General features: G+C 44.4%; 99 protein-coding genes, 2 pseudogenes and 1 riboswitch (1 of these 102 running past the window's edge). Of the genes and pseudogenes, 88 read left to right on the top strand and 13 right to left on the bottom strand.

All coding sequences use genetic code 11. From position 1 onward, the window contains the following. Positions 1 to 59: 59 nt before the first annotated feature. Entirely contained in the window at positions 60 to 1,739 is a 1,680-nt protein-coding gene (locus tag ACXHJ2_RS00005) for a glutamine--tRNA ligase/YqeY domain fusion protein (RefSeq protein WP_013373473.1), read from the top strand. A gap of 126 nt (positions 1,740 to 1,865) precedes the next feature. Here ACXHJ2_RS00005 and ACXHJ2_RS00010 read toward each other — a convergent pair whose 3' ends face one another. After that, positions 1,866 to 3,113 (bottom strand): MFS transporter, encoded by a 1,248-nt coding sequence (locus ACXHJ2_RS00010; RefSeq protein WP_064961655.1) that lies wholly within the window; start codon positions 3,111 to 3,113, stop codon positions 1,866 to 1,868. A 194-nt stretch (positions 3,114 to 3,307) separates the two neighbouring features. Here ACXHJ2_RS00010 and mobA point away from each other — a divergent pair, with 194 nt between their 5' ends. Both mobA and ACXHJ2_RS00020 read left to right on the top strand, forming a co-directional pair. After that, complete coding sequence (mobA, locus tag ACXHJ2_RS00015) at positions 3,308 to 3,937, top strand: molybdenum cofactor guanylyltransferase (protein WP_165079767.1); 630 nt, start codon at positions 3,308 to 3,310, stop codon at positions 3,935 to 3,937. Positions 3,938 to 3,983: 46 nt separating this feature from the next. Then, positions 3,984 to 4,598, top strand: a complete 615-nt coding sequence (locus ACXHJ2_RS00020; RefSeq protein WP_013373470.1) for a LysE/ArgO family amino acid transporter — start codon at positions 3,984 to 3,986, stop codon at positions 4,596 to 4,598. 11 nt (positions 4,599 to 4,609) lie between these two features. Here ACXHJ2_RS00020 and ACXHJ2_RS00025 read toward each other — a convergent pair whose 3' ends face one another. Further along, positions 4,610 to 5,074, bottom strand: coding sequence for a DUF3592 domain-containing protein (locus tag ACXHJ2_RS00025; protein WP_013373469.1), 465 nt, complete (start codon positions 5,072 to 5,074; stop codon positions 4,610 to 4,612). A 346-nt stretch (positions 5,075 to 5,420) separates the two neighbouring features. Here ACXHJ2_RS00025 and ACXHJ2_RS00030 point away from each other — a divergent pair. Further along, a pseudogene (locus ACXHJ2_RS00030) lies at positions 5,421 to 5,855 on the top strand (Lrp/AsnC family transcriptional regulator). Positions 5,856 to 5,954: 99 nt separating this feature from the next. Here ACXHJ2_RS00030 and ACXHJ2_RS00035 read toward each other — a convergent pair. The 4 genes from ACXHJ2_RS00035 to ACXHJ2_RS00050 are packed head-to-tail and all read right to left on the bottom strand — an operon-like array spanning position 5,955 to position 8,196. Next, positions 5,955 to 6,887, bottom strand: a complete 933-nt coding sequence (locus ACXHJ2_RS00035) for a 1-phosphofructokinase family hexose kinase (RefSeq protein WP_165079766.1) — start codon at positions 6,885 to 6,887, stop codon at positions 5,955 to 5,957. A gap of 13 nt (positions 6,888 to 6,900) precedes the next feature. After that, entirely contained in the window at positions 6,901 to 7,215 is a 315-nt protein-coding gene (locus ACXHJ2_RS00040) for a DMT family transporter (protein WP_013373465.1), read from the bottom strand. Further along, entirely contained in the window at positions 7,215 to 7,556 is a 342-nt protein-coding gene (locus tag ACXHJ2_RS00045; protein ID WP_013373464.1) for a DMT family transporter, read from the bottom strand. Before ACXHJ2_RS00045 ends, ACXHJ2_RS00040 begins: the two co-directional genes overlap by 1 nt. Positions 7,557 to 7,602: 46 nt before the next feature. Next, positions 7,603 to 8,196 carry a TetR/AcrR family transcriptional regulator gene (locus ACXHJ2_RS00050; protein WP_058830232.1) on the bottom strand — a complete coding sequence of 198 codons (594 nt, stop codon included), beginning with the start codon at positions 8,194 to 8,196 and terminating at the stop codon, positions 7,603 to 7,605. A gap of 195 nt (positions 8,197 to 8,391) precedes the next feature. Between ACXHJ2_RS00050 and cls the strand changes: the two genes are divergently transcribed. Continuing rightward, the gene (gene cls, locus ACXHJ2_RS00055; protein ID WP_013373462.1) at positions 8,392 to 9,903 is read left to right on the top strand and encodes a cardiolipin synthase; all 1,512 of its coding nucleotides are present in this window, start codon (positions 8,392 to 8,394) and stop codon (positions 9,901 to 9,903) included. Between the two features lie 42 nt (positions 9,904 to 9,945). Here the strand turns inward: cls and ACXHJ2_RS00060 are convergent, their stop codons facing one another. Continuing rightward, the gene (locus ACXHJ2_RS00060) at positions 9,946 to 11,442 is read right to left on the bottom strand and encodes a phospholipase D family protein (protein ID WP_165079765.1); all 1,497 of its coding nucleotides are present in this window, start codon (positions 11,440 to 11,442) and stop codon (positions 9,946 to 9,948) included. 237 nt (positions 11,443 to 11,679) lie between these two features. Here ACXHJ2_RS00060 and ACXHJ2_RS00065 point away from each other — a divergent pair, with 237 nt between their 5' ends. The 53 genes from ACXHJ2_RS00065 to metK all read left to right on the top strand — a co-directional run bounded on the left by ACXHJ2_RS00065 (position 11,680) and on the right by metK (position 72,633). Then, complete coding sequence (locus ACXHJ2_RS00065) at positions 11,680 to 12,105, top strand: DMT family transporter (RefSeq protein WP_013373460.1); 426 nt, start codon at positions 11,680 to 11,682, stop codon at positions 12,103 to 12,105. 56 nt (positions 12,106 to 12,161) lie between these two features. After that, a complete protein-coding gene (locus ACXHJ2_RS00070) occupies positions 12,162 to 12,872 on the top strand; it encodes a Crp/Fnr family transcriptional regulator (RefSeq protein ID WP_165079764.1) in 711 nt (236 codons plus the stop codon). Positions 12,873 to 12,923: 51 nt separating this feature from the next. Further along, the gene (locus tag ACXHJ2_RS00075) at positions 12,924 to 13,415 is read left to right on the top strand and encodes a DMT family transporter (RefSeq protein WP_103042606.1); all 492 of its coding nucleotides are present in this window, start codon (positions 12,924 to 12,926) and stop codon (positions 13,413 to 13,415) included. Between the two features lie 307 nt (positions 13,416 to 13,722). Beyond that, positions 13,723 to 14,823, top strand: a complete 1,101-nt coding sequence (gene fni, locus ACXHJ2_RS00080) for a type 2 isopentenyl-diphosphate Delta-isomerase (protein WP_165079763.1) — start codon at positions 13,723 to 13,725, stop codon at positions 14,821 to 14,823. Beyond that, on the top strand, positions 14,820 to 15,311 hold the full coding sequence (locus ACXHJ2_RS00085; protein ID WP_457874457.1) for a GNAT family N-acetyltransferase: 492 nt from the start codon (positions 14,820 to 14,822) through the stop codon (positions 15,309 to 15,311). The genes fni and ACXHJ2_RS00085 overlap by 4 nt, the downstream gene beginning before the upstream one ends. A 146-nt stretch (positions 15,312 to 15,457) precedes the next feature. Further along, entirely contained in the window at positions 15,458 to 16,558 is a 1,101-nt protein-coding gene (gene ychF / locus ACXHJ2_RS00090) for a redox-regulated ATPase YchF (protein WP_165079761.1), read from the top strand. A gap of 336 nt (positions 16,559 to 16,894) precedes the next feature. Beyond that, positions 16,895 to 17,962: a peptide chain release factor 1 gene (gene prfA / locus ACXHJ2_RS00095; protein ID WP_013373454.1), complete on the top strand. Its 1,068-nt coding sequence runs from the start codon at positions 16,895 to 16,897 to the stop codon at positions 17,960 to 17,962. A gap of 3 nt (positions 17,963 to 17,965) precedes the next feature. After that, positions 17,966 to 18,865, top strand: a complete 900-nt coding sequence (gene prmC, locus ACXHJ2_RS00100; RefSeq protein WP_165079760.1) for a peptide chain release factor N(5)-glutamine methyltransferase — start codon at positions 17,966 to 17,968, stop codon at positions 18,863 to 18,865. A gap of 75 nt (positions 18,866 to 18,940) precedes the next feature. After that, a complete protein-coding gene (locus ACXHJ2_RS00105; protein WP_040102696.1) occupies positions 18,941 to 20,134 on the top strand; it encodes an FtsW/RodA/SpoVE family cell cycle protein in 1,194 nt (397 codons plus the stop codon). Positions 20,135 to 20,348: 214 nt separating this feature from the next. Next, positions 20,349 to 21,041: a stage II sporulation protein R gene (spoIIR, locus tag ACXHJ2_RS00110; protein WP_165079759.1), complete on the top strand. Its 693-nt coding sequence runs from the start codon at positions 20,349 to 20,351 to the stop codon at positions 21,039 to 21,041. Between the two features lie 192 nt (positions 21,042 to 21,233). After that, the gene (locus ACXHJ2_RS00115; RefSeq protein ID WP_165079758.1) at positions 21,234 to 22,517 is read left to right on the top strand and encodes an L-threonylcarbamoyladenylate synthase; all 1,284 of its coding nucleotides are present in this window, start codon (positions 21,234 to 21,236) and stop codon (positions 22,515 to 22,517) included. Between the two features lie 143 nt (positions 22,518 to 22,660). After that, entirely contained in the window at positions 22,661 to 23,221 is a 561-nt protein-coding gene (locus tag ACXHJ2_RS00120) for a manganese efflux pump MntP (RefSeq protein ID WP_013373449.1), read from the top strand. A gap of 83 nt (positions 23,222 to 23,304) precedes the next feature. After that, complete coding sequence (locus tag ACXHJ2_RS00125; protein ID WP_013373448.1) at positions 23,305 to 23,889, top strand: low molecular weight protein arginine phosphatase; 585 nt, start codon at positions 23,305 to 23,307, stop codon at positions 23,887 to 23,889. Positions 23,890 to 23,967: 78 nt separating this feature from the next. Then, positions 23,968 to 24,049: riboswitch (ZMP/ZTP riboswitch) on the top strand. Positions 24,050 to 24,256: 207 nt separating this feature from the next. Continuing rightward, the gene (locus ACXHJ2_RS00130) at positions 24,257 to 24,844 is read left to right on the top strand and encodes a TIGR01440 family protein (protein WP_142612448.1); all 588 of its coding nucleotides are present in this window, start codon (positions 24,257 to 24,259) and stop codon (positions 24,842 to 24,844) included. 120 nt (positions 24,845 to 24,964) lie between these two features. Further along, on the top strand, positions 24,965 to 26,215 hold the full coding sequence (locus ACXHJ2_RS00135) for a serine hydroxymethyltransferase (RefSeq protein WP_165079757.1): 1,251 nt from the start codon (positions 24,965 to 24,967) through the stop codon (positions 26,213 to 26,215). 146 nt (positions 26,216 to 26,361) lie between these two features. After that, positions 26,362 to 27,270, top strand: coding sequence for a carbohydrate ABC transporter permease (locus tag ACXHJ2_RS00140; protein ID WP_446724852.1), 909 nt, complete (start codon positions 26,362 to 26,364; stop codon positions 27,268 to 27,270). Beyond that, the gene (locus tag ACXHJ2_RS00145; RefSeq protein WP_165079755.1) at positions 27,270 to 28,106 is read left to right on the top strand and encodes a carbohydrate ABC transporter permease; all 837 of its coding nucleotides are present in this window, start codon (positions 27,270 to 27,272) and stop codon (positions 28,104 to 28,106) included. The genes ACXHJ2_RS00140 and ACXHJ2_RS00145 overlap by 1 nt, the downstream gene beginning before the upstream one ends. Before the next feature lie 15 nt (positions 28,107 to 28,121). Next, the gene (locus ACXHJ2_RS00150; RefSeq protein ID WP_165079754.1) at positions 28,122 to 29,387 is read left to right on the top strand and encodes an ABC transporter substrate-binding protein; all 1,266 of its coding nucleotides are present in this window, start codon (positions 28,122 to 28,124) and stop codon (positions 29,385 to 29,387) included. A gap of 352 nt (positions 29,388 to 29,739) precedes the next feature. Beyond that, positions 29,740 to 30,369, top strand: a complete 630-nt coding sequence (gene upp / locus ACXHJ2_RS00155) for a uracil phosphoribosyltransferase (RefSeq protein WP_013312332.1) — start codon at positions 29,740 to 29,742, stop codon at positions 30,367 to 30,369. A gap of 109 nt (positions 30,370 to 30,478) precedes the next feature. Continuing rightward, positions 30,479 to 31,645 carry a non-hydrolyzing UDP-N-acetylglucosamine 2-epimerase gene (gene wecB / locus ACXHJ2_RS00160; RefSeq protein WP_016822881.1) on the top strand — a complete coding sequence of 389 codons (1,167 nt, stop codon included), beginning with the start codon at positions 30,479 to 30,481 and terminating at the stop codon, positions 31,643 to 31,645. A 167-nt stretch (positions 31,646 to 31,812) separates the two neighbouring features. Then, the gene (locus ACXHJ2_RS00165; RefSeq protein WP_016822882.1) at positions 31,813 to 32,076 is read left to right on the top strand and encodes an AtpZ/AtpI family protein; all 264 of its coding nucleotides are present in this window, start codon (positions 31,813 to 31,815) and stop codon (positions 32,074 to 32,076) included. Further along, a complete protein-coding gene (locus ACXHJ2_RS00170) occupies positions 32,069 to 32,449 on the top strand; it encodes an ATP synthase subunit I (RefSeq protein WP_013312329.1) in 381 nt (126 codons plus the stop codon). The genes ACXHJ2_RS00165 and ACXHJ2_RS00170 overlap by 8 nt, the downstream gene beginning before the upstream one ends. A gap of 29 nt (positions 32,450 to 32,478) precedes the next feature. Then, positions 32,479 to 33,303, top strand: a complete 825-nt coding sequence (gene atpB / locus ACXHJ2_RS00175) for a F0F1 ATP synthase subunit A (protein ID WP_165079753.1) — start codon at positions 32,479 to 32,481, stop codon at positions 33,301 to 33,303. 104 nt (positions 33,304 to 33,407) lie between these two features. After that, positions 33,408 to 33,632 (top strand): F0F1 ATP synthase subunit C, encoded by a 225-nt coding sequence (atpE, locus tag ACXHJ2_RS00180; protein WP_013373437.1) that lies wholly within the window; start codon positions 33,408 to 33,410, stop codon positions 33,630 to 33,632. A gap of 112 nt (positions 33,633 to 33,744) precedes the next feature. Next, entirely contained in the window at positions 33,745 to 34,233 is a 489-nt protein-coding gene (gene atpF, locus ACXHJ2_RS00185; RefSeq protein ID WP_013373436.1) for a F0F1 ATP synthase subunit B, read from the top strand. After that, positions 34,230 to 34,775, top strand: coding sequence for a F0F1 ATP synthase subunit delta (locus ACXHJ2_RS00190; protein WP_165079752.1), 546 nt, complete (start codon positions 34,230 to 34,232; stop codon positions 34,773 to 34,775). Before atpF ends, ACXHJ2_RS00190 begins: the two co-directional genes overlap by 4 nt. A gap of 19 nt (positions 34,776 to 34,794) precedes the next feature. Then, positions 34,795 to 36,309 carry a F0F1 ATP synthase subunit alpha gene (gene atpA / locus ACXHJ2_RS00195; protein WP_016822886.1) on the top strand — a complete coding sequence of 505 codons (1,515 nt, stop codon included), beginning with the start codon at positions 34,795 to 34,797 and terminating at the stop codon, positions 36,307 to 36,309. A gap of 176 nt (positions 36,310 to 36,485) precedes the next feature. Continuing rightward, on the top strand, positions 36,486 to 37,352 hold the full coding sequence (gene atpG / locus ACXHJ2_RS00200) for an ATP synthase F1 subunit gamma (protein WP_013373433.1): 867 nt from the start codon (positions 36,486 to 36,488) through the stop codon (positions 37,350 to 37,352). A 122-nt stretch (positions 37,353 to 37,474) separates the two neighbouring features. Continuing rightward, positions 37,475 to 38,875 carry a F0F1 ATP synthase subunit beta gene (gene atpD / locus ACXHJ2_RS00205; RefSeq protein ID WP_013373432.1) on the top strand — a complete coding sequence of 467 codons (1,401 nt, stop codon included), beginning with the start codon at positions 37,475 to 37,477 and terminating at the stop codon, positions 38,873 to 38,875. A 70-nt stretch (positions 38,876 to 38,945) separates the two neighbouring features. Continuing rightward, positions 38,946 to 39,359, top strand: a complete 414-nt coding sequence (locus ACXHJ2_RS00210) for a F0F1 ATP synthase subunit epsilon (protein ID WP_013373431.1) — start codon at positions 38,946 to 38,948, stop codon at positions 39,357 to 39,359. A 345-nt stretch (positions 39,360 to 39,704) separates the two neighbouring features. Next, positions 39,705 to 39,956 carry a DUF1146 family protein gene (locus tag ACXHJ2_RS00215; RefSeq protein ID WP_013373430.1) on the top strand — a complete coding sequence of 84 codons (252 nt, stop codon included), beginning with the start codon at positions 39,705 to 39,707 and terminating at the stop codon, positions 39,954 to 39,956. 323 nt (positions 39,957 to 40,279) lie between these two features. Next, positions 40,280 to 41,635, top strand: a complete 1,356-nt coding sequence (murA, locus tag ACXHJ2_RS00220; RefSeq protein ID WP_040102706.1) for a UDP-N-acetylglucosamine 1-carboxyvinyltransferase — start codon at positions 40,280 to 40,282, stop codon at positions 41,633 to 41,635. 217 nt (positions 41,636 to 41,852) lie between these two features. Next, positions 41,853 to 43,292, top strand: a complete 1,440-nt coding sequence (spoIID, locus tag ACXHJ2_RS00225) for a stage II sporulation protein D (protein ID WP_165079750.1) — start codon at positions 41,853 to 41,855, stop codon at positions 43,290 to 43,292. 70 nt (positions 43,293 to 43,362) lie between these two features. Beyond that, on the top strand, positions 43,363 to 44,103 hold the full coding sequence (locus ACXHJ2_RS00230) for a M23 family metallopeptidase (RefSeq protein ID WP_013373427.1): 741 nt from the start codon (positions 43,363 to 43,365) through the stop codon (positions 44,101 to 44,103). A gap of 200 nt (positions 44,104 to 44,303) precedes the next feature. After that, positions 44,304 to 44,591: a sporulation transcriptional regulator SpoIIID gene (spoIIID, locus tag ACXHJ2_RS00235; protein WP_013373425.1), complete on the top strand. Its 288-nt coding sequence runs from the start codon at positions 44,304 to 44,306 to the stop codon at positions 44,589 to 44,591. A 171-nt stretch (positions 44,592 to 44,762) separates the two neighbouring features. Continuing rightward, positions 44,763 to 45,761: a rod shape-determining protein gene (mreB, locus tag ACXHJ2_RS00240; protein WP_016324820.1), complete on the top strand. Its 999-nt coding sequence runs from the start codon at positions 44,763 to 44,765 to the stop codon at positions 45,759 to 45,761. A 123-nt stretch (positions 45,762 to 45,884) separates the two neighbouring features. Next, the gene (locus ACXHJ2_RS00245; protein ID WP_013373422.1) at positions 45,885 to 46,769 is read left to right on the top strand and encodes a flagellar hook-basal body protein; all 885 of its coding nucleotides are present in this window, start codon (positions 45,885 to 45,887) and stop codon (positions 46,767 to 46,769) included. Between the two features lie 13 nt (positions 46,770 to 46,782). Further along, a complete protein-coding gene (locus ACXHJ2_RS00250; protein ID WP_165079749.1) occupies positions 46,783 to 47,610 on the top strand; it encodes a flagellar hook-basal body protein in 828 nt (275 codons plus the stop codon). A 10-nt stretch (positions 47,611 to 47,620) separates the two neighbouring features. Further along, complete coding sequence (locus tag ACXHJ2_RS00255) at positions 47,621 to 47,833, top strand: DNA-directed RNA polymerase subunit beta (protein WP_007432733.1); 213 nt, start codon at positions 47,621 to 47,623, stop codon at positions 47,831 to 47,833. Between the two features lie 898 nt (positions 47,834 to 48,731). Further along, the gene (fabZ, locus tag ACXHJ2_RS00260; protein ID WP_013373420.1) at positions 48,732 to 49,178 is read left to right on the top strand and encodes a 3-hydroxyacyl-ACP dehydratase FabZ; all 447 of its coding nucleotides are present in this window, start codon (positions 48,732 to 48,734) and stop codon (positions 49,176 to 49,178) included. A 97-nt stretch (positions 49,179 to 49,275) separates the two neighbouring features. After that, positions 49,276 to 50,994 carry a phospho-sugar mutase gene (locus ACXHJ2_RS00265; RefSeq protein ID WP_165079748.1) on the top strand — a complete coding sequence of 573 codons (1,719 nt, stop codon included), beginning with the start codon at positions 49,276 to 49,278 and terminating at the stop codon, positions 50,992 to 50,994. 260 nt (positions 50,995 to 51,254) lie between these two features. Beyond that, a complete protein-coding gene (locus tag ACXHJ2_RS00270; RefSeq protein WP_165079747.1) occupies positions 51,255 to 53,270 on the top strand; it encodes a DUF5693 family protein in 2,016 nt (671 codons plus the stop codon). Continuing rightward, complete coding sequence (csaB, locus tag ACXHJ2_RS00275) at positions 53,246 to 54,382, top strand: polysaccharide pyruvyl transferase CsaB (RefSeq protein ID WP_165079746.1); 1,137 nt, start codon at positions 53,246 to 53,248, stop codon at positions 54,380 to 54,382. Before ACXHJ2_RS00270 ends, csaB begins: the two co-directional genes overlap by 25 nt. A gap of 8 nt (positions 54,383 to 54,390) precedes the next feature. Then, positions 54,391 to 55,152: a WecB/TagA/CpsF family glycosyltransferase gene (locus ACXHJ2_RS00280; RefSeq protein WP_040102711.1), complete on the top strand. Its 762-nt coding sequence runs from the start codon at positions 54,391 to 54,393 to the stop codon at positions 55,150 to 55,152. Between the two features lie 137 nt (positions 55,153 to 55,289). Next, positions 55,290 to 56,420, top strand: coding sequence for a glycosyltransferase family 4 protein (locus tag ACXHJ2_RS00285; protein ID WP_013373415.1), 1,131 nt, complete (start codon positions 55,290 to 55,292; stop codon positions 56,418 to 56,420). Between the two features lie 190 nt (positions 56,421 to 56,610). After that, on the top strand, positions 56,611 to 60,627 hold the full coding sequence (locus ACXHJ2_RS00290; RefSeq protein ID WP_064961678.1) for an S-layer homology domain-containing protein: 4,017 nt from the start codon (positions 56,611 to 56,613) through the stop codon (positions 60,625 to 60,627). A 352-nt stretch (positions 60,628 to 60,979) separates the two neighbouring features. Further along, positions 60,980 to 64,117, top strand: coding sequence for an efflux RND transporter permease subunit (locus ACXHJ2_RS00295; RefSeq protein WP_058830217.1), 3,138 nt, complete (start codon positions 60,980 to 60,982; stop codon positions 64,115 to 64,117). Positions 64,118 to 64,136: 19 nt separating this feature from the next. Beyond that, a complete protein-coding gene (locus ACXHJ2_RS00300) occupies positions 64,137 to 65,483 on the top strand; it encodes an efflux RND transporter periplasmic adaptor subunit (RefSeq protein WP_058830216.1) in 1,347 nt (448 codons plus the stop codon). A gap of 538 nt (positions 65,484 to 66,021) precedes the next feature. After that, positions 66,022 to 68,412 carry a copper amine oxidase N-terminal domain-containing protein gene (locus ACXHJ2_RS00305; protein WP_058830215.1) on the top strand — a complete coding sequence of 797 codons (2,391 nt, stop codon included), beginning with the start codon at positions 66,022 to 66,024 and terminating at the stop codon, positions 68,410 to 68,412. A 99-nt stretch (positions 68,413 to 68,511) separates the two neighbouring features. Then, positions 68,512 to 70,044, top strand: a complete 1,533-nt coding sequence (locus ACXHJ2_RS00310) for a stalk domain-containing protein (RefSeq protein WP_058830214.1) — start codon at positions 68,512 to 68,514, stop codon at positions 70,042 to 70,044. 45 nt (positions 70,045 to 70,089) lie between these two features. After that, complete coding sequence (locus ACXHJ2_RS00315) at positions 70,090 to 70,674, top strand: hypothetical protein (RefSeq protein ID WP_058830213.1); 585 nt, start codon at positions 70,090 to 70,092, stop codon at positions 70,672 to 70,674. A 136-nt stretch (positions 70,675 to 70,810) separates the two neighbouring features. After that, the gene (locus ACXHJ2_RS00320; RefSeq protein WP_013373408.1) at positions 70,811 to 71,101 is read left to right on the top strand and encodes an alpha/beta-type small acid-soluble spore protein; all 291 of its coding nucleotides are present in this window, start codon (positions 70,811 to 70,813) and stop codon (positions 71,099 to 71,101) included. 329 nt (positions 71,102 to 71,430) lie between these two features. Then, positions 71,431 to 72,633 (top strand): methionine adenosyltransferase, encoded by a 1,203-nt coding sequence (metK, locus tag ACXHJ2_RS00325; protein ID WP_013373407.1) that lies wholly within the window; start codon positions 71,431 to 71,433, stop codon positions 72,631 to 72,633. A gap of 126 nt (positions 72,634 to 72,759) precedes the next feature. On the opposite strand, the gene ACXHJ2_RS00330 is transcribed toward metK, so the two are convergent. The 3 genes from ACXHJ2_RS00330 to ACXHJ2_RS00340 are packed head-to-tail and all read right to left on the bottom strand — an operon-like array spanning position 72,760 to position 78,240. Next, positions 72,760 to 73,662, bottom strand: coding sequence for a TetR/AcrR family transcriptional regulator (locus ACXHJ2_RS00330; protein WP_165079745.1), 903 nt, complete (start codon positions 73,660 to 73,662; stop codon positions 72,760 to 72,762). A gap of 55 nt (positions 73,663 to 73,717) precedes the next feature. Next, entirely contained in the window at positions 73,718 to 76,834 is a 3,117-nt protein-coding gene (locus tag ACXHJ2_RS00335; RefSeq protein ID WP_165079744.1) for an efflux RND transporter permease subunit, read from the bottom strand. Next, on the bottom strand, positions 76,831 to 78,240 hold the full coding sequence (locus ACXHJ2_RS00340; RefSeq protein WP_165079743.1) for an efflux RND transporter periplasmic adaptor subunit: 1,410 nt from the start codon (positions 78,238 to 78,240) through the stop codon (positions 76,831 to 76,833). The genes ACXHJ2_RS00335 and ACXHJ2_RS00340 overlap by 4 nt, the downstream gene beginning before the upstream one ends. Before the next feature lie 266 nt (positions 78,241 to 78,506). On the opposite strand from ACXHJ2_RS00340, the gene ACXHJ2_RS00345 reads away from it, so the two are divergent. From ACXHJ2_RS00345 to ACXHJ2_RS00465, 25 genes are all read left to right on the top strand, one after another. Beyond that, the gene (locus ACXHJ2_RS00345; protein WP_165079742.1) at positions 78,507 to 81,224 is read left to right on the top strand and encodes a stalk domain-containing protein; all 2,718 of its coding nucleotides are present in this window, start codon (positions 78,507 to 78,509) and stop codon (positions 81,222 to 81,224) included. A gap of 47 nt (positions 81,225 to 81,271) precedes the next feature. Further along, on the top strand, positions 81,272 to 82,432 hold the full coding sequence (locus ACXHJ2_RS00350; protein ID WP_013373402.1) for a sensor histidine kinase: 1,161 nt from the start codon (positions 81,272 to 81,274) through the stop codon (positions 82,430 to 82,432). Positions 82,433 to 82,436: 4 nt separating this feature from the next. Next, positions 82,437 to 83,159, top strand: a complete 723-nt coding sequence (locus ACXHJ2_RS00355) for a response regulator (protein ID WP_013373401.1) — start codon at positions 82,437 to 82,439, stop codon at positions 83,157 to 83,159. Between the two features lie 167 nt (positions 83,160 to 83,326). Continuing rightward, entirely contained in the window at positions 83,327 to 83,767 is a 441-nt protein-coding gene (locus tag ACXHJ2_RS00360; protein ID WP_013373400.1) for a hypothetical protein, read from the top strand. Between the two features lie 198 nt (positions 83,768 to 83,965). Next, a complete protein-coding gene (locus ACXHJ2_RS00365; protein WP_165079741.1) occupies positions 83,966 to 86,086 on the top strand; it encodes a DEAD/DEAH box helicase in 2,121 nt (706 codons plus the stop codon). Positions 86,087 to 86,118: 32 nt separating this feature from the next. Then, a complete protein-coding gene (locus tag ACXHJ2_RS00370) occupies positions 86,119 to 87,000 on the top strand; it encodes a ComF family protein (RefSeq protein ID WP_238791350.1) in 882 nt (293 codons plus the stop codon). Positions 87,001 to 87,383: 383 nt separating this feature from the next. After that, positions 87,384 to 87,845, top strand: a complete 462-nt coding sequence (locus tag ACXHJ2_RS00375) for a LysM peptidoglycan-binding domain-containing protein (protein ID WP_058830207.1) — start codon at positions 87,384 to 87,386, stop codon at positions 87,843 to 87,845. Between the two features lie 735 nt (positions 87,846 to 88,580). Then, the gene (locus tag ACXHJ2_RS00380; RefSeq protein ID WP_040102724.1) at positions 88,581 to 88,991 is read left to right on the top strand and encodes a TIGR03826 family flagellar region protein; all 411 of its coding nucleotides are present in this window, start codon (positions 88,581 to 88,583) and stop codon (positions 88,989 to 88,991) included. Positions 88,992 to 89,186: 195 nt separating this feature from the next. Then, positions 89,187 to 89,462: a flagellar biosynthesis anti-sigma factor FlgM gene (flgM, locus tag ACXHJ2_RS00385; RefSeq protein ID WP_013373392.1), complete on the top strand. Its 276-nt coding sequence runs from the start codon at positions 89,187 to 89,189 to the stop codon at positions 89,460 to 89,462. A gap of 9 nt (positions 89,463 to 89,471) precedes the next feature. Next, complete coding sequence (locus tag ACXHJ2_RS00390; protein WP_013373391.1) at positions 89,472 to 89,972, top strand: flagellar protein FlgN; 501 nt, start codon at positions 89,472 to 89,474, stop codon at positions 89,970 to 89,972. A gap of 18 nt (positions 89,973 to 89,990) precedes the next feature. After that, on the top strand, positions 89,991 to 91,559 hold the full coding sequence (flgK, locus tag ACXHJ2_RS00395) for a flagellar hook-associated protein FlgK (protein WP_058830205.1): 1,569 nt from the start codon (positions 89,991 to 89,993) through the stop codon (positions 91,557 to 91,559). Positions 91,560 to 91,622: 63 nt separating this feature from the next. Next, positions 91,623 to 92,543: a flagellar hook-associated protein FlgL gene (gene flgL / locus ACXHJ2_RS00400; RefSeq protein WP_040102725.1), complete on the top strand. Its 921-nt coding sequence runs from the start codon at positions 91,623 to 91,625 to the stop codon at positions 92,541 to 92,543. A 17-nt stretch (positions 92,544 to 92,560) separates the two neighbouring features. Then, on the top strand, positions 92,561 to 93,130 hold the full coding sequence (locus ACXHJ2_RS00405; protein WP_040102726.1) for a DUF6470 family protein: 570 nt from the start codon (positions 92,561 to 92,563) through the stop codon (positions 93,128 to 93,130). Positions 93,131 to 93,226: 96 nt separating this feature from the next. Beyond that, on the top strand, positions 93,227 to 93,679 hold the full coding sequence (gene fliW / locus ACXHJ2_RS00410; protein ID WP_165079740.1) for a flagellar assembly protein FliW: 453 nt from the start codon (positions 93,227 to 93,229) through the stop codon (positions 93,677 to 93,679). Between the two features lie 2 nt (positions 93,680 to 93,681). Next, positions 93,682 to 93,921, top strand: a complete 240-nt coding sequence (gene csrA, locus ACXHJ2_RS00415; RefSeq protein ID WP_040102728.1) for a carbon storage regulator CsrA — start codon at positions 93,682 to 93,684, stop codon at positions 93,919 to 93,921. A gap of 149 nt (positions 93,922 to 94,070) precedes the next feature. Beyond that, entirely contained in the window at positions 94,071 to 94,883 is an 813-nt protein-coding gene (locus ACXHJ2_RS00420) for a flagellin N-terminal helical domain-containing protein (protein WP_165079739.1), read from the top strand. Between the two features lie 174 nt (positions 94,884 to 95,057). Further along, entirely contained in the window at positions 95,058 to 96,929 is a 1,872-nt protein-coding gene (locus ACXHJ2_RS00425) for a glycosyltransferase (protein WP_165079738.1), read from the top strand. Between the two features lie 115 nt (positions 96,930 to 97,044). Next, a complete protein-coding gene (locus ACXHJ2_RS00430) occupies positions 97,045 to 98,211 on the top strand; it encodes a glycosyltransferase family A protein (protein WP_165079737.1) in 1,167 nt (388 codons plus the stop codon). Positions 98,212 to 98,236: 25 nt separating this feature from the next. After that, positions 98,237 to 99,337 carry a glycosyltransferase gene (locus ACXHJ2_RS00435; protein WP_238791005.1) on the top strand — a complete coding sequence of 367 codons (1,101 nt, stop codon included), beginning with the start codon at positions 98,237 to 98,239 and terminating at the stop codon, positions 99,335 to 99,337. Between the two features lie 165 nt (positions 99,338 to 99,502). After that, the gene (locus ACXHJ2_RS00440; RefSeq protein ID WP_165079735.1) at positions 99,503 to 100,144 is read left to right on the top strand and encodes an FkbM family methyltransferase; all 642 of its coding nucleotides are present in this window, start codon (positions 99,503 to 99,505) and stop codon (positions 100,142 to 100,144) included. A gap of 1,044 nt (positions 100,145 to 101,188) precedes the next feature. Next, positions 101,189 to 101,578 carry a flagellar protein FlaG gene (locus ACXHJ2_RS00445; protein ID WP_165079734.1) on the top strand — a complete coding sequence of 130 codons (390 nt, stop codon included), beginning with the start codon at positions 101,189 to 101,191 and terminating at the stop codon, positions 101,576 to 101,578. Positions 101,579 to 101,590: 12 nt separating this feature from the next. Beyond that, positions 101,591 to 103,093, top strand: a complete 1,503-nt coding sequence (gene fliD / locus ACXHJ2_RS00450; RefSeq protein WP_165079733.1) for a flagellar filament capping protein FliD — start codon at positions 101,591 to 101,593, stop codon at positions 103,091 to 103,093. Between the two features lie 20 nt (positions 103,094 to 103,113). Beyond that, a complete protein-coding gene (fliS, locus tag ACXHJ2_RS00455) occupies positions 103,114 to 103,506 on the top strand; it encodes a flagellar export chaperone FliS (RefSeq protein WP_040102738.1) in 393 nt (130 codons plus the stop codon). Positions 103,507 to 103,533: 27 nt separating this feature from the next. Further along, positions 103,534 to 103,848, top strand: a complete 315-nt coding sequence (locus ACXHJ2_RS00460; RefSeq protein ID WP_457874473.1) for a hypothetical protein — start codon at positions 103,534 to 103,536, stop codon at positions 103,846 to 103,848. A gap of 347 nt (positions 103,849 to 104,195) precedes the next feature. Next, positions 104,196 to 104,393, top strand: a complete 198-nt coding sequence (locus ACXHJ2_RS00465) for a cold shock domain-containing protein (protein WP_013373372.1) — start codon at positions 104,196 to 104,198, stop codon at positions 104,391 to 104,393. A 160-nt stretch (positions 104,394 to 104,553) separates the two neighbouring features. Here the strand turns inward: ACXHJ2_RS00465 and ACXHJ2_RS00470 are convergent. Then, positions 104,554 to 106,045 (bottom strand): annotated as a pseudogene (locus ACXHJ2_RS00470) (adhesin); the annotation flags it as partial. Positions 106,046 to 106,483: 438 nt separating this feature from the next. Further along, complete coding sequence (locus tag ACXHJ2_RS00475) at positions 106,484 to 106,651, bottom strand: hypothetical protein (protein WP_238791352.1); 168 nt, start codon at positions 106,649 to 106,651, stop codon at positions 106,484 to 106,486. 667 nt (positions 106,652 to 107,318) lie between these two features. Between ACXHJ2_RS00475 and hpf the strand changes: the two genes are divergently transcribed. From hpf to ACXHJ2_RS00495, 4 genes are all read left to right on the top strand, one after another. Beyond that, positions 107,319 to 107,879 carry a ribosome hibernation-promoting factor, HPF/YfiA family gene (hpf, locus tag ACXHJ2_RS00480; RefSeq protein ID WP_016324800.1) on the top strand — a complete coding sequence of 187 codons (561 nt, stop codon included), beginning with the start codon at positions 107,319 to 107,321 and terminating at the stop codon, positions 107,877 to 107,879. A 411-nt stretch (positions 107,880 to 108,290) separates the two neighbouring features. Further along, a complete protein-coding gene (secA, locus tag ACXHJ2_RS00485) occupies positions 108,291 to 110,741 on the top strand; it encodes a preprotein translocase subunit SecA (RefSeq protein WP_013373368.1) in 2,451 nt (816 codons plus the stop codon). A 521-nt stretch (positions 110,742 to 111,262) separates the two neighbouring features. Further along, a protein-coding gene (prfB, locus tag ACXHJ2_RS00490; RefSeq protein WP_129550094.1) for a peptide chain release factor 2 occupies positions 111,263 to 112,376 on the top strand; the annotation gives its coding sequence in 2 pieces (ribosomal slippage) (positions 111,263 to 111,334 and positions 111,336 to 112,376; 1,113 coding nt in all). Between the two features lie 97 nt (positions 112,377 to 112,473). Next, positions 112,474 to 113,373 (top strand): YitT family protein, encoded by a 900-nt coding sequence (locus tag ACXHJ2_RS00495; RefSeq protein ID WP_040102741.1) that lies wholly within the window; start codon positions 112,474 to 112,476, stop codon positions 113,371 to 113,373. 93 nt (positions 113,374 to 113,466) lie between these two features. Here ACXHJ2_RS00495 and ACXHJ2_RS00500 read toward each other — a convergent pair whose 3' ends face one another. After that, positions 113,467 to 114,354 (bottom strand): SMP-30/gluconolactonase/LRE family protein, encoded by an 888-nt coding sequence (locus tag ACXHJ2_RS00500; RefSeq protein ID WP_165079731.1) that lies wholly within the window; start codon positions 114,352 to 114,354, stop codon positions 113,467 to 113,469. Positions 114,355 to 114,732: 378 nt separating this feature from the next. Here ACXHJ2_RS00500 and argC point away from each other — a divergent pair, with 378 nt between their 5' ends. Further along, on the top strand, positions 114,733 to 115,343 hold the 5' portion of the coding sequence (gene argC, locus ACXHJ2_RS00505; protein ID WP_165079730.1) for an N-acetyl-gamma-glutamyl-phosphate reductase. It continues 439 nt past the right edge of the window; 611 of the gene's 1,050 nt are visible here — the first part of the coding sequence; the start codon lies at positions 114,733 to 114,735; its stop codon lies beyond the right edge, outside the window.

Below are 115,343 nucleotides of genomic sequence, written 5' to 3' on the forward strand. Positions count from 1 at the left end.
AAGGGTATATTTAAGGGAACAGGTTATACACAGATTATACGGAAGAAAGGTTGATTAGCGTGGAGAAGCCGATTACTCCCCCCAATTTTATTAAAAATGTTATTGAAGAGGATTTACGTACGGGTAAGGTAAAGGAAGTTGTTACACGCTTTCCACCTGAACCAAACGGATATTTGCATATTGGACATGCTAAAGCCATCTGGATCAATTTCTCGTTGGGAGATGAATTCGGAGGACGCACGAACCTGCGTTTTGATGACACCAATCCGGCGAAGGAAGACACGGAATACGTGAACTCCATTCAGGAGGACGTGAAGTGGCTTGGTTATGAATGGGAGGAAAAACATTTTGCCTCCAATTACTTTGAAGAGATGTACAAGCGTGCTATCCTGCTGATTCAAAAGGGGAAAGCCTACGTAGATGACCAAAGCGCGGACCAAATTCGTGAAACACGCGGAACACTGACAGAACCGGGACAAAACAGCCCCTATCGGGATCGCAGCGTGGAAGACAATTTGAAGCTGTTTGAAGAGATGCGTGCAGGCAAATACCAGAATGGTGAAAAGGTGCTGCGTGCCAAGATTGATATGGCTTCGCCAAACATCAATTTGCGTGACCCGGTTATTTACCGCATTTCACACACGGCCCATCACAATACAGGCGATACCTGGTGCATCTATCCGATGTATTCCTATGCGCATCCGCTAGAAGATGCGATTGAGGGCGTAACGCATTCGCTTTGTTCGCTGGAGTTCGAAGATCAACGCCCACTGTACGATTGGGTTGTAGCTGAATGCGAGATGGAAAACGTACCTCATCAATATGAATTTGGACGGCTAAATCTAGCACAAACGGTAACCAGTAAACGTAAGCTCAAGCTTCTGGTTGATGAAAAGCATGTAGACGGCTGGGACGATCCGCGGATGCCGACCATTTCTGGTTTGCGTCGTCGCGGCTATACGCCAGAGGCCATTCGCAGTTTTGTATATGAAACAGGCATTTCTAAAGCCTACGGAGTCATTGATTTACAGGTGCTGGAGCATTTTGCACGTGAGGATCTGAAGCTTAAGGCACCCCGTACGATGGCAGTTATAGATCCGCTGAAGGTGGTCATTACGAACTATCCTGAAGGACAAGTGGAAATGCTGGAGGCGGAGAACAATACAGAAAATCCGGAGCTTGGAACACGCCAAATTCCGTTTTCTCGTGAGATTTATATTGAGCGTGAGGACTTCATGGAGAATCCGCCGAGCAAATACTTCCGTTTATTCCCTGGTAATGAAGTGCGTCTCAAGCATGCTTACTTCATTAAATGCAACGATGTCATTAAGGATGCGGAAGGTAATGTAACGGAGATTCACTGTACCTACGATATAGAAACCAAGAGCGGATCAGGCTTTACGGGACGTAAAGTGAAAGGGACAATCCATTGGGTAGAGGCTACTCAGGCTGTTCCGGCCGAATTCCGTTTGTATGAGCCATTGATTAACGCAGAGGAACCAGAGGTGCTGGAAGAGGATGGATCGGAGAAAACATTCCTTGATCAATTAAATCCGAACTCTTTGGAAATTGCTCATGGCTATGTGGAGCGGAATATGAAAGAAGCACAATCGCAGGACAAGTTCCAATTTTTCCGTCATGGTTATTTCAGTGTAGATCCGAAGCTTTCCAAACCGGGTGAGCCTGTATTTAACCGTGTGGTATCATTGAAAAGCTCTTTCCAATTGCCTAAGCAATAAGATGTTGGAAAAGTGGGACGGATGGTTGCTTCGTGCGGCCAAGTGAAAAAGGAGTCTGCCAACGGCAGACTCCTTTATTTTACGCATACCCGTTCTTCAGAACATGACCGTTGACGTGAAGACACTCTATTGTCGTTGTGGTGCTTCATCTATTGGTTTATGCTCGCCTGGTTTGTGCTCACCGCCATGTCCTGGCTGGTAGCCGTTCTTGTACAGCATATACCACATGATAGCAAATCCCGCAGAGCCAAGCAGGGCGAAGAAGACACCTGCATGGTACATCATTTCACCACCGAAGTTCTGGAATAGCCAACCTCCCGCAAAACCTGCTACGATACCGGATATACCACTCCAGGTCAAGGTATATACGGCCTGTCCGGATGATCGATATGCTGCAGGCGTGAACAGGACGGTCAACTGGGTGCCTACATAGAAATATCCACCGAAGGTGACGCAATGAAGTGCTTGAATGAACACGATCTGAATCGGGTCTGTAGCTAGCGCCATGAGTTCCCAACGTAAGGCAAACAGCAAACTGACGAGTGCCAAACAGCCGACCATCACGGTCATTTTTTTCTTCAAGAAGCGATCAAACATTAAGAAGACAATAATTTCAAATACCGATGACATAAAAACGGCAAAACCAAGCATCAGCTTGGACCCGCCCAGTTCGGTGATGTACAAGGACATAAAGGCGCCGTTGATTGAATTAGGAATTGATACAAGGATGCCTAACAAAATGAAGGATATAAAGTATCCGTTTAATAAAATACTGCCAAAGCCACGTAAATGAATGGTTGCCGTCTCCACGGTGCTTTTCAGTGGTGGAATTGCCAAAGTGCAGATCAATGCAGCCAGAAGAAGTATCGTAAAGATGGTGGATATACTGGATACTCCTGTGTGGTCAACAACGATGCCGGCAACTGCCGCAGTCACAGCCCAACCTAAGGAACCCCATATGCGAAATGAACCAAATTTCCGGTCTGTGCCCTCAATATAACTGAGAATCAGGGTATTGCTTTGGGCAAATAACGGACTTTGAAAAAAGTAAAAGCCAATCATCGACACATAAATCATGACATACGTGTGAACATGAAATAAAGCTTGTAGCAGTAACAGTGTACCTATAATCATAAATAGTAGAATACGTCGGAGATTTCGGCTCCGGTCGCTTGTATATCCCCAAAAAGGGTTCGCGAATACAGATACAAAAGGTCCGATGGCCATCAGACTCCCGATTTCCAGCTTGTCCATACCGATATCTTGCAAATACAACGGGAAGAAGCTGGAAAAGATGACCATAGCTCCATATAGAAAAAAGTTATATAGCTTTAGGGAATATAGGGGAGTCTCTTGAATTTCTCTCTTTTGCAAGACAAGCCATTCCTTTCTTAGCCCGATAGAGAACTACGCACCGATGTCGATCTGTGGGAATGTTCTTTATTCCAATGTATCATGTGTTGAAAGGGTTAACAAACCAATAAAATTACAATTATGTAAATTTCAATTTTGTCCAAAATTCCATATGCATAATTGCAATTGTTTTTTGAAAAAAGGAGGAGTTTTTAATGGAAGTGACTGGTATTATCATCGCAGGAGGACGTTCCAGCCGAATGGGACAGGATAAGGCTCTGCTAGAGATTGAAGGAGCTACTATGCTTGAACGGACATATATTACATTGCAGCAGGCGACCCAACGGGTGATAGTAGTCACTCGTGACGATCAAGGATATGAACAGGACAGTATGGAAGCTGTATCTGATATCTATCCGGGTATGGGGCCCTTGAGTGGTATTCATGCAGGATTATCTGCATCTACTACGGAATGGGGAATAGTCGTGGCCTGTGATATGCCTTTTGTACAGCTGGAAGTGCTGCAAGCCTTGCTTGTTTTAACTGAGAAGTGGGCGGCATCCAAAGGAGCAGCGGAATCACCACTGCAAGCGGTAATTGCTTCTGTGGCCGGACGTATGCATCCTTTGCTGGGAGTGTATCATCGGAGCGTATTGCCATCTGCTGAGGAACGTTTGCGGAATAAACGGCTTCGTCTCACCGAATGGTTGGAAACGTTGAATGTTCGGTATGCAACCATAGCGAATATGCCGGGAGTGACTGAGAATATATGGCACAATGCCGTGTTCAACATGAATAATCCTCAGGATTACAAGTTTGTGTTAGAGCAGTTCCGGAAGGATTAGAAGCATTTAGAGAATATTAAGCAATGAATTTGGGGGAGTACATAACATGCTGGAAGCTATTATACATGCCGTTTTATTGGCATTGGGATTGATTTTGCCTTTAGGGGTACAAAATGTATTTGTGTTTAATCAGGGGGCGTCCCAGTCGCGGTTTCGCAATGCACTGCCTGCTGTCATTACAGCGGGTGTCTGTGACACCATTCTGATCACGCTTGCTGTTGGGGGTGTATCCCTTGTTTTGCAGCAATTTCTATGGCTCACGAATGTGCTTTATGCGGCGGGCTGTTTGTTCTTGCTGTATATGGCTTGGACTCTTTGGAGATCGAAGGCTGCTTCCTCGGGAGAAAGTCAGCCGATGCTGCCAAAACGCCAGATGATTTTTGCCGCCTCGGTATCGCTACTGAATCCACATGCTATACTTGACACGGTTGGTGTAATTGGAACCAGCTCCCTGCAATATAACGGCGTGGAACGTTGGGCCTTCGGTCTGGCCGCTGTGTCAGTATCGTGGATATGGTTTGTGGGTCTGGCAACGGCGGGACGCCTTGTAGGACGTATGGATTCAGAAGGAAAGTTTGGTACTGTGCTCAACAAAATATCGGCACTGATTATTTTGGGTCTGGCCATTTATATGGCGATAAATTTTATGACCAGTATGTGACCTGATCCTTGTTAGAAGAAAAACTTCAATAAAGCGAATACCCCGCTCAAAGCAAAGGGGACACCAATCAAAAACAACATAAAGGCCAGGCAGCCTGCACCATTTACGCCGCCTGCAATTCGGGCGTCCCGAGGGTTAGCCGGATTGTATAATACCTTAGTCTTGCTGCCAACCCGGTTAAGGCTGAGATTGGTACTATAAGGATTCCAGAATTCCACGACTTCACCTGAAGCTGTATAGAAGCGTACCTTTAATCGGCGGGTGTAGCTGGTATCTACCGGATCATCACGGTCAAAGGGAACGACATCGATATCTACTTCGATATGCGCGTCAACGATTTGCCCTTTGGTACGGACCCAGTGGCGTTTACGATAACGATGGCGACGGATCGTTTTGAATCCAAAATAGATGAACAACAGACCGATTAAGCTAAACAACGGCATGAGCAGATCGGAGCTAAAATGAAACCAGTACACATTGAAATCAATTGAAATGATAATCTACTCCTTTAACCAAGCGATAATCAATATATCGGATATACTTACAAATAGTTTAATTTTTCCATAGGGAATAAGGCGCAGAGGAATGGAATACAAAAAAGATCCACTTTCCCTGGGAAGTGGATCTTTTCAATAGCTACTTGGACTACTTTTTGCTCAATAGAGACATATCAAAATCAATATCCTCGATAACCTTATTATATGAATTATTATGTGCTACATATATATTTAAAATAAGATTTTTATACGATATTAGTTATTAAATAAAATCTAATTTGGATGAAAAACATTACTTTTTAAATTTGATCAGGAGGTGCTTGATATGCAGCATCAGATGGACGATATAGACCACAAAATCATGAAATTGCTACAGCATGATGCCTGAATAACGATTTCCCAAATCAGTAAAGAAATTTCGATGTCACAGCCGTCCGTTAAAGAAAGAATGACTAAGCTTGAAGAACGAGGGATTATTTCTGGATATAATGCTGTATTTAATTTACGGGAACTGAATCGGGGGACAACAACGTTTATTCTGGTAAAGACAGAACATTGCCAAGAGCTGATTGATTTTTGTAAGGCGGCGAAGGAAGTTACCGATTTATTCCGCATCAGTGGGGAATTTAATTATCTCATTAAGGTACAAAGTTCGTCTGTAGAGGAAATTGCAGAGTTTCAGGATTCTCTAGTTAAGCTGGGCCCCTCGAAATCGCATATTTGTATGAAAAATATACTGGAAAACAGGGTTTTGTTGTAGGTCAGCAGAGAAACGCATATTTGGAACAAAACATTCAGTAAAGCTGTTATTCGTGACATTAAATTAGGTGAATGGTTGGATGAAAAAAGTGACGCTGAATTACACCAGCGTCACCGTAATTCCTTGCTTCAGACATTCCACGTCCTGAAGCTCGATCTTGCCAGCCATGGCGTGCAGAGCAGCCGCCGTGCCGCAGGCCGCTCCCTGCCGTAGCATGGCAGGGAGCTCCAGCCCCGCCACCGCGCCGCTAACCAGCCCGGCGACCATGGCGTCACCGCTGCCGAGCGCGCTGACAATGTCCGCGTCCGGCAGGCTTACGCGGTAGCGTGCATCGCGCGTTACCGCTAGCGCCCCGCGTGCGCCGAGCGAGATGACGGCCAGCTGCGCTCCGGCTTCCAGCAGCTGTGATGCCGCCGCTTCAGCGGCATCTGGGCGCGCTGCGTCGATTCCCGCGAAGCGGGCGGCCTCGTCCTCGTTAGGCTTCACGAGGTCGGGCTTTCCGCGCAGCCCCAAGCGCAGCGCCTCGCCGCTCGCGTCCAGCGCCACCCGAGCGCCGCGCGCCTTCGCCAGCGTGCACAGCTCGGCATACAGATCAGGCGGGCAGCCGGGTGGCAGGCTGCCGGAGAGAACGACCCAAGCCGAATCCTCGGCAAGGGTCGCGATTTTGCGCCGCAGCGCGGCTAGTTCAAGCGGCCCCACGGTCGGGCCGCTCTCAATCAGCTCGGTCTGCGTGCGGGCAGCTGGGTCGAGCACGGTTATGGCTAGACGGGTTTCCCCGTGTGCCGTTTCGATGAAATCGGCGTTTACGCCTTCCGCACTCAACCCGTCAATGAGCAGCCGTCCGGTGTGTCCGGCCACAAACCCGGTCGCCCGTACAGGCTGACCTAGTGTGCGAATGACACGAGCGGCATTCACGCCCTTGCCGCCTGGTACTGTCAGACCGTTTTCTATGCGGTGGACGGCATTCAATCCAAAGCCTGCAACCGTGTAGATTTTATCTACTGCCGCGTTAAGTGTTACGGTGGTAATCACAAGGCATCACTCCTTAAGAAATCAGCTTTAAGCCCAATGCTGCGGCAAGAATCATGGCGATGAACAAAACACGCAGTACGCTTTTTTGCTCGCCATACAAGAACATGCCTGTAATCGTACTGCCCACGGTACCAATGCCTGTCCAAACGGCATAGGAAGTTCCCATAGGCAAACTATTCATGGCGTAGCTGAGCAGAGAGAAGCTAAGAATAAAGGATAAGATCATAAGTGCTAAAGCCTTCCACCCTTTGCCGACCGTAACTCCCTTCATGCCGATGACTCCAAGCACTTCCGAGCATCCCGCGATAACCAATGCAATCCAAGCCATTATGCACTACTCCCTTCCTGAGCATCACGATCGGTAACTAACTTCAAGCCGATCACACCCGCTAGCAAAAGGGCGATTAACAGTGTTTTGGACCATTGAAACGGCTCCCCGAATAGCAGCATTTCACCTACGACGGTTCCCCCTGTGCCCAATCCGGTAAATACAGCATACACCGTGCCTACAGGCAGACGCTTTGCAGCCTTCATGATTAAATAAAAGCTGGCCACCACAGCCAGCACAGTTACAGCCCAGGTGAGTACAGAATCTGCATGCTTCAAGCCTGATACCCATACGACCTCAATCAGGCCTCCAACAAAAACGTAAATCCAACTGCGATTCATGATGAATTTCTCCTCAATTCAGTATAATTTTACAATTACGACTGCTTCACCCTTCATGAGATGAAGTTAACGTAATCCCACGCCAAAAAATAGGCCATGCAGCGTTCAGCCTTCGGTGGTAGTTGGTGCTTCCACTGTACAGTAGCTCTACCATGATTCCATCCACCAGCGTCATGTAGGCTAAAGCCACATCCGCTGGCTTCATATGTCCAAAGGGTTCCCGATCCCGTACATTTCGGAGGCGACGAGTTAATTTTCGCTCCATTTGTTCCAGAAAAGGATTCACAATATTCAGTACCTCGTTATATAAAGATACAGGTGGAAAAAAGGAAAAACGAAGCATAAACTTGGCTGAGTTGTTGCCCTCATATTCCTGTTCCATCCAGAACAAGAAATTATGCAGTGTATGCTCCAGTGACTGTTCTTTGCGTTCCGTAAAGTATTCAAAAATACGTAAATTCTGCTCTTGAAACGCGTAACTTGCCACCTGCAAAAACAAATCCTCCTTACCCTGAAAATGCGCGTATATAGATGGTTTTCGGATTCCAACCTCGGCAGCAATACTGCTCAAGGATGCTCCCTCATACCCATTGGTGGCAAATTGGAAAAGAGCGGCCTTTCGAATCTCTTCCATTCCCATTATCATCACCTACCTAACGTTCGTTAGTTTATTTTCACATGAAAAAAGGTAAGTGTCAACCCATCGACATTTCGTTATGTACTCTGATTTTTTTATTCAACATTTAAATAAAAAAGTGGGAAGAAATAAGGGGCTCATGTACAATATAATGAGGAATATCTGTTCAAATGCAGTCCATTGGAAGTGAGGTTAGTTATGAGGCGAAGCTTACTGGCCGTATTGATCGCGGCTATGGTGTTTATTATTTATTATTTTGGCTTGTTTAATTACATCGGTAAAAATGAAGGAACTGTCATAAGTATTTTCTCTACCTTGACGGTTATTTCCATAAGTCTGATTATTTTCACGGAGAATCGTAATCCTTCCACCACCATGTCATGGATTTTGCTGCTGGCGTTGTTGCCAGTCGTTGGACTTCCTCTTTATTTTTTATTTGGGCAAAATGTATTCAAGCGCCGTAAGTATGACAAAAAGGCATTGCGTGACCAACAGGCGTATGAGCGTATCGAAAAGGATGCTTTGCGGGTCAAACGAGATCTGACCTGCTTTACAGATGAGCAGCAGCAGTTAATGCGCCTGGCCCGGAGATTGGCCCGCTCCCCGATTTATTTTGCGACAGAAACCCAGATTCTGAATAATGGAGATGAAACCTTCTCCACGCTGCTCGAAGAACTGCGCAAGGCGCAGCATCATATCCATATGGAATATTACATTTTCCGCTCGGATGATATCGGTACCAGCATTCAGAAAATTTTGATTGAAAAGGCTAAAGCGGGTGTTAAGGTTCGGTTTATGTACGATGCAGTCGGTAGTATTCAGTTATCGAAGGCATTTTTGAAGGAAATGAAAGATGCAGGAGTAGAGGTTGTTGCATACGGAGGCGCTCGGATTTTGTTCTTCTCCAGTCGGGTAAACTACCGTAATCACCGTAAAATTGTAGTTATCGACGGTAATATTGGATTAATCGGTGGCCTAAATGTGGGAGATGAGTATCTCAGCCGCAACAAAGCCTACGGCTTTTGGCGTGACACGCATATGATTGTGAAGGGCGAAGCTGTGCGGACGTTGCAACTTATATTTTTACAGGATTGGCTTCATATGACGGGTGAATCGGTACTGGATAGCGAATATCTGTCTCCCGATATTGAACCGATCACGGATGGCGGCGTACAGATTATTGCCAGCGGACCAGACAATGAGCGGAGAGTGCTTAAAAATCTATTCTTCTCCATGATCACATCCGCTCGAAAATCCGTCTGGATTGCCACTCCTTATTTTATCCCGGATGAAGATATCCTGACTGCTTTGCGGATGGCTGCTCTATCCGGGTTGGATGTGCGTATTCTATTTCCCGCGAAACCGGATAAATGGCTGCCTTTTCTCGCATCCCACTCGTATTTCCAATCGTTGCTGGAGGTGGGAGTCAAGGTATATGAATATGAAAAAGGATTTCTTCACTCCAAGCTTCTCATTATTGACGGGGAAGTTGCGACTATTGGGACAGCCAATATGGATATGCGTAGCTTCCATCTGAATTTTGAAGTGAACGCTCTGTTGATTCAAACACACAGTGTGCAGCAGATGGTGACCGACTATGAGCGAGATTTGCAGAATGCCAGTTTGATCGTACGCGAGGAATTCATGAAAAAACGTCTGTTCAAACGTTTGATGGAATCGCTGGCTCGGTTGCTTTCACCGCTGCTGTAATGCACAAATGAAGAGCTGTGGATAAGGTAGCAGATCCTATAGTCAAAATGTAGTAAAACCCAAAATATCCTGGAGACGGTATACAATATCTTTCCAAAATGTTGAATGATCCTCGTAAGCCGCCAGCTCCAGGCTGTATTCAGCTCCCTGGTTATTCCACAGCTTATCAAAATAGGCCGCCACCTGTCGGGTCAGCTTGCTGTCCGCCGGAGCGGCCACCCACAGTTCATTCTCCAGATTTAAATCATCCAAATTACGGGGAGTCAAATTGGTAGAGCCACCCCAAATCAAATGCTCTCCTTGTGCCTTGGCAATATAAATCAGCTTCGTATGGAATTGCTCATGGGTAGTATGATACCAACGAATTTGAATATTTCCATCCGATTTATCGGACAACTCTTGGGCAACCGGACGATTAGGTATGCCTATTTTTTCCTGACCGAACGCGTTTTCATTGGGGTCCAGCAGCAATTGGATGTTTACGCCGCGTGCCGAGGCATCCAGCAGACTATTCAATATTTTGCGATCAGCCAAATAAAACATGCCCATATGAATGCTGTCACCTTGCTTCGTCTGCTTAATGCCATTCAGAACGGAGGCATACACTTTGCCTTCCGTGAGATATTTGATCCGGTAGCTGTCCTTACCTGATGGGACTAGGGGCTCTGCTTGAGGTGTGTAGACAGGAAGTTGCCCTCCGCCCGAGAAGTCCAATACCGCCTGCTCTGTTTGTAAAATATCTCCGATGATCGGTCCCTTCACTTCTAGGGCAACATTGGAATGATAGGCACTTGCATCGTGAACATTACCTGTAGAAATGAGAGCAGTTTGCTCGTTGGCAACCAATTTTCGGTGATTGGCCTTGACGTTTAACAGCTTTAAATAAGAGCGAGCCGTAACGTCAGGTCCGTCACTGGCCATCAGATTGGGAATCCAGCCTGTGCCATGCTGCCCGAACCACTGGAAAAAGGTTCGCCACACCGCTGAATAGATAGGCGTGGAGTCCCGCAACGGGTCTACATCGGTCTGTACGACCTGAATTCCTACTTGCTTCATATTCTCCAACAAAGGATTGGGAGCAGAATTATAGTTGGTATTGACTTCATCTGTAATGAAAAAGATAGGCATCTCAGGATAAGCTTTCTTTTTGGCGATAAGATGATTAGTCATTTGTGCGCTAACTTCGGGGAAGTGCTGGCCTTTGTGCTTATAATCGTTGAACAGAAACAGGTCAATGACGATAAATTGCTGGGCTTCATCAATGATGCCGAGCATACGATTCAAAATTTGCCCTTCATGTTGTACAGTGCTTCCATCCCCAGTAGGGTAGGTCAAATCCGTCCAAAAGTTTACCTCGTTTGTTGAATACTCCTGACTTTCATAAGAGACGAACGGAGGCAAGGGTTTATGGGTCTGATACAGCATGACGGCAATCAGCCAGAGGATAAGCAGCAGAATAGCGATTTTAAGAGCACGGCCCTTGTGCACGGTTTTTCTTTGATATTCCGGCACAGAATGCAGCGGATTTTGTTTAGTCATACGACGATCAGCTCCTTAATTAAATGCTGCATTCCATCTTATCGTGTCCGAACATGCAGATTATGAAATAGATACTGTCTAATTATTACCGCAAGTCCACAGGATTGAAGCGGAATGCTGAACAGAATGAAATGGAGAACGTTTTATTAATTAATTGAGGACATATGTCCTTTATAGGCAGGCTGACCTATACTTAAATAGATACAAAAGTCATTTACATGGGGAGAATAACGATTTATGAGAGGAATCTTGTTTGCTTTTCTGGGAGGCGCTTGTATTACGCTACAGGGGGTAGCGAATACACGGATTAGTCAGGATATCGGGACATGGCAGGCGGCTGCCGTTACTCAGCTAATAGGTTTTATTTTGGCAGCATTAGTTTGGATGTTTACAAAGGATGGCCGTGTGTCTGAAATGAAACAGGTAAAGCCGATGTATCTTTGGGGTGGTGCTTTTGCGGCTATCATTATATTTAGTGAAGTCACCGCCATTCAACATATTGGGGTTACGTTCACGATCTCGGCGCTGTTGATTGCTCAGTTATGCTTAACATTTCTGGTAGACATCAAGGGATGGTTTGGCATCGTGAAGCAAAAGATGAAGCTGCCACAATTTATAGGTATTGGTATGATGATCGCGGGTGTCATTATTCTAAAGCTCTAAAATAAAACATTATTATAGAAAAAGCTTAGAACGTAGAATTGAAGGTGAGCTGAGGAATGAGGGAAATACAGGATCAAGAGCAGCTAAAGTATTTTTTGCATCTGCATCAGTTGGAATCCATACTCTACGAGCCACTACATCCCTATTTGTCGCTGTATCGTTTGGAGCAAGGGAAAAAACTCTGTTCGCAGGGAGACGCCATTGAACATCTGTATATTCTGGTGCAGGGCAAGGTCAAAATTTTTACCAGCTCTACAGAAGGGAAGACTCTGATCCTTTGCTTCAAAACCCCGATCGAGGTCATAGGAGATGTTGAATATATTCGTAATAGTCACGTCATCAATACAGTAGAGGCAGTGTCGCCGATCTATGTGATTGGTGTCCATCACCAATGGATGAATAAGTACGGCAGAGATTATGCTCCTTTGCTGCAATTTCTATTGGATATTGTCACGCGAAAGTTTTGTCTAGACTCTGATTTCTCCAGTTTCAACCTTATGTATCCGGTGGAAGTCAGGCTGGCGAGCTACCTGCTATCTGTTTCTTTTGACGAATCCAATTCTGCCTTTCATGAGGAACTACGGGCATCCAGTCTGGTGGATGTGGCGAATTTGATCGGAACCAGTTACAGACACCTTAACCGTGTCATTCGCAAAATGATTGAAGAGGGATTGGTTGAACGGGCAAAAGGCTATATTGTCATTAAGGACAGAAAAGGTTTGAGTGAACTGGCAGGCCATAATATTTATGAATCGTTGCAATCATAGTGCTTTGAAGTAGAGCAGCACAATAAAGGGACTATCAAGGGAGAGGTAAACATGTTATTAGGGCTCATATTGGCAGTTATCGCAGGTGCTTTGGTCAGTCTGCAAACGATATTCAATAATAAGGTGAATGAGCGGACAGGTTCATGGGCCACAACGACATTGGTACTGGGAACGGGCTTCTTGGCTTCCTTGTTTGGGAGTCTTATTTTTGAAGGGAAAAATACATTTGCTTTACATCATATGCAGCTATGGTATTGGTTCAGTGGCATGATTGGTGTTGGCGTTGTGTTCTGTTTGGTGCAAGGAATGAAGCGACTGGGCCCAACCTATGCGATTTCCATCGTATTGACGGCACAATTAGGTACCGCTCTGTTGTGGGATTCGTTAGGATGGCTGGGATTAGAAAAGATTCCGTTTACCTTCAATAAGTTGATCGGTGTAATCGTCATTATTGGCGGTATTCTCGTTTTCAAATTTGGACATGGGCGGACGAAGGAGCCACAAGAAAATATTACACCTATACCTGATTCGATGAAGAGCTAAAGGAGGGTGTGATGACCTTTATCCTGCTGTGATTGGGGTCCCGCTTTCGCAGGGGCATTTTGTAGAAAAGCTGCATCTTAAGCAGGTGCTGCTTTTCATCCCATAGGCAAGAAAAAATGTTCACAGTCATGTATATATTTTTCCATCCATGATACAATGAAAATATCTTAAAATAGTGCTTTAAGGGCTTAGATATTTGATATATGAGACGATAAATAGATCGGTTACCGTGTTCGGGAACGGTCTTATTTGTGCTTCACGAACCTGATGGAATAAACAGAGTGACTTTGGATGAGGTGGAACATAGATGAGTAATACAGAAAATAAAAAGGGATTATCTGACGGCTCAGACAGATCCGGTTCTTTGTTACCTGCCGCACGGACAGGTGAACGGAAGATTGAGCATGTCCGCCTTTGTCTGCAAGAAGATGTGGCCGGACATGGGGTCACCACCGGACTGGAGCGCTATGCTTTTAAGCACTGCGCTTTGCCTGAGCTGCATTTTGACGAGGTGCGTCTGGATACAACTTTTATGGGACGCGCTGTACGGACACCGCTGCTCATCAGTTCTATGACTGGCGGCAGCGCGGAGACAGGAGCGATTAATGAGCGATTGGCAGAGACTGCAGAAAGACGCGGCTGGGCGTTGGGCGTCGGCTCTGTACGAGCTGCGGTGGAAAAAGAGGAATTGGCTTCAACCTTTGCGGTCCGCCGTCTAGCGCCCAGCATCCCGATCCTTGCCAATCTGGGAGCAGTGCAGCTGAACTACGGATTTGGTGTGGACGATTGCCAACGTGCAGTGGAAATTGCCGGAGCGGATATGTTGGTGCTGCACTTGAACGGATTGCAGGAGATATTCCAACCGGAAGGGAATTTGGATTTTAGCGGACTGCTTGATCGCATCAAAGAGTTGTGTCGTCGTCTTTCGGTGCCTGTAGGCGTGAAGGAAGTAGGCTGGGGCATAGATGGCGAGACGGCATCGAGATTGTACGATGCAGGCGCCGCTTTTATTGATGTGGCTGGTGCAGGCGGGACAAGCTGGAGCCAGGTGGAGAAATTTCGTAATCCTGATCCTGTACGCCGTGCAGCGGCAGAGGCATTTGCGGATTGGGGCAATTCGACCGCTGATTGTATCGTGGAGGTTAGAGCAGCTCAGCCTAATGGCACTCTGATCGGTAGCGGTGGACTAAAAAATGGTGTCGATGCTGCGAAGGCACTTGCTTTGGGCGCTGACATGGCAGGCTTTGGTCGCTCTTTGCTTGGCTCGGCGGTCACCTCCAGCGAGGCGTTGGAAGCGCGATTGGAGCAAGTAGAGCTGGAATTGCGCACAGTCATGTTTGGCATCGGAGTAGCAGAGATTGAAGGTCTTAAAGATACGACCAGACTAAGAAGGAAGGTGAACGGATGAGTGGATTCATCAAGTTGGTTCCGATGAACGCCGAGCAATATGAACGCTTTGAGCAGCGCTCGCTCGCGGATTATGCGGAGGAGAAAATCCAGGCAGGCACGTGGACGGTGGAAGAGGCACCGGAACGGGCAAAGGAGAGCTTTGCAACATATTTGCCGCAAAGGCTAGACACGCCCCATGCTCACCTGTACATGCTTGAGTATTCAGCTAGTGCGGGTCAGGGCCCAGAGGAAGTGGGATATATCTGGTTCAATATTACAGAAGGTACGCAGGGCAAAGAGGCCTTTTTGCTGGATATTCTCGTTTACGATTCATATCAGGGGCAAGGCCTGGGTACGTTGACGATGCAGGCGTTGGAACAAGAAGCTCGGAGGCTGGGTGCGGTTCGCATCGGTCTGCATGTATTTGGGCATAATGAGCGGGCTTTACATGTATATCGCAAGTCTGGTTATCGGGTTACGGATATCCAGATGAGCAAGGAAATCTAAATAAAGAAATCTAAATAGGGATGCAGCAAAACCCTAAATTCACAGTCATATGCTTGCCGCATGTATAGGTTCTCCTATATAATGTGGGTTGGTAAACTAACAGATGGTATAACGCATATTTTATATAAACGGGAGTTGTTCTGATTATGGCTTTAAAAGCGGGGATCGTGGGTTTGCCGAACGTGGGCAAATCAACACTGTTTAACGCAATAACGCAGGCGGGGGCGGAATCCGCAAACTATCCATTTTGTACAATTGACCCTAATGTTGGGGTCGTTGAAGTACCGGACGAGCGGCTGGATAAGCTGACTGAACTGGTAGTACCGAACAAAACGGTACCAACGGCTTTTGAATTTGTTGATATTGCAGGACTTGTACGAGGTGCCAGCAAAGGCGAGGGTTTGGGCAACAAGTTTTTGGCTCATATTCGTGAAGTAGATGCTATTGTTCATGTGGTACGCTGCTTTGAAGATGAGAATATTACCCATGTGGACGGCAAAATTGATCCGATCAGCGATATTCAGACGATTAATCTGGAATTGATTCTGGCGGATATCGAAAGTGTAGACAAGCGCATTGAACGTTCCCGCAAAAACATGAAGGGCGGCAACAAGCAGTATGCCCAAGAGGTTGAGGTACTGGAACGGATCAAGGAATCGCTGTATGCTGACAAACCTGCACGTAGCGTAGAATTGTCAGAAGACGAAAAGTTGATTGTACGCGACCTTCATTTGCTTACAATGAAGCCTGTATTGTACGCGGCTAATGTCAGCGAAGATGGTGTAACGGAAGCTGATAGCAATCCATATGTGCAAAAGGTACGTGAATTTGCAGTGGCGGAAAATGCTGAAGTGGTACCGATCAGCGCCAAAGTAGAGGCTGAAATTGCTGAGCTGGAAGGCGAAGACAAGGCAATGTTCCTTGAGGAACTGGGGCTGGCTGAATCCGGTCTGAACCGTCTGATCAAAGCAGCTTACCGCTTGTTGGGACTGTATACGTATTTCACAGCAGGTGTGCAGGAAGTACGCGCATGGACTATTCACAAAGGAACAAAAGCACCTGGCGCTGCGGGCGTAATCCACTCGGATTTTGAACGCGGATTTATTCGCGCTGAGGTTGTATCCTATGATGATTTGGTCGCTGCTGGATCTATGAACGGGGCCAAGGAACGTGGTCAGCTTCGTTTGGAAGGCAAGGAATATGTGGTGCAGGACGGAGACGTAATGCATTTCCGTTTTAATGTTTAGTATGCATCTCGGCGTATAACAAATAGAGTTTATATACAAACATATTAAGTAATGATATATGTGTTGCCTGCATGTACCAATTACGTAGTCGCTGCCTGTCCCGGGCGGCGGCTTTTTATATTTGATTCGCATTTCTTTTATTAGTTGAGAGTTTGTTATTCAACTCTTTAGCGAGATTTTGTTTATTCGACTTCAATCGATTTGCGGAATTTTGCAAAAACCTAAATTAGCAAGTATTTTATGTAGCTAATTAATCGAATAGTTGTTATAATAAAGAGCTGTAGCCAGTGAATTTAAAGCTGGTTTCATATTAATTTAACTGAAGAGGTGAATCGCTTGTTGGACCGATTGCAATCATTGGCGGACCGCTACGATAAACTGAGCGAACTGCTCTGCGATCCGGATGTGGCGAACGATAGCAAAAAACTTAGAGATTATTCCAAAGAACAGTCTGATTTACAGCCTGCTTATGAAGCATATACCGAATATAAAACTGTCGTTGAGGAGCTGGACGCTGCTAAAGCCATGCAGGCAGAAAAGCTGGACGACGAGATGCGTGAAATGGTCAAAATGGAGATTGAAGAGCTGAGTGCCCGTAAGCGGGAGCTGGACGAGAAAATTCGTATTTTGCTGCTGCCGAAGGACCCGAACGATGATAAGAACGTTATTATCGAAATTCGTGGTGCTGCGGGTGGGGACGAGGCCGCGCTGTTTGCAGCGGACTTGTACCGGATGTACACGCGTTATGCAGATACCCAAGGCTGGCGTGTAGAGCTGATGGATGCAAACATGAATGACCTTGGAGGCTTTAAAGAGGTTATTTTCATGATTAACGGACGCGGTGCATACAGCAAAATGAAATTCGAAAGTGGCGCGCACCGTGTACAGCGGATTCCGACAACTGAATCTGGCGGACGTATTCATACATCTACCTCCACGGTGTCTGTGATGCCTGAGGCAGAGGAAGTGGATATCGAAATTTTAGACAAGGATATCCGCGTGGATACTTTCTGCTCCAGCGGTGCGGGCGGTCAGTCCGTTAATACAACCAAGTCGGCGGTGCGTGTAACGCATATGCCAACAGGTATTGTGGCAACCTGCCAGGACGGCAAGTCCCAAAACTCCAACAAGGAGAAGGCGCTGCAAGTTTTGCGTGCCCGTATTTCGGATATGATGCGCCAGGAAGAGGAAGCCAAATATGCAGGCGAGCGTAAGAGCAAAGTAGGTACTGGAGACCGCAGTGAGCGTATACGTACTTACAACTTCCCGCAAAGCCGTGTAACGGATCATCGCATTGGTTTAACCATGCACAAGCTGGACCAGGTGATGAACGGAGAGATCGAAGAAATCGTATCAGCACTCACGATTGCAGAGCAGGCTGATTTGATGGAACAAGAGGTTTAAGTTTTGGGGAACGAACGCGATTGTGTGTATCGGATGCCGCCGGAACGGAACATGAGTGTCAGAGAAGCCTTAGTTGAGGCTTCTTCTTTTTTAGGAAGTTGCGGCGTGTTGGAGCCGCAGCATAATGCCCGCTTGCTGCTGGAACATGTGCTTGGGCTGGAAGGTACGAGGTTTTACGCCGCTCTGGGCGATCCGTTCCCTTCCTCCGTCAAGGACACATGGGAACGGATCATCGCCCGCAAAGCTGCGGGTGAACCGGCGCAGTATATTATCGGACAGCAGGAATTTTATGGCCGCCTGTTCGCGGTTTCACCGTCGGTGCTGATTCCGCGCCCCGAGACAGAGCTGCTCGTCGAGGCGATACTACAGCACGGCGACCGGCTGTGGCCGAGCGGTGCTCCGCACGCGCTCGACATCGGTACGGGCAGCGGCGCGATTGCCGTGACGCTGGCGGCTGAGCGGCCGCGCTGGCACGTGGCGGCGGGGGATATTTCTGCTGCTGCGCTCGAAATGGCGGCCCAGAACGCCGCTGCGAACGGCGCAGTCATAGAATTCCGCGAGGGCGATCTGCTGGCGCCGTTTGCGGGAACGGCGGTAGACATCCTCGTGTCCAACCCGCCATATATCCCGGCTGCTGACATCGCTGGCTTGCAGCCGGAGGTGCGCGACCATGAGCCGCGGATGGCGCTGGATGGAGGTCCTGACGGGCTTGGCCCGTATCGGGCAATGCTGGAGCAACTGGGGCTCCTTCAGGCCCCACCCCGGCTAATCGGGTTTGAGCTGGGGATGGGGCAGGCCAGAGACGTGGCTGGCCTGCTGGAACAGGCAGGTCACTGGAGGAACATTCTAATCATTCCTGACCTTGCGGGGATCGAGCGACATGTCCTAGGCGTCTCGGAGTAGTGCTGCATTTTCTTTTTGCGAGTCTTTCCTTTAGAATAAGAGGAGTATGACCGAGAAACGGCTCAGGGGGAAATCATGCTTCAGAAATTGAAAAAAATTGATGGTCCGGTTATTTTTATTCTGGTTTTGCTCATGGCGATTAGTATCATAACGGTATACAGTGCTGGTAGGGGTCCTACGAACTTGGCAGAGCACGGCAACGACTACCAGAAGATGATCGGGTATTATATATTGGGCTTTGTAGCGATCTTGGGTTTAGCGATAGTCGATTTTCGGATATTCATTAAAAAAGCCTTGTATGTATATGGAGGCGGGATATTCCTGTTGATTCTCGGCTTTTTTGGCGGGACGGTTAATAACTCTCAAGGCTTTTTGAAAATTGGTGGCTTAAATCTTCAGCCTGCCGAGGTATTCAAGCTGGTTCTTATCATTTTTTTGGCGTATATGCTGATTAAAAAGCGCAAGAGCAAGCTGTATTTTATTCAAGATGTTCTTCCAGTTGCTCTGGTGAGCTTTGTCCCGTTTGCCATGGTCATGGCACAAAATGACTTGGGTAATGCGCTCGGTTACATTGTCATCGTCATTGGTATGCTATGGATTGGTAATGTGAAGGCATCCCATGCGCTAATCGGATTTATCGTATTTGCAGTCGCCGTTGGTGGAGGGATCAAAGCGTATATCTCGTTTCACGATGAGATTGATTCCTTTATGAAAGGTATTGGCCGTAGTCACTGGGTAGAGCGTTTGGACCCTTGGCTGGTACCGGAAGAAGCAACCGCGAAGGCATCTTATCATACGAAAAATGCCAAACTGGCCATAGCTTCTGGCGGGATGATGGGCAAGGGCTTTTTGCAAGGAACCTCGGTACAGTCCGGGCGTGTTCCCTATACGTATGCGGATTCTATTTTTGTAGTTGTAGCAGAGGAGTTTGGGTTTGTAGGCTCTTCAATGCTACTATTGCTATATTTTATTTTGATTCACCGAATGATCCTGATTTCGCTGGAATGTCGGGATCGGGCTGGCCCGTATATAATTGTCGGGATTGTGTCCATGTTGCTGTATCAGATTTTTGAGAACATTGGTGCGTTTCTGGGCATTATGCCACTTACGGGGATTACGCTTCCATTCATAAGCTATGGCGGTACCTCGTTGCTTATTAACATGGCTAGTATTGGCTTGGTTATGAGTATTAAGGTGCATGGCCAGGAGTTAGAGGATGACCTGCCGCAGCCTTCCAGAGTAAGCTTGACGAAGGCGAAAAAAGCCTAGTATAGGTGGATTGTGACTAAATATTGATGGTTATTTGTGCGAGTTGAAACGGTGCGACAAAAGAGTCCAGATTGTGAAATCTGGGCTTTTTTATATTCCTAGGTGACGATCAAGCTTGCAATAGACCTGAATTTTTACGAGATTCATAGGTTTAGACTCTCCCAAACCGGACAGACTGATAGACATGATAGAGTTTGGGTTTGGGGGGACGAAAATGAGAAGTTGGATGAAGCAAACTGCAATGATACTCTTTTGTATATCGATATTAATGATGTCTTGGGAAGGTCAAAAAACGGATGCTGCGATGACCACGGGAGCAAGAGGGACTTTAGCGTCTGGAGTGGCCGCCACAGGGTTGAAGGTAATTCCGCACGATTCCATCCGACTGCGCATTTTGGCTAATTCGGATCGTCCAGAGGATCAGTTGGTTAAGCGCGAAATACGGGACGCTATCGTGCAGCAGATGAATGCGTGGGTGGGTGAGCTGGACAATCCACAAAGCCTAAATCAAGCCAGAGTGTTGATTGATGCACATTTGCCTGAAATTGATCGCTTGGTAGGTTCAGAACTAGCTCGACGCGGTATAGCGTATGATCATCAGGTGGAACTGGCAAGTGTACCTTTTCCGACGAAAATGTACGGTGGTCTTGTCTACCCGGCAGGGAATTATGAGGCACTTCGGGTTACACTGGGGCAAGGAAAAGGACAAAATTGGTGGTGTGTGCTGTTCCCGCCGTTGTGCTTTATTGATGCAGGCAGTGGTGAAGCAACAGCACAAACTGTATTGGCAAAAACGAGTCAAGAAGACAATCGAACGAATGCTGCTGACAAAGAGCCGGAAGTACGTTTTTTCCTGTGGGATGCCCTTACGGGTCTGTGGAGCTGGGTGAGTGGTTTGTTTGCCTAAACGTCTCGTCAGAGCTATGGAAAAGAGAACAACGAGTGTAAGTTTCCCCATATGTTATAATGGAACTTACGATAGATATGCAGATAGATATGCAGATAGCAGAGCCAAATTGATCTGATTTGTTAAAGTGGGTTTTTGGAGATCAGGGCAATGAAATGGCCTGTATGACAATAAGATATGGGATGATCTGATATGAGCGATAAAGTGAACCAAATGCATGACTTGCACGCAGGTTTTGTGAAAAAAGAGAGAGCAGGGCAGGAGCAGGCATTACAGCCTTCTCACACACACTGGTGGGATGTAAGATGTCTGGTTCCTGATGAGGACACGACTATACCTGCTACCTCGTCTTTTGAGGTGGAAAAAGCGGCTTCCGTTGGTTCTGTGAACAACACAGACGGGGATGATCCTGGCGAGCTTTCAGCTGGACAGGCTCTAATCACTGCGGAAAAGGGCATACGGGAGGCCGCCGTACTTCTCCAGGCTGGAGAGACGGTAGCCTTTCCTACGGAAACCGTGTACGGACTGGGGGCTGATGCGCGCAGCACGAAAGCGGTAGAGGCGGTATTCGCTGCTAAAGGGCGTCCGTCCGATAATCCGCTCATTGTACATATTTCCGATGCTGCTCAATTAAAAGGCATGGTAGCGGAAATAAACGATACAGCCCGAGCGCTGATGAATACATTTTGGCCAGGACCGCTGACTCTCGTATTGCCAGTAGTGTCGCAGGCACTTTCATCGCGTGTGACCGCAGGACTGGACACGGTCGGTGTGCGCATGCCGGATCATCCGATAGCGCTGCGCTTGATCACGGAAGCTGGTTGCCCGCTGGCTGCACCAAGCGCCAATCGCTCGGGAAGACCTAGTCCGACCCTAGCACAGCATGTGCTGGAGGACCTGGAGGGCCGCATCGGCGGCATTTTGGACGGAGGCCCCACGGGGGTGGGACTGGAGTCCACAGTAGTACAAGTCGGTGACGACGGAACCGTCACCATTTTGCGCCCAGGCGGTGTGACTGCTGAACAGCTCGCTACGGTTGCCCGCTCTGTCGTACTGGACCCGGCGCTGGCTGACACACCCGGGCAGGACGCCGATAGCCTGGCGCCACGCTCGCCGGGCATGAAGTATACTCACTATGCGCCACGAGGGCGCTTGAGTGTGGTACAAGGCCCGTCGTCTGTTGAAGTGACGGGCTGGATTCGCACCGCGTTGGCGGAGGCTACCGCGCGCGGGGAGCGCACGGCGGTGCTCGCGTTCGACGACCATGCCGCCAGCTACGCCGGAGAACGAGTCTACACGCTGGGCAAGCTGGACGCGCTTCATGAGGCGGCGCAGCGCCTATACAGCGTACTGCGCCGCTGCGATGAGGACGGCGTCACCTACATTTTGGCGGAAGCCTGTCCGCCGAAAGGATTGGGAGACGCCGTCATGAACCGACTGCTTAAAGCGGCAGGTCATCGAATCATCCGTCTGTAGCTTCTGTAAAGAATTGAGTCTCTTATTTTAATTTCTCCTCTCTCCTTATCTCTGTTTTGGGTATTTTCAGTGCCTGCTTGTACTGATTTGCCCCTTGTCCGCATAACGTGTACAAGAACAGACGGATAATGGAGGGATGGAGTATGCTGGCAGCCTCTGCCGATGCTGGGCAGGTTGTAACGATTCTGATCATGGCGGTAGCGCTAGGGATGGATGCGCTATCGCTGGGCGTAGGGATCGGTATGAAGGGGATACGCCTGCGAGACGTGCTGCGCATCAGCACTGTGATTGGTTTTTTTCACATCCTGATGCCATTGCTGGGAATGTTCACAGGCCATTATATGAGTTCTTTATTAGGCCATGTGACGACCTACTTCGCAGGGGGATTACTCATCCTTTTGGGCGGGCATATGGTATATAATTCCTTCAAGGGGGACGGCGTACACGTATTGGATCATCGGTCGCCTTTGGGTCTTTTGCTGTTTGCGCTTGGGGTGAGCATTGACTCATTTTCTGTGGGAGTGTCACTGGGAATGTTCCAGAGTGACCTGGTGCTGACTGTTCTGGCCTTTGGTTTTTGCGGGGGAGCGATGGCGATGCTGGGGCTGTTACTGGGGCGCAAGGTCAGCCGTAATCTTGGGGATTATGGAGAAGCGGTGGGCGGTGCTATTTTGCTGGCATTCGGCTTTATGTTTATGTTTTGATTTTAACGTAGACAGTGTAAAATAAATACAGGATTTGAGTAATCCTCTGTTTATATATTTTCAACATACGGGGGGTGAAGACGTTGAAGAATATTTTATTTGTATGCACAGGGAACACCTGTCGCAGTCCAATGGCTGAGGGAATGCTGCGTAAGCTGGCTGCTGAGCATGGTCTGGAACTGGACGTGCGTTCCGCTGGAGTAGCTGCGATGGACGGCACGCCGATATCCCGACATGCAGAGGCGGTTCTGCGTGATCACGATATATCCGATCAGATCACTTCAACTCCTTTAAGCGACGGGCTTGCCGAGTGGGCACATCTGATCTTAACCTTGACACAAGGACATAAACAGCATGTCGTACAGCGGTTCCCCCAAACGGCAGGCAAAGTATTTACGCTGAAGGAATATGTGGAGGACCGGGACGCAGTGCTGAATGACGTACAGGAGTTAGATGGCTTGTATGCTTCACAGCAGTTGATGGCTTCACTCGGACAAGAGCTATCGACGCAGGAGCGTGAACGAATGATTGAATTACACCAACGGATTCCGGGCTTCGATATCTCAGATCCATTTGGTGGTTCGCGTGAGGACTACGATGTCACAGCGGCAGAAATCCGTACGGCTTTGCATAAGTTGTTGGACAAGCTAAAAGGTTCTTCCGAATAAAATCGGCACCGTTCCTCTATTTTGTACGGAATCTGTTGATTTTCGACGGTTAATCCGTTAAGATAAGGTGGAAAAACGAGAATCCGGTGTAACTGGCGACAAAAGTGGGATCAACCACGATGGAGCATCGGATATACGGCCGGTCGCCTGGGCAAAAGAGCAATTCCACATAGGTGTGGACTGCTCTTTTTTCGTATACAAGCTACAGCAGATCTTCTGCTGCCTTCTTGTTCTTCCATTTTTTCTGCTCGAAATCTGAAACATCGGCTATAATATAGTCAGATTGTGATCAGGAGAGAGTGTGTTGAACTTGGGGCATGAAACCGTGCCTAGTCTCTGAGAGGCTGTTCAACCAAAGGAGGTTCCAATGGTAGAACAATTGGATCATGAGATTTCACTCGAAGCACAGACCGCTTCTGTCGTGCGGGAAATTGCGGAAGCGGCCAGTCTCAAAGCTGGTCGCCTGCTGGTTATTGGCGCAAGCACGAGTGAAGTGGCTGGAAGTCGGATCGGCACAGCAGGAGCGCTCGATGTGGCTCAGCAAGTGCTGTCTGGAGTAGAATCCGTTCGCAGAGAGTATGGCTTTGACGTGGCGTTTCAATGCTGTGAGCACTTGAACCGAGCACTGGTCGTTGAGCGTTCTCTACTGGAGCGATTAGGACTGATGGAGGTTGCGGCTGTTCCTGTTCGTACAGCAGGGGGCTCTATGGCTACCGTTGCCTATCGCTCTATGGATGATGCATGTCTGGCGGCGAACGTGCAGGCTCATGCCGGGATAGACATCGGCGAAACGCTGATTGGCATGCATCTGCGCCCAATTGCCGTTCCGTTTCGCCCAAGCCTTCGCTGGATTGGTGAAGCACGTGTGACAGCTGCGTTCACTCGTCCTCCACTTATTGGCGGACAACGGGCAGTGTACAGTCTGGAACAAGAAGCCGGCGGAAACTGCGATTAGCATTTGTCATGTCGGCATGTTAGTACTGATCTTTTTTGCATTAATGATGAGGTACCCAACAGAGGAACAGGCATTTGCTTGTATACCCAAAATTTGACCATGGAGAGGGAGTAATCAATCATGATGGAACATCTGCGTAAAAGTGACCCGGCAGTGATGGAAGCAATGGGGCTTGAACTGAAACGGCAACGCCACAATATCGAGCTGATCGCATCCGAGAATATCGTCAGTGAAGCAGTAATGGAAGCCATGGGCTCCGTGCTTACCAATAAATATGCTGAAGGTTATCCGAACAAACGCTACTATGGTGGCTGTGAGCATGTAGATATCGTCGAAGATATTGCACGTGACCGCGCGAAAGAATTATTCGGCGCCGAGCATGCGAACGTGCAGCCTCACTCTGGAGCACAGGCTAACATGGCGGTATATCTGGCAGCTCTTCAACCTGGAGATACTGTACTGGGTATGAATCTGGCGCATGGCGGCCACTTAACACACGGAAGCCCGGTTAATGCCTCCGGTTTGTTGTATAACTTTGCTGCTTATGGTGTACGTGAAGACAGCTTCCGTATCGACTACGATGAAGTGCGCAAAGCAGCCTTCAAGCACCGCCCTCGTCTGATCGTAGCTGGTGCAAGTGCATATCCGCGTACTATTGATTTTGAAGCTTTTGCTTCCATTGCTAATGATGTAGGTGCTTTGTTCATGGTGGATATGGCACATATCGCAGGTCTCGTGGCAGCAGGGATTCACCCTAGTCCAGTTCCTCATGCCCAATTTGTGACAACAACGACACACAAAACGCTACGTGGTCCGCGTGGGGGTCTAATTCTGACTCGCAAAGCGTGGGCGCAAGCGATTGATAAAGCTATCTTCCCTGGTACTCAAGGAGGACCACTGATGCACGTGATCGCATCCAAAGCAGTTGCTTTGGGTGAAGCGCTCCAGCCATCATTCAAAACCTATGCGCAAAACGTAGTTCGCAACGCACAGGTGCTGGCTGAAACACTGCTGGCAGAGGGGATTAACATTGTATCTGGTGGTACGGATAATCACCTGATGCTGTTGGACACACGCAATTTGAATATCACAGGTAAAGAAGCGGAGCATGTATTGGATTCCGTGGGCATCACGGTCAACAAAAACGCCATTCCTTTTGACCCAACGAGTCCGTTTGTTACTAGCGGGATCCGTATTGGTACACCTGCTGCAACTTCTCGTGGTATGGATGAAGAAGCTATGGTTAAAATCGGTAAAATCATTGCTGATACTCTTAAAAATCCAAAAGATGATACTGTATTGTCCAAAGCAAGCCAAGCGGTTGGCGAGTTAACAGACAAGTTCCCAATCTATCCAGGAACCCAATACTAATTCATCGTCATCCATATTCTTTATGTTACAAGGCTTTTTCTCTTCCGTTAGTGGAGGGGAGAAAGCCTTTTTTTAATTTCAGACGACTCGAAACTTACGTTTTTGGGTAATAAGCGATTACGTAAGGATTATGCGCGTTTTCCTTCATGATCTACGACAAAGGAGTGATTGCATTGAGCCAAAGAAAATTCGCGCAATTATTGCAGCAGCTCGTATTTGTGGGACCGATGGCGTTGTTTTTCGTCTTAATTATGGTCATTCCGTTCCTGCTGGGGCTGTATTATTCCATGACGAACTGGGATGGCGTATCTGCACATGTCCGATGGCTCGGGCTAGGGAATTACATTCATATTTTTAGAGATGATCCAGATTTCCGTAATGCATTTTGGTTTACGGTCCGTTTTACCGTATGTGGTGTCATTTTAACTAACCTGGTGGGCTTTTTCCTGGCCTATGCGCTTACAAAGCCGTTGCGTACCCGCAATGCACTGCGAACTGTATTTTTTATGCCTAATATGATCGGTGGCTTGCTGCTCGGCTTCATCTGGCAATTTATATTTGTACGCGGTTTTTCGGCGGTGGGAGAGGCGACGGGGCTATCCTTTTTCAAACTGCCGTGGTTGGGTGATGGGCCTACTGCTTTTTGGGGAACTGTCATTGTGTTTGTTTGGCAATACGCAGGTTATCTCATGGTTATTTACATATCCTCTCTAAATAATGTTCCGCACGCCCTTATTGAATCGGCCCAAATTGACGGTGCGAGCAGAAGACAGAGTTTGCGTCATATCGTGGTGCCGCTTATTATGCCAGCAGTGACCGTCTGCTTGTTCCTAGCGATATCCTGGTCCTTTAAAGTATTTGAGTTGAATTTGGCTTTAACAAAGGGTGGGCCATTCAAGGCGACAGAGTCTGTAGCGTTGGACATATATAATGAAGCGTTTACAAATAATCGGCTTGGATTGGGAACTGCCAAGGCTATGATTTTCTTCGTGGTCGTTGCGATCATTACCAGCATTCAGGTGCGTCTCACGAAGAAAAAGGAGGTCGAAATGTAATGGAAAAAACATCGAACTATCGTTTAAGCACATGGGTAGCTGAAATATTGCTTATTGTGGTTGGGTTGATCTTTCTAGTTCCGTTCTATTTTTTGCTCGTGAACTCCGTTAAATCTTTTGGAGACATTTTGGCCCATTCCGCTTCGTGGCCGACAACCTTCCGTTTTGAAAACTATGCTAATGCCTGGAATAAAATAAACTTTCCCACAGCACTGGGGAATTCACTGATCGTCACCATCGTCAGCAATGCGCTTTTGCTGCTGATCAGCTCGATGGCCGCCTACCAAATGGTTCGGCATGACACTCTTTTTAATCGGTTCCTGTTCGGGCTGCTTGTGGCTGCCATGGTAGTACCTTTTCAGTCGATTATGTTGCCGCTTATGGAAGTGTCCAACGTATTGAGTCTGAACAACAGCATACCAGGACTAATTTTGTGCTATCTGGGTTTTGGAGCGCCTTTATCAGTTTTTCTGTTTCATGGCTTTATTAAAACGGTACCTATTGAGGTTGAGCAGGCGGCGAGAGTGGACGGGTCCTCTCGTTACGGGGTGTTTTTTCGCATCGTTTGTCCACTGTTGCTCCCTATGTTCGTGACCGAACTTATTTTGAATACGTTATGGATCTGGAATGATTATTTGTTGCCTTCGCTCATTTTGAATGATCCTGAGCTGCGTACGATTCCGATTGCGACCTATATGCTGTTTGGTCAATATACCAAGCAATGGGACTTGGCGTTGCCCGCACTGGTACTTGGAATCACGCCAATCGTTGTGTTTTTTCTGGTGATGCAAAAATACATCGTTTCCGGCATTGCGGCCGGAGCGGTTAAAGGCTGATGGGAGGGATATCGGATGAAAAAGACAGTGCTGCTTGTCATCTCCCTGATGTTGCTGCTTACATGTATGCTTGCAGGTTGTGGTAATACGAAGGCTCAACAGAGTGGGACCAAAACGATACACATTTATCAATTCAAAGTGGAGATTTCGGAACCGCTGAACAAGCTGAAGGCCGAATATGAAAAAACGCACCCTGGCATCAAGCTGGATATCCAATCTGTCGGTGGGGGTACAGATTACGGTGCTTCGTTGAAGGCTAAGTTCGCATCAGGCGATCAGCCGGACATTTTCACAAATGAGGGTTATCAAGATCGCGATACGTGGTTTGAGTACCTGGAGGATTTGTCGGATCAGCCATGGGTGAAGGACTTGGACGATTTCGCCCGTAAGCCGATGACGGTTAACGGTAAGATTTATGGACAACCTATGAACCTGGAGGGATTCGGTTTTGTCTACAACAAGGATTTGTTCAGAAAAGCGGGTATAACCAAACTGCCTCAGACGTTAGATGAATTGGAGGAAGCAGCCAAGCGACTGGAAGCAGCAGGGATTATCCCTTTTGCTAACGGCTATGCAGAGTGGTGGGTTCTAGGAAACCATTTTATCAATATCCCCTTTGCCAGACAGTCGAACCCGGAGAGTTACGTTGCGGATTTAAACAAAGGAACTGCTCGCATCCCTGGTAATCCCGTGTTTGATCAGTGGGTGAAGTTGCTTGACCTGACTTTAAAATATGGAAACCCCAATCCGCTCACAACGGACTACAACACACAAGTGACACTGTTTTCGACAGGCAAGGCCGCTATGATGCACCAGGGGAACTGGACGCAGCCGCAAATAGATGGAATTAATCCTAACTTGGATTTGGGTATTCTTCCTACGCCTATAGACAATAATTCTTCTACTGGAGACAAACTGGCTGTGGGAGTGGCCTCGAACTGGGTTGTCAACAAAAACTCGCCTGTGAAGCAGGAGGCAAAGGAATTTCTCAACTGGCTGGTCACATCAGAAACAGGCAAGCATTATATTACCAAGGAGTTTAAGTTCGTTCCTGCCTTCAAAAGTATCACGTCTAGTGACGAGACCACAGGTGATTTGGGTGCGGAAATATCTCGGCACGTGAAGGAAGGCAAGATATGGAGCTGGAACTTCCAGCGCCTTCCAAAGGGGCTAAATCAGGATTTAAGCAGTAGTATGCAAGCCTATATCGCAGGCGTTATTACGAAGGACGAAATGCTTCAGCAATTTCAGGGAGCGTGGGACAATCTGAAGTATAGATAAAGAATATATGCGTGGGATAGCAGAGGCTATATCTCAGGCAGGAAGTTTAGAACTGGTAGGCTTTGACGGTCAAGGACCGTCAGAGCCTTTTTAGTACGATTTCATATGACAAAAGTCACACGTAAATGGGCCTTGCCAAGTATTTTGCCTGTCATATCTTTCCCTTGACAAAAGGTTGCAGTGGCAGGTGTTAAATCAATCAAGGGAATGTTATAATAAACAGGATTTACAGGCACGCATTGCATCTGTGCTTATTTGGTTTGTACAAATAGGTTACATAGATCCTTTCGAATCAGGATGTTCGATATGCTGGTGCGGAAGAACGTGACGATAATACCGGAGGGAATATATTATGGCAAAACTGGTGGTTTGCGATCACCCTTTGATCCAACACAAACTTACATTTATCCGCGATGTGCGGACCAACACGAAAGATTTCCGTGAACTGGTTGATGAAGTAGCAACTTTGATGGCTTATGAAATTACAAGAGATATTCCTCTGGAGAGCATTACGGTACAGACTCCAGTTGCTGAAACTGAAGGTAAAGTGATTTCTGGTCGTATGTTGGGCCTTATCCCGATTTTGCGTGCAGGCCTGGGTATGCTGGATGGTGTCGTAAAGCTTTTGCCTGCTGCAAAAGTAGGACATGTGGGGTTGTTCCGTGATCCTGAGACATTGCAACCCGTAGAATATTATACGAAGCTGCCTACGGATGTAACTGAACGTGAATTGATCGTAATTGATCCGATGCTCGCAACGGGCGGGTCGGCAATCGCAGCGATTGATGTGTTGAAAAAGAGAGGCTGTACTCAAATTAAAATGATGAATCTGATTGCCGCTCCTGAAGGAGTGAAAGCTGTGCAGGATGCGCATCCTGATGTAGACATTTATGTCGCTGCACTGGACGAGCGTTTGGATGATCATGGTTACATCATTCCGGGTCTTGGGGATGCGGGAGACCGCTTGTACGGAACTAAGTAGACTGCTTTTAGCGGTTCGGCACAATCTATGGACGCTAAGACAGATCATCTATCTGAATCACGGAAGATCTGGAAGCAGACGTTTATTATGAAAAGGGGTTCAACGGGAAATGTCTAAAATCAAAGTAATGACCATTTTCGGTGTGCGTCCGGAAGCGATTAAGATGGCACCTCTCATTTTGGAGCTTCAGCGCCATCCGGAGCATATCGAGTCCGTAGTATGCGTAACAGCTCAACATCGCCAGATGCTTGATCAGGTTCTGGAAGTTTTTAATATCCACCCTGACTATGATCTGGATGTAATGAAGGATCGCCAGACACTCAATGAAATCTCCATACGTGTACTTCAAGGTCTGGAACCCGTATTGCGTGAAGCCAAGCCTGATATCGTGTTGGTTCACGGCGATACGCTGACGACTTTCTTGGCTAGCTATGCAGCCTTTATGCAGCAAATTGAAGTAGGGCATGTGGAAGCAGGTTTGCGGACATGGAACAAGCTTTCTCCATATCCTGAGGAAATGAATCGTCAGCTCACAGGTGTGCTGTCCGATCTGCATTTTTCGCCTACTTCTTTATCGGCTGGAAATTTGCGGAAGGAAAATAAACCTGAATCGCGAATATATGTAACAGGCAATACAGTAACTGACGTGTTTCAGTATACAGTTCGCCAGGACTACGAGCATCCGGTACTGGACTGGGCTCAGGGCAAACGCCTGATTCTCATGACAGCACATCGCCGGGAATCCCAAGGGGAACCGCATCGTCAGATTTTTAATGCGGTTAAGCGGATCGCAGATGAGTTTGAGGATATTGCAATTGTGTACCCAGTTCACCCGAGCCCGGCTGTGAAGGAACCTGCATTTGAAATTTTGGGCAACCATCCGCGTATTAAGTTGATTGATCCGCTGGATGTAGTGGACCTGCACAATTTTTATCCGCACACACATCTGATTCTTACGGATTCCGGTGGTCTTCAGGAAGAAGCGCCTTCGTTCGGAGTACCTGTCCTGGTGCTGCGTGATACGACCGAAAGACCGGAAGGAATTGAAGCGGGTACCTTGGAACTGGTGGGTACAAGTGAAGAGAACGTGTACAATCGGACCAAGGCTCTTTTGACAGATTCCGCGTTGTATGAGTCTATGAGTCAGGCAGCGAATCCTTACGGTGATGGACAGGCATCTGTAAGAATTGTCAATGCGATTTTGCACCATTATGGTGTTCAAACAGAACGTCCTGAAGAATTTCACACAATGTTCACAAAAGGCGTCCGTTCGTAATAATTAATCTTTACAAGGTAAGCATACAGTTAAACTGTACGGTTACCAAGGGATACAGCATTTTTAGATGCTTTGTCGACTGATTTTTATACTTTAGGGCGCTAAAATATCTCAATTGACAAAGCATCTTATATTTAAGTAAAATGGACTGGAATTGCAGGGGTGACATGAGAAAAGTGGTCAAACCTTCCAAGCAAAACAACAACCGAAACAACACCGGAAATGCCTTTAAGGCTATAGGACTGGTGAGCGCGATCGGCATTGATTTGACGATATGCACACTGGGTGGTTTCTATGCCGGAAAATGGCTTGATACCAAACTTGGTGGCTCCGGAATTTGGATTGGCGTAAGCGTTCTCGCAGGCTTGGTTGTAGGCGCATTAAGTATTGCCCTTGTGATCGGAAAGGTATTGAGGGATAACCATGAATGAGATGACCCGTATGCAAAAAATGTTATGGATCGTGGCGCTTGGTATTATGGCTCTGTGTTTCCTGGTCTCCGCCTTCATGCCCCAACATCGTGACATTGCTCACGGAATCATTCTGGGAACGGGAGTAAGCTGTCTAAATGTGCTGTATATGGCCTACAAAATTCGACAGGTTGCGAGTGCGGCCGCCGGTGAAAGAAAGAAGAGAGTGTTTGGTATTGGCTTTGGCGTTCGATTAGGGACCTCAATTTTGGCAGTGGTGCTGGCTATAGAATTCCCGGCCTATTTCCATGAGATCGCTGTAATGGCAAGCTTGGTGACCGGACAATTCCTTCTGTTAATTATAGGCATCATATTCGCGCTTCAGGAAAAATGATAGCTCAACTGAGAAAGGGGTGAGAAAACATGTTGCATGAATCACCGATTATCCAATTGGGCGGGTTTAACATTGACTTGTCCGTCATTATTATGCTGGTTGTGACCTGCGCGATTGTATTTGGACTGGCATTTGCTGCAACGCGCAATTTGTCTGTGGACAATCCGAGCAAGTTGCAAAATTTTATGGAATGGGTCGTAGAATTCGTTCAAGGACTGATTTCCAGCACGATGGATTTGAAAAAAGGGAAGCCATTCCTCTCCTTGGGGATGACGCTGATCATGTTCATTTTCGTGGGCAATATGCTGGGTTTACCGTTCGGCATTGTGACTGAATTCGATAATGTGCAAAGTGCCCAAGTATTTGGACATGAAATCATTCCAGTCAAAGAAGCATTAGAACAAGCACAGGCGTCTCACCCGGGCGAAGCTGCCCATGTAGGTATCAGCTGGTGGAAATCACCTACCGCAGATGCAGGGGTATCCATTGGACTGGCATTGATGATCTTTGTCCTGGTTCATTTCCTGGGAATCTTCCGTAATACCAAAGCTTACTTCAAGCATTACGTTCAGCCATTTCCGTTCTTTTTGCCAATTAACTTGATTGAACAGTTTTCAAAACTATTGACACACGGTATGCGTCTATTCGGTAATATTTTTGCCGGCGAAGTTTTGATTAGTGTTCTGCTGAAAATGACAGCACTTGGTGTGGGAGGTATGGTTGCTTCCGTATTGGGGCTCGTAGTTTGGCAGGGATTCAGTATTTTTGTCGGTAGCATTCAGGCGTTCGTCTTCACCATTTTGACGTTCGTATATATATCACAGGCAATTGACACACATGAAGAAGAACATTAGGTGAATTATGTTTCAGGTTTTTAGTTAAGTTCAGGAGTACGCTTCGCGCTTAACTGCAAATACATGTACAATACAAATACACATCTCTAAGGAGGAATTTTAAAATGGGAGCTTGGGCATTAATAGCAGCAGCTATCGCAGTAGGTTTGGGTGCGCTTGGCGCAGGTATTGGTAACGGTCTGATCGTAAGTAAAACAGTTGAAGGTATCGCTCGTCAGCCAGAGGCGAAGTCCACCTTACAAACTATTATGTTTATCGGTGTAGGTCTGGTCGAAGCCCTACCTATTATCGGTGTCGTTCTGGCATTTATTTTTTACGCTAAGGCTTAATGAATTGAACTAAGCAAGGTTTGGCGGGGAAGGCACAGCCATCCGCGCCTTCTTTGTTCGTTGGAACATGAAAGATCCAGAACCGACGTTCACCGGAAAGGAGTGACTTCAATTGAGTTTAAATTGGACAAGTATCGTTTTCACTATCATTGCATTTTTGATCTTGTACTGGTTACTGACGCGCTATGCATTTGGCCCTCTCTTTTCCGTTATGGAAAAGCGGCGTCAACTCGTGTTACAGCAAATGAATGAGGCGGCACAAACGCGTGAACAGGCTGTTGCTTATGTTGAGGAGCAAAAGCAGGCTCTCCAACAGGCGCGTAAGGAAGCCTACGATATTATAGAACAGTCAAAACAAACAGGTAACAAGCAAGCGGAACAAATTATTATTCAGGCTAAAGACGAAGCTGTCCGCCTGAAAGACGAAGCTGTTCGTGAAATCACAAGCGAGCGTAATAAGGCAGTTGCCGAATTGCGCAGCGAAGTGGGTAAAGCTTCGGTACAAATTGCTTCCAAACTGATTCAAAAGGAAATCAAGGAAGACCAAGTCCAGGGAGAGCTTGTCGACCAATACCTTAAAGAGGTAGGAGGCAAAGCATGAGCCGAGATACGGTAGTTGCCAAACGGTATGCGAAAGCTTTGTATGAAGTAGCAGAGCAGGAGCAAACCATTATGGAAACCGAACAGGAGCTACGTGCTTTTGTAGAAGCTGTATCGGGGGATGCTGAAATCCGTAAATTCATTAATTCTCCTAACATTACGGAAGTAGTCAAGCTTCAGGTTCTGGCTAGCAATTTTGAAGGCAAGTTGTCTGCGTCGCTGATTAACACGATTAAGCTGCTGATTCAGCGCAGTAGAGCAGATTTGTTCGAATCTCTCTTGGCCGGATATCTCGATATTCAGGAATACAAGCTGGGAATTGCCCATGCTAAGGTGTATTCGACTTATGCTTTAAGTGAGCAGGAAAAAACAGCGGTAGCCGAGGAATTCGGAACCCGTGAACATAAAACAATCCGTGTGGAAAATATAGTGGACCCGAGTCTGCTGGGCGGATTGAAAGTGGTTATCGGCGATACACTGTACGACGGCAGTCTGGCCGGCAAGCTGGATCGTCTCGAGAAATCCTTTAACAGACGAGTATAGAAGATAGGGGTGAACACACTTGAGTATCAAACCTGAGGAAATCAGTTCATTGATTAAAAGTCAGATTGAACAATATAAAAATGATATCGAGGTCGTTGAAGTCGGCACTGTTGTTGAAGTCGGCGACGGTATTGCCCGCGTCTACGGACTGGAAAAAGTTATGGCCGGTGAATTGGTCGAATTCGACACTGGCGTATTGGGCTTGGCGCTCAACGTGGAAGAAAGCAATGTCGGTGTTGTTATTTTGGGTCAATTCTCCGACATTCGTGAAGGTGGTCAAGTAAAACGTACAGGCCAGATCATGCAAGTGCCTGTAGGCGAAGCAATGATCGGGCGTGTAGTTAACCCGCTGGGGCAACCAGTAGACGGTAAAGGACCGATTGCTACAACAGAATTCCGTCCGGTTGAAAGTCAGGCTCCAGGCGTTATGGCCCGTAAATCGGTACATGAGCCTATGCAGACAGGAATTAAAGCTATTGATGCGATGGTTCCGATTGGACGTGGTCAACGTGAGTTGATTATCGGTGACCGTCAAACGGGTAAAACTTCTATCGCAATCGATGCTATTTTGAACCAAAAAGGCAACGGCATGAAATGTATTTATGTTGCTATTGGTCAAAAACAATCCACGGTTGCTCAAGTTGTTGAAACATTGCGTCGTCATGGTGCGCTGGAATACACGATTGTCGTTACGGCATCTGCTTCCGAACCATCACCATTGCTGTACATTGCTCCTTACTCTGGCTGTGCCATGGGTGAGTACTTTATGTACAAAGGCGAGCACGTCCTCGTTGTTTATGATGACTTGACTAAACAAGCGTCTGCTTACCGGGAACTTTCCCTGTTGCTGCGCCGTCCACCGGGTCGTGAAGCATATCCGGGTGACGTTTTCTACCTGCACTCTCGCTTGCTGGAACGTGCAGCGAAGCTGAATGATGAGTTGGGTGGCGGATCACTTACCGCATTGCCATTCATCGAGACACAGGCTTCCGACGTTTCTGCATATATTCCAACTAACGTTATCTCCATCACGGATGGACAGATCTTCCTGGAAGCTGACTTGTTCTATGCAGGGCAACGTCCGGCGATCAACGTAGGTATTTCCGTATCTCGTGTAGGTGGCTCCGCTCAGATTAAAGCGATGAAAAAGGTTGCAGGTTCCCTGCGTCTGGATCTTGCTCAATATCGCGAGCTTCAAGCGTTCTCCCAATTTGGGTCCGACTTGGATAAATCCACTAAAGCCCGTCTCGATCGCGGTGCACGCATGATGGAAATTTTGAAACAAGGTGTTAACCAACCGCTTGCTGTAGAGCAACAAGTAGTGAGCTTGTATACTGCTGTAAAAGGCTTCCTCGATGATATCCCTGTAGCGGATGTAAAACGTTTCGAAAAAGACTTCCTGTCTTTCATGGAGTCCGATCATCAGGATGTGCTTCAATCAATCCGCGACACGAAAGACTTGGTTGCTGATAATGAAGCAGCTTTGAAGGCAGCTATCGAGAAATTCAAAAAATCATTCGCCACGTCGGTTTAATTATATTGGAATTTGCCTGTTTATGATGAAAGATGTCCTAAGGAAGCGTACCCTCTGGGTTGTGGCTTCCTTGGCATGTTTTACTCTCAATAACAGGCCCTTTAACATATGTGCGGCTGGATTTTAATCTTATGAAGTTAGCTTTGGTTTGGCCAAAGCTTGAAGGTGGTGAAATCATGGCAAAAGGTATGCGCGACATTAAACGTCAGATTAAAAGTGTGCAGAGTTCGAAGCAGATTACGAAAGCGATGGAAATGGTCGCTGCCTCCAAACTGAGAAGAGCTCAAGAGAAAGCAGAGTCGGCTCGACCTTACTCGGAAAAGCTCAAAGAAGTTGTGAGTAGTATTGCCTCTGGAGCGAATAACATCAAGCATCCAATGCTGGAGAGTCGTCCGGTTAAAAAGACGGCTTATCTCATCATTACATCTGATCGTGGTCTGGCTGGTGGTTATAACGCTAATATTCTGCGACAGGTTACGCAGACGATTGCTGAACGTCACCGTTCACAGGATGAATTCGTGATTTTCATCATTGGGCGAAAAGGACGGGATTATTTCAGACGTCGTGAATTCCCTATTGCAGAATCGGTAACAGATCTATCAGATACACCTGCATTTTCAGATATCAAAACGATTGCTAGCAAAGCCGTACAAGGCTTTGAACTTAAAGAATTTGATGAGCTTTATCTATGCTATAACCGCTTTGTTAACGCATTGACTCAAATTCCAACAGTTGATCGGTTGTTGCCGATGGCAACACCGGATTCAGCTACAGCTTCATCCTCAATTAATTATGAGTATGAACCTTCACCAGAGGGAGTGCTGGAAGTATTGCTGCCCCGTTATGCGGAAACGCTCATTTACGGCGCTTTACTGGATGGTAAAGCAAGTGAACTGGGAGCGAAAATGACGGCGATGGGAGCTGCTACGAAAAATGCTACCAAGTTGATTGGAGAGCTTTCCTTGACCTATAACCGTGCTCGTCAAGCGGCTATTACCCAGGAAATTACGGAAATTGTCGCAGGGGCTAACGCTCAGTCTTAATACGACTGGCTTGCGACTATTTGATAACAGGGTCTACACTATTATGATAAACTGCGGGCGCAAAACAAATCAGAATGGTTCAGATTTGCGGCTGTGCAAGCTTGTAGGAGGGAAACCAAAAGATGAACAAAGGACGCGTAGTGAGCATCATGGGTCCGGTTGTCGACGTTGAGTTTGAACGTGGACAACTTCCGGAAATTCTGAATGCTATTCATATTGGGACTGTGCTGGAGAGCGGAGTCAAAATTGACCTGACGCTCGAAGCTTCAAAACATCTAGGTGATAACCGTGTGCGTTGTATTGCCATGTCTTCCACAGATGGTTTGGTTCGTGGAGCTGAAGCAATAGATCTGGGAGCGCCTATCTCTGTACCTGTCGGCGAAGCTACTCTTGGACGTGTATTTAACGTGCTTGGAACGCCAATTGACAATGGTGCTGATATGAGTGAAGCGGCTAGAAATCCGATTCACCGTCAAGCGCCTTCTTTCGAAGAACTGACAACTCAAGCAGAGATGCTCGAAACTGGTATTAAAGTTATCGACTTGCTGGCTCCTTATGCCAAGGGCGGTAAAGTCGGATTGTTTGGTGGTGCTGGTGTAGGTAAAACCGTAACCATTCAAGAACTGATTAACAATATCGCTCAGGAGCATGGTGGTATTTCTGTATTTGCGGGTGTTGGTGAACGCACACGTGAAGGAAATGACTTGTACCATGAAATGAGAGATTCCGGCGTTATCAACAAAACAGCGATGGTGTTCGGACAAATGAACGAGCCCCCAGGTGCACGTTTGCGTGTTGCCCTCACAGGTCTAACGATGGCGGAATATTTCCGTGACCAAGAAGGCCGTGATGTGTTGCTCTTTATTGATAACATTTTCCGCTTTACCCAAGCAGGCTCTGAGGTTTCTGCCCTGTTGGGACGTATGCCTTCTGCAGTAGGTTACCAGCCTACGCTGGCAACTGAGATGGGTCAATTGCAAGAACGGATCACTTCTACTAAAAAAGGTTCCGTTACTTCCATTCAGGCGATCTACGTGCCTGCGGATGACTATACTGACCCGGCTCCTGCTACAACGTTCGCTCACTTGGATGCTACAACGAATCTGGAACGTAAAATTTCCGAAATGGGTATTTACCCGGCGGTTGATCCACTCGCATCGAGCTCCCGTATTTTGTCTCCAGACGTTGTGGGTGAAGAGCATTACAATGTAGCGCAAGGGGTAAAACAAATTTTGGCCCGCTACAATGAGCTTCAGGATATTATTGCGATCCTGGGTATGGACGAGTTGAGTGAAGAAGATAAAATGCTGGTAGCACGTGCCCGTAAAATCCAGCGTTTCCTTTCACAACCTTTCCACGTTGCTGAGGCATTTAACGGCTTCCCGGGTAAATATGTACCGGTTAAAGAAACGGTGCGTAGCTTCAAAGAAATTTTGGAAGGCAAGCATGACAACCTTCCAGAAGCGGCCTTCCTTTTTGTAGGAGCCATTGAAGAAGCAGTTGAAAAAGCTAAAACGTTGTAAACATACAGGCAGAGAATAGCCGAGCCTTACGAAGTGAGCTGTCTGTGGACAGCTTCCAGGAGGGATTCAAGTGAGCACCTATTTACTAGAGATTGTGACGCCGGAGCGCCTGGTCTATGCAGAACAGGTAAACAGCATCAGTGTTCGCGGCTCGGAAGGCGATCTTGGGATTTTACCAGGACACCTTCCCTTGGTCACTCCCTTGAAGATTGCACCGGTTCGCATTAAAATCGGTGGTCAAACTGAAGTGATCGCGGTCAATGGGGGCTTTATTGAGGTCCGCAAAGACAAAGTGGTCATTTTGGCTGAGAGTGCGGAACGTTCCGAAGATATTGATGTGGAACGTGCCCGTGCGGCAAGGGAGCGGGCAGAACTGCGGCTCCAGAGCAAGCAGGAACAGATAGACCATCATCGGGCAGAAGTCGCTCTGCAACGGGCGCTTAACCGATTGAATGCCACAAGTATCAGAACCAATAAGAATTAATATTGGATTTTGAGTGGAATTTAAAAAGGGTTCGGCATAGTATACGGATGGAATGACAAAGAGAGCACTTCATAACTTCTGCCTAAGAATGCCTGCAGAAGGTAAGTGACGCCTTTGCTTCCTTCGATCACTGTGATCGAGCCCTTTTTTAGCTGTCTTTTCCAAAAGTATAGTCCTATTTCTAGGTTGATAGCTAGGTATTTAGTACCTTTTAAATTCGCGAAACAGAAGTGATTATTCACATTTTGTCGAAATAAATGTACTGGAAACAGAAATAGCACTAGCATATTAGGCGCTTGCCGAGTATTATAAAGAAGTCTGTGACGCAGATGGGAGGAATTACGAATGAACGGGAAGCAGCAGTTGGCTGAACAGTTAAGTCAATCGGCGAGTATGACCGCGCTGATCTCTATGATCGTATCGCTCATCTGTATAGCGTTAGCTTGGTGGGCTTTGCAAAGCTTAAAGCTGGATTTACTAATCCGGCAACCCAAAGGACCGCAGGGCAGATTGCTGCACTTGTTTCTTGCTATTATTTTGGGACAGTTGGTTTCTGGTTTCTTATTGAGCTACATCTCTTGGAGCCAGATGCTGTAGAATTTGTTTTAACATGAAGTAAGCGGGTTATATGACTTTATGACTCTGTATGTGCAGGAATTGTCGAATAACATCATGCCATATTGTTAACAATGGTAAACAAAAGCACCGTACATGTATAACAGCCTGAATCCGTTAGAACGCAGGTGGTCGTCAAGTGTAAAAAACGCTTGTATACTTGTTTTAATCAGTGGTATGATGGCAGTTAGGGTATTAATAAAATCTTGTTTTTTTATGTAATGAAAAAGCAAGGCATGAAAATAGCGGAATATGTTCTTTTTTCCAGAATGGAAAAGGGAAATGACGCGCGGAGGGAACCATAGATGAGCAAATTTATCGTCCGCGGTGGCAACAGATTGACCGGGAGTGTCAAAGTCAGCGGAGCCAAAAACTCAGTTCTGCCGATCATCGCCGCTTCTCTGTTAGGAGAAGAAGGAGAAAGTGTTATTATGGATGCACCTCCTCTAGACGATGTGATGACCATTAACAAAGTGCTGGAGTCCTTAGGAGCAGGCGTTACATACCAAGACGAGGTCATTCGTGTTGACGCGCGGAAGATAATTTCCTGTGAAGCCCCTTACGAGTGGGTTAGGAAAATGCGCGCATCATTTTTGGTTATGGGGCCATTGCTTACTCGTTTGGGACGTACAAGAATCTCGCTTCCAGGCGGATGCGCAATTGGAACAAGACCTATTGATCAGCATTTGAAGGGGTTTGAAGCGTTGGGCGCCGAGATAAGCTTGGGCCAGGGCTTTATTGAAGCTAAAAGTAACGGTCGTCTGCGCGGAGCTAAGGTTTATTTGGATGTAGCCAGCGTAGGAGCAACCGAGAATATTATGATGGCCGCTACTCTTGCTGAGGGCGTAACTACCATTGAGAATGCTGCTAAGGAGCCAGAGATCGTTGATCTCGCCAACTTCCTGAATGGCATGGGAGCCAAAGTACGCGGTGCAGGCACAGGCGTAATTCGTATAGAAGGCGTCGAGAAGCTGCATGGTGTAAAACATACGGTTATTCCCGACCGGGTAGAAGCAGGTACTTATATGGTTGCTGCTGCGATCACAGGCGGGAACGTATATGTAGAAGGCGCAATATCCGATCATTTGGGACCGGTTATATCCAAGATGGAAGAAATGGGTGTAACGATCCAACCTGATGAAAATGGTATTCGTGTCATTGCGGATAAACCGTTGAAGGCTGTTGATGTTAAAACGCTACCTTATCCTGGGTTTCCAACCGATATGCAGTCTCAGATGATGGCACTTCAACTTGCCGCTGAAGGAACGAGCATCATTACAGAAACCGTGTTTGAAAATCGTTTCATGCATGTAGATGAATTTCATCTCATGAATGCGGAGATTAAGGTCGAAGGTCGTTCGGCGATTGTAACTGGCAATGCTAAGCTGACGGGTGCGAAAGTAACCTCCACAGATTTGCGTGCAGGTGCTGCGTTAATTTTGACCGGACTTATTGCGGAAGGTACAACGGAGGTTTCCGGCGTTCATCACATCGATCGTGGTTACGTTCATTTGGCTGAGAAACTGACTGGATTGGGGGCTGACATTTACAGAGTGACTGTAGATGAATCCAAACTGGATCATTCGGCCAGCACAGAGCGCGTTGTACCAGAAGAAACTCCGGGGAATCTGTTCAAGAAGATTCAGCCTTCCCTCGCCTAAGCTTTAACTTATTGCATAGTTATAAAACTTGAGCAATTAGAACCAAGTCCGAAAGGGCTTGGTTTTTTTTGTGTTTTTGCTGCTTGTCTTTTTCATTCTTTCAGTTCTCTTAAAACGGTTCTATCAAAGTGGACGACCTCATATGATTGAAAATATCTGCTGGAGTATGTCTGTACTTTCAGCCGGACACTTAGCCCTTTGATGGAGGTTTCAGCCTATGAAAGATTCACAGGTTCGCATCCGTATACCAATTCATCATCCTCAGGAACATCGCCAGGCCTCACTTGCGGAGGAAAGCTCTGGCTCTATAGCAACTTCGTTGCAGAAAAATAAACTTATGCAGCAGCATGCAGAATCAACAGGTGGATTGCCGACTATCGCCAAGACCAATCGGCGTACCACAGCGTTGACTTCCACTACACACACTATCGGTACGATTCTTCCTGACGCTGGAACATCGCCTGGTAACACATACGACGCAGGCAGGCGGCGGGGACCGCAGCCGCATCTGCGACCTGCAGCTGGGCGAGCCCCGCGTTGGGGCAGCCGCCGCCCATGGCTGCCATTTGCCGCCATGGCAGGGGTGCTGGTGCTTGCCATGGCTGTGCCCGCACTCATGGCATGGCCTCGCCAGGCGGCGCAGCCTTTGCCGACTGGGAGCCGCACAGCCGCACCCGCGCAGTCTAATACGACGGCAAAGAGCGAGGCACCCGTCACGCGCCTGCCGGGTGTCCCGCCGATACCGGCCGTACCCGCTGCTCCAGCGCGTAGCGTTCCGGTCGTGGCAGAGCCGGACGTGCGGGTGTACGTCACGTCTACTGGCCGGACGGAGACATTACCTTTGGAGCAATACATTGTCGGCGTAGTAGCAGCTGAAATGCCGCCCAGCTTTGAGGAAGAGGCATTGAAAGCACAGGCTATCGCCGCGCGTACGTTCATTACCCGGCGTTTGTTGGCTGATGACACCAGCGGCGCCCCGGCAGGCGCAGATGTGACAGATACCGTTAAACACCAGGCTTACATCTCCAAAGCTAAACTTACTAGAGAATGGGAACGTTCTGGTAAATCCGCAGATCTGGCAAAAATTCGCCAGGCTGTGCGCGAGACCAAGGATACAATCATGGTATATGAGGGTAAACCCATTACAGCTTCTTTTTTTTCTACCAGCAACGGGTATACCGAAAATTCAGAGGATGTATGGGCGAAGGCCGTGCCCTATTTACGAAGTGTGTCTAGTCCATGGGACAAGCAACTGGCCCCCCGTTTTACAGAAACCGTCACACTGAGCCGTCAGAGCGTGTTCGATAGATTGGGATTGAGTCGTGCTGCGGTCACTGCTTCTACTGGAGGTGGGGGTATGCCAGAGATTCGTATACTCTCCAAGACAGAAGGACACCGCATCAAGAAGATTGAGGTGGGAGGCTTGGTCTTTACGGGGCCGGAGATTCGTAACAAACTAGGGCTACGATCGGCTGAATTTACGTGGAAGACCGAAGGGGACCGGATTGCTATAACAACCTATGGGTATGGCCATGGCGTCGGTATGAGCCAGTGGGGAGCCAATGGAATGGCTAAGGAAGGTCATACCGCCACTCAGATTCTTCTTCACTATTATACTGGTATTTCTTTTGCGAATGCCTCTCGTATTCTAAGTTAGTAAATTTTTCGTAACTTTGAAGTATAAAAGAGTTGCGCCCGGTAACACTGGTTACTGAGGTGATGAGCAAATGAGTGAACAAAATAAAAACCAGAACCAAAATCATGAAGATACACCCAAAACCTTTCAGGGTGGAAGAGCTTCACGGCCGTCTTCGTGGAAAAAGCTGTTGTCCAAAAGGTGGGCATACCCGGCAGCCTACATTGCCGCAGCAGCCATTATACTAACCTTAGTGTGGGTCTATCAGGATGCTAGCCAGAAGTCTTTCAAACCTGACCCAGCTAGTCCATCGGTACAAAGCACAAGCGCAGTGAGTACTGATGTTAACGAACAACAACCAGAAAGTGTGGAGGTTGTTGCTCAATCGGAAAATATCGCATGGCCGGTGGCAGATGCTAGCGCAGTGCAGGTCGTAAAGCCTTTCTTTGACGAAAACGCGACAGCTGATGAGCAAGCGGCAGCTATGGTAGAGTACGATAAAACATTTACCGCTAACACTGGGATTGACCTTTCTCGGTCCGACGATCAGGCGTTTGAAGTGAGAGCCGCTCTGAGTGGAAAAGTATCTCGTGTGGAACAACATCCGCTGGTAGGTAACGTCGTAGAAATCACGCATGATAATAATCTCAAAACAGTGTACCAAAGCTTGAGCGATCTGAAAGTAAAAGAAGGCGATCAAGTTAAACAAAATGATGTGATTGCTTCAGCAGGTCGCAACGAGCTTGAAAAGGATTTGAAAACACATCTGCATTTTGAAGTGTACCAGGATGACAAGCCGGTGAATCCAGCAGGTCTGCTTCCTAAAAAATAAATGGATCATAGCTTTGCATGCAAAGCGGGGAATTCAAATTCCCTGCTTTTTTCTTGTGTAGTTTTAGCGCATGAGGTAAACATAAGCTGCTTTTGCCAAATAAATAGGCCTTCCGAAGCATGTCTTCCCACCAAACCGCGAATATATAGGCACGCTCCTCATATAATGTACCAAACTATCCACAGTAGGGAGGCGGGAGCGTGCACGATTACATCAAGGAACGGACCATCAAAATCGGTCGCTGTATCGTGGAAACAAGGAATACGGTCCGTACGATTGCCAAGGAATTTGGTGTCTCCAAGAGCACGGTGCATAAAGATCTGACCGAACGGCTGCCTGAAATTAACCCGGATCTTGCCGATCAGGTGAAGCACATTCTCGAATACCATAAATCCATCCGCCATCTGCGGGGGGGTGAAGCGACGAAAATTAAGTACAAAAAAACGAGTGGGAAAAGAAGGGGAATTCTTGTTTCCGGCAAGTCCTAAAAATATATAGTGAATTGGCTGGCAAAGCCATTGAATCAACCCCCTGAAGTATGATATGTTAAAAGATGGTACAAGACGAAAAATGACATGTAACCGTAGGTTTATACATATATTTGCCGCTTCTTGTCGAATCTTAGCTTTTTAAAATATCACTTTGGGGGCCTTTTTAATATGTTCAGTAATGATATCGGTATCGACCTCGGTACGGCCAACGTGCTTATCCACGTCAAAGGTAAGGGGGTTGTTCTTGACGAACCTTCCGTTGTTGCGATAGAAAGCGATACAAAAAGAGTTCTGGCTGTCGGAGAAGAAGCGCGCCGTATGGTAGGACGTACTCCTGGTAATATCATAGCCATCCGTCCATTGCGTGATGGTGTCATCGCCGATTTTGAAGTAACAGAAGCGATGTTGAAATATTTTATTAATCGGGTAGGGGGAAAAAGCTGGTACAGCCACCCTCGTATTTTGATTTGTGCGCCGACGAACATTACCTCAGTGGAGCAAAAAGCGATTCGTGAAGCGGCGGAGCGTAGCGGGGCGAAAGAAGTATTTTTGGAGGAAGAGCCAAAAGCGGCTGCCATCGGGGCAGGAATGGATATCTTTGAGCCTAGCGGCAACATGGTCGTAGATATCGGTGGCGGAACAACAGACGTTGCAGTCCTCTCTATGGGAGATGTTGTAACAGCTTCTTCTATTAAAATGGCAGGGGACAAATTTGATACAGCCATCATGAAATATGTAAAAACGAAGTACAAGCTTCTCATCGGGGAACGTACGGCTGAGGATATCAAGATTGCTATCGGAACCGTGCATCCGAGCGGACGACGTGCTGAGATGGACATCCGTGGACGGGATATGGTATCCGGATTGCCCAAGACGTTAAGTATTTCCGCGGAAGAAGTGCAGGATGCGCTGAGAGATCCCGTGTCAGCGATTGTAGCTGCAGCTAAGTTTGTACTGGAGCAGACCCCACCGGAGCTATCAGCCGATATTATTGACCGTGGTGTCATTTTGACTGGCGGTGGTGCGTTGCTTAGCGGTTTGGACGAGCTGCTTGCTGAAGAATTGCGTGTTCCAGTGCTGGTTGCTGAAGATCCGATGCATTGTGTCGTTAAAGGTACAGGAATTATGCTGGATAATTTGGATCATGTGGTTAAGAAAAAGTTCTAATCTGCCGATATTGACTATAAGAGACTCGTGTGCGGTCAGGCAGGTTGCCTAGTATTTTGGCTTTAGTGCCTCCATGCGAGCATATAATTGATGAGCAGAGTATAGGATTGGGGTGCACGATACATGTTGAGAGGTTTATATACTGCGGCCGCCGGAATGATGACACAACAACGACGTCATGACACTGTGACGCAAAATATTGCTAATATGAATACCACGGGATATAAACAGGAGAATAGCGTTCAACGCTCATTCCCCGAAATGCTTATTTCCATGACGGGGGGAAACCCTGATAACCCGGACCGTACGGTCGGCAAGCTCAATACTGGCGTTTTTGCTGAGGAAAGCCTCTCTCCTTACATTCAGGGAGCGTTGAAGGATAGTGGACAAACTACGGATTTTGCGTTACAGTCCAATATTAATGTGAACGACCCGGCTACTGGTCGACCTATGGCTTTTGATCAGGCTGGAAAATTCATCAATGCTAACGGTGAAGTCACCTATCGTCCAGAAGCGTTTTTTACGGTACGGGACAATAATGGTAATGTCCGCTATACACGTGATGGGCATTTCCAAGTAAATGGAACGGGAGCATTGCTTTCGTCGACTGGTTCAGCAGTGTTGGATACGAATGGAAACCCAATTCAATTGACGGGGTCTGTCTCAGCGCTTAAAGTAAATGAACGGGGTCAATTGGTGGACAGCCAATCCAACCAGTTGCTCGGAACGACGCTTGGAATTAGTGTGATTGATCGGCCGTACCAGCTCGTTCGTGAGGGCAACGGTAATTTCCGCCTGAATGATACGGATGGTGCTACGGCTAGAATGATGACCGCTAATGATACTGTATCTGTTCGCCAGGGCTATCTGGAAGTATCTAATGTAGATGCTGCTCAGTCGATGGTGGACATGATGGCTGCGTTAAGAGCGTATGAAGCGAATCAGAAGGTTATTCAATTTTATGATAAAAGCTTGGACAAGGCCGTTAACGAAGTAGGCCGTGTATAACAGGGGGTAAGTGATGAACAACTCCATGATTGGCGCAATGGTGTCTATGGCCAGTGTGCAGCAGCGTTTAGATTTAATTGCCGATAATATCGCCAATGTCAATACGGTTGGTTATAAGAGTAAACAAGGTTCCTTTGAAGATGTATTGGCTAATGTGCAGCAACAGCCTTCAACGTATCTCCAAAATGGACGGGCGATGCCGCTCGGCTATAATTTGGGCTACGGAGTCAAAACAACCGCAGTTATGAAAAATATGGAACAAGGTCCGCTCAAGGAGACGGGACTTCCTACGGATCTGGCGATCCAGGGGAATGCCTTGTTTGAAATCCAGGGAAATGGGCAAAAAGCTTGGACGCGTGACGGCAGCTTTCATTTTATTCCTGATCCGAATGATAATGAGACGATGATGTTGACCACTGCCGAAGGTTATTCTGTGCTGGATAATAACGATATTCCTGTGACTGCGCCAGCGGGTTCCAAAGTAGCTATTAACTCCGATGGCGAATTGCTAATTCGTGCTAATGGAACTGGCGCTCCGACAGTTGGTCAGCGAATTAAGCTAATGGATGTACAGCGTCCAGAAGGATTGCAACAGCGGGATGATAACCTGTTTGTGTTAGGAAATGGTGTGACAGAAGCCGATGTATTCGGGGCAGCTGGGGTGGCAGGTGCTGTTCCAACGGACGTATCTGTGCGTTCCGGTTATCTTGAGGAGTCTAATGTGAATTTAGCGGGCGAAATGACGGATATGATGCAAGTCCAGCGGATGTATCAGATGGCGGCACGGGCATTAACCTCTAGCGATACGATGATGAACCTGGCCAATAATTTGAGGGCTTAAGGATTTGGTGATGAAGGAAGAACAATCTGATTCCCGTCCGGTGCCTGAAAAGACTAAATCCCGCTGGCGTACTGCTCGTTATTTCGTAGTTCCGTTGTTGCTCCTGTTCTCGCTGTTAGGCGGCTTAATTGCAGGATATGTAATTGTAGGTAAGCAAGGGCTGGCAGGCGTATTTGAATGGAAAACCTGGCAGCATGTCATTGATCTTATATTTGCGCCTTGATTTATTTTTAAAAAAGTGACTGTGGTGGGAGAAGGTCGCTCCGCGAATGATTTGATCTTACGATCGCTGTTGCAACGGAATTTTCATATTATTAAGTTATTTAGATGTAAAAATCCCGTTGCAAAGGCGAACACTTACGCTTCTCCAGATTCAAATCCTTCGTTCCGCTGCTACCCGCCATTGTCCACTTTTGTAAAGGTAAATCAACCCGCTATTTTGTGGGTAGTAAATAAAAAAACAAACCCTGTGCCAGTGGCGCAGGGTTTTATTATGTTTTCACCGCAGAACCCTCCAGTGTAGCGAGTATGGATTGCAACCAATTGAGGCCGTTCAGAGGCCTTCGTTTGTTTTGTTTGCTCTTCGCGACAAGCGAGTATTATTGAAGCGAGCTTTCTTTTTGAGCTAAAAGTAACTAGGCGAAGAGGTTTATTTGAATCTGGAGAAGCGGTAGCGTTCGCCTTTGCCCCTAAATTTTAACCTTACAGGCTTTTGTAGAATGAGAAAATTAAGGGGCAACAGCGATCGGAAGATCAAATAAATCGCGCAGCCTGTCCCCCTTGATTCAAAATGAAACTTCGCTTCACTCCATAATAGGAGCAACAAATATGGTACTTCCGCATAATTTTCTTTTTGCATCTGATGAATGTATAATGATGGGGAGTTTATAACACTACGGGGTAAAACCAAGCACGAGCAAAAGGGCTTCTTCTCGCCTCTGTTGCGTAACCGGCGGAAAAAGCCCCTTATCTCAACCTTCACTTCTGCAGTAGGTGAAGGATATCTAACATTGTTGCCGTGATGAGCTGTTTTTATACAGCGTTAGCGGGGTAATATTATGCTTGCAGTAACTCTGGCTGAACAGAGTCAAATCTGCAAGCGAGAGGAGTTATTAAGGTAAATGGACAAATTGCAATTGGATGTTAATCAAATTCAGGAGATTATTCCGCATCGACCGCCATTTTTGTTGGTGGACCGTATTATTGAACTGGAGGAAGGTAAAAGAGCAGTAGGCATTAAAAATGTAACGATGACTGAGCCTCATTTCATTGGACATTTTCCGGGTTATCCCGTTATGCCTGGTGTGTTGATCACTGAAGCGTTGGCTCAAGTCGGAGCAGTCGCATTACTGCACCTAGAGAGCAATCGCGGCAAAATCGGCTTTTTGGCAGGGTTGGACGGTTTCCGTTTCCGTGGACAGGTAGTCCCTGGGGATACGCTGACACTTGAAGTGGAAATCACTCGTTCCAAAGGTGCTTTTGGTAAAGGGAAAGCTACGGCGAAAGTGGGCGACACAGTAGTAGCTGAGGGCGAGATTATGTTTGCTTTATCAGACCCACCCCAATAGACAAGCCCTGCCGACATAAGCACGACGTCTGAACCGAGTGCATGTGTACATAGAGATCCTGTTTTGACAACCCAAAAATGGAGAGGGGAAATTCCGTATGACGCAGTTGAGTAAAAAAGCATTAGAAGGCATTGAGAGCTGGCTGCAAGACCCTTATATTGATGAAGAAACCAAACAGGAGTTGCGCGCATTGCAAGGCAACGACCAGGAACTAGAGGATCGCTTTTACAAAGAACTGGAATTCGGTACAGGCGGTCTACGTGGAGTGATTGGGGCAGGCAGTAACCGGATGAATCGTTATGTGATCGGACGTGCGACTCAAGGGCTCGCTCGCTATATTTTAGAGCAGCATGCTGGCAAAGAAGGCAAACCTTCGGTTGTCATTGCACATGATTCGCGTCATTTTTCGCCAGAGTTTGCTTTGGATGCAGCTTTGGTGCTGGCGGGCAATGGTATCGTAGCTAAGTTGTTCCCTTCCTTGCGTCCAACGCCACAGCTTTCGTTTAGTGTACGTCATTTGGGAGCCAGTGGAGGAATTGTTGTCACGGCGAGTCACAATCCTCCCGAGTATAATGGTTACAAGGTATACAATAATGAAGGTGGTCAGCTTGTTCCAGATCAGGCTGAAAAGGTGATTGGCTATATTCGTGAGGTCCCTTCTTTTGCTGACATCAAAAGTCTGACACGTAAAGAAGCAGAGGCACAGGGATTGTTGGTTTGGCTTGGAGAAGAGGAAGATGAAGCGTTTGTGGATACGGTAGCCGGTGTGAGTGTGAACCGAGAACTGATTGCAGCTGGACCGGGCAAGAACTTTAAAGTTGTGTTTACACCTCTTCATGGCACTGGAAATACACCTGTTCGTCGTGTACTGGAGAAAATCGGTTTTGAACAGGTGCATATTGTGCCTGAGCAAGAGCAGCCAGATGCAGAATTTTCGACCGTTAAGTCGCCTAATCCGGAAGAACGTGATGCGTTCAAGCTGGCCATTGCGCTGGGTGAGAAGATTGGTGCAGATCTGTTGATCGGAACAGACCCTGATGCTGACCGTATGGGGGCAGTTGTGAAAAACCGTGATGGCGAATATGTGGTATTGTCCGGTAATCAGTCCGGCGCAATTATGGTTTACTACTTGCTGAATCAACTGAAAGAAACTGGTAAGCTTCCGAATAATGGTGCAGTTATCAAAACCATCGTAACTAGCGAAATGGGTGCAGTCATTGCCGAACATTTTGGAGCAACAGTGTTTAACACGCTAACCGGCTTCAAATATATTGGCGAGAAAATGAACCAGTTTGACCAAACTGGCGAGTATACCTACCTGTTTGGCTATGAAGAGAGCTACGGCTATCTGGCAGGAAATTACGCACGTGACAAGGATGCTGTCTTGGCGGCCATGCTGATCGCCGAAGCTGCTGCTTATTACAGCACGCAAGGCAAGACGCTCTATGATGTTTTACAAGAGCTATACAAGCAGTTTGGCTACTTCCTTGAGAAGCTGGAGTCTCGTACACTCAAGGGTAAGGATGGAGTGGAGCAAATCCAGAGCAAAATGACGGATTGGCGCAGCAACGCACCTCAAGAGATTGCAGGTGTGAAGGTAGACAAAGTACTGGACTACTCGCAAGGCTTGGACGGACTTCCGCAGGAAAACGTACTCAAGTTTTTATTGGAGGACGGTTCTTGGTTCTGCCTGCGTCCTTCGGGCACAGAGCCTAAAATCAAAGTATACTTTGCAGTACGTGGTTCCTCGCTGTCAGACGCGGAGCAAAGAATCGGTCAGCTGGTCGATGCTGTTATGGCCCGCGTAGACGCTTGAGAAAATTCCCTTTATAATAGAATAGGTTAAGGTAATTAGATATGGAATAAGTAATCGGTGACCTCTCACGGCAAAGGGCAGTACGCCGTGGAGGTCATTTCTCTGTATTGCAGAATAACCTGGAAGAGGCTTTGGAAAAATAGGCTTATTCCGGCAACGGAGGATTTTGCAAAATTCAATGGGTGACCTACATCAGAGTAGAATGGCAAGGTGGGCGGCATTGAATTTTGCAAAATCCCGAATATTAAGGAGGTTCTTTGGTGTATCAGAAATGGCAGTATTGGAATACGACTTCTCGAAAATGGTTGTGGATTCTGGTCGCTGTTGGCTTGCTGGCTTCCATTCCAGTCATCGCCGATCGTGTAAAGACAGAATCCTCGAGTAAAAAAGTAGAGATTGTATTCGATTATCGGGATTTGACAGAGGCGGCTTCGTATCAGGCTCATCCGCAGGACTATCTGAATGAGCAGCTTGACCGCTTACAGCAGGCTGGTGTGAACAGCATGGCGATGTATGAAAGCACGTTGGATGATTTCCGTAAAGCGGGCCGTATTGTAACTTATACGACTCAGAATGTTGCGGATCTGGAAAAACGTCTTTCTCCTGCAAATGAGAATTATACGTACATGGTATTCGCTGACAAAGAAAATGCCGAAGCATTAAAGCCGTTAATTTTACGTACCTTTACAAGTCTAGGCATCAATGTAAAGCCGTGGAGTTATCAGGGACAGGAAGGGCTTGTTGTGGAAACATCCCCGGAGGATGCGTATCTCAAGCCTATGCAGCCTGACCCGATTGCTATGAAGCAGCTTCGTAGCAAAGGATTTTTTATTGTTCCACGCATGAGTGACAGCCTTCCCTATAACCAGGAGTTGACGGAAGAGATGCTGGCTTCCTTTCAGCAAAATGGTGTAAAGCGCATTTTGTTTGAAGGGGATTCAGTCAAAGGCTTTACTGATAACGAGAAAGAGCATAGCTTAGCGGCATTTGCTAAATTGCTGAACAAATACGATATCGGCCTAGCTGCTATCGAAAACTTAAAGAAACCGCAGGCAGGCTTCAATAAGCTCGCTTACGATATCCACTATAATGTTGTGCGTCTATACTCACTAAGTGATAAAGATTCAACACTCGATGTGGAAACGTTGGCCGATCGTTTTGCACTCGCCACCAAGGATCGGAATATTCGCATGTTGTATCTGAATACCGCGCCTAGCCGCAGTGTTGCTGAGGCCAAGGTGAAAGACTCGGTTGATAACCTGATCCACAGCTTAGACAAACCGGGCAACGCTGTACAACGAATGGAGAAAAAAGGGTTTGAACTGGGACAAGCTGAACCGTTCCAAGTGGTCGATTCCTCCATTCAGCGCTATCTCAAAATGATCGTCGTACTGGGTGCGCTAGCTTTCTTCTCCATTATGGTGTCCTATTTCGTTCCGGCATTGACTTTGCTGGCATTTGCACTCGGTTTGGTTGGTTCTGCTGGGCTTTATGTTTTGAACTCCAGCTTGATGGAACAAGGTTTGGCGCTGCTTGCAGCGATTAGCGGACCTACGGTTGCGATGATCATTGCAGTGCGTACGATCAGATTTAAACGTGAACAGGGGCCTGAACTTTCTGTAGGTCAACGATTGACTCGCACCCTTATACTGTACGTACAGACAGCGATCTTGTCACTGGCTGCAGTGCCTTTTGTTATTGCGCTGTTGAACAGCATTGCCTACAGCCTGGTGCTAAACCAATTTAGAGGTGTAAGTTTGCTTCACATTCTGCCGATCTTCTTGGCGGCGATTTATATTTTCTTTTATCGTGGCGTTTCTATACGGGAGGAAATCTCCAAACTGTTACGTATGCCGATTACTGTATTGTGGGTTATTGCACTGGCTGTTATCGCCGCGGCAGGCTACTACTATTTGACTCGTACTGGAAACGCAGGTACGGTGTCGAACACCGAGCTGGTTTTCCGTAACTTCCTGGAGAATGCGTTTGGTGTACGTCCGCGCAATAAGGAATTCTTAATGGCTCACCCACTGTTTATTGCAGGGGCATTCCTGGCTTTGAAATATCGCAAAGCAATCTATTTGCTGATCATAGCTGCTATTGGTCAAGCCTCGATGGTCGATACCTTTGCTCACATTCACTCTCCAGCAGCACTCTCGTTTAGTCGTGGGCTGTTGGGATTGGGATTTGGATTGGTGCTGGGAATCATCGCAATTGTCGTGTGGCAAGTGCTGGAAGGATGTTGGAAGAAATGGTCACCACAGCTAAAACGATAATAATCTCGGGTTATTACGGGTTTCACAATAGTGGGGATGAAGCGGTGCTCAAGTCGATATTGACTGCTTTAGAAGAGGAAAGCCGTCAGGCGGGGATTACGATCAAGCCTGTTGTTCTATCTTCTGACCCTGCTTGGACACAGAAAATGTACGGAGTAGAAGCTGTTCCGCGTATGAGCCTGGGAGAAGTGCGGAGAGCGATTAAAAACAGTGACGGGCTCATTAGTGGCGGCGGGAGTCTGCTCCAGGATGCTACAAGCCCTAAAAGCATTCCGTATTATCTGGCGATTCTGAAACTGGCTCAATGGGCTGGAAAGCCAACGTTTGTATACGCTCAGGGCATGGGCCCAGTACAACGGAAGATATTTTATCCTATGATCCGAGCTGTATTTCAACGCTGTGAATATGTTTCCGTCAGAGATGAGCAATCTGCTGCTTTGCTGAGTACCATGAAACTGAAACGTCCGGTTGTTCATGTTGTACCTGACCCTGTAATGGGGCTTCCTTTGCCCTCTGGTTCCGAGCTACATAATGCAGCAACTGAGACTGATGAGGATAAACTCCCGGTTGTTGGTGTGTCTGTACGCTACTGGGATAAGGAACAACGCGATTTAACGGCTATTGCAGACGGCTTAAAAAGATTAGCTGCGGAACGCCGTGTTCACTTGCGTTTCTTACCATTCCATTTACCTGACGATGAACAGGCTTCAAGGATGGTAATGGATTTGTTGGGGGATATTAGTGGGACAGGAAGCCTTGTCAGTATGTGTGACCAAGTTACCGATCCTCAACAGATGCTTTTGGAGGTCAGCAGATGCAGTTTGATGATCGGGATGAGGCTGCACAGCTTAATCTATGCAGCGTCCCATCAAGTGCCCCCGTTGGGTATATCCTACGATCCCAAAATTGATCATTTCCTCAGCCGTGTTGGTAGCCAGCCTGTTGGTACTACAGATGCACTGGATGCGCAAAAGCTGGCTAACGAGTCTATGCGGCTGCTGGATCAGCGTAGTCAATGGATCGAGAGCCAAGGGGCAGCAATTGCATTGTTAAAAAGTGAGGCTCGCTTACCAGCACAGCATATCGTTAATTACTTGTGTCGCAAAGGATGATGGATACAGTGACAGTTGATAAGGTTACGAGTGTGCCTACCGTCCCGATTTTCGGTGTTCAGGTATCAAGGCTTAATATGAAAGATACATTAAATGTATTAATTCAGGCGGTGAAGTCTCGCCGCCCCCATCAAGTGATCACTGCCAATCCGATTATGGTCATGGCTGCATTGGAAGATCCAGTGTATATGAATGTGATGAAACAGGCAGAGTTGATTGTTCCAGATGGAACTGGTGTGGTCTGGGCTGCAAACTATGTTGGACATCCTGTACCCGAGAGGGTGGCAGGTTTTGACTTGTTACATGAATTGCTCGCAGCTGGAGAAAACTATCATTGGAAAGTTTATTTACTTGGATCAACGCCTGAAGTGATTCAAGCGACCGCTCAGCGGGTACATGAGCTTTATCCTGGAATTACGGTTTGTGGCAAGCGCGATGGTTTTTTTGGTCCTAACGAGGATGAAGCGGTGATTAGGGCTATTCGTGAAGCGAACCCTGATTTGTTGTTTGTAGCGCGTGGAGCGGATACGCAGGAACCTTGGATTGGTAAATATAAGGAACAACTGGGCGTGCCGGTGATGATGGGGGTCGGCGGTAGTTTCGATGTTATATCAGGAAAAACAAAACGCGCACCTAAACTGTTTCAAAAGCTACGAGCTGAGTGGTTATATAGACTCCTAAAAGAGCCTAGTCGTTACAAAAGAATGCTTGCGTTGCCGAAATTCGCAGTGAAAGTGATGCGTGAAAAAGAAAACGTCACAAAAGTGTGATAAATAGCTTGAATCTGCCTTTAAAACCCGCTAATTTGCCAGAATATGAGGCTTGGTATTTATTTTTGATCAGAGTATAATTCAATGCGGTTACATCTGAAAAGGCATTGCTTTAAAATTGGGGGTCGAATGATCAAATGTTATTGATCTATATTATTGGTTTCATCATGGCACTGGGACTTGCGCTGTTACTTACGCCGCTTGTCAAGAAGTTCGCTGTGAAGGTTGGAGCCGTCGATGTGCCGAATGCCCGAAAAGTACATACCCGAATTATGCCGCGTCTTGGCGGTCTGGGGATTTTCTTGGCATTTCTGTTGTCCTTATTGGCGATGTTACCTTTTGTGCCTGACGGAATGCTGTCCTCACGGGATATTAACTTTATTGCAGCCTTTCTGATTGGCGGTACGCTGATTACATTGATTGGTGCTCTCGATGATCGTTTTGATCTTAATGCAAAATTGAAATTTTTGGCTCAAATTGCCGTGGCATGTATGGTCGTGTTTGCTTTTGATATTCGTGTGGATTTTGTAAATGTACCTTTTCAGGATGCATACTCTTCTTTAGAAAGCTGGATTTCCATTCCGCTTACGATATTTTGGATCGTAGGTGTGACCAATGCTATTAATTTGATTGACGGTCTGGATGGACTAGCTGCAGGTGTCTCAGGAATTGCGATTGGAACGATCGCTGTGATGTCACTACTAATGGGCAATTACATGGTGGCGATGCTTTGCCTTGTGCTGTTAGGTAGTATTATCGGATTTTTATTTTTTAACTTTCATCCTGCAAAAATATTTATGGGTGATACAGGGTCCTTATTTTTGGGTTTCTCTCTAGCTATGCTTTCAATGCTTGGTTTCAAGCAAATTGCTATCGTATCATTTATTACGCCATTGATTATTATCGGTGTACCTTTGTCAGATACATTCTTTGCTATTATTCGTCGCAAGTTGCAGAAAAAACCGATATTCTCACCGGATAAAGGCCATTTGCATCACTGCTTGCGCGAACTAGGCTTCAGTCACAGACAGACGGTGTTGATTATCTACGGTATTGCTGTATTTTTCGGTATATTAGCCGTTATCCAATCGTCGGCTGCGCTTAATGAAGCAAACTGGGTCACCTTTGTCGTGATATGTATCATGATGTTCTTCCTACAGATCGGAGCAGAAGTTATTGGTCTCGTGGGCAAAACCAAACGTCCTGTTCTTAACACACTAATTCGGTTGTTGGCTAAACCAGATTCCCAGACGCGATCGAAATTATAATTTTAATTTAAATGTTAGCCTTCAAGCTTAGCGGTATACCGCAGGTTTGAAGGCTTTTTTGATGTTTGCTGTAAAAAAACTCCCTCCTTTTTTGAGAATTTACTAATTTTTTGTATGTTTGCTACCGATAAAAAAAGTAATGAATGATTACGTACCCCAAGGTGCGACAGAATCAAAGGAGGACAATGATTTGAAACGATTGCTATCCATGTTGCTGACGGTTGGTCTCATCATTGGCTTGGTGCCGGCGGCCCTGGTAGGTACGGCTCATGCTGCGACAGGAACTTATTTCATTTTTCCAAATGAAAAATATGATGCGGATTCGGCCAGAATGGTAAATACCGACCGTGTTACAGTTAACGGTACGATTAACGGAGTGAATGGAAGTACTATATCGTATAGTGTATTCCAACTCTCTAAAAATGGAACAAACCTTAACGTAGTTAATAAAAATGAGAGTCAAAAGGGCGGAATTACGGTCAATGGCTCTACGATTCAAATTTCAGACATTAAACTGTTTCCTGGTTTGAACCGAATTACATTCCAAAGTAGTCAAAATTCGGCTGAAATGAAGGACTCCATTTACATTGAGTATCAGGATGGACCCAAGCTGTATGATCTGTCTGCCACACTGAATGGTGAAACCCAGCAGTTAGTAGAGAATCAAACGGCGGTACTGACAGACGCACGAAATAGCGGTACGGATGATGTGAAAGTAGTCATTCAAGGTACGGCGCCTAATGCTGACAGTGTAACGCTTACTTCTACAAAAAGTAGCAATACGTATACTGTTAACTCCTATACCAGCTATAAGCTAACAGGAAGTGTTGTACTCAGCCCGGGTAAAAATATAGTGACGATTAAAGTGGGTAACGGAACTCAAGCTCTTACGGTTACGCGTGAAATCACGATTTATACGGGTAAACCTGAATTTTCTGATCTGACTTTGAACAAGGACGGAAATGTGTCTGCTGATCTGACGACTTCGCCTGACTTTACTGTATCGTCTACGAGCGGTGTGGTTTTGAAAGGTAATGTTCTGGTTCCTTCCGGAGCAACTGATCCAGTAGTGAGCAAAATTAATGCTAGATTTACGGACGTAAGCAATAACGGTAGCGCAATTGGTGATACCAATGGAATTGATGCTACGATTGATACAGCCAATGTTGTTACATCTACTGGTTACAAATTATATCCGTTCCAGGTAACAGTGCCTGATGGCATCGTAACCGACCACTTGATTCGTGCATCTCTGAGTGTAGGTTTTGCAAATGGAACGAGTTCCAATGCATCTGCGGTTCAATTTACATTGCGCAGCAGCACACAGCCTTATATTGATGACGTGAACTTTCTCCCGGATCTTAATAATCAGCTGTTGAATAGAATCAAGGGTAGCGGGTCTGATCAAGCAGCTGCCATAGATGAAGCCATGAAATTAACAGGAAGTTCTATGAAGAACAAGACTACTGATGCTCCATCAGTGCCTGTAGGTATGGAGTTTATCATTGTTAATGGTACGCCTAGCTCAATTAACGAGCTTTCTGGTGTATCGGTTCATACCGTGGGTTCACCCCAAGATGTGATTCGGACAATTAATGGTAAGTCAACACAAGTGAAAAAAATTGTTGCTTACGTAGATACTTTGCCTAAAGAAGGACAAAACGTACTAAATTTTTACCTGAATGGTGACTCAAGTAAATTGATCAAGGCAACCGTTAATTTATTACAGGGTCCATTCATGAAATACGATACCATTTATGATGGTCAACAAATTCCGTTGAATACATCGAGTGCAAACTTAAATACGTACAAACTGAATCAATTAGGTTATTTTAAAGGTAAACTGCTGGACGTGAGTAATGCTGCGGATATTCACTACACTGGCAGTAACCGAAATGTATTCTTGTATGTGAACAACGTATTAGTTGATCTTGATGGCTCAGGAGCGAACTTTAAGTTGGCTGCTTCCTCGGAAACAGCGGCTGCCAACGCACTAGCAAACGGAAATAATGAAATCAAATTTGTGTTCAAGCCAGGCATCGAGTATAGCAATACGGTAAAAGTAAACTTTACACAAACGAATATTCCAGTAATTCCTGTTCCAAACACACAAGGTATTATTCCTTTTACACCCGTTAGTGGTCTAAGCAATACGCCGAAATATAGCGAAATTGCACCGAAATCAAAAGATGCAAACTTCACTAAAGTAGATGACACTAACTACAATACATCGCTGAAAAATATCAATATCTTTGGTACTTTCAGTCTTGCTGATTTGGGTAAAGCGGATCAGGTGAGTGGTTCGTTAAGTGATATTGCCAATAAAGATCAATACATTTTAGAAATTAAAGGTTCGGACGACAGTGAGGTAAACTGGACGCTGAATAACGAGTTCTTCTCAGCGGAAGATGCCAAAACTGCATACAACTCTGGTGCTACTACGGATAAGTTTACAAGCAAAGATTTGAAAGACCTGCTCGTATACTACCATCCGGACAAAAAGTATTTCAGTTTTGTATTGAAAAACCAAACTATTTCGCAAGATGGAACGCCAGTAGCTTATAACATTACCTTGTACAACAGCGGCAAGAGCGGACCGTTTGCTACTTTCCGACTGCAAGTATCCGGTCAATCCACATCTTTTGATATCTTGCGTCCGCTTCCTGAAAAAAGAATCGTGAATCAAAACTTTGTGCAAGTTGTTGTGAACGCAGGTAATGCAGATAGTGTTATGGTAGGTAAGGAAAAAGCAGTTCAAGAAGGTTTTGATTCTGATTACGATGGTACTGTTGATTACCCATCAACCTACAAAGCCATCGTTACAGGTCTAAAAGCCAACAAAGATAATAAAATTGATGTAGTGGTTACAGTAGGTAAGGAAAAATTAAAACAAACCATTACTGTTAAATATGTGCCTACTAATATTCCTGGCGAGCAGTACATGGAAGCGATGAAAACATCGCACAAAGTGTTTGATGGTAATCTTACACTTGCGTTCGCGAAGGGAACGAGCCTGATTCGTCGGGATTACGATCAACCGCAGCAATTCAAAAACCAGGTTTTCTCTGGCCATACTTTGTACTTTGCGATCGCAAATAGCGAGGATGGTGTGGTGGACCGTCATGAATTTGAAACTGAAAAAGCATTGTCCGATATGCAGAGCTTGATTGCAGATGGAAGTAGATACTTCAACAGAGATTTCCCAAGTCGCTTTACCAAGTCCAGTCCAGTATTCTGGATTGACCCAGGTACAGCAGATGATATCAAAACAGATGCTTACGATCCGGTAACGTATGGTGCTGATCCATATCAATTGGCTAACAAATCGCAAAATGACAGTAGCAAGATCAAAAACTTCTACTGGCGTGACCCATCTAACGAGCTAGTACCTTCCAAGCGTGCTACATTGACGCTGACGTATGATAGCAGTATTGCTCAGGATGCAGGGAAACAAATGACAGTGTTCTTTTTTGATCCTGATTTGAAGGATTGGCAGAACATTGGTGGTGTGGTGGATCCGAAGAAACATACCATTAAAGTACCGTTTGACCGTTTCGGCTACTATGTAGTCGCTAAGGTTGGGGAAACGTATAGTGATGTCATTAAGCACAAATACGCTAGAGATTATATCGAAGCTATCTTGGCCAAAGGTGTCATGAACCCAATGGATCCAATTAATAGCTTTGGACCTGACAGCTACATTAAAAGAGGCGAATTCACGTCGATGATTGTCAAAGGTCTGCAAATTCCGCTTAATTTCAGTGGAGCGAAGCATTTCGACGACGTGTCTATTCCAAATACGATATCCGCAGATGCGCTCTACGATTATCGTTATATTGAAACAGCTGCGCGTGCCGGTATTGTCAAAGGTTCGCAACCAAGAATCTTTATGCCGGAAGATGTAATCACACGTCAAGATGCAGCAGTCATTATCGCCAAGGCATTGAATTTGAAGCTGGAAACAGATCATGACAAGATCATGAAAAATCTGTCCAAGACCTTTAAAGATGCGGACAAGATCGATTACTACGCACAAGCATCTGTATTGGCTATTGCTAAGAAAGGCTTTATCACAGGGTCGCCTGTAGACGCAAGTGATCTGAAAAAAGGATATATGTTTAACCCTACATCCTTGACCTTGCGCGGAGATGCAGCCATTATTGTAGCTAAAGTTATGGCTGATAAAAAACTGCTTCCTAAAATTTAATCCTTCCAACAACCTGAAATTATTAAACATCCCTCCATGAGAAATGGAAATTCCCTTTCATATACATGAGAGGGATGTTTTTTATAAATCAGCTATTTGACTGGAATTACGGGCCTATGCCATAATATCAAAGAGATGAAAACTTTGGATAAGCACTATTGCTTTTTTCGTTTTAGACTTGCCTTTAATGACTGTTATTAATTGCTTTTTTTTAAGATTTTATCTCAAAATGTGTTTATTATTTTTCTATATGTTTTTTTGCGCATTTATCTGAAACTTTACGCCTATTTCATCGTAGTAGAGGATGTGTGTGCTTAAATATTACATAGAGAAGTGAGTGGGGAGTGATGAGATGTCTCAGTTTTCAATACGCCGTCCTGTAACAGTATTTATGTTAATTGTTGCTTTGTTAATCGGGGGCGGTATTTTTGCGTTAAGGCTTCCTGTCGAGTATATGCCAGATATGAAGCTGCCTTACGCTGCAGTGGTGACTAGTATTCCAAACGCAACGCCTACTGAGGTTGAGGAATTGGTTACTAAACCTATTGAAAAAAGTTTGGCTTCTATCGAGAACGTGGATACAATCACGTCCGAGTCTTCAGAAGGATCATCTATGGTCATGATTCAATTTAACTGGGGAGTAGATATGAACCAGGCAACCCTCGATATGAGGGATAAAGTTGATACCATTAGAGGTTCTCTTCCAGATGCAGCAAATTCGCCACGTGTTCTTAAAGTGGATCTCAATGCAACGCCAGTTATTACCCTCGCTTTCACAGGAGACCAGGATATTAACAAGCTGAAGCCTATTGCTGAAGATATTATCGAGCCGCGGCTTGAAAGAATTGCAGGAGTAGCTGCAGCCAACATGTCAGGTGGACAAGAACGACTCGTAAAGATTACAGTGGATCAGGCCAAGCTTCAAAGCTATGGCATTACGCTGGATCAAATCCGCCAGGCCCTATCGGCTAATAATATTGCTGGTTCTGCGGGTTCTGTATATCGTGGTAATACACAAATTCAACTTCGAGTTCAAGGTGAATATAAAGCTGTTTCAGAAATGGGCGAAACCCCAATCCCTGTAGGTAAGGGAAGCGTGAAATTGAAGGATATCGCGACAGTTGAAGACTCCGTAGAAGAGGTTACCACTATTTCTACCTTTAACGGGAAGCCAAGTATTAATATTTCTGTTACTAAGGCTACAGGTGGAAATACTCTTTCAATCGCGAATTCTGTGAAGGAAAGTTTGGAGTCAATACGGAAGGACCTGCCTCCGGGAACTCAACTGGAGATGGTAACGGATGCTTCCAAACCCATTAGCGATTCCGTACACTCACTAATAGAGCATGCTATATTAGGGCTTATTATCGCAGCCATTGTGTTGCTGTTATTTTTGAATAGTATACGTTCTACTATTATCGCTGCGATCGTTATCCCAATTTCTTTCGTAGCAACGTTTATGATGATGTATTTCACCGGACAAACCATTAATATTATTTCACTGAGCGGTTTGCTTCTGGGGCTAGGATCCTTTGTCGACTTTGCCGTTGTTATTATTGAAAATATCTTTAGGCAACGACATGAAGGGAAAAGTATGCTACAAGGAGCTATTGACGGCTCCAAGCAAGTAGGCAATGCGGTTATGGCATCAGCACTAGCACAGATTGTAGTATTTTTACCTGTTGTCTTTGTTGATGGTATTGCTGGAGTTATGTTTAAACCGTTGGCACTAACTGTTATCTTTTCTCATATAGCAGCCTTGCTCGTATCCCTTATGATTGTGCCGATGCTGGGGTCACGTTGGTTGCCTACCGTACCGGATGAATCTATATATTCTTCAGGTACTTATAAAGGTATTAACCCTATTGTGTGGTTTAATATCGGATTTGAGAAATTTAAGGGTGGCTATCGACGTGTACTGAAGTGGGGCATTAATCATAGAAAATCTGTTTTAATTATTACTGTATTAATGTTTGTGGCAGCTGGGGCTCTGATTTCTATGGTTAAGGCTGAATTTATTCCTGAATCCGACACTGGGGAATTCTCAGTTACAGTGAAACTTCCTAATGGAACAGTTCTAGAGGAAACTGAAAGAGTTGTTCAAGGTATAGAAAAAGAAATTTTGAAAGTTCCTGATCTGGATAAAATGACGGTGACTGTTGGTTCTGGTGGTCTTTCTGGTTATTCAGGGGCGGCTCCATCCAATTCGGCACAACTAAGTGTAACGCTGAAGGATGGCCATCAAGCAACAGATGTTATAGTTGAAGGCCTTCGTAAGAAATTTGATAGTATTCCGGATGCAGAGATTACACTGGCGTCCGCAACAGGTCTTTCGACTGGAGCAGCTGTTAACATTAATCTGAAAGGCGACGATATGGATGTCTTGAGGGAACTCTCCGACAATCTCGTTGCTGGCGTAAAGAACATACCGGGAACGGTCAATGTAAAAAGTTCTTTGAATGCGGTTCGCGAAGAATATGAGATTACTGTTAACCGAGAACTTGCTAGTCAATATGGCTTATCAGCAACACAAATTTTATCCGCTGTGAACACTTCCTTTAATGGATCTGTTGCAACAAGCTATCGCACAGGTGATGATCAAATCGATGTGAAAATATCTTTGCCAGAGCAGAATCGCCATGACTGGTCCTATCTGAATGCATTACGTATTACCACTTCACAAGGGATTGATGTACCTTTATCTTCAGTAGCAAGTATTGATAAACGCGCTGTACCGGATAGTGTCACCCGTGAAGATCAAACGCGTCAAGTACAGATTTCTGCTGACATTGATGGATCAGGTGACATTCTAAGCGTCAATCAAAAAATAGATGCTCTTTTGAAGAGTACCCACTTCCCAGAAGGTTATAGTGCAGATACGGGAGGCGGGCAAAATGAACAAATGATGGAGTCCTTTATAAACTTAGCCATAGCTATTCTGCTATCTGTAGTTCTGATTTATATGGTTATGGCAGGACAGTTTGAATCGTTGCTTACACCATTTGTTATTATGTTTTCGATTCCGCCTACGTTAATTGGGGTGCTTATTGGTCTTGTTGTAACGGGAGCGAGCCTCAGTGTACCAGCTTTTACTGGTTACATCATGCTCGTCGGCTTGGTCGTCAACAATGCTATTGTTATGATTGATTACATTATTCAGCTTCGAAAAGAAGGCGAAGATCGAGATGAAGCTATTATTCATGGAGCGTCTGAGCGGTTGCGTCCGATTTTGATGACAACGCTGGCTACTGTACTAGCTTTGATTCCTATGGCATTTGCTAAAGGTGACGGTAATGAGACACAAGCTCCTATGGCGGTTGTTGTTGTATTCGGGTTATCCTTCGCAGCTTTGGTCACGCTAATTCTTATTCCGGTTGTTTATGTTATTTTGGACAATATCATTCAAAAACGTAAAAATCGCAAACTGAAAAGACAAGAAAAGAAACAACTAAAAAAAGAAGCGAAACTACAAAAAAGTGTTCATATATAAGGTGAGGTGGAGAAACATAATGAATAAAAAAAGTGCTCTGATTGCCACAACTTTGCTTTTATCAGTTGCATTAGCAGGCTGCGGTGGGGGGGAGGCCCCTGCTGCACCAGCTTCAGTGCAGAAGGCAATCCCAGTTCAAGTGGCAAAAGTGACTAAAGGTAGCATTAAGGATTCAACAGGGATTATTGGAAGCTTTGCTCCCAAAGAGACAGCTCAGGTATCTCCAAAGATTAGCGGTAAAATTCAAAGTATTAACCTTACAGTGGGACAAAAGGTAAACAAAGGCGACACATTGTTTACTATAGACCAAAAGGATATACAGGACTCAATTAAGCAATCCCAGGAATCATACCAGGTTGCCTTAGCCAATTTAAAACAGGCTGAGTCAGGCGCAGCACAATCTGTGCAACAGTCAGAGTCCAGTGTGGATCAAGCCAAAAGTGCGCTTGTACAGCAAGACAATTCCATTACTCAAGCTCAGACCAGCTTGCTTGATGCTCAGAATTCCGTACGTGATGCACAAAATACGCTTAATCGCAACCAACAGTTGTTTAGTGCGGGAGCTCTATCTCAATCCGAGTTAGAGCAGTCTCAAATAGCGTATCGAAAGGCTCAAACTGCGGTGGAAAATGCACAGATCGCACTTCACAATGCACAAACATCCAAAGAAAGTGCACAAACAACATATAATAATGCTCAGAAATCATTGCGTCTTGCACAACAGAAAACAGGCATAGACGTAGCGCGCGCTTCTGTAAATCAAGCCAAAGCCAGTTTAGACACAGCACGTAGCCAACTGGTGGATGCTGTAGTCAAAGCTCCGATTTCCGGCACGATATCGGTAGTAACAGGAGTTCAAGGACAAATGGTTAGTGCGCAATCTGCAGTTGTTACAATTGCAAATACCAATCCTATCATTGCTAAAGTCAACGTTTCTGAATCAGAGCTTCTGAAGATGCAGGTGGGTTCATCTGTAACTGTAGGTGTGGACTCATTAGACAAGCGCATTGAAGCCAGAGTGTCGGCCGTCAATCCGGTAATGGATAATGACCTCAAGGCATATCCTGTCGAGATTTCGGTTCCTAATGGTTCTGGCGAATTAAAATCAGGGATGGTTGTAACTGTATATATGAAGACAGAGGCTCCTAAAAACATTTTAGTATCGCAGGATGCTGTTACAGAGCAGGCAGGGAAGAAATATGCATATGTAGTGGAGGGTACTGTTGCTAAGAGGGTAGAAGTGCAGACAGGCCAGGAAAGTGCCAAACAGGTTGAGGTCACCAAGGGGCTCACTGAGGGACAAAATGTCGTCGTTAAGGGCGTAAGTTTGCTTTCAGATGGCGCGAAGATTAATGTAGTAAAATAATTTGTTTCGTTATATTTACATTATATTGCTGTTCTCCGTCATTTCTACTATTTAAAGTGTATTAGAGTATTAGATTTCTAAGGAATCTATAGTCTTTATGTACTTTATGTATTCTATGGATTATTCGTTACGAATATACTCCATTAAAGACCTAATTAATGTACAGAAAATACCCCTGTACATTTAAGGTTGAGAAGGTAAAAGTTGTAGGATGACGGAGGAACAGGTTCAATAGTATAATTATGACTGTGGAAAGCGGAATACATAATCAAAAAAAATAAAATTTTTTTTGAAACAGACGCAACTTTTTGGACCCATGCTACGTCTAATTGGGTGAGTATGAAACAAAGGGGTACAAAAGCGTAAAGACAAAATTCGCTAAAAAAAATCTTTACTGCATTGTTATCACATTGTATAATACTGGAGTACGTCATAAATGGACGCTTTCTTTCAACTAGATTCCAAGCTTCTGTGATATTGTCACAGATATCATTTTATAAGGGTTCTCATAAAGCTCGGAAAGGAGGTGTAACGACTGATGAGTGACAAGATCCGACAAAAAGACAAAAATAATATTTCTGTTTATATTCAAGGAGGAGAAAAAAAGGTTATGACAAAGTTTAACAAAAAAATGATCAACGTGCTGGCAACAGCAACATTGGTTGCTGGTGTAGCAGCTCCAATCGCAGCATTGACTGCACCAACTGCTATCCATGCATCTTCCAGCTACACATCTCTAAATACTCCTACAATTGATGCCAATGCTAAATTGTATGTGAAAGATAGTGTAGGTACATTTGATGGCAGAGTAAAAGTAGTAATTAGTAAAGCATCCCTTCAAAACAATTCTTCTTTTACTGTGACTTTGCCTAAAGGCTTCGAGTTTGATAACTCAAAAGCTGATAAAACTGTTGGCGTTATTGGTACCACTGTTAATGACATTAAAACTGGAAGTGTTAGCGACGCTACTTACGGTTTGGGTGTGTATGCAGACTTTGATGGCAACACTGGCCTTAAAGTTGACGCACAACCTTTGTACAATGGTACTAACAGAGTAAACTCTGCAAAAATCAGTGTTTCTGGTGGAACTAACCTGAGTGATGATGTTACTCTTTACCTGAACTTCAGCAAAATTAATGTAACTGGACCAAGCAATGGACCAGTTAAAGCAACAATTGATGCTGCTTCCAACAGTGGTTTGACTAGTGGTGAAGTAGTGATTGCGAATGTGGTTTCTTCTGGTCAAATCTCTTTGGCTGCTAAAGATACTGTTTCCAACACTGACAACTTTACTTTCACTTTGAATGTTAAAGAACAAACGGCTGGATCACTGAAAACAGGAAACATTAAATTGAAACTGCCAAGTGGTTTCAAATGGAACGCTCCTGACTTCACAAACACTCAATTCTTGTATGGTGGTGCTGGTGTCAAAGTAATTCCTTCTGTAGATGGCGACACTTTGACTTTGTCCACAGATAAATCTACTACCGAACAAAGTGCTATTAATCTCCCATTGAGCTTCTACGTTGATGATGAGACTAACACTAAAGAAGGCGATGTAGTAGCTAATATTTCTGGTAATGCTACTACTGACGTTAGCTCCCTTGTAGTAGGTAGCTATGGTCAAATCGGTGGTGGTGTATCTGTAGCTACACCAACAACAATCCTTGCTGGTCATGACGAGCAAAAAATCGGTGACTTGGTTGTTAAAGAAGCTGTAGCTGGTTCTTTTGTAGAAGGACGTACAGTAACTTTGCGTTTGCCAGAAGGTGCTCGTTGGCAGTCTACTTTTGACAAAGCTGATCCTGCTAAAAACGAATTTAGTGGATCTCTTGAATACGCAAATGGTTTCAGTGGAGTAGATGTTACTTATACCGATTCCGACAAACGTACTTTGAGATTGACTTACAAAGGAAGCAAAACAACTAATGACCCAGGTAAACTGACTTTGAAAAACTTCGAAGTTGCTACTCAACCAGGTTTCTCCGGAGATCTGAATGTTGAAGTTGCTGGTAGCCAAGGTCTGAATGGTACTGTTAAGGTTGCAACTGTGAAACAAGCAGTTACTTTGGCTGCTGCTTCCAAACCAACCCTGACAATCGGTCTGGGAGATCAGCAAATTGGTGATATCACAATCACTGAAGCTGCTAAAGAAGCTTTGACAAAAGACGGAAACCGTGAAGTAGTTCTGGAATTGCCTGTTGGCGTTCGCTTTGCTTCTACTCCAGATGTGAAAGTTACAACTGGTGATGCTAAGATCAAGAGCGTATCTACAGATACTTACGGCGATAGCAACAAAGGTCGTTTGACTTTCTACGTTGATAGCGAAAGCACAACTCCAAGTACAATCACAATTTCAGCTCCTAAGCTGACTGTTGACCGTACTGTAGCTCAAGGCGATATCGTTGCTAAACTGAAAGGTAGTGCTGTTTCTTACACTGCGTACAAAGGTAGCAGTGTAACTCAAAACTGGAAAGACAATAATACGTCTGCTGCTGAAACAGCAATCGCAACTATTGGAACTCCAGCTCCAGGTGCTACTAAAACTAAAGCTGTCTTCACACTGGGAAGCACTTCTTACACTGTGAACGGCCAATCTAAAACAGCTGATGTAGCTGCTTATGCTGAAAACGGACGCACTTACTTGCCAGTACGTTATGCAGCTGAAGCTTTGGGTGTATCCCCACAAAACATCCTGTTTGACAAAGCAACTTCCACAGTTACCCTGATTAAAGGTGACCGCGTTGCTCAAATCAAACTGAACACTAACCTGTTGACTGTTAACGGTTCTGTGATTCGTATGGACGTTAAAGCTGTAACTAACAAAAACCGTACTGTACTGCCTATCTTCTGGGTGAGCAGAGCGCTGGATGCATCCATCAACTATGATGCAACTGCTAAAACAGTAACTGTTGAAAACAACAACTAATTTAAGAGCAACTCTTTTGAGTTAACTGAATTAGATGAGAAGAGGGTTCCTTTTGGAGCCCTTTTCTTTTATTAGTCTTATTGACAAAGGAGAAAAGTTATGAAACGTTTTGGAGTGGCATTACTATCCACATTGGTTCTTACTTCTGCGTTTGCTAATCTTGCAGGAGCTCAGTCAGGTGATATAAAGGTTATTATTAACGGTGTAACTCAGCAATATACACAGTCTCCGATAGTCAGTCAAAATACAACCCTAGTGCCTCTTCGTGGTGTTTTTGAAAGCTTGGGAGCGCAAGTAGAGTGGGACAGCAAAGCCAAAAAAGTAATAGCATCTAAAAATGATGATACATTAACTTTAAATATTGGTTCTAAACTTGCCTATAAAAACAGTAATCCTGTACAGCTCGATGCGGCAACTCAAATTCAAAAGGGTCAAGTGCTCGTTCCTTTACGTTTTGTGAGCCAATCATTAGGCGCCAAAGTAAATTGGGATCAAGCTACACGAACAGTGACCATTTCGAATCAAGCTAATGGGAGCGTCACTGACACTAATAGCTTGTCCAGTAAGCCACTCACAGCCCCTGTAACCAAAGTTACTTATGATACCTACTATAATGATTCCTTAAGTTATGATGACGCAGTTAAATTGGCTATTGTTGATAGCACTTCAATCAAAACAGTTGAAACAAGTATTGATCAGGCTGGGAAAATTATGAAAGAAGCGGGTAAGAATATTGACTTTGTTCCCGCTGAGGCAGGTGTTGAAGCACTAGATAAAGCTTACAAAGGTTATGCCCAAACGAACCTTAATTATGAAGCAGCTAAAAAGAACCTGGAACTGACCAAAGAAGGTATTGAATATAACGTGAAGGATCTATACAATAAACTCCTTCAAAAACAAAATGCGGTTAAACTGGCAGCATTGAATATTGAAGATGCAGAGCGAAAACTTAAAGTTGCGCAAATCAAGAGAGATAATCAAATGTCGAGTGATTATGAAGTTACCCAAGCGACCAATCAGTTGACTCAAAATCAAGCAGCTTTGGATAAAGCTAAAAAAGATTTGGATAGTGCATATGTATCTTTAAATCAATTGATTGGCTACAAACCAGAGCAACGTTATGAATTGAAGGATAAGCCTGTATATTCTGAATTTAAAGATAATGTAGAGACAAAAGTAAGCCAAGTACTCACTAGCAGCACTGCCATTTGGTTGAGTGAGCAAAAAGTGGATTTGGCTGAACTGAGTTTGAAGCTTTATAACTTTAGCACTCCAGGAAATACCCCTTATGAAGCTGAACAACTTAATGTTGAAAAGGCTCAGTATGCTACAGAAGGCACAAAGAGACAATTGGAAGAAGCTGTGAGAACAATTTATAACAACATCAAAGCATTGGAAAGTCAGTACTCACAGATTCAAGCCGGTTTGGTGAGTGCAAGAAGTGCGGCTGATATGGCTAAAAAGCAATTTGATGTTGGATTGGCTACAGAGCTTCAGGTTTACGAGGCTAATTTGAAAGTGACTACCGCTGAACAACAAGCGGAAGATATTGTTTCAAGTATTGATACTTTGAAGCTGGCTTTCAATAAGCCATGGGCTATGCAAGGTTCCGCTGGAGCAAGTGCGCAATAATTTAAGCTTACCTATACTTGTTATAACCTGCAGTAGGAGGTCTTCATGAAATCACGCTATAAAGTATCGTTGGCTGTTGTTTTACTTGGAGGAGGAATTGTGGCTGGCTCTTTGATGAACAATTCAGTCAATGGAGCCTCCAGTTCTGGACAACCTGGAACAGCTGATGATCCAGTCGTAACCAAAAGCTATGTTGATCAAAAAATTGCTCAAGCCATCAAAGGTGGGGGAAGTGCAAGTAGTACTAGTAGTAAGACAACTAGTTCGACTGCTCCAGCAACAAACACCACTACTTCTAATACAACCACGTCTTCAGGAACCTCTAATGCAACTAAAAGTTCAACGGTGGAGCAGACAGAGGCTTTGAAGGTTGTTGATGTAAAGCCTGGTCAGAAACTAATTGCTAAAGCTGGAGCAGAATTTATTTTACGTAATGGAAATGCTGTTGTGTATAGCATGGATGCCAGTGGTGCTATTGATATTACTTCTGGAACTGAAATTGTTCATAACCAGGCTGTCGAAAAAAATCATTTATTATCGTTTCCTAGAGAAGGAAGAGGTATTCAAGTAAAAGAAGGCCAAAAGTATGGCTTAGTCGTTATGGTACGTGGCGGCTATACTGTTCAATAACTGGGGTCTATCTCTTTTTAAGGTACTCTTTTTCTTAAATCCTGCTTGGGATAGCAAATTGTTCTTGGCTAAGTTGACTTTAAACACTGCACACTAACTTCATGAAAAATAATTCATTGAGTGGAGGGTGCGTACAATGGCGTCAAGAGGTCAAAGACGATTAATTCCCGAAAGCCGTGCCAGGTTAGATGATTTGAAGTATGAAATTGCTGCCGAATTTGGGTTGCCTGTTTATAATCCTCAATATGCACATATACATCCGAATGCTGACAGTGAATTTGCTGCAGAGTTGGGAGAGTTTACGAGGAGTCAAAATGTAGCGTGGCGCGATTTAACTTCAAGACAAAATGGCTCCGTTGGTGGAGAGATTACTAAAAGATTGATACAATCCGCTGAACGTAGCTTATCTGAATTTGGTACATTATAAATTGTAATTATTTATACAGATTTTAAACAAATAGTAGGTATAAACTGGAGCTATTTACATGTGGATCAAAATGGTTCGCATGTAAACTCACTTCATTTTCGAATTTTGTTATTTGGATGACATGAATTGACACCTTGTTTTAAATAGGATATCATGGCATTTGAGGCTTGTACGCAACCTTTTCCTACCGGAAAAGGTTCATTTTTTGTTAATCAGGTGTAAAAGATATCTTCCGTCATTTGTTGGGTTGAAGGTAACTGAATAATGCCATGCCATGTTAGGATTTATTAAAAATCCTCATGTATTTTAATTGTGGGAGGTTGAAATTCATGTCTGTAAAAGGTCGTCATTTGTTCACGTCCGAGTCTGTAACAGAAGGCCATCCGGATAAAATTTGTGATCAGATATCCGATGCTGTATTGGACGCCTTTTTGGCTAATGACCCTAATGCACGGGTAGCATGTGAAGTATCGGTAGCTACCGGTCTTGTTCTCGTCATTGGTGAAATCAGCTCCAAATCGGAATACGTGGATATTCCATCCATTGTTCGTAATACGATTAAGGAAATTGGTTATACACGTGCAAAATACGGTTTTGACTATAATACTTGTGCTGTATTGACTTCTTTGAATGAACAGTCGCCAGACATTGCTCAAGGGGTTAACGCTGCCCTGGAAAGCCGTGATCCTGCTGAAGTAGATAAGGAAACAGAAAACATTGGGGCTGGGGACCAAGGATTAATGTTCGGTTTTGCTACGAACGAAACACCTGAGCTAATGCCTCTTCCTATCGCTATGTCTCACCGTATTGCACGACGCTTGTCTGAAGTGCGTAAGGATGGAACACTGAATTACCTTCGTCCAGATGGTAAAACTCAAGTAACGGTAGAATATGAAAATGGCAAACCTGTCCGTATTGATGCCATTGTGGTTTCTACGCAGCATGCAGAAGATACTACTTTGGAGCAAATTCAAGCAGATATCAAAGAAAAGGTTATTTTGCCAGTGGTTCCTGCCGAATTGCTGGATGAGCAAACCAAGTACTACATTAATCCGACAGGACGCTTTGTAATCGGTGGTCCTCAAGGGGATGCAGGTCTGACAGGCCGTAAAATTATTGTGGATACGTACGGTGGTTATGCACGTCATGGCGGGGGAGCATTTTCGGGTAAAGATCCAACAAAAGTGGACCGTTCTGCTGCTTATGCTGCTCGTTATGTGGCGAAAAACCTCGTGGCAGCTGGATTGGCTGACAAGGTTGAAATACAGCTTGCTTATGCCATCGGTGTAGCTACGCCTGTTTCGATTAACGTCGATACATACGGAACAGGGAAAGTCAGTGATGAAAAACTCGTTGAATTGATTCGAAATAACTTCGATCTTCGCCCAGCAGGCATCATTCGCATGTTGGATCTGCGTCGTCCAATTTACAAGCAAACAGCTGCCTACGGTCACTTTGGACGTACAGATCTGGATGTACCGTGGGAGAGTGTAGATAAAGCGGAAATTCTGAGAGAGCAAGCGGGGTTATAATCCTCGTAGGTTATCAGAATGATGCATTAACCTAAAAAGACTGTTCATGCTATGCATGAGACAGTCTTTTTTTGATATGCTTGCTATTAGCTATGAACTTGCCACAGTGTACTTAATTTCGCTCCACTATTCGGATATCGGTGCGAGACCCAATAAATTTCTGAGTAAATGACACACCTTCTGTACTTCCTTATATTGCTCCAAATACGCAAAAAGAGCTTTCAAGAGACCTTTTTGAGGGTTCGATTTCAGAGCCTCTTCCTTTATTTGAGCGTAAATTTGCTGACATTCCTGTTTCTCCTCTGAGCTCCACGAAGACAGCAGTATACTGTCTTCCAGGGAGTGGAGAAGGCCGTTAATTTGACGACCTTGGTCAAAGGGATTACTTAAAGCGCTCTCGGGTAACCAGCCTTTCTTGCTCCAAAACAAATGTGGAGCGGGATCAGCACTGCTCAGGCTGGTTGCCAAGGAACTGGATAAGAAGATGATAAACTGTGTTAGATGCTCAATCGTTTCATCATTCATCCGATCGGCAAAGAAGCGAATATATTCAAACACAATGCTTTTCAGCACAAAGGTTATATCCCATGCATGATCTTCAATGCCTGGTCCAAAAATATCAATCAGGCAGTCGCGAACCCATTTGTATAATTTGTATTCATGCTGTTCAAACGCACCATTGAGTTGTTCATTTTGAAAAATAAGCATGGAAGGCTCAGGAAGATCCATCATGAGATACACTTTGTTTTCAACAAGATTTTTCAAGTAGAGTACAATAAAACCGTGCAGCTTATCGTGTTTAGATAGGTCAGGTTTACTGTAGAGAGTTCGGATGTCTTGTTCAATATTGTTTTCCAGAATGACACACATTTCCAAAGGCAATTCTTCTTTCCCTTGAAAATATTTATAGAAGGATGCTTTTGCCATTCCACTTTCTTTAGCGATTTCTTCAACAGATGTTGAATAATAGCCTTTTCTGGAGAACAGCCGAATGGCCGCCTGTAAAATATCATTTTTTTTACTTTCCATACATACTCCCTCCAGGAACCAACTCGACAGCATGCGGAATTCGATACTTCATACATTACAAAGGTTGGTCACGTGTAATAACTGTGTGCTGCTGTTTTTTGAGTTGCCGGTGCATCTTGTACTTGGCCATGATCATATACAAGGACGGCACCACAAACAAAGTTAACAAGGTTGAAAATAACAAACCGAAAATGACGGTGAACGCCAGTGGCTTAAAGAGCAGGCTCCCTAATAGTGCTAATGGAATCATACCTACAATGGCAGCCAGGGAAGTCAACAAAATCGGTCTGAAGCGAGCAGCGGCGGCTTGTATTACGGCTTCCCTTAACTCCACTCCTTCATGTCTTGCATCCTCGATAAATTCAATTAAGACAATCCCGTTCCGTACCACAATACCCGCAAGTGCGATAATTCCCATGATACTCATAAAACCGATGGGCATACCAGTTAGAAAAATACCAATAATCCCGCCGGCAGCTGCTAGGTACACGGTCGTCATAATAATAATAGGAATGGAGAGTGAATAAAACTGCATCGTGATCAAGAGTAAAATGAGTAAGACTACAACAATCGCCAGCTTCCCTAAATCTCCGAATATGGTGGACTGATCGGATGTTTCACCGCCTACCTCCCATTTATAGCCTTCAGGGAACTTCATTTGTGCCAGTTTGCCTTCCACATCTACCATGGCTTCACTTGCAGTTCTTCCATTCAAGTCAGCTTCGACCGTAATCGTCCGCTCCATATTGTAATGCTTGATTTGCTGAATAGCAAATGACGGTTTAATCTGTACAAGCTGGTTTAATGGAATTTGCTTGCCAGCTGTATTCACTACACTTAATTGTTGGAAAAGCTTACTTGGCTCCTCGTTACTGTGATTCAAATACATTTTGATATCTACCAGACTGCTTCCCGTATCGAATTGACTGACTTGAGCTCCTTCTTTTAACAGAAGAAGGGTACGAGTCAAATCTGTGTAGCTTACTAGATACTGATCCATGGCTTGTTTGTTGACCTCAAGCTCGAGGGCATATCGTTCAATTCCTATGTCATCTACGATGCCCGTTGTGCCCTCAACTGTCGCGATCTGCTCCTTTGCTTTTTGGGCAAGGGTTTGCAGTTCATTCAGATCCTGACCTGAGATACGAATAGAAACGGGTTTACCTACTGGAATCCCAAGACGGGGAACATACATGGTAACCGTAACGCCAGGGTAGGATTTCTTAACATGTTGTTCCCAAGCATCAACTGTCGAATTGAGATCGAATACGTTCTCTTTTCCGACAACAGCAATCTGACCTACGGTTTCGTTATAACTGATAGTTCCACCCGCACTATTAATGTCACTAAACAGTTGGGGGGCAGTCCCACCTGCACTGTAAACGACCTTGGAAGTTTCGGGTTGCTTCTTAATCCAGCCTGCAAGATCTTTAACGACCTGGTCGGTTTCCGCAATGGAAGTGCCTACAGGCATTTTTACATTTAATGCAACATGAGGATCTTCAGATTCAGGGAAAAGCTCAACCGATGTAAAGGGAACTAATCCATAAGCGGCTGTTCCAAGCATGAGTCCAACCATAGCCGTCAGCAAGGGACGCTGAATGACTTTAGGCATCAGCTTTTGTGAATAAAGCTTGTTTAAAGAGTGAATCTGCTGACCGAGCAAGCCTACTGGTTTAGATTTCCTCTGAGGATGACGAGTCTGTCTGCGTTTCTCATACCACTCTCGAAAAATAGGGATGATCGTGAGAGACATGATCATAGAAGCTAACATGGCCAGAGAAACAATGGTGGGAATGGGTCTAATAAAGGCACCTACATTTCCGGGCAGAAACAACAATGGAGCAAAGGCAGAGATCGTGGCCAATGTTGCAATCAAAATAGATAGCATGACCTCTTTGGTACCTTTTATAGCTGCAACGGAGGGTGGCTCTCCTAATTCCGTAAGTCTGCGCTCAATATTATCGTTTACCACTACAGCGTCATCCACGAGTATGCCGAGTACAATGATCAGACCGACAACGGAAATCTGATTTAGAGTAATGCCGAACATAGGTAAAAAGATAACGGCAATCGAAACCGAAATAGGGATTGCCAGCGCGACAAAAGCTGAGGTGAGTAAATTCAAGCCCAACATACAAACAAGAATAACCGCTGCAATGGCCAGAATCGTTTCACGCTTTAAGTCGTCAAAGATATGGCTTACCTGATCCTTTTGTGCAAAGAGAGTCTGTAAGTGAACACCCGCAGGGAGTGTTTTCTCCAGCTCTTTGAGCTTGCTATTGACCTTTGCGCTCATAGAAGGGATGTCTGTGCCTGTTTCCGCCCCAATACTTAGTGTAATGGCCGGTTTACCCTCTACGTAAGCGAAATATTCCGCCTCAGGATGTGCCAGCTCAGTTGCACCGATATCTCTTAAATAAACAGGGTTACCTTCTTTGGTACGTGTCAAAATGACCTGATTTAATTCATCAGCTTTTTCGGTCTCACGAACAACGAGTTGATAGGTTCGTCCGTTGTATTCAATATTACCAGTAGGAACCCGATCCATCTGAGACTGGATTGCTTGAGCCACTTGACCCCACGATAATTGATATTGCTGAAGCTTTTGGTTGTCAATATGAACACGTACTTCCTGATCGGGAAGACCATTGAATTTGACACTGGATACGCCGGAAATTGTATTAAGTTGATCTTTCCAGGTGTTGGTCAAATCATTTAGTTTATACAGGGGTGCAGATGAGTCGGCAGTCAGGGCATAAGAGCCGATAAATGAGCTGGTCAGCTTGTCATTTACAACAGGCACTTCAGCGCCTTGAGGAAGATCAGCTTGTGCATCCTGCACTTTTTTACGCATATTATCCCAAACCGTTTGAGGATCAATTCCATTTTTGGATTCGATTAAAATAGATGAGAATCCGTTCCCAGAGGTCGAATTAATCGTTTTAACACCTTCAACCTCCTTGATGCGTTTCTCCAGCTCTTTAGTTACGGTTTGTTCTACTTTTTGTGGCGAAGCACCGGGATAGACGGTTGTGACCGTAGCGTTCTGTATAGTCACGTCGGGCATTTCCTGCTGTGGTAACTGGAAAAAACCGAAAACCCCGACTGTAATCAGCATGACAAAAAACAGTAATGTAATTTTTCGTTTTTTTACGATGTACTCAATCATGGGCGTCCGCCTTCTTCCGACTGAATCGCATTTCCATCAAACAGATTTTCTGCCCCTTTAACGACAATACGTTCTCCTTCACGAAGCCCAGATACAATTTGCAATTGGTTTTCTACAACCTGATTGCCAAGCTCCACAGGGGTTCTAACCGCTTTTCCTTGAACATCTTTGAAAATAAAGGGCTTGCTTCCCGTATTGATGACCGCTTCTGCAGGAACAAGAATTCCATTCTTGTCTGTCACCTGATGCGCAGCTTTAATGACCTGGCCGGGTAACCAGTCTCGCTTTGGATTGGCAATGACAATCTCTACGTTAACTCTCCCTGTATCTGTGCTGGTTGAAGGATAGATGTTGGACACCGTACCTTGACGAGTTTCTTCGTAGAGCGCTACCTGTACCTGTTGTCCCTTTTTCCAATCCTTAATTTCACTGTCCGGTACGGGAAGTAGCACTTTGAGACGGTCAATGGAGCCTATGCGATAAACCGCTTGGCCTGACGCGACCAAATCGCCTGTATTCACGATTTTGTCTAAGATTACGCCGTTCACGGGAGAAGTTAAACGGGTGCGTGACAGTGCTAGCTCTGCCTGGTCCTTGGCGACAAGGGCTTTTTCGTAATTGGCACGCGCTTGTTTTTGGGAAGCCTCTGCTTGTTCGCTGGCTGCAAGAGCTTTAGTTTTACCTGCAATCGCATCCTGAAAGGAAGCTTGGACAGATTGATGCTCTTCGGCTGTGGCCCCTTCCAGCAAAAGAGATAAGGAAGCTTTCGCTTGCTCCAGATTTTGAAGAGCAGTGGTAGCGTTCAGGCGGGCGTTCTCGTTATCCGACGCGGTAGCTGCCCCCGCCTCAAACAGCTTTTGTGTCCGCTCGCTATCCGCCTTGGCTTTGTTATAGGCGCTTTGTGCCTTATCGACAGTGGTTTGAGCTTGCTGTTTTTCCTGAGCGCGCGCACCCTTGTTGACCTTGCTGACATTTGCACGAGCATTCGCAATACCAGCATCGGCAGATTGAATCGCAGAGTTAGCTGCCTGTAGGTTAGCCTGTGCGTTATCTATACCGGCTAGAGCTTCTTGGATCGAGGCCGTTGCCTGTGCAACCTGCAGCCTATAGTCAGCGTCATCTAGACGGGCAATGATTGTACCTTTTTGGACAAGAGTACCGGTCGTGATCTCAGCGCTAGTGACGGTACCGCCGTTTTGAAAGGCTAGTGTACGTTCCTCATAAGCCTGAAGGGTACCTGACAAGTCATAGGCGGTATGGAGTGGTGTGTTTTTGACGACTGTAGTGCGCACAACGGTCGGCTGTGCGGATGAACCTGAAGCAGCATCTTTTTTTCCGGTAGAGCATCCAGCGATGGCGAGGCTCAGTGATAAGGTGAGTATGATGATGGCCCGTTGTTTATTCATGATTATTATCCATCCTTCCAATAGGGTCATAAGTCTCTGTTAAACTTACTGGTTTAAAATGAACTCATAAGTTCATGTGTATTATAGTGCGCCAATATTGTATTCGTCAATTCACTGTTTTAGATTTTATGAATTAGTTGGCGGGATTTCGGAACTTTTGCCTTTATAATAAGTCTATTAACATAAGAGGATTTTTTTGTTTATTGGTAGAGTACATGTGCGGGTTAATCCGATTGAATACAAAGAAGATGGGAGCTATTATCCAAATGTTTTTAAGTAATAGAAAACAGAGCAAAGTGAAGGTAGATGGCAAAGGAATCGCTAAAAGATGGGCTGTATTAACGCTGGCAGGAGTATTATGGGTCGGTCCGGTTGCTGGAACTGGGGTTCTAATCCCGTTGAATAATTGGATATCTGCTCCAATCGCGAGTGCTGCCTCCGGTTCAACGGTAAAATTGAGTGAAGAGATTATTACTTCGGGCGCAACATTATTGAAATATCGTTTTAAAGGATCCAAGGGAACAGCGCTGGCTGATATCATTCGAGTAGACCTGCAAAATCCGTACGTAAAGCTGGATGTTATGACAGGGAAGAACGGACAGTTTACGACCCGCCAGAGCACAGGTGGTATGGCAAAAGAGACCGGTGCGGTTGCTGGAGTGAACGGGGATTATTTTAATACCTCTAGTGAGGGAGCACCGATCGGTGGACAGGTATCCAAGGGCGTGCTGATGTCTACACCCTCTGATTTAACAGGGATGTATGCCTTTGCTGTTACGAAGGATGGCTCGCCGATGGTTGAGCAATTTACTTTCGAAGGTACAGTAAAAGCTGGGGATGGGTCTTCCTTCTCCTTGGCAGGGATGAACAAGGCTTCGTACTCGCCAGAGACGAGTGGGAGCAGTTACAGTCACTCCAATGCTATGTATATTTATACATCTGCTTGGAAAGCGATTGAGCGACCTAAAAACAGTTCGACAACGCCTACAGAAATATTGGTACAAAATGGCGTGGTTACGCAAGTCTCCGAAAATGCTACATTGAATATGACTGTTCCGCAGGATGGCTATATTTTACGTACACACGGTAAAGCAGCTGATTATGCCAAAGCGCATTTGACCGTGGGCCAGACCGTAGAAACGAACTATCACCTTCGCGTCAAATCGACAGGGAGTGAAGTGGATCCTTCCAACCTTCAAATGATGATCGGTGGACATACCATATTAGTAAATGACGGACAGAAGACTTCGTTCTCCCGAAGTACAACAAGTATAGGCGGGACACGTGCACGTACGGCTTTGGGATATTCCCGTGACAAACGATACGCATATGTCATTGCCGTTGAGAAGAATGGGAACAGCGTTGGTGTATCCCTGAGCGAGCTGCAAACACTGATGAAGGATATCGGTGTCTGGAAGGGGATGAACCTCGATGGTGGCGGCTCTACCACAATGGTAACTCGTGATTTGGGAGATACGACAGCGGGGCTTACATTCAATACAGAATATGGTACAGAGCAACGTAGCATCGTAAATGGAGTGGGAGTATATACCACTGCTCCTAAAGGGACGCTCAAAGGCTTTACCATCAAGGGCAATAAAACGCTGCTGATTGGTCAGACCGGAAGCTACTCCTTCAAAGGCTACGACAACTACTACAATCCGTTTGATACATCGAAAGTACAAGTGACGTGGAAGTCCAGCAACCCTGCTGTTGTGTCCGTGAGCGGCGGTGTTGTGAAGGGGGCCCAACCGGGAACTGCTACCTTAACAGCATCCAGTGGTTCAGCCAGTGCGACAACCAAGGTCACCGTGCTTGGGGCAGATGAAATTTCATCACTTACTGCAGGAAGTGGGACAGGCTCGCTTACTGCAGGAGCAAAAATCGCAGTACCGATAACGGCCAAGACGAAAGATGGACAGAGTGTCAGCATTACATCAGATGCGCTCAAATGGGAGTTCATCGGCTTTAAGGGAAGCGTTAAGGACAATCAGCTTACGGTAAATACAGTGGATGCGGGCGTGAAAACAGGCTACGCCATTGGTCGCTACGATGGTTTCAGTGCAGTTGTCTTCCTGTCTGCTGGCGGGGCAAGTACAAATAACTGGGAAAACTTTGAAAATGTTTCGTATCCGGTTGATTTTACTTCAAATGCGGAAGGTGTTACCGGTACAGCGGCTGTTGTACAAGGGGATGGAGACCATGCCAATTCCAAAGTGCTGGAGCTAAGCTACGACATGACGAACGGCAGTGGTAAAATGTATGCTTACGCTCAATTAAACGGCACATCCGGCAAGACGCTGGAGCAGGCAGCTACATCCATCTCGATTGATGTCAAAGGAGATAAGAGTCTGAACTGGCTGCGTGCAGAGCTGGAAGATGCCCAAGGCAAAACTGCATATATTGATCTTGCCAAAGTGATCGACTGGAACGGCTGGAAAACGATTAACGCAGATATGAGCGGTTTGAATATTTCGTATCCGGCGAAGCTGAAACGTCTCTATGTGGTCAATGTAGCCGAAGGTCAGGATGAGCGTGCTAAGACAGGTAAGGTCGCTTTTGATAATATCTCTTTTAATACACCAGGAACAGTCGGCACAGAAGGACTTAAAAAGGGAACAGCTCAGATGACGATCGGTCAAAAATTGATGACGGTAAATGGAACGCCAACAACGATTGATGCAGCTCCAATGACTCGCAATGGGTCGACGTATGTTCCAATCAAGTATGTGCTGGACGCATTTGGCGGGCAAGCCAAATGGAATGCGGGCGATCAACGGATCACCATTATGCGCGGTGGTGTGCTGATGGATTTGACTGTAGGAAAAAAAGAACTGATTCTAAACGGAAAGCGTAAGAGCTCTGAAGTTGCACCTATTGTACTAGGAGGAAGGACTTTAGTCCCGTTAAGACTTGTGTCTGAACAGTTAGGAATGACTGTAAAATGGGAACAAGAAACGAAGACCATCACCCTCCAGTCATGATATGGTATGATATATACTTGAAATGCTAGGATTGGAGTAGAACATTTGTGGACTTTCAAGCCGATATCATAGACCGAGTCATTAAAAATGCCATCCAGGTGATGGAGAACAGCAAATATCAGATGTTCGAAATATTGGACACGGCCCGGACCGAGCTGGTCACGTTAAATCAAGAGCTCCAGAGCGTATTGAAGGAAACGGCAGAAACGATCGAAAAAGTGGACCAGCTGGAAATGAACTATCGGCGGTCCCGAATTCGGTTGACTGAGGTCAGTCGTGATTTCGTCCGCTACTCGGAAGAGGATATCAAGCAGGCTTATGAGAAGGCAACACAGCTTCAACTCGATGTGATGATTTTTCGCGAGAAGGAAATGTATCTCAAAGCCAGAAGAGATGATCTTCAAAAGCGGGCCAAAAGTGTCGAGGCTTCTGTCGAGCGGGCCGAAACTATTGGTTCGCAGATGGGGGTCGTGCTGGAATATTTATCGGGTGAATTGGGACAAGTGACGCGGATCATTGAATCGGCCAAAAATCGGCAGTTTATTGGTCTGAAAATTATTTTGGCTCAGGAAGAGGAGCGTAAGCGCATATCCCGTGAAATTCACGATGGACCTGCGCAACTCCTTGCGCATCTAGTGCTTAGGACGGAAATTGTGGAAAGAATGATCGCCAAGCAGGAATTTAAGATGGTTCAGGACGAAATAGTAGACTTGAAGAAACAAGTTCGCTCCAGTCTTGAGGAAATGCGAAAGGTCATTTTCAACTTGCGTCCCATGGCTCTGGATGACCTGGGGCTTATTCCGACGCTCCGGAAATATGTGCAGGATTTTGAAGAAAAAACAAAGATTAGAGCGCTTTTTGAAACAAGGGGCAAGGAACACCGTCTCTCTTCCGCGATGGAAGCAGCCATTTACCGTCTGATCCAGGAAGCTTTGACTAACGCTGCCAAGCATGCTTACCCTACCTATGTGCTTGTTGAGATTACCTACCAGGCACAGCTTGTAAAAATTGTTGTGCAGGATAATGGTCTGGGCTTTAAGCCAGAGCTTTTTCAGCAAAAAAGCAAAGACCATGGGCATTTTGGTCTGATTGGTATGCGGGAAAGGGTTGAACTGCTCGAGGGGAGAATGGAGATCGAATCAGCTGAGAATCAAGGCACCAAGATAGTGATTCATATCCCAACCAACGTGGAAAAGGGAAAGGAGTAACAACATGGAAAATCAGGAAATGAGTAATGCACCCATTAAAGTTCTCTTAGCGGACGACCATCAGTTGTTCCGTGAAGGACTTAAACGTATTTTGAATATGGAGGACGACATTGAGGTCATCGGAGAATGTGGCGATGGCATTCAAGTGTTGGAATTCTGCAACGTAGAGAAACCGGATATTGTTCTGATGGACATTAATATGCCAATTGAAAATGGTGTAGAGGCAACTGAAAAACTACGTGAGATGTTTCCGGACGTCAAAGTGATCATTTTATCCATTCATGATGATGAAAGCTATGTATTCGAGACGTTGCGCAAGGGGGCCAATGGCTATCTGTTAAAAGATATGGAGGCCGAATCCCTCATTAATGCTATTCGTTCAGTACATGAAGGATATGCATTTATTCATCCGAAGGTAACGGGTAAGCTTATTCAGCAGCTCCGTCGGATGACTTACCTGAATGAAACAGGGGCTATGGCGGAAGGTCATACTAAGGAAGCAGGCGTGAAGTTTGTCGCAGGTGAAAATAATCCACTGACCCGCCGTGAAGCAGAAGTGTTGCGTCTGATGGCTGAAGGCAAGAGCAATAAAATGATTGGTGAATATTTATTCATTAGTGAGAAAACAGTCAAAAACCATGTTAGTAGCATTTTGCAAAAGATGGAAGTTGATGACCGTACACAAGCAGTTATTAACTCCATCAAATATGGATGGGTTACGCTGTAAAGTGTAGTCTTTTCATGCATTAGACGATGCAGCTGCCTAGATATAAATGCTGTACCGCCTTTCTTTTAGAGCGAGATATCCGCTCGTATGGAAGTCCAGTACATAACCGTGACACCTCTTCCTGTTATACGGCATATATTGTCGCTATAGGAGGAGGTGGAACCCTCGTGACGGCTCACTTGGTTTGGATATTGCTTATATACGGTGTGGGAGCTGCAGTCGTGCATCTCATGTATATACGACAGGCGGTTCAGGCTTATCACAATGGCGAAGATGCACACACGACATCGCTGGATCATCGTGCGACTCGCTACATTGTGATTACATCCAATGATGGAGATCGTGTGGAATGGGTGATGCGTTCATTGAGTATCCTTGCCTGGCTACACCGAAGGCCGCTACATGTAACGGTACTGGATGATGAATCTATAGACGATACGCTACCGATTCTGACCCGGCTGGTGCGCTATAGTCATATGGATGTTTCAGTCATCTCATGTCGTTTTTCACCGGGGAACCCGGTTTTGCCGAAGTCAGGCGGTGAAAAACAGGTTGTTATTGATCTTAGAACAGCAAACCCGTTGGCGGGCGCCCCACTTGTTCCTTAGTGACAGGGATCTGTGGACATCGTGGTTAAAATCAGATATAAATATTTATAGACAGTTGCATATGCAAGACAATAGGGATTTCGTTGAAATCTGTTTGATGTGAAGCACACTTCAGGCTAACAGCCATGGAAGTGTGCTTTTTTGCTGTTTTCTGGGGTGATAAGCACTAGGAAAAATGAATGAAAGGAGAGATTGAACATGAAAATTGCAGTATATGCAGTCAGGTATAAAGGGAAATGGAATCTCCGATTATCTGTGGATATTCGAGTAGATATGACATGGTGGTTGCGCCAAGTTAAGGACCAGGAGAATGCTGTCGAAAGGTGGGTGTTATTAGGAGACGAGCTTCCCTTGTCTTGGGGAGTAAGCCTTTGTGGAAGATTTAAGGGATTAGCAGAAATGGAGCGGTGGGGGGATCGGCAATGGTGGGCTTATATTCTTTCACAGCTAAAGAATGAACTGGTTCTTGAGTCTTCTAATGGAGAACGAATCTTATCTGGAGGAGTAGAAAATATAAGCATTTGGGACCGTCAACAAGGGTGGGTTTCTCGCACTAAACATGGGAATGAGGGACGGGAAACAATAGGAACTGTACGTTCTATTCAAAACAGGAAGCTCGCTACGGGAGTAGATGGATTGGATATGGAAGGTTTAACAGGACAAGCGAACGAGCTGACTCATTTGTTGGCAGGACGCCAGTTGCTCGTACCTGAAGCTGAAGCACTGCTAGCAGAGGCAGCCCCGGATTTGGAGCCTACTTGGCTTTCAGCTGCGCAACTTGCATATCTGCAAGGCCGACTCAGCTTTGCTGCTGGTCTGGCTCCAGCACCACGCGCGCGCTGGTCTGCCGCGCGTAGGCATGACCTCCGCTGCAACCGTTGTGGCAGCGGAAAGGTGCACCGCACAAGCTGCGCGTCGTGCGGCTGTAAGGCGTGCGCCTACTGCGAGACATGTCTCACACTTGGGCGCAGCCGTGAGTGCTCGCTGCTGCTTCGCGGTACAGCGAAACCTGCCATGCCGCGCGTGGCAGAGGTAGCGCCGGCGGCGAATCTCGACCGCTGGGGGCTGAGTCCTGCACAACGTGCTGCCGCCGAAGTAGCGCTGCGCTTTTTGGCTGCACCACCCCGCAGGGTGCGAAAATGCTCCCGCTCGGAAGGCCAATGGCAACGAGCGCGTGAATTATTCCGGCGCAGCATGCGTGTGCGCCAGGAATTAGGTGCTGCCGCTCCGCATGGCAGCACTCTTGCCGGCTACAAGCAGTCCTCGCCCAGATCTGGCGAGTGTGCTTGGGGGATTGCTGGCCGGCAAGTACCCGATTCTGCGGCCGAACGTTTTCTGCTCTGGGCCGTGACTGGCGCGGGCAAGACGGAAATGATGTTTCCGCTTTTACAGCATGTGTTGGAGCGCGGAGGGACAGCGCTTGTAGCAACACCGCGCCGTGATGTGGTTTTGGAGTTGGCACCTCGTTTGGCAGTAGCCTTTCCCCAGGTTAGCATGGTGACGCTTTATGGAGGGAGTGCAGAACGGTGGCAAAGGGGACAACTGACACTAGCAACAACACATCAGCTGTTGCGTTATCGCCAGGCCTTTGATTTGGTTGTAATTGACGAGATTGATGCATTTCCTTATCACAATGATCCAATGCTTGCCTTCGCTGCCCAAGCAGTATGCAAGCAGGAAGGGAAATTTATTTTTTTGTCTGCGACGCCGCCGCGTCCTTTGCAGAAAGAGGCTGCACGTGGTCAACTGCCACATGCCAAGGTTCCCGTTCGTTTTCATCGTCATCCCCTACCTGTCCCCATTCGTTTGGGGACTGCTTCAGTGCATCATTGGCTGCAAAAAGGCCAGCTTCCTGCTTCATTTATTCAGCACCTATACATATCCATTCAACGAGGGGCGCAGGTCTTTCTGTTTGTGACACGAATCTCACATATTCAAGGTCTTGTGGAATTGCTGATTAGACAATTGCCTGATATACCTATTGCCGGCACTTCATCGCAGGATGAAGAACGAACCGCTAAGGTGCGTTTGTTTCGAGCTACTGAAATACGTGTGCTGGTCACAACCACTATTTTGGAGCGGGGTGTGACTGTTCCACGAAGTGATGTGTATATACTAGACGCGGACAGCAGTCTTTTTGATGAAGCATCCCTTGTCCAAATGGCTGGTCGCGCGGGAAGATCTAAGGATGATCCATGTGGTAGTGTTATTTTTATATCCCCTCAATGGACTAGCGGTCAAAAGAGAGCGATTAAGCAGATTAAACGCATGAATGCACTGGCTCGGAAAAAAGGATATCTAAAAGTGATGAAGCACTAAATCCATTAAATAAAAAAAGTTTTTTTGGAAATGTGAAACCTGAAACAATGTTGGTACGTAAACTACCAGGAAAGGTGCATTTTGGTATGGGGATGATTCCAAGAACCCGTCTGTTTTTGAATTGGTTATTCCATCGCCAGTCGCAAACATGTGTTGCTTGTGGCAAGCTCGCAGGTCATTTTTCCGAATTTACTGGGCTTTGTACTCATTGTTCGATGCAAATTCCTTGGATTTACAACATTCGTTGTGTACATTGTGGACGTCCGACGTTTTGTCCGGATTGCGTCAGGCCTGACCGATTAGCGCGTTACTATATATGCAATCGGAGTGCGATCAGCTATACGCCGATGGTGAGAGAATGGATTGGGCAGTTCAAATATCGTGGCAATGAAAAGTTTGGTCCCCTGCTGGGCGAAGTCATGAACCGAGCCTATCAGGCGATGAGGCATGAATTTGCAGATCATAATAGTACTCGTTTCAAGCGATCTTTGTGGGATGTAGATATAGTGACCTGTGTCCCGGTAAGTGAAAAGAGGCTGACGGAGCGAGGTTTCAATCAGGCCCAAATTTTGGCGGAAAAGATTGCTAAGCAAAATAAGCTCCCCTTCCTTTCTTTGCTTGTTCGCCCACAAGATACAGGCAAACAAAGCTTTAAATCAAAAAATGAACGCATGAATACAATGAATAATGCATTTTCCGTTATCCCCAATATGGTGAATTTGATGGATTCTTTTATTTTAAAAGCTGGATCTCAACGTGCTATGGAGCATAGGCATTCCGTTACAATTTTGCTTGTAGATGATATTTATACAACGGGGAGTACATTGCAGGCGTGTGCACGTGTTTTGAGAGAAAAGGCATTAGAACAAGGAGTACATTTGGCTATCTTTTGTCTGACCTTAGCGAGATCATGAGTCTGAATTTCTATTATATTCCATAATTTTGTGCTTGAAACTATGAAAAGAAGGTTATAATTCTTTTGAAAGAAGGATTAAATGATAGAGCATAAGCCTTTTAATCCGTACAATCAGCAGAATTTGACAACAAGCTAGAGAGAGATATATAATAAAAATATAGACACGAACAAAAAGTTAGGAAGTGAGGGATGAAATCAGAATATTTCAATTTAGAGGTTGATTTTTTTGGAAAAGAGGAGTACAATTTCTTTCTGTTGATAGCTAACATGATTGGTAATAAGTGATTAGCTAACGACAAAAGAGCGGACATTGGGAGTGTCTCGCTCAGTAGTAAAGCAGTTAATTAAAATTTAAAGTTAAAAAGAGGAGAGAACAAAATCATGAAAAACGTAATGAAAAAAGTAGCAGTTTCTGGCATGTTGGCAGTTAGTTTAGGCGCAGTATCTTTGTTGAGCCCACTTGCTACAGGTAGTGTATCTGCACAATCTAGTTCCGATTATGAAAAACAACAATTGGAAGACCAAATCATGAGAGAACAACAAGAAGCAGCACAAAAAGCATTTGAAGCTAAATTCTTTAAAACTGAAACTACTGAGAACGCAGCACCTGCTCAATCGACAACAGAGAACAACAACCAAACAACAACTACAAAACCAGCAACAACTACAACTGAAACACCAGCAACAACTGTAAAAACAATCACTGTTAATGTTCAAGAAGGCGACACACTGGCTTCTATTGCTGAAAAATACGGTGTAACTGTTGAAGAACTGGTTAAAATCAACAACCTGGTAAAAGTCGGTCAAGAACTGCAAGTACCACAAACAAATACAAATAAATAATTAACATTATAAACTGTTTTATAAAATGTATTTATTAAACCAAGCGTTTGACTATAGTATACGGGAAGGCCTCTATTAAAACAATGCTTTTTTGAATAATTATTTGTAAAATTGTTTGTTTTTTTGGGCTGCAAATTTCCAATGGTACATCTTGCTTAATTTCAGATAGGTTATAAGTTGAAATGATGTTAGGTGTATGAGATTTATGAATACCCACACTCCATGTGCGGAGCATTCGTATGGACGCCGATCCCCCGGATTTATAGCATTTTCTTGATGCATCGGGGCACAGGTGAACATGAATTCTTCTGAGGATTGTTTCGCCCGGTTTTTCCCTCATTTTATTTCTACATTTTAACCATATTCATATATAGCTATTTAATGATAATGAAGCGCTATTCCCGAGAATAACAGGAATGGCGCTTATTTTATTTTTTTATCTAAAGTACGGAGGGATGTTTGACGATAAATACTCACATGTAATAGGCTGGATTAGAAGGACTTATTTGCCTCTACACTTTATATTGTTGCATATTAATGTGCTAGAGTTGGGAAAGATTTTACCCGTTTAATCTTCCTCTCTTATAACTTTTACTATGATAACGAACGAAATGTAGAATTGTGTTAAAACTAAAAAAAAATTTGGAATATTTGCTAGACGAGGCTCTTCACTATAAGTTAATGTAAGGATAATAGTAATTAAAGACCGGAACTTGGAAAGGGGCGCTACAGAGGATGAATTTGGATAACTGTCCTCGCTGTGGAAAGTTGTTTGTTAAGAATGTTAGAGGGATTTGCCAGAACTGTATTAAAGAAATTGAGGTTGAATACGAGCACTGTGTCAAACATATACGTGAAAATAAAGGTATTCATATGCATGAGCTTTCGGAAGCTACAGGTGTCTCTGTTAAACAAATCACGACATTTATACGTGAGGGACGTATTTCCATTGCTAATGCGCCCAATATGACGTATCCTTGCGAGGTATGCGGGATACCGATTCGTGATGGGCATATGTGCGATTCTTGTCGAACACGTCTGACTAAAGACCTGAATCAGGCCATACGCGAAAGTAGTAATCAGGATCAAAGTAATAATATGGGCTCAGGTACCTACAGCGCGATGGATAAACTTCGTGGAAACTAGTACAGGGGAATTAAATACGCATTCAGCTATTCAAAAAGTTTCAAATACCGCCGATAATCTTTATAGAGCTTATCGGTTTTTTTATTTTAGCAACCATGCACAAAATAAAGAAGTAAGGCATAATACGAACCATGTTCGACGCTATGTCGTCTGATACATTCTGACCATATCAAATAACTAAGGAAGGTGGAAGTTATGAAAATTAACGAGACCAACCGCATCGGAGCTATTAATCCATATCAGCGAAATATTGAAACAGGACGCCAGGAGGAGCAAAAGAAATCCCGCCGTAAGGACGAGGTTTCCATTTCTCCAGAAGCAATGGAAATGCTGAACCGCAGCAGTGATGCAGACCGCGTTAAGAAAATTCAGGAGCTTAAGCAGCAAGTAGCATCTGGAACCTATCGTGTGGATGCTGATAAAATTGCAGAGAAGCTGTTACCTTTCTTTAAGCAGTCTTCCGAAAGCTAGGTGAAGGATATGCCTTTAGAGCGTTTGATTGGTGTGCTGGAGCAGCTAGATCAAAAGCATCTTATTTTATTAGAACTGGCGAAAAGTAAAAAAAAGATTGTCATGGAAAATGATATGGATAGTCTGGTACAGCATTTGAACCAGGAATCCAGACTCCTTAAACAAGTAGAACAGTTGGAAGAAGCTCGTATGGAGGTTTCGTATGAGCTTCTTCGTGAACGTGGTATTAAGTCTCAGCTTAATTTGACTATAACCGAGCTGGCACGCCTTGTCTTTGATCCAGAAGATAAGAACAAACTCCTCAGTGTCCAGAGCCGCTTATCCCACACTCTTTCAGAATTAAAGGAAATTAATGAAATCAATCAAAAACTCATCGAGCAATCGTTGGTGTTTATTGATTACTCTTTGGATCTACTTGTAGGACGTCCTAATCAGGAAATGACTTATATGCATCCTGATCAGAAGAGTAATCAACACGCACGACCTGGATTGTTCGACACTAAGGCTTGAGCCGAGGAGGAAAATAGAGTGCCATCCACATTTCATTCCATAGAAACAGCTAAAAGAAGTCTTTTTACACAAACGGCAGCTTTAAATACAACAGGACACAACATAGCTAACGCTAACACGGAAGGCTACACACGGCAGACGGTCAAAATGAAGGCTTCCATCCCCATGGAGGCTTACGGTATTAACCGTTCTAATGTACCTGGTCAATTGGGAACAGGTGTTGAATTTGACGCTATTGAACGTATTCGCGAAAAGTTCTTGGATAGCCAGTATCGCGGAGAAAATACCGAACTGGGTAGTTGGACAATCCGTAGTAATACGCTTGATAAACTACAACAGATTATGAATGAACCGTCCGATACAGGGATTCGGAAAGTTCTAGATAACTTTTATAAATCTTGGTCTGACTTAAGTAAAGACCCAGAAAGTGTGACTGCACGAACTATTGTTAAAGAAAATGCACTTGCTTTGACTGATGCAATGAATCATATGAGTAAACAGTTGAATAATTTATCTGCGGACTTAACTTCTAATGTGGAGGCTAAGTCTAGTGAGCTACAAAGTTATGTGAATTCCATAGCTGATCTGAACCAATCGATTACTAAAATTGAAGGCTTAGGGGATAACGCTAACGATCTACGTGACCAACGTGATTTGATTGTCGATAAAATTTCAAAAATCGTTAATGTAACGGTGACTGATACCGATCAAGGCTACAACGTTAATATGGGTGGTCAAGCATTAGTAACTGGATTTGAACCGACTACCGGAATTAACGGCGCTTTTTTACAAGCAGCTTTTGCCTCTAATGATTTACAAGGTGGCGAAGTGCATGGAATGATTTTCTCAAGGGACCGATTTGTAGCTGATTACACAGCTCAAATGGATAACCTCGCCAACACATTGGCGACAGGTAATATTACTGTAACACTACCTAAAGGCTCAGTTTTGCCAGAAGGTACAGTGCTGAATGGAGTGACTTACACTGGGACCAGCCGAACACTCCAATCGGATTTAACAGTTACAGTTAAAGGTCTTAATGGTTTGCATCAACTGGGTTATACCCAAGAAGATAAAGATGCTAACGGTAATATGGTTGCAGGTAAACCTTTTTTTGTAACTTCAAATAATGGTGGGACAATAACAGCAGGCAATATCACGTTAAATACTGCTATAGTAGATAATCCTAACGCTATTGCAGCATCCCTTCGGGTAACAGGCACTGCTCCTACTGAGGAATTGGTTAAGGGTAATAATACATTGGCATCCTTGATGTCCAATTTGAAATTAAGCAATTTCACTTCAGTTTCTACGGGGAATACAGCTACTATTGATAGCTTCTTCAGTTCTATGGTTGGTCAGTTGGGGATAGAGGCTCAAGAGGCTACAAGACAGACACAAAACTCGACAGCTCTCGTATCTCAAGTAGAAACTATGCGCCAATCTGTGAGCGGTGTTTCACTGGATGAAGAAATGTCCAATATGATTAAGTTTCAGCATGCCTACAGTGCCGCTGCTCGGTTTATGACCACATTCGATCAATTATTAGATAAATTAATTAACTCCACAGGTGTAGTGGGAAGATAAGAATGGGGATTAAATATCTGATGTTTATATACATAGGATATTTAATTACGGAGGGATATAACGATGCGAGTTACTAACAATATGCTAAGCTCACAGCTTTTGCTTAATTTAAATCGAAACTCTGAACGTATGAATAATACGCAGAACCAGATGTCGACTGGACGTAAGTTGAACAAACCCTCTGATGATCCTGTGGGCATTACGTATTCCTTAAGGTACCGATCTGAACTGTCTTCAAATGAACAATACCAACGGAATGTGGATAGTGCAGTGTCTTGGCTTGACTTTAATGATACGGTTATGGATCAGGCTGGCCAAATTATGCAAAGAGTACGTGAACTTACAGTACAGGCCTCTACGGGGACTAATCCACAATCTGCGTTGGACAGCATTAACAAAGAAATTGGTCAGCTTAAGGAACAAATGATTGATGTTCTGAACAGTCAATTAAACGGAAAATATATATTCAATGGTCAGACTTATGACAAGAAGCCTTATGACCTCCCATTGAACGCTGATAATACGCATGATACGTCTGGAGCAGCATCAATAGTTACGGATACTGGGAATGTTAACTTTATAGTGGGCGAGAATGTAGCATTGCCAATTAATGTTACTGGTAACGAAGTCGTAGGAACAAGCGCGGATGCCGATAATTTATTTACAATTTTTAATCAGCTATCTTCAGCTTTGGCAAGTGGTGATATTAAAACAAGTGGGGATCAACTAGCTAATATTGATTCGCGTGTGGATAAAATGCTGAAAGTACGGTCGGAAATGGGGGCTAAATCCAACCGTGTGGAGTTAATGCAGAACCGCTTGAGTGATTTGGAAGTAAACTTAACGGACTTGCAATCTAAAACGGAAGATGCGGATTACGCTGAGCTTTTAATGAATTCTAAGATCCAAGAGAATATTTACAATGCTTCTTTGTCAGCGGGAGCGAAAATCATATCCGCATCATTAGTTGATTTCTTAAGATAGTCTAAGGAGGGGGAGAGATGGCCATCATTCCTACACTTCAGATCCGACAAACTCCGGCTATCCTGCATATTGACGCAGACCCAGGGCAGTATTCGATTCGACAGCCTTCGGCTGATATGGAATTAAAGACACGACGAGCTCAACTGGAAATTCACCAGTACCAGCCACAGCTGACCATAGATCAAAGTGCGGCCTTCTCTGCCTATAATGGTGGCAATTACCTTGAGATGAATAATCGAATTTATTCAGGGTTGCCGCAGATATTTTTACAAGCTATTGCGCATAAAGTGGAGCAAGGCAACCGAATGGCGGCGATTCACATCCCTGGGAATACTGTAGCCAATGTTTATGGAGAGGATACAGAAACGCATGTGCTTCCTGAATTTAGGGGTCCGGCATCTATGGATAATGTCGATATTCATGTTGAAACGCATGCACCTGATATTACATATACACCTGCTGTATCGGAAATGCATGTGACCGTTAATCGTCCAGAGATTGAGTATACTCGGGGGAAACTGGAGATTTATATGCAGCAGTATCCATCTGTGGCCTATATTCCGCCTGAAATTGATGTCATGATGTAAAATAAGTTAAGGTTATAGAGGTTATTCAAGCCATCTATAGCCTTTTTTTAATAAAAGGTACGTATAGTGATCTGATTAAATATTGGAGGAATATTAGTGATTATATCCACATCTATTTGGGGTGACCTTGAAGTTAATGAAAAAGAAATATATCGTTTTGAAAAAGGAATTCCGGGATTTGAGGAGACGACTGAATTTGTGTTGCTTGATCAAGATGAGGCACCCTTTTACTATCTCCAGTCCCTTCAGCAGAAAGAACTCTCTTTTGTTGTAGTGGATCCTTTTATTTTTTATCCTGATTATGAATTTGAGCTCCCTGATAGCGAAGCAGAAGAACTGAAGATTGAATCTAATTTAGTCGTTCGCAGCATACTAACATTACAGGAGCAGGTGGAAAACTCAACGATTAATCTGTTGGCACCTCTAGTGTTCAATCCCGATAATAGGCAAGCCAAGCAGGTTGTTTTGCACCAGTCTCAGTATCAGACCAAGCATTCACTGCAACCCGTTAAGGAAGACAAAACCGTCCGTTCAAAGGAAGGTGAATAAGCATGCTGGTACTTTCGCGTAAGAAAGGCGAATCTGTTATTATTCAGGATCACATTGAGGTCACGGTGCTCGGAGTAGAAGGAGATACTGTCCGTATAGGAATTTCAGCACCCAAACAGATGGACATCTTTCGCAAAGAAATCTATTTATCCATTCAAGAGTCCAATCGTGAATCTGCTGCCCATACGCAGTCAAATTTAGATGCTTTACGCAAGATGATAAATAAAAATAACGAAAAATAAAAAAAATCCTAAAATGCTATTAAAAGTTCGACGAGAATGTCGATATATATAGTACAAGCTATTGCGGAGGGGCGGCCGACTTCAACGGATAGCTGTAAACAATAAACCACATGGATGTGGGACATTTACCTTCAGGGAGGAAATTTAAAATGATTATCAATCACAATATCGCTGCAATGAACACGCACCGTCAATTGAATGCAAACACTACTAACACAAACAAAGCGATCGAAAAGCTGTCTTCTGGTCTTCGTATCAACCGTGCTGGTGACGATGCTGCTGGTTTGGCAATTTCCGAAAAAATGCGTGGTCAAATCCGTGGTTTGGATATGGCTTCCAAAAATGCTCAAGATGGCATTTCTTTGATCCAAACAGCTGAAGGCGCACTGAACGAAACACACAGCATCCTGCAACGTGTTCGTGAACTGGCTGTACAATCTGCGAATGATACGAATACTGATGACGACCGCGCTGAGCTTCAAAAAGAAGTAGTTGAGTTGACTAAAGAAGTGACTCGTATCTCCACTGATACTGAGTTCAATACTAAAAAATTGCTGAATGGCGATATCAGTGGTGCGGTATTCCACATTGGTGCTAATACAAATCAATCAATTTCTTTGGCTATTGGTAATATGAGTGCTGCATCATTGGGTATTTCTGCTGTTTCTATCTCCAGTCAAACAGGTGCTAACGCTGCAATTTCAACTTTGGATGCGGCTATTAAATCGGTATCTTCCGAGCGTGCTAAACTGGGTGCAAACCAAAACCGTTTGGAGCACACAATCAACAACCTGGGAACCACCTCTGAGAACCTGTCTGCTGCTGAATCCCGTGTTCGTGACGTAGACATGGCTAAAGAAATGATGAACCAAACAAAAAACAACATTCTTGCTCAAGCTTCCCAAGCTATGTTGGCCCAAGCAAACCAACAACCGCAAGCTGTTCTTCAATTGCTTCGTTAATCATTTTTCTTATAAAACTGCTGAGATCTTTCTCAGTAGTTTTTTTTGTGTTTATATTTTACATATAAGGAATCATATTCGTCCTCATATTTTATCAGTCTAGTCTAACTTATGATTATAAAGTAGCCGATATATATACTAAACTGATTCGTAAATGCGAAATGAAAGGAATACATGATGAAAACCATCGCTTTATGTATGATTGTGAAAAATGAGCAAGAGTACCTTAGAAGATGCCTCGATAGCGTAAAGGATAAAGTAAACCAGATAGTAATTGTAGATACAGGTTCAACAGATGAAACTGTTAATATCGCTAAAGAATATACTAATGAAGTATACCATATGGATTGGACTAATAATTTTGCAGCTGCCAGAAATGAGTCCATTAAATATGCCACTACAGAATATATTTTAGTGCTAGACGCAGACGAGTACTTAGAAGAATCTGCTGATTTACAAAAAGAAATCGCTTCAGGTGCAGACTACTATTTCACAAAAATACACAATATTATGTCATTTGATCGTGCCTTAAATCATTTAGCTATCCGAATTTTTTCGAATAATAAAGAACTATATTATCAGAACCGTCTTCACGAACATTTGAATATTATGGACGAAGGAATAGATTTTAAAAGCGGACAAGCTGGGCTTATTATTATGCACACTGGCTATACAGATGAGATGATGGAGGGAAGGGAAAAAGCCAAAAGAAATCTCCCCCTAATGCTGAAGGAAGTTGAAGAAAATCCGACGGTGTACAACCTATTTAATATGGGTAGAACTTACATGTGGGTTGGTAAATATGAAAAAGCAATCCCCTTCCTACAGAGGGCTTATCCGATGAGTAAAAACTTAACAATTGCTCCGGATTTAGTTATAACTTTATGTCGTAGCTTAGGGGAAATGAAGAGATACGATGAAGCTCTACAAATTCTACAAGAAGCAACGATTGTTTATCCGAATGAAGTAGACTTACTTCACCTACAAGGACTTTATTTTATGGAAATCGGGTACTACAGAGATGCGATAGTGACGATGACTAAATGCCTTGAAATTGGCGATCAAGGTATCACATTCACAGAAGGAAATGGCAGCTATATTGCACATTTCAGACTCGCTGAATGGTATGAATCACGCAACGATTTGGTGAAGAGCTATGAACATATTTTAGAAGCATTCAAACTGAAAAATGATTTTGTACCGGTTATGGGGAAATATTTTAGAATTTTAGAGAAAGCAAATGTTCCATTAGAAGAAGTATTCCTAAGTACAAACCAGTTGTATCCGATATCAAATAGTGGACAGCTAGAAAAAATGTTAGAAGTGATGTATCAGCTGAGACATCCTCTATTGCAAAGATATCTGACAGAGTATAACGTGACTATTCAAGATAATGTAATGGCTGTTGCACGGCAATACGCCAGGGATTACGATGCAGCGCAAGCCTTATGGTTGGAAATCATGGATGTTGATAAGCAAAACGGAGAGGACATCTTATTATTATCTATTATCCTCAAAAATGAAACTCTATTTGGAAGGGCCAAAACACTACTTAATCTAAGTCAAAAGGAACAAAAAAATCTATATAAAATCATAGTGAATGAACCTTCAGGAGATGTTAAGTTAACACCCCATCTAGAGAATATATTAGAGAGGGCAATAATACACCTAATTCGATTACAGGAGTTTGATATATTTGAAAAGATACTCGATTATTTGTGGCAAGGTGGCGTTGATGCAAAAGTTAAAGCTTGTGAGCATCTTGTGTCCTATGGCTTCAGCGAGATAGCTATCGATCTATTAGTTAAACTTTTTGAACAATATCCAAGGAATGTAAGGGTTGTTGAATTATTAGGTGATGTCTGTCTCAGTTCTGAATATTTGCAAGATGCTCAGCTTTTTTATGCTAAATTGCTAGATCTCTGTCCTGATTATAGCTCATATGAAAGGGCATATGCATTATCGGAAAAGACTGGTGATAAAATGGATGTTTATAAAATCAAAGAGAGCATTAAATTGAGATTTCCCCTTTCTCGTAGTTACTAGATTAGAATATTGGAAAAAGCGATCATGAAGGACCTTCATTGGAAAGGTTTAAATATTTCGGATTTATGGTGAATTTTTGAGAATTCCAAAAATAAGTAGGAATGAGGAAAAATAAATGAAAAAGAAAAAAGTGCTTGTTGGAAGTCCTATCCGGCAAAATCCATCTATACTAAAAGAATTTCTTGAATCACTTAGGGAACTTGAACAGGAAACAATCGAGCTTAGTTATCTCTTTATTGACGATAACGACAATCCTTTATCCAGTAAAATCCTTTTGGAATTTTCTGAATCTACAGCTAATGTAATGATCCATAAAAACAGTAGCACGGATTATTATTTTCGTAATGAAATCACACATTCTTGGGACGAGCAATTAATATGGAAGGTGGCGCAACTCAAGGATATTATTATTCAAATAGCACTAGAATATAATTATGATTACTTATTTTTTGTAGATTCTGATATTGTGCTTCATCCTCGCACAATTGAACAATTAAAAAATACAGAAAAAGAAATAGTATCAGAAATTTTTTGGACAAAGTGGCATCCTGATTCTCCGGAACTCCCGCAGGTTTGGTTGACTGATCAATATAATATGTCGTACAAAAACCGTAGTGAGCAACTTTCCCAAGAAGAGATAGCGAAAAGAGAATCTGAATTTATTAGAAAGCTGAGAGTACCTGGCGTTTACGAAGTTGGGGGATTAGGAGCCTGTACACTTATAAGTAAGTCAGCTATTGAAAAGGGTGTGAATTTTAAAGAAATCAAAAATGTTTCTTTTTGGGGTGAAGATCGACATTTTTGCATTAGAGCATCTGCATTAGGAATCTCACTTTTCGTAGATACACATTTCCCTGCGTTTCATATATACCGAGAAGAGGATTTACAGAAGGTCGAAAAATTTAAAACAAGAGCTTTTAATGAAGGTGTTTTTTTCACAGTTAAAAATGGGATAGAATTGCTAGGCTCTTTTCATTATAAGAAAGGCTATCATCCTGATTGGAAAAAAAGTTTCACAAAAGAATACGGAGATTTGCTATCTAAGAAAATGGAAGATGAATTGAATGAGAATATTAAGAAAAAAGTAATTGTCAAAGCAACTGTATCAAATTTTAGGATTGATAGTAATCAAAGTAGTGAAATTGGAATACTCAATGTAAAATTTGATCTTATAAATGATGGCATAAGTAATGGAGAACCTTTTCATGATAAATTTAGGGGAGAAACTACATTGCTTTTACAAAATAATAAATGGTTAATTGATAGTTTAGAAATTGTTTAAGGAGATGAAAAACTAATTGATTAGCGTGATAATGCCTGTATATAATTCTGCACCGTATTTAAAAGAATCAATTCAAAGTGTCTTGAATCAATCTGAGCAGGATTTTGAACTGATTGTTATTAATGATGGATCAACTGATGCTAGTGAAAATATAATTTTGAATTTTAATGACCCTAGAATTAGATACTTTAAACAAAAAAATCTAGGTGCAGCAAATGCAAGGAATAAAGCGCTTGAGATGGCGAGAGGGGACTACATTGCTTTTCAGGATTCAGATGATATATCTATGCCCAACCGTTTTAGTTCCTTAAAGGAGCAATTTAAGAAAGGTGTGGGTATTGTTCATTCTGATATGATGTTAATTGATCAAAATAATTACCCTATTGGATATTGGCATGCCAGGAATATTGATAAAAGTAACCTAAACAGGTTTTTTTTAAAGATTGGGACTCCTATAAATGGTGGGAGTGTAATGTTCAGGAGACAGCTAGTTGGCGATTTGAAATATGATTTAAGTTTACAGATAGGAGAAGATACAAATTTTATTTATGAATTATTAAAAATTTGCGAATCTTCTATCCATATTCCCGAGCCTCTTTACATTTACAGAAAGCATCTAACTAATACTACTAATCAAGGAAATTATGATGTTTTGTATTTGCATGTCCAAAAATTCATTCAAAATCATGACATCAAAGAACTGGTTCCTGAAGTAGAATGGAATAGAAATGATGATAATGAGAATGAAGCAACAGCTTCGGCCATCCTAGCGCTTTTATTATTTAATAGAGGAATGTATATTGATGGAGAAAAGCATATTTTAAGTGCAATTAACCGAAGCGAGAATTTAAAGTCTAAACATTTAATATATGCCATTGCGAAATTAATTAATGGAAAACCAGATGAAGCCTTAGAGTATTTATATGCAGTTGATAAGAAAAACCATCTGGTAGAGAATTATATCGGCGAAGCGCTAGTTTATTTGGGGGAAATAGAATTAGCTTACCATCACTTTTTGTCTGCTCTAAATATAAAGCCAGATTATATTGAACCAATTGATAACTTGAAAGCTATATCATCTAGGAATTCATTTAATATGCTTGACAGAAATTGGATAAAATTTTAGAAGTGGTTAAGATGCATGGTGCATACATTGGCGACAATAAACTATTAATTTCTACAGTTTGGAAGGGCATGCTTTATACTTATGGAGATGATTTTAGCTTGACTCCTAATTTATTGATTAATGGTGTATTCGATGTACCGTTGACTAATTTTTTTAATAAAAAATTTGCATCAAGGTAATACTTTTATTGATGCTGGCGCAAACATCGGTTATTTCAGTGTTCTAGCTGGGTATTTAGTCGGAACATCAGGAAGAGTCTTATCCTATGAAGTTAATCCTAAAGTCCATAAACTTTTATTGGATAATATTTCTGTAAATAATTTACATACACATGTAAAGTGTCTCAATAAAGGAGTCTACTCTTCATATGGAGAAATTCTATTTTATATGTCTAAACGCTTTAATGGTAATGGGTCTTTAATTGAACAAAATGGAGAATACTTCAATATATTCAAAAATGATGAAATAGAAAAAGTAATGGCGGAAACAGAACCATTGAGTATGCGGATTGAAGACATTGGATTTGTTAATATACTGAAAATTGATATAGAAGGAGCAGAGTATCAAGCGTTTTTAGGCTTGGAAAATAATTTAAAGAACAAAATGATAGGAAGTATTGTATTTGAGCTAAATAAACTAAGAATAGGCGAAGAGTGGTATGACTTTTACGAATTTTTGAATAAACTTCGTATGATTTATGGCTGGGAATTTTATACTTTATCAGTAGATGGTGACCTTGTTTTATCAGATTTAAAAGAGTTATTTACTTTAGATTTCGTGGAAAATGTAGTAATGGTGCTTAAATAAGTTAATTGTAAAATTACCTCCAATCATCTATATAGGTATAAAGCGATCTCCATCTGTTAAAGATATATTCACATATTTTCAAACAAAGGAGAAATCATTATCTCTCTGATTGTCATATTACCCAATCATGCTACAGTCGGTGACTACTTAACCAACATCGGAATGTCAATGCATTATTGAATGATGATGAGTACATCGTGAGGTGAAAATGACTGCTACAACGAAATGTTTCCGTACGAAAGCTGTCGAGCTGCTGAATAAAGTTAACGCCATCGTGCGACACTGAATTGCTTCTCTGTATGAGGAAAAGGGAATGGAAAAAAGTGAAATACGAATCAACTCGTAGAGTTTCCTTGAGTTCGAACGAAAGAGCTTCTATTTGTTATTATTAATGTCACCATTATCAAACCTATGCTTGTGGGCATAGGTTTGATTCATCCCGTCGATCTGTATATTCCCTTCTAACACAAAAGCTGGATGGCTTCTATAACTGCACGATATCTAAAATTCTGCTCCTATATACGAGAAAGATCGTTCATCTTTATGGATCGCGCCTCGTGCGGTCACTATAAGACCGTTTAAAACGAGATACATGTGTTATGTTCCTGTTTGGCTGGAAAGATTATTTGGTAAGACAAATATCTTATTTACCTTTTTGTGTAAGGGCAATCTCTAACCTAGATGGCATCAATGTATCATAAAAAATGTAATAAAACCCTTGTCCAGTAGTCAGAAAGAACCTTATCTTGGCTTAGCCACACACCAATTTTGATTCCTGACAGCCTTCTGTTTATAGCCATTTATGTTCAGAATCAATTGGCTTTGGATGATCAGACAAAATTGAAGCCTACCCCCTTTGCGATGAACTAATTAAAGAGGCACAACCTAACAAAAGTAAAATCCATGTAATGCGTCTATGAGTCTGTATAAATGTGCATCCTTATTGTTGGTTAATAGTATGTTTTATATATTTCTTTTATGCTCTTCATAAGCAAGAAATAGTAGCCGATAAATATAATAAATAATCCCATCGGAGGTTGTGAGATGAATCTGCAATTCTCTCTTTCGACAAATGTGGTGAGTGGTAATACAAGCGGGATAAGTCAACATAGCGAGGCTGTAGCTCATCAGGATAACCAACTAATCCAAGCCGTAAGAAGTGGTTCAGAATTAAGCAAACTTGAAAGACAGGGAGTTTCATTCTCCATGGGGGATGAGCAACTTATTAAGGCAATAGATAGAGCTGTTAAAGCTCTTCAGGGACCCACAACCACGTTGGAAATGAGTGTGCATGAAAAAACACATCAGATCTTGGTCAAAGTTCTCAATAAAGACACAGGAGAATTGATTCGGGAGATTCCTCCTGAAAAGACGCTTGATTTAGTAGCAAAGATGATGGAGATTGCAGGAATTCTCATAGATGAAAAAGTATAAGGAGGCAATTAGATGCGTATAAATGGTTTTTCAGGAATGGATATAGATAGCATGGTTACATCTTTAATGACTGCCAAGAAAACCCCGTTAAACAAGCTGAATCAGCAGAAGCAGACATTAGAGTGGACGCGTGATAGTTACCGTGAATTAAATACTAAGATCGTTCAGTTTAGCGATAAGTTGCGCGATTTAATGACTAAGTCTGACAAAATGAACACTCAGAAGGCTACGTTAACTGGTAATACAACGGCTATTAAAGCGGAGGCTAATGCTGATGCTAGCTCTACACCTATGTCTGTAGTCGTTAACAAGTTAGCAACAAAGTCCAATATGCAGACCTCTACAGGTCTACGTACAGCGGGCAGCAGTACAGCAGATACTACTAAAAATACAACATTGGAGCAAATTGCAGGTGGCAGCGCGTCTGATACTTATGAGTTAAATATCAATGACAAAACAATCACTTTTCTTAAAACTGATACAATAACTGCAGTGATGGCCCGTATCAATTCAGAAGGGGCAAACGTGACAGCAAACTTTGATGAAATCAGCGGCAAGTTCTCTATTACAGCCAAAGCTTATGGGGATAAGAATAATATTAAATTAACTGGTGCTGATAAGCAGGTTAAAAGCAGTACGCTCATGGATTTATTCCAAATTAGTTCTACAGATGTAAAGGCGGCTGAAAAAGGGGAAGTTATAGTAACGAATACTGCAGATTCGAGTTCCAAAACTTATAATCCTGATAACAACTCCCTTGTCGTTAATGGAGTGTCGCTGACTCTGTTAGAGACCACGGGAACTACTGGACCAGCTAAAATCACAACCCAGTCAGATCCAACAAAAGCTATGGAGAGCATTAAATCTTTTGTGGATACTTATAATGACCTATTAAGTACATTCAATACGAAACTAAGTGAACAAAAGTATCGCGATTTCCCTCCACTGACAGCCGATCAAAGGAAAGACATGAAGGAAGATGAAATTAAGCAGTGGGAAGAAAAGGCGAAAAGTGGTCTCCTCAAAAATGACACGATTTTAAGTTCTGCTGTGTCTTCTATGCGAATGACTATTTCTAGTAAATTAGGCGATTTGAGTTCAATTGGTATTACAACAGGCCAATATTACGAGAATGGTAAATTACAAATTAATGAAGAGAAACTGAAGGCAGCTTTGACAACAGATCCTGATAAGGTTATGAATATATTCAAAGGGTCGTCTGCTGATATAAACAGCAAGCCCATCTTTAGCGAGTTGAGAAGTAAGCTTGATACTACGTTAGATATGTTTGTAAAAAAAGCAGGTACATCAAAATTCGATACAAATGCTAGTATGACCTTAAAGGCTGACAGTATAATGGGAAAGCAGCTTAAAAACTATAACAGCGATATTAAAGAGATGACCAAAAAACTTGCTGATGCAGAAACACGCTATTATAAGCAGTTTTCGGCTATGGAAAAGGCTATGAGCAAGTACCAGTCGCAGTCGTCCAGTTTGACAAGCTTTTTACAATAGTTTAGAAAAGGGTGATTCGTTTGATCTCATCTCCTTATGAAAAATATAAACAGTCTTCGGTGCAGACATCTACTCCAGGGCAGCTCATTATAATGTTATATGATGGTGCCATTCGCTTTGTAAAGGCTGGTCTTGATGGAATATCATCGAATGACATTGCTAAAACAAACATAAACCTGGGCAAAGCACAAAGCATTATTAGTGAGTTAATGTCTACGTTAAACTACTCCTATGATATTTCCAAAAATTTGTATGCTTTATACGAGTATATGAATTATTTATTAATTCAAACGAATATCAAGAAAAAGATTGAATCAGGTGAAGAAGTGCTGGGCTATCTGCAAGAATTGCGGGAAACTTGGGTTACAGTGAACAAGCTAACCGCAGGTATGTCATTGTCAACGGAACAGTAAGCTATGATAAATGAAGCTTTAATCCAATTGGAGCAACTAACCCAACAATTCATACTTCGACTGAATGAGACAAATTACGAGGAAGTTGAAATTTTTGTCGAAGTTCGTCAAATGAAGGTAGATCAACTGGTAAATGCCTTGGGGAATTCATCAATGACAGAAGAACAAAAAATGAAGTTAGAGTCTATTCTAGGCTATGATGCGTTAATTGATCAGCGTATGCAATCGCTAAAACAGGAAGCCCAAAATTGGCTTGTCCAAAGAAATATAGCCAAATCTCAACGCAATGCTTATGAATCTAACTATACGCCTGATAGCTTTTTGATGGATCGTAGAAAATAAATTCAAGAAGCTCTCGTCTAACACGCTTTATTGTGTGGACGAGGGCTTTTTGAACATTTAAATAGTTTCTAAATAAAGAAAAGAACCCTCAAAAGCAAAAAAAATCTATCAATTCATCGTTTCAGACTCTAAAATGTAGTTTAAAACATGATTAGTAAGTCTGGCTTGGTTCAAGTTCTAATGAACAAGTAACAAAGTTATTGACTATTTACCCATTGTATTATATATGGAATAACTATACATGAAAACATTATCAATTCCAATTGACAATGGATAACTTTGGGTGGTATAGTCAAAAATGTGGGCGAGAGCTTCACTTCATTTGATGACGAAGGGAATGTTAGTGCATGCAAGGTAAAGTAAAATGGTTTAACGCAGAAAAAGGTTATGGTTTCATCGAAACGGCTGACGGCGGCGACGTATTTGTACATTTTTCCGCAATTCAAACAGAAGGCTTCAAAACACTTGAAGAAGGACAAGACGTGGAGTTCGACATCGTCGAAGGCGCACGTGGACCACAAGCCGCTAACGTAACCAAATTATAATCATCCCCGGCATAGCCGACCTACATAATTGGTAAGATGGTTAGCAATGGATAACGCGCTAGCAACTGCCCTGGAATATATTCCAGGGCTTTTTTATGTTTTCTACATACATAAAAAAGCCCCTTACCATCGGGTAAGGAGCTCAGTATAACAAAATGTTTTACTCTAGAGAACCGTCAAAGTCAGCCATCTCCACAAAAATGGTATTGGAGGAGGCAGATTGTTTCTCTACGCGTCCGTCTGGATAACGGAATTGATAGCGCAGGATGGCCTGAGCGATCAGATACGCACGGAGTGCAGATTCGATATCGAATGAGAAGACGATGACGGCTTTGTGGTCAGGATCAAGCTGGCCTAATGGGATACCTTGGAGCAAATTAGGATGTGGAAGCGGTACTGAGTTCACGGTGACAGTTCTCAGTACAAGGAAATCTTCGGCTGAGAATGGTGCTGTGAGCAATAGTTCTTCCAATGGAATATTTCCGATGTTTTCCACCTGGAGTGTAAAGGACAGGGTATCTTCTTGCGCGACACGCAAAGCGCTGGAGCTAAGTGTAAGTTTAGGAATAGCTGCGATGACAGTCAAATCTACGGTATTAGTTTGGATGGTTTCCTTCAAGGTCTCTCCACCACTACGACGTGAGGTATATTCGATGGTAGCCTGGTTGCTGAATGTTCCATCTGCAGGTGCTTCACGAATTTGTGCCTGGAGCGTAAGCGTAAGCGTCTCCCCTGGTGCAATATCCGGGAGCGTAATACCAGTGCCGGGATTTGCGCCTGGCTGTGCTTTCTCTTGGATAGTCAGGCTGTTGGGTACATAAACAAGTCCATGCGGCAACAGGTCCGTAAACAACGGAAACTACGCCGAGACTCCTCCTTTATTTGTAATCTGAAGGGTGAAGGTAAGAGTGTCTCCTACAGAGGCGTCATAGGTGTTTACCTGTTTCACAAATTCGAGCAGTGGGAATACCACTGGGATCGTCACGGTATTTGTAGTCAATGTGCCCGGTACGATTCTTCCTCTAGGCAATGTAAATGAGTAGGTAAAGGCAGCCTGATTTACGATGTAGCCAGATGGAGGTGTCTCGGATACAGTTACCTGATAAGCCAGGGTCAATGACTGACCAGGTTCCACAGATCCAAGACTAACTCCGCAGCAGGGTTGGCTTCTGCAAACGTTTGAGCGTTCAACTGGAGGCTGTCAGGAATGTACAGGGTTCCGGCAGGGACAAAATTTTGAAAAATAACTTCTGAAGCAATGTTGCCAAAGTTATTATGGAGTACCGTGTAGGTCAGGTTTTCCCCTGCTTGGGCCTCCTTATGGTCTGTGGAGATGTTTGCGGCAAGCTTTGGACAGAAGTTTGGAAACTCACGATAAATGTATTTCCAGGTGCGACATTTCCAATGGCAATTCCAGCAGTTGGCGAGGTGTTAGGGAAAGGTACACCGTCGATAAGGACACTACCCGGAACGAAGGAAGTACCTGCTGGGATTGTATCGGTCACAACGGTATCTGTGACGGAATCCACACCGTTATTCGTAATGCTTAGTGTATATCTGATCGTATCTCCAACTACAGCAGCTGCCAGATTGGATGTTTTAGTCACCTGAATATTAGGTGCAGACACAGAGACATTAACTGTATTAGTGGTACCGAAGGTCCCCGTCGTGACCAATGTGCCGTCATCCCCGTTAATTTGGGACGCAAAAAAATTAGTCGAAAAATTGTTGGGCCCAGACAGCGCAGTTAAGTTGGATGTGGTAGGTCCAAACAACGCACGATCCCCGGTGATATCTACGTCACCCTCTTGGGCGCTAATTAACGCCCTGCCGCGCAAAGTCCCCTGTACAGGCGTGGCAAACCCGCTTATTACCACGTTGACCGAGCCAGTAGCGCTGCTGACTCCTTTACCACCTACACGCAGCGATAGGTTACGGAAGGGGAGAGACGGGTTATTGTACACCACTGCCAGCGTCCATCCAGCGTGATTGGTGTTGGTAGAATCGGGAACCGTGATGGTGCCCGTCACATTTCCGACCGTATATGCCCCTGCGCCGCCTTGAATGACCAAATTTGTTACATTTGCGGTTCACACATAGGTACTGAGACTGGTGACGTTGATCGATGTTGCAGATTCGGGACTGACTGTAGTAGATAAAGCAGGCGTCTGAAATGTGATCGGATTGCTGGCGCTGGACAATACATTGGTACTGCCGTTGGCATAGCTTCCTCCCCAAATAAGCTCAGCATATAGCACGGTACTGCCCGGGGGGAGCACAAGAAATGCGTCGATGAGTTACTGGCAAAAGCAGAAGTCGTGCCGAATGGATAAGTGCCGAAGCGAGAGGCTGTATTGGTCGTGATGAAAGCACCAATGCTGGTCGCTGTACCCGGCCCCCCCACCGAAGCAGAACGTGCCAGCCCGAGTGTATTGCCTATAAGGTAATAGCCCCGGTCTGATTCGTTGCATAACGCTGAATAAAAGCCATGGATTAACTTCCTACTTTCCATCTCTCCCCAATTAGCTGTCTTAGGATTTTTGCAGGGGAAGAGCCAGCTGGGCTGGGTGTAATGATCCTTTCGTATAAATTGCCTGCATGATAGTCAGGTCTTGCTTTTAGCATAGGTTCTATACCGGATTCAGTCTGACAAATAACCCCCTCCCCAGTCGATAAAATACATAGCATGAACTCGAAATAGTGGATTTGTCATGACACCAGCAGAGTAACTTTTTAAATATCTCTTCATTATTCACATATGTATGCGAGCTGAATTTAAACATGACCCTTTTCATAAAATGGCGTTATGGGAAGTGTTTTGTCGAATCATGAGGAAAATTGTAAAAAATCTTCGAAATGTTGATCTCCTTTTTTACTTGGCGTTAACATATGTGTTATACTGAAGAGGCAAAGGAGGCGTGCCCTATGAACTTAACAGTACGAGGTCAACAGATCGAGGTTACCGACGCTTTGAAGGACTACGTTGAAAAGAAATTCAGCAGACTTGAAAAGTATTTCGATGCACCCCCGACGTCTGATGGAAGTGTAACGTTAAGCACAACCAGAGATTTGCACACTGTAGAAGTAACCATTCCTTTGCCGGGGCTTGTACTCCGTGCCGAAGACGAAAGCGATGACATGTATGCATCCATTGATGCCGTGGTAGACAAGCTAGAACGGCAAATTCGCAAGCACAAGACCAAACTAAACCGAAAATTCCGGCAGGAAGGTAGTTTAAAAACCCTTTTTGTGGAAGATCCGGCTGGTGGTGTGGCTGTTGCTGAAGATGAGGATGCAGAATTGGATGAGCTGGAAGTCGTCCGCACCAAGCGTTTCTTATTGAAACCTATGGATGTGGAAGAAGCTATTCTGCAAATGAACATGATTGGACATAATTTCTTCGTATTTGCTAACATTGATAACGAAGAAGTTAACGTAGTTTACAAACGCAATGATGGTAAATACGGTCTGATCGAACGGGAATAGCCTGTAAAGCAAGAACTTATTGCATTTTAAAATGAATAGAACTTTTTGATTGAAGCATGCTTCATGGATATCAGGAAAATGATAATAACACGAGCCTTATCCTTGCGAACCTGGCGGGATAGGGCTCTTTTATATGTTTATTGTAAACATGAATGGAAATTTAAACTTAGATCGATGTAACCAATTGTGTATTTCGTGCGTCAATTGTTTTGGTATCTTTAACCGGATGCAAATCTGCAGGCTGCTTGTGTTGCGGCATGTCCTACAAACTGTTACAATTTATGCAAAGAACATCGCACGATGGGCTGGTATAGCCGGGCCTGTCAAACATATCGGGAATCAATTTCATCATGGACCCTTTCTTATTGTGAAATTGATTCTATTAATTGTTTTGCGCGAAAGGGGTAAACCATGCTAGGAATTGTCAAAAAAATTTTTGGGGATACAAATGAACGTGACGTCAAACGTTTAATGAAGACGGTTGAACTGATCAATAAAATAGAGCCTGATTTTGAGAAGCTCTCGGATGAGGAACTGAAAGCCAAGACGGCGGAGTTTAGAGAGCGGATTGAACAAGGTGCTACGGCTGAAGAAGTGCTGCCGGAAGCTTTTGCAACGGTTCGTGAAGCGTCCAAGCGGGTGCTGGGCAAACGTCACTATGACGTACAGATGCTCGGCGGTATTGCGTTGCACGAAGGAAAAATCGCCGAAATGAAAACCGGTGAAGGTAAAACACTGGTGGGAACACTGCCGGTTTATTTGAACGCTCTGTTGGGTAAAGGTGTGCACGTGGTTACAGTCAATGACTATTTGGCACAACGTGACAGCGGAGAAATGGGTCAAATTTACAATTTCTTGGGAATGACCGTAGGTCTGAACCTGGCCAATATGGATCATGCTGCCAAACAGGAAGCTTATGCTTGTGATATTACGTATGGTACAAACAATGAGTTCGGCTTCGATTATCTGCGCGATAATATGGTGCTTTACAAAGAACAGATGGTACAGCGTCCGTTGTACTTCTGTATCATTGATGAAGTGGATTCCATTCTCGTCGATGAAGCTCGTACACCATTGATCATTTCAGGACAAGCTCAAAAATCGACCGAGCTGTATTTTGCCGCTGATCGTTTTGTAAAGAGCCTGAACGTTGAAGAAGATTACACGCTGGATATTAAGGTGAAGTCAGTTGCTTTGACCGAAAACGGCGTATCCAAGGCTGAAAATTTCTTTGGTCTTGAAAACCTGTACGATCAGGAAAGTGTTACAATCAATCACCACATCGTACAAGCCTTGAAAGCTAACGCTATTATGCGTTTGGATGTGGACTATGTCGTGGCTGATGGTGAGGTTCTGATTGTCGATGAGTTTACAGGTCGTCTGATGGCTGGACGTCGTTACAGTGATGGCTTGCACCAAGCTATTGAAGCGAAGGAAAACATCATTGTCCAAAACGAAAGCATGACACTGGCGACAATTACATTCCAAAACTATTTCCGTATGTACCGCAAATTGGCGGGGATGACGGGTACAGCGAAAACAGAAGAAGAAGAATTCAAAAAAATCTACGGTCTGGAAGTGCTCCAAATTCCGACGAATAAGCCTAACCAGCGTGTAGATATGCCTGACGTAGTATACAAGAGCGTGAAAGGTAAATTCCATGCTGTGGTAGACGAAATCCTGGAGCGTAACAAAAAGAACCAACCGATATTGGTAGGTACGGTTTCTATTGAAAACTCCGAGCTTCTTTCTGAAATGTTGAAACGCAAAGGCGTTCGTCATAAAGTGCTTAACGCCAAGTATCATGCCGAAGAAGCTGAGATTATTTCTCGTGCAGGTGAAGCTGGCGCGGTTACCATCGCTACTAACATGGCTGGACGTGGTACTGACATCGTACTGGGCGAAGGCGTTGCAGAACTCGGTGGTTTGCACATCATCGGTACAGAACGGCATGAATCCCGTCGTATTGATAATCAGCTTCGCGGACGTGCAGGACGTCAGGGCGATCCAGGCTCCACGCAATTTTACTTATCGCTGGGCGATGAGTTAATGAAGCGTTTTGGTGCAGACAACGTACTGAATATGATGGAGCGCTTGGGCTTTGAGGAAGATCAACCTATCGAGAGCCGTATGATTTCACGTGCTATCGAATCAGCTCAAAAACGTGTCGAAGGGAATAACTTTGATCAGCGTAAAGTCGTTCTCCAATATGATGACGTGATGAATCAGCAACGTGCTATTATTTACAAACAACGCCGTGAGGTGCTGGAATCAGAGAACATCAAGGAAATTGTGTTCGACATGATCAAGCCTGTCATTGAGCGTGTAGTGGAAGCTCACTGTGGTGATGATATCCCTGAAAACTGGGAACTGGATGAAGTAGCAGAGTATGTGAACAACAATCTGCTTGAGGAAAACACACTTTCGCGCGACGATCTGTGGGGTAAGGAAAAAGAAGAGATGGTCGATATGATCTTCGAGAAGGTTACCAACAGATACCACAGCCGTGAAGAGATGATCGGCGAAGAAATGGTACGTGAGTTCGAGAAGGTTATCGTACTGCGTGCAGTTGACAGCAAATGGATGGATCATATTGATGCTATGGATCAATTGCGTCAAGGTATTCACTTGCGTGCTTATGGTGGTACTGATCCATTGCGTGAATACCAATTTGAAGGTTTCGAAATGTTCCATGCTATGATCGCCAGCATCCAAGAGGAAGTTGCGACATACATCATGAAAGCACAAATCGAATCCAACCAAGAGCGTCAGGCTGTCGTTGATGAAGATAAAATCTCTACGAGTGGCGAACCTGCGGCTCCTAAAAAGAAATCCGCTCCTTCGCGTCCGCGTAGAAAATAAGGATTGAAATTAAGGGATAGATCTTGATATACACTATCCCCTGCAATGCATATAATGGCAGGCGGCAGTTCAACCACTGACCGTCGGCCATTTTGTGCCATCAGGGGACGATGCTGATGTATTCAATATAGCTCTTCTGTGAGATGGTCAGGTTATGGTCAGGTTGAATATGGCGATGACTGTGCTCTCCTAGTACTTTTAAAACAATTATGACAAGTAAGCAGTTCCCTGCTTGCTTGTCAGTCAATTCCGCAGTTGATCTGGCTCACATACCAGAGCCTGTTATTTAAAAGTGGTTTGACTTTACGGCGGTCGGTAGCGAAGCGGAGGATTTGAATCTGGAGAAGCGTCAGCGTTCGCCTTTGCAGTGAGATGCCCACCTTTGAATGTGTTATTTCAATCAGGGCATCTCGCTGCAACAGCGATCGTAAGATCAAATCATTCGCGCAGCGCCTACCCACCAGCCGTAACTCACAACGCTTTTACTTCCCCTAACCCTATATTAAAAGGAGAATGACATCATGATTGATCCAAGTGTAAAACATGATTTACGAGAAATAGGCAAGAAACTAACAAACCTTAGGGGGTCTCTTTGACTTAGATCTCAAACAGGAAATGATCGCGAACTTTGAGGAAAAGATGGCAGCGCCTGATTTTTGGGACGATAACGAAAAGGCCCAAGGCGTAATTGCTGAAATGAATGCTGTGAAGTCTTCTGTGGACAGCTATGAACAGTTGCGTCAGGAATATGAAGACGCAGGTATGATGGTTGAACTGGCTGAAGAGGAAGGCGATGAAGCGCTGGTTGGAGAAGTTGAAAACAGTATCAAATCCCTGCTGAGCAAGCTGGAGGAATTTGAGCTGCAATTGCTTTTAAATCAGCCCTATGACAAACTTAATGCTATTCTGGAGCTGCACCCGGGGGCAGGCGGTACCGAGTCCCAGGACTGGGGTCAAATGCTGCTGCGTATGTATACACGCTGGGGAGAAAAACGAGGCTTCAAGGTGGAGACCCTGGATTATCTGGCAGGGGATGAAGCGGGAATTAAGAGCGTAACCCTGTTGATCAAAGGCTACAATGCCTACGGTTATCTCAAGGCGGAGAAAGGCGTACATCGGCTTGTTCGCATTTCTCCATTTGATTCCTCTGGTCGTCGACATACATCGTTCGTGTCTTGTGATGTGGTACCGGAAATTGCGGATGATGTGGATATTGAAATCCGCACGGAAGATCTTAAAATTGATACGTACCGGGCCAGCGGTGCAGGTGGTCAGCATATTAATACGACCGACTCAGCTGTTCGGATTACGCATTTGCCTACTGGTATTGTCGTGACTTGTCAAAATGAACGTTCCCAGATCAAAAACCGTGAACGTGCGATGACTATGCTTCGTTCCAAGCTCTACGAGCGCAAGATTGAAGAACAACAGCAGCAATTGGACGAAATCCGTGGTGAACAGTCCGACATTGCATGGGGTAGCCAAATTCGCTCCTACGTGTTCCATCCATACAGCATGGTTAAGGATCATCGTACCAGTGTGGAAACTGGCAATGTAGGGGCTGTTATGGATGGCGATCTCGATCCGTTCATCGATGGTTACCTGCGCAGCCAAATTAAGCTGGACGCAGAATAATTGCCTGTACGTTTTCCTACAGAACCGCAGTCCATGTGCCTGCGGCCTGTAGGAATTTTTGTGTGACGGTATTTTTTATTAAAGGAGAACATGAATGATGTCTCAATTGAATCCTCCCGCTGCCCGCCGAAGAAGGCGTAAGCCTCTGATTGCCGCCAGTGGACCAGCGCGTAACGTGACCGATGTCCTGCTGATTATACTCGGCTCCTTTATTACAGCGCTGACCTTTAACATGTTCTTGCTGCCCAACCGGATTGCATCCGGGGGTGTATCTGGCTTGTCTATCTTGGGTGAGGACCTGTTTGGCCTGGAACCGGCCTATACGCAGTGGGGAATGAATATTCCGTTATTTATAGCAGGAGTACTGCTGTTAGGAAAAAAGTATGGCTTGCGTTCCCTGCTGGGAAGCATCATGCTGCCACTATTCGTTTATGTGACGAAGGATTGGGCAGTACCGACAACCAATCCGTTGCTGGCTTCGCTGTATGGTGGAATCGGAGTAGGATTGGGTTTGGGCACTGTGTTTCGGGGCAGAGGCTCAACGGGTGGACTGGCTATTTTGGCGCAGATTATTCAAAAGTATACCGGTTTTAGTCTTTCTCTTTGTGTCATGCTCATGGATGGCACGGTAATCACGCTAGCTGGTTTCGCCCTATCGCCGGAGCGGGCCCTGTATGCATTGATTGGCTTGTTTGTAACCGGCAAAGTCATTGATGCTGTAGAAATGGGGCTGGGCTACTCCAAAGTAGCTTATATCATATCCAATCAAAAAGAAAAAATTACGCAAACGATTTTACAGGATTTGGATCGGGGTTTGACAGAGCTTGCAGGACGGGGGGGTTACACGAACGAAGAACGTCCTGTACTTATGGTTGTAGTCGGGCAAAACGAGGTAACCCGCCTCAAAACGCTCGTCCGCTTGGTAGACCCGGAAGCTTTTGTGATTATTAGTAATACACGTGAGGTACTGGGTGAAGGGTTCAAAAGGGAAGGCTAGCATAATGTGGTCTTTTGGACGCTGCTCTTAACTGAATCAATGTAGGAAAGCCCACTGATGTAGTGGGCTTTTCGCTTTTTCAGAACAGCTTTATCAAGTCCTTTTTGATAATAGATCAAGCCAATGTGCCGGTTGTCCTTGATTAAAGTATGAGGTCGGCACTCCTTTTACCCCAGTTTTAACCATAAATAAACCGCCTGCTAGTGGTTGATCGGTATTATCGCCATCTTGAGCAGTTGTGATATACAACTCATCCAGATGTTCACCGCCAAAAGCACACGAAGTCACACAATTGACTGGAAGTGAAACCTCAGCAATTACTTCTCCCTGAGCAGGATGGATACGAGAAACACGTTTACCGCCCCAACGCGCGATCCACAACATGCCCTCTGCATCGATGGTCATGCCATCGGGATATCCTTCACTTTCATCCAATCTAGCTACCAATTGCTTATTCCTAATAGTACCTTGTGTCACATCGTAATCGAAGGAGACCACTTCTAAGGTCGGAGTATCAATATAATACATGGTACGGTAATCTGAGCTCCAGGCTAAGCCATTAGATGTGGAAGCATTATCAATCAGTAAGGAGACATTTCCTTTTGTGCTCAGACTATACAATGCTCCTTGCGCGCGTTCGCCATTTAAACTCATTGTTCCAGCCAAAAAACGTCCTGCAGGATCGCATTTACCATCATTAAATCGATTTCCTGGCCGACCTTCCTCAGGATCGTGGATCAATACTTTGGTCCCTGTCTCTATATCCAAACAGTATAGACCGCTGATCATGGCTACGATTACTTTATTTTTAAGATAAGGTACAACTGCACTAATATGTTCGCCCACATCTATGGTACGATCTGTGCCTGTAGATGGATCGTAAATGTGTAATTGAAAACCCTCAATATCGACCCAAAATAAACGTTGCGACTGATGATCCCAACTGGGACCCTCGCCTAACTTGGCTTTAGCATCTATCACTAAATTCGCTGTATATGTTTTGATGTGTAGCACCCCTAACGTATAGGTTTATTTTCGTACATACTCACTCTTTATACCCTATTCAATGTCCAACGAATACATAAGTGCAGCAAATGTATAAACCGGATGAATACCAATATACAAGATAATATATAAAGGGAACGCTCCTTTTCTTATGCAAAATAGAAGACTAGATTCGCAAGGGGGTCTGTCTTTTTTGTTTTCCTTAATTGTAGCCTGTACAGCTTGGCGGCCAAAAGAATGGGCAAGAGTGCATATTTTAAATTTGGAGGAATAACATGACATGAGGTGTTGTATTTATATGAATAGAGTCGTATAATAATACATATTTCATAGGGACGGAATGGAGGAAGGTCTGTGAGCAGCAAGCTAAAGGTAGCAATTGTCGGTTCCACTGGATATGGCGGAGTGGAGCTGATTCGATTTTTGGTTCATCATCCGCAGGTGGAGATTGTATCTGTTATTTCTTCATCCAGCGCGGGTGTCCCGATTAGTGATGGGTTTCCTCATCTGACGGATATTGTGGTACAGGATTTGGACGGTGTCGATATCCATGAAATTGCTGCCAAGGCTGATCTGGTTTTCACAGCTACGCCATCAGGCGTTAGCACCAAATTAGTCCCACAGCTTCTGGATGCCGGACTGAAGGTGATTGACCTTTCCGGGGACTTTAGGCTCCGAAGCGGGGAAGTGTATGAAGCATGGTACAAAAAGCCTGCGGCTTCACCTGAGTATCTCAAGCAAGCGGTATACGGACTCAGCGAGGTGTATGCAGAAAGGCTTGCTGGTGTTTCTTTCATTTCGAATCCAGGCTGCTATCCAACAGCAACACTATTAGGAATTATTCCTGCCTTGAAGGCGGATTGGATTGACCATCGGTCACTGATTGTGGATGCCAAATCCGGGGTATCTGGCTCCGGTCGGGGAACAAGTCTTGTTTCACATTATGCGGAGATGAATGAGAATTT

It is taken from the genome of Paenibacillus sp. ALE3 (assembly GCF_054113405.1).

Excerpts from the sequence above, each read along its gene's own strand:
- mobA (WP_165079767.1), top strand. The coding sequence starts at position 3,308 with ATGGAAGTGACTGGTATTATCATCGCAGGAGGACGTTCCAGCCGAATG.
- ACXHJ2_RS00020 (WP_013373470.1), top strand. The coding sequence starts at position 3,984 with ATGCTGGAAGCTATTATACATGCCGTTTTATTGGCATTGGGATTGATT.
- ACXHJ2_RS00040 (WP_013373465.1), bottom strand. The coding sequence starts at position 7,215 with ATGGCTTGGATTGCATTGGTTATCGCGGGATGCTCGGAAGTGCTTGGA.
- ACXHJ2_RS00045 (WP_013373464.1), bottom strand. The coding sequence starts at position 7,556 with ATGAATCGCAGTTGGATTTACGTTTTTGTTGGAGGCCTGATTGAGGTC.
- ACXHJ2_RS00050 (WP_058830232.1), bottom strand. The coding sequence starts at position 8,196 with ATGGGAATGGAAGAGATTCGAAAGGCCGCTCTTTTCCAATTTGCCACC.
- cls (WP_013373462.1), top strand. The coding sequence starts at position 8,392 with ATGAGGCGAAGCTTACTGGCCGTATTGATCGCGGCTATGGTGTTTATT.
- ACXHJ2_RS00060 (WP_165079765.1), bottom strand. The coding sequence starts at position 11,442 with ATGACTAAACAAAATCCGCTGCATTCTGTGCCGGAATATCAAAGAAAA.
- ACXHJ2_RS00065 (WP_013373460.1), top strand. The coding sequence starts at position 11,680 with ATGAGAGGAATCTTGTTTGCTTTTCTGGGAGGCGCTTGTATTACGCTA.
- ACXHJ2_RS00070 (WP_165079764.1), top strand. The coding sequence starts at position 12,162 with ATGAGGGAAATACAGGATCAAGAGCAGCTAAAGTATTTTTTGCATCTG.
- ACXHJ2_RS00075 (WP_103042606.1), top strand. The coding sequence starts at position 12,924 with ATGTTATTAGGGCTCATATTGGCAGTTATCGCAGGTGCTTTGGTCAGT.
- fni (WP_165079763.1), top strand. The coding sequence starts at position 13,723 with ATGAGTAATACAGAAAATAAAAAGGGATTATCTGACGGCTCAGACAGA.
- ACXHJ2_RS00085 (WP_457874457.1), top strand. The coding sequence starts at position 14,820 with ATGAGTGGATTCATCAAGTTGGTTCCGATGAACGCCGAGCAATATGAA.
- ychF (WP_165079761.1), top strand. The coding sequence starts at position 15,458 with ATGGCTTTAAAAGCGGGGATCGTGGGTTTGCCGAACGTGGGCAAATCA.
- ACXHJ2_RS00105 (WP_040102696.1), top strand. The coding sequence starts at position 18,941 with ATGCTTCAGAAATTGAAAAAAATTGATGGTCCGGTTATTTTTATTCTG.
- spoIIR (WP_165079759.1), top strand. The coding sequence starts at position 20,349 with ATGAGAAGTTGGATGAAGCAAACTGCAATGATACTCTTTTGTATATCG.
- ACXHJ2_RS00115 (WP_165079758.1), top strand. The coding sequence starts at position 21,234 with ATGAGCGATAAAGTGAACCAAATGCATGACTTGCACGCAGGTTTTGTG.
- ACXHJ2_RS00120 (WP_013373449.1), top strand. The coding sequence starts at position 22,661 with ATGCTGGCAGCCTCTGCCGATGCTGGGCAGGTTGTAACGATTCTGATC.
- ACXHJ2_RS00130 (WP_142612448.1), top strand. The coding sequence starts at position 24,257 with ATGGTAGAACAATTGGATCATGAGATTTCACTCGAAGCACAGACCGCT.
- ACXHJ2_RS00135 (WP_165079757.1), top strand. The coding sequence starts at position 24,965 with ATGATGGAACATCTGCGTAAAAGTGACCCGGCAGTGATGGAAGCAATG.
- ACXHJ2_RS00140 (WP_446724852.1), top strand. The coding sequence starts at position 26,362 with ATGATCTACGACAAAGGAGTGATTGCATTGAGCCAAAGAAAATTCGCG.
- ACXHJ2_RS00145 (WP_165079755.1), top strand. The coding sequence starts at position 27,270 with ATGGAAAAAACATCGAACTATCGTTTAAGCACATGGGTAGCTGAAATA.
- ACXHJ2_RS00150 (WP_165079754.1), top strand. The coding sequence starts at position 28,122 with ATGAAAAAGACAGTGCTGCTTGTCATCTCCCTGATGTTGCTGCTTACA.
- upp (WP_013312332.1), top strand. The coding sequence starts at position 29,740 with ATGGCAAAACTGGTGGTTTGCGATCACCCTTTGATCCAACACAAACTT.
- wecB (WP_016822881.1), top strand. The coding sequence starts at position 30,479 with ATGTCTAAAATCAAAGTAATGACCATTTTCGGTGTGCGTCCGGAAGCG.
- ACXHJ2_RS00165 (WP_016822882.1), top strand. The coding sequence starts at position 31,813 with ATGAGAAAAGTGGTCAAACCTTCCAAGCAAAACAACAACCGAAACAAC.
- ACXHJ2_RS00170 (WP_013312329.1), top strand. The coding sequence starts at position 32,069 with ATGAATGAGATGACCCGTATGCAAAAAATGTTATGGATCGTGGCGCTT.
- atpB (WP_165079753.1), top strand. The coding sequence starts at position 32,479 with ATGTTGCATGAATCACCGATTATCCAATTGGGCGGGTTTAACATTGAC.
- atpE (WP_013373437.1), top strand. The coding sequence starts at position 33,408 with ATGGGAGCTTGGGCATTAATAGCAGCAGCTATCGCAGTAGGTTTGGGT.
- ACXHJ2_RS00190 (WP_165079752.1), top strand. The coding sequence starts at position 34,230 with ATGAGCCGAGATACGGTAGTTGCCAAACGGTATGCGAAAGCTTTGTAT.
- atpG (WP_013373433.1), top strand. The coding sequence starts at position 36,486 with ATGGCAAAAGGTATGCGCGACATTAAACGTCAGATTAAAAGTGTGCAG.
- atpD (WP_013373432.1), top strand. The coding sequence starts at position 37,475 with ATGAACAAAGGACGCGTAGTGAGCATCATGGGTCCGGTTGTCGACGTT.
- ACXHJ2_RS00215 (WP_013373430.1), top strand. The coding sequence starts at position 39,705 with ATGAACGGGAAGCAGCAGTTGGCTGAACAGTTAAGTCAATCGGCGAGT.
- murA (WP_040102706.1), top strand. The coding sequence starts at position 40,280 with ATGAGCAAATTTATCGTCCGCGGTGGCAACAGATTGACCGGGAGTGTC.
- spoIID (WP_165079750.1), top strand. The coding sequence starts at position 41,853 with ATGAAAGATTCACAGGTTCGCATCCGTATACCAATTCATCATCCTCAG.
- ACXHJ2_RS00230 (WP_013373427.1), top strand. The coding sequence starts at position 43,363 with ATGAGTGAACAAAATAAAAACCAGAACCAAAATCATGAAGATACACCC.
- mreB (WP_016324820.1), top strand. The coding sequence starts at position 44,763 with ATGTTCAGTAATGATATCGGTATCGACCTCGGTACGGCCAACGTGCTT.
- ACXHJ2_RS00245 (WP_013373422.1), top strand. The coding sequence starts at position 45,885 with ATGTTGAGAGGTTTATATACTGCGGCCGCCGGAATGATGACACAACAA.
- ACXHJ2_RS00250 (WP_165079749.1), top strand. The coding sequence starts at position 46,783 with ATGAACAACTCCATGATTGGCGCAATGGTGTCTATGGCCAGTGTGCAG.
- ACXHJ2_RS00255 (WP_007432733.1), top strand. The coding sequence starts at position 47,621 with ATGAAGGAAGAACAATCTGATTCCCGTCCGGTGCCTGAAAAGACTAAA.
- fabZ (WP_013373420.1), top strand. The coding sequence starts at position 48,732 with ATGGACAAATTGCAATTGGATGTTAATCAAATTCAGGAGATTATTCCG.
- ACXHJ2_RS00265 (WP_165079748.1), top strand. The coding sequence starts at position 49,276 with ATGACGCAGTTGAGTAAAAAAGCATTAGAAGGCATTGAGAGCTGGCTG.
- csaB (WP_165079746.1), top strand. The coding sequence starts at position 53,246 with ATGGTCACCACAGCTAAAACGATAATAATCTCGGGTTATTACGGGTTT.
- ACXHJ2_RS00285 (WP_013373415.1), top strand. The coding sequence starts at position 55,290 with ATGTTATTGATCTATATTATTGGTTTCATCATGGCACTGGGACTTGCG.
- ACXHJ2_RS00295 (WP_058830217.1), top strand. The coding sequence starts at position 60,980 with ATGTCTCAGTTTTCAATACGCCGTCCTGTAACAGTATTTATGTTAATT.
- ACXHJ2_RS00300 (WP_058830216.1), top strand. The coding sequence starts at position 64,137 with ATGAATAAAAAAAGTGCTCTGATTGCCACAACTTTGCTTTTATCAGTT.
- ACXHJ2_RS00305 (WP_058830215.1), top strand. The coding sequence starts at position 66,022 with ATGAGTGACAAGATCCGACAAAAAGACAAAAATAATATTTCTGTTTAT.
- ACXHJ2_RS00310 (WP_058830214.1), top strand. The coding sequence starts at position 68,512 with ATGAAACGTTTTGGAGTGGCATTACTATCCACATTGGTTCTTACTTCT.
- ACXHJ2_RS00315 (WP_058830213.1), top strand. The coding sequence starts at position 70,090 with ATGAAATCACGCTATAAAGTATCGTTGGCTGTTGTTTTACTTGGAGGA.
- ACXHJ2_RS00320 (WP_013373408.1), top strand. The coding sequence starts at position 70,811 with ATGGCGTCAAGAGGTCAAAGACGATTAATTCCCGAAAGCCGTGCCAGG.
- metK (WP_013373407.1), top strand. The coding sequence starts at position 71,431 with ATGTCTGTAAAAGGTCGTCATTTGTTCACGTCCGAGTCTGTAACAGAA.
- ACXHJ2_RS00330 (WP_165079745.1), bottom strand. The coding sequence starts at position 73,662 with ATGGAAAGTAAAAAAAATGATATTTTACAGGCGGCCATTCGGCTGTTC.
- ACXHJ2_RS00335 (WP_165079744.1), bottom strand. The coding sequence starts at position 76,834 with ATGATTGAGTACATCGTAAAAAAACGAAAAATTACATTACTGTTTTTT.
- ACXHJ2_RS00340 (WP_165079743.1), bottom strand. The coding sequence starts at position 78,240 with ATGAATAAACAACGGGCCATCATCATACTCACCTTATCACTGAGCCTC.
- ACXHJ2_RS00345 (WP_165079742.1), top strand. The coding sequence starts at position 78,507 with ATGTTTTTAAGTAATAGAAAACAGAGCAAAGTGAAGGTAGATGGCAAA.
- ACXHJ2_RS00355 (WP_013373401.1), top strand. The coding sequence starts at position 82,437 with ATGGAAAATCAGGAAATGAGTAATGCACCCATTAAAGTTCTCTTAGCG.
- ACXHJ2_RS00365 (WP_165079741.1), top strand. The coding sequence starts at position 83,966 with ATGAAAATTGCAGTATATGCAGTCAGGTATAAAGGGAAATGGAATCTC.
- ACXHJ2_RS00375 (WP_058830207.1), top strand. The coding sequence starts at position 87,384 with ATGAAAAACGTAATGAAAAAAGTAGCAGTTTCTGGCATGTTGGCAGTT.
- ACXHJ2_RS00380 (WP_040102724.1), top strand. The coding sequence starts at position 88,581 with ATGAATTTGGATAACTGTCCTCGCTGTGGAAAGTTGTTTGTTAAGAAT.
- flgM (WP_013373392.1), top strand. The coding sequence starts at position 89,187 with ATGAAAATTAACGAGACCAACCGCATCGGAGCTATTAATCCATATCAG.
- ACXHJ2_RS00390 (WP_013373391.1), top strand. The coding sequence starts at position 89,472 with ATGCCTTTAGAGCGTTTGATTGGTGTGCTGGAGCAGCTAGATCAAAAG.
- flgL (WP_040102725.1), top strand. The coding sequence starts at position 91,623 with ATGCGAGTTACTAACAATATGCTAAGCTCACAGCTTTTGCTTAATTTA.
- ACXHJ2_RS00405 (WP_040102726.1), top strand. The coding sequence starts at position 92,561 with ATGGCCATCATTCCTACACTTCAGATCCGACAAACTCCGGCTATCCTG.
- csrA (WP_040102728.1), top strand. The coding sequence starts at position 93,682 with ATGCTGGTACTTTCGCGTAAGAAAGGCGAATCTGTTATTATTCAGGAT.
- ACXHJ2_RS00420 (WP_165079739.1), top strand. The coding sequence starts at position 94,071 with ATGATTATCAATCACAATATCGCTGCAATGAACACGCACCGTCAATTG.
- ACXHJ2_RS00425 (WP_165079738.1), top strand. The coding sequence starts at position 95,058 with ATGATGAAAACCATCGCTTTATGTATGATTGTGAAAAATGAGCAAGAG.
- ACXHJ2_RS00430 (WP_165079737.1), top strand. The coding sequence starts at position 97,045 with ATGAAAAAGAAAAAAGTGCTTGTTGGAAGTCCTATCCGGCAAAATCCA.
- ACXHJ2_RS00445 (WP_165079734.1), top strand. The coding sequence starts at position 101,189 with ATGAATCTGCAATTCTCTCTTTCGACAAATGTGGTGAGTGGTAATACA.
- fliD (WP_165079733.1), top strand. The coding sequence starts at position 101,591 with ATGCGTATAAATGGTTTTTCAGGAATGGATATAGATAGCATGGTTACA.
- ACXHJ2_RS00465 (WP_013373372.1), top strand. The coding sequence starts at position 104,196 with ATGCAAGGTAAAGTAAAATGGTTTAACGCAGAAAAAGGTTATGGTTTC.
- hpf (WP_016324800.1), top strand. The coding sequence starts at position 107,319 with ATGAACTTAACAGTACGAGGTCAACAGATCGAGGTTACCGACGCTTTG.
- secA (WP_013373368.1), top strand. The coding sequence starts at position 108,291 with ATGCTAGGAATTGTCAAAAAAATTTTTGGGGATACAAATGAACGTGAC.
- ACXHJ2_RS00495 (WP_040102741.1), top strand. The coding sequence starts at position 112,474 with ATGTCTCAATTGAATCCTCCCGCTGCCCGCCGAAGAAGGCGTAAGCCT.